This window comes from Photobacterium nomapromontoriensis (assembly GCF_050336815.1).
GTDB classification, from domain to species: domain Bacteria; phylum Pseudomonadota; class Gammaproteobacteria; order Enterobacterales; family Vibrionaceae; genus Photobacterium; species Photobacterium nomapromontoriensis.
In genome coordinates this window covers 57,672-141,719 of sequence record NZ_JAKJSL010000023.1, presented here as the reverse complement: position 1 = coordinate 141,719, position 84,048 = coordinate 57,672, and the positions used below count along the sequence as shown (strand labels likewise).

Genomic DNA, 84,048 nt, shown 5'->3' with positions numbered 1-84,048 from the left:
CTAGACCCTAGACCCTAGACCCTAGACCCTAGACCCTAGACCCTAGACCCTAGACCCTAGACCCTAGACCCTAGACCCTCCACTACCGTGTTGCGAATTGCTGATCTCTTCACTGACCCAGTGCAGCAGTTGTTTTATTGCCCGTGACAGCACCTGATTTTGGCGAACAATGTACCCCAGGCTGGTGGTTGGAAAATCCGGTAGAGGAGTGATGGTGCTGGTCAGGTTTAGCTTGGGATGTAATGAGAATGCAGGCACGATGGCAATACCAAAGCCAGCTTCTGCCCAGTCAATTTGTGCATCCACACTGCCCACTTCCATGACTCGGTATTTCGGCAAGTTCAGGCTGGGCAACGCTAAATCAATCAAATCACGGGTTCGGGTATCATGGCCCAGTAAAATTAAGGTCAGTTCATCACCGTTGTGGTGCGGTGTGCCTGTTTGAGCGCGTTGCTGCCAGTCGGTTAGCCCGTTTCCTAAAGCGCACCAGTGTACCTGACGCAGCTCGGTAAAATGCAGAGGCTGGCTTTCTTTTTGGGCGATCACAAATCCCAGATCGGCTTTCGCACTTTTGACCAGTGCAGCCGCTTGGGTAGAGGTGGTATTGAAAAGTGATAAATCAATACCGGGAAATTCTTGTTTGAAGGACTGGAAAGGTTTGATCAATAGCAGTCGCGAAATAATATCACTGGCTGCAATCGACAGAGTGCCCTGATAGAGGTCGTTGATAGCATTGAGATCAGCCTGACAAATCTGTAATTCCTGCAATGTGTGCTGAGCGCTACGTAGTAAGCGCTGACCTGCTTGAGTCAGCCTGAACGGGCTGCGCTCAATCAGTTTGACTCGGGTAGTTTGTTCCAGTTGCTTGATGTGTAGGCTGACATTGGGCTGGGTCATATGCAGCTCTGATGCCGTTTTACCAAAGTGCTCTAACCGGGACAGAGTAACGAACGTATTCAGCCAATTGATATCTAACATATTCACTCGCTGGTTATAAGATAAACGAATGGAGCATATTAACTGCTTATTATTCTACACCCCTTGTCACACTTTCCCATATGGAATTCTTATCGCCATTATAACGATTATTGATTTTTCTTATTGGCTGGGGAGGCATAGCATAAGGGCTTCGCTATTAAGGAGAGTTAATTATGTCGTCTATTGTTGTTGTTGGTGCAAACTGGGGTGATGAAGGTAAAGGTCGAATCGTCGACTTTTTGGCAGATCAAGCTTCTGCAAGCATTCGTTTCCAAGGTGGTAACAATGCAGGTCATACCGTTGTAAATGACTTTGGTACATTCAAATTGCATCAGCTTCCTAGCGGCGTATTTAACCCTGACTGTATCGGTGTTTTAGGCCCTGGTATGGTAATCAGCCCTGCATTATTGTCTGAAGAGATTGCAGAAGTTGAACAAGCTGGTGTGAAAGTGAAGCTTTGTATCTCTGATCGCGCAACGCTCTGTCTACCTCTACACGCACTAGAAGATACACTAGAAGAATTACGTTTAGGTGATGGTGCATACGGTTCAACGCGTCAAGGTATTGCACCTTGCTACGGTGACCGCGTGATGAAAAAAGGTATCTTGGTAGGCTGGTTGAAACAGCCTGAAGTGCTTGTTGAACGTATTCAATTTATGTTGGATTGGAAACTACCTCAACTACGCGCGCTATACCCAACGTTTGAATTTGAGCAAACTGCACAAGAAATGGCTGACTGGCTATTGGAAGTTTCAGCACCTTGGCGTGATGCGATTTGCAATGTTTCACTACCTCTAAAAGCGATTCAAGCTGAAAGCAAAACACTATTGTTTGAAGCTCAGCTTGGTGCTGGCCGTGACCTTGTTTACGGTGAATACCCATGGACAACATCATCAAACTGTGTGTCTATGTACGCAGGTATTGGTGGTGGTCTACCAGCTCTACGCCCTGAGCGCGTTGTTGCAGTAGCAAAAGCGTTCAGCTCATCAGTGGGTACTGGTACGTTAATTACTGCAATGGAAGAGCAAGATGCCTTCCGTGAACTTGCTGGCGAGTTTGGTGCAACCACAGGTCGTCCACGTGACATGGGTTACTTTGATGCGGTAGCAACCAAAAACGGCGTTGAGCTACAAGCGGCAACTGAAGTGGCATTGACCAAAGTGGACTGTCTGACTGGTCTTAAAGATCTTAAGATCTGTGTAAGCTACGATGGCGAACACAGCGAAAATCCAATTTGGCCACAAACTGCGTCATTGAAAGCGGTTTATGAGCAAATGGAAAGCTGGAGTGAAGACATCACTGGTTGCCGTAAATTTGAAGAGCTACCAGTAGCGGCGCAAAAATACGTACTGCGCATCGAAGAGCTAATGGGTGTGCCAGTGAAAATGGTATCTGTCGGTCCTGGCCGTGAACAGATGATCATTCGCTAATCAACCATAGCGGAAAAGCAGTTAGAACGTGATAAAAGGCCGGTATCTCTGATGAGATGCCGGCCTTTTTAATGTTATTCGCTAAAGACGGGAGAGTGAAACTCATCCGGTTTGAGAGTGATTACCGAGCAGGATAGTTTGTTCAGCATCGACTCTGCAGTATTACCCATCAGAAAGCCAGCAACGCCAGAGCGAGATAGAGACCCGAGTATGACGACGTCTATCCCTTCTTGTTCGACAAAGTCAGGCATGATCTTTCTTGCATCCCCTTCCAGGAGCTGTACTTGCGTGGTCACGGCGTTTGTCGGGCAGGACTCAAGCAGATCATTTAAGCGCTGATGTCTGTCAGCTCGCATTTTTTTCGCGACAATGGCTATCTCCAGATCGGAATAACCACTCCAATTTCTGAGAAACCCTTCAGATTCTAAACGCCAAGCATGAGCAAGGGTGAGCTCTGCCCCGGTTATCGCGCAAAAGTCGATGGCTAAGGCGACAATTTTCTCTCTGAATCCATTATTCTCATGCTCGTCCATATCAACGGCGGCGACAACATGCCGGATCGAGAGAGTGGTATGACTGATTGACCAGATGGGGACATCCGATTTTCGCATCAGGTGACGGGTAGTAGTACCTGATTGGCAAGCTTGCTCTCTCTGTTCTCGGTGTGAATCAATAATGATCAGTTGGGCTTGAGTCTCTTTCGCTGCTTTGATGATTTCGATAGCCGGAATACCGAGCCGAATTTGGGTCTGAAATTTAATTTTAGGGTATTGTGTTCTCAGAGTATGAACATGTTGTTTAAGCACGTCATGGTAGATTTGTGTCGCTTTATCTAATAAGTCGAGGGTGGATGAGGTATGCAAGGCGACTTCTTTAAATTCAGCCAAGTCTTTAATAATGGTTAGCAAGGTCACGCGAGATCCTATGCGATTGGCAAAGTGAAGCGCTTGGTGAAAAGACTGACCGAGTGGTTGCTCAGGTGCAATAGCGATGAGTAAGTGGCTGAAAGTCATGTTGCCTCCACGGTTGAATAAGGCTGATTGACTGGCAGTTAAGTGAAGCGTCGCGTGCTGCGTATGAGTATATTTAGCTTAACTTGCGTTATATCAGCAGGTTATATCATCCGTTAAGTATAGACGGAAAAGCTTGAAATTCGATTTATTGGCTAAATCAATAACTGGCTGGTTATGAGGAACCAGCCAGTTGCTTATGCGTTTACTTGTGGGGCTGAGTTATACAGCGTCAACTACTGCCCGTACCGCCGCCAGAACATCCTGACCCAAAGCAACGCTACGCTCAGGAGACCAGCCGTAGAGTTCATCCGGATGACTGATATGATCTTTAAACGGCATTTCTACCGTATACGATAGGCACTTAAATTGCTCAGCGACCCAGTTGGAGGCGACGGTCAGATTTGCTTTGCCCGGTTCACATTGGCCATAACCGTGCTCATCCTGAAATTCAGGCGTAATGGTCAGCAGTGCTTGCTTGAAGGCATTCTCCAGTTTGGCGAGGTGCGCGTTATAAGAGGGGATCCCTTCGCTACCAGCAACAAAGTTGTAAGGAATAGCCTCATCACCGTGGATATCAAGGAACATATCAACACCCGTTGCCAGCATGCGCTCACGGACGTAATAGACTTCAGGGCTTCGCTCAACAGATGGCGTTTGCCATTCACGGTTGAGGTTAACGCCAATAGCATTGGTACGCAGGTGACCACGGATACTGCCATCAGGATTCATGTTCGGCACAATGTGGAACACAGCGTTGTCGAGCAGGGCACGACCCACGGTATCAGTGCCATCCAGCAGGCGTTGCAGCAAGCCTTCAATAAACCATTCCGCCATGGTTTCACCCGGATGCTGGCGACCGATGAGCCAGATATTCTTTTTCTCTTCGGCAGGCTCGCCAATAGTCAGCAGGCTAATATCGTTACCATCTAAGGTTTGCCCCAATGTCTCTAGTTCGCAATATGGGTGAACTTGCGCTTGATGAAGTAAGTCTTGGTGGCGATCGTAGGTGTAAGGCGCAAAATAAGCAAAGTACATCGAGCCATATTCAGGGATGACGTTGACACTTAGGGTATCACCATCAAACTCGGCTGGAATACGGAACCACTCTTCCCGATCGTAGGAGGCGACAACATCATAATCTTTCCACCCTTCTGGGTAGGCTGATTTTGCCAGGTTGAGAAGCTTGAATTGGTGAGGCAGATGCGGTGTGCTTTCTAGCCGAAAATGAAACCATTGGGCGATATCGGATTGGTTATCCGCAGGGATCGCCAGTTGAATGTCATTCGGTGAATCGGCCTTGATTACCTGAATATTACCGCTTTCAAAATTGCTGAATATTTTCATTGTTGTTTTGTAATTTTGTTATGAGGTGCGAATAATTTAGCAGTAACGTCGGTGCTCTGCTACCTATCAATGTGATTGGTATCATAAGAACGTGCTAAATAAAATTGCCAACAATGAACATACTCAAGCTACCTCAAGATGTTCATTTTAGTGAGATGCTAATAATATTGACCGGTCGATAAATACACTGGTGTGTATCTTGTGGGTAATGATGGAGTTGGTCTAATGTAAAAATCAGCAGAAATTGCTGGTATTGTAATCACTTGGTTGGGTTGGGCTTTACAGCAATACGCCATCACCGTATTATACACCGCATGGAGAGATGGCTGAGTGGTTTAAAGCACCGGTCTTGAAAACCGGCGTGGGTTTATAGCCCACCTAGGGTTCAAATCCCTATCTCTCCGCCACACATAAAAAAGCCGACTTCATTGTCGGCTTTTTTGCATCTGTCACTTGGGAAAGAATGAGATAGGGTGCAGAACCCTAGGCAGGGTTCACCTGAGCGAAGCGAAAGCACATTGCCCGTGCCGAAGGTGCGAAAAGGCAATAGCCCGGAGGGCGCGAGCTTGCGAGCAGTAAATCCCTATCTCTCCGCCACATCCTAAAGCCCAGCAGAAATGCTGGGCTTTTTCGTATTAGCTACCTTATGTACTAGTAGGGATTTGAAAATCCCCCCATACCCAGAACTCTCCGCCACACATAAAAAAGCCGACTTCATTGTCGGCTTTTTTACATCTGTCGCTTGGGTATATAACGCATTGTCTTACCTGTATAATCTCTCTGTAAATACTGAAATTCAGTCTTTTTGAATGATGCTAAATCAATGCCATAGTGTGATTGTGACATCGTGGCCTCCAAAGGATGTGTATATCAGACATTACCAATGTGTGACAGAACCTGATAAGGGGGAGTCCAGACCATTTGTTATACAGAAACAAGGTAGTAAGTATTACTTATGAGCAATAAGTGGAAAATGGATACAGACAATATTACGTTTAAGTTAATTGTTATACACAAGATGTTTGGTTGGTTTTTTTTTATAGGTTTTGGCATTTTAGGCTTTATGTTTCACCAAGACGTTTTTAGCGTTATTGTTGGTGTCGTGAGTTTGTGGTCAGTGTGTAGGAAACCAGAAATAAGCTGGAGCTTAAGTAAAAAGTGTTGGATTTATAAAAATAGGAATTATTTTAAGGCTTATGAAAAGACGTTCGCTCTTTTACCACAAGATGAAATTGAAATAACATATAAAGGAGCTGGTCATATGAATATGACATACAGTTTTTTTGTGAATTTCAAGCCTCAAGTATCACCTGACGGCATTAATGACTTTATTGATGGGCGTTGTCTTTTGCCAATAGAAATCACAGATAGTCTTGAACCTTTAAAAATACTTATTTATCTATATTACTCTTCAGGAATTACATTGAAATTCGACTTGTCACAATTGTATGAAACACACGGTGATGCGTTTGTAAATAATTTGTATCGAGAGTTATATGATGAAAATTTATTTAAAAACAGATACAACTATAATAGCTAGGCTACGTGTTATATCGACAGTTAATTTTTCTCTAATGTAAGTGTTATCGTCACCTTCCTAGGTTGTTACACACAAAAAAGCCGACGTAATCGCCGGCTTTATGATTTCACTCGTACGCACCTTACCGTTTCTCTTTGTCTTAATATTGTCAAAGTATAAGCTTATAATTAGATCAATATCTTAGAAGTTTTCCATGGGTTATTTGATAATGGTGCGATGTATTGAATGATGGATATAAACATGGGATCACCGAAAGCGGATTTGTTGGCTTTGCTCGTTAAAGAGTGTCATGAGTATTGCTTAATTCCAACAAGCGAAGAGCAGAAAAAACGTGATAAAAAGTCATTTATCAATGGCTTAATGACGGCATCTAGGATTGTCGGTATTAGCTATGATGAGTTAAATAACATCGTTGAGGCGATGCCTAAGTCTACATTCGCTAGCTTGGAAGATAAGCTAGCGATCCCAACTTACATACGTAATCAGATGGAAATGGGAAAGTAGTGAGAGAATGGAGGGTGTACATTGGAAATGGATATTTTCGTGGTTGATGCCTTTACGGATCAACAATTCAAAGGTAACTCGGCAGCCGTAGTACCAGTAGAGCATTGGCTAAGCGCTCAATTAATGCAGAGTATAGCGGAAGAGAACAATCTATCTGAAACCGCATTTATTAAGCATGTTGCTGGAAATCAGTATGAGATCCGTTGGTTTTCTCCGCTGACTGAGATTGATTTCTGCGGTCATGCTACATTGGCATCGGCCTATATACTCTTTCATGAGTTTGGGGTTCTGAATGAGATCGAATTTATTACCGCGGAGGTCGGCACTTTAACGGTTATATTGAATCAGGATCATGAAATTGAGATGACGTTCCCTTCCCAAAAGCCAGAACCTGTCGCGGTGATACCAGAGCAACTTATCTCAGGCTTATCAATAAAACCGATAGAGGTCCTGAGAAATAGGCAGGCTTATTTTGCCATTCTTAACACTGAACAAGATGTTCTTGATGTTATGTATGAATCAGAACTGTTGAAGCAGCTTGCGCCATATGATGTTGTTGTTACCTCAACATCGCGAAAATATGATTTTATTTCTCGCTACTTCTGGCCTGCAAATGGTGGTGATGAAGACCCGGTAACGGGCTCTGTTCACGCAGGATTGGCACCGTACTGGGCTGAAGAATTAAATAAGCCTAGTTTGCTGGCATATCAAGCTTCTAGCCGAGGCGGTATTTTGAAGTGTGTTGTATTAAGTCAACACGTCATTGTATCTGGTAAAGGGGTTCTCTATATGAAAGGTAGAATTCATATTTAAATCATCATGCCTGTTTGATGGCCATTTGGGCTGAATGGTCTGTTTTCCCTATCTATAGATACCCCGTATGTATCGTTGAGCATCGCAATGGTGCTCAATCAGTATCTTGATTTGCATTAAATGATTCAAAGTCAGTGATATTTCTTTATTTAACGATCAAATTTTATAACTAAGAAACTAAAATCGACTAGTTGTTACTCGATAGGGTAGGCGTATTCTAGTGTATTGATTCTATTGAATATTTAAATTTTGTTCGAATAGCCTTTTTATACAATGGAATCGATTTATTATGAGTGATGATGGTGCGAATGACGCTTCTTTTGGCGAGATAATTGGTTATGCTGCGGGCGGTATCGCCATGTATTCTTCGGATTATAGTCAACTGGATGAGAGTCAATACCCCAATGAATCGTCAATGCGTAGTTATGTGCATTGTGAATATATGGGGTATAAATGGCAGTGCGTTGAGTTTGCTCGCCGTTTTTATTACGTCAATTATGGTTTGGTGTTTACGGATGTCGGCATGGCGTATGAGATCTTCTCGTTACGCTTTCTCCGCAAGGTCGTCGACAATCATATCGTGCCGCTCTATGCCTTTGAAAATGGTTCTATTCGAGCGCCAATCGCAGGCTCTTTGCTTATTTGGGCAGACCGTGGTGAATTTCAAGGCACTGGTCACGTCGCTGTTATCACTCACATTGAAGACAATAAGGTCATGATTGCGGAGCAAAATGCCAGTTTCTCTTACCTGCCTCGTGGTCAGCAATGGACGCGAGAATTAAATCTTCATATCGAAAATGGTCATTACTTTATTCAAGATACTTTCGATGATACCGAAATATTGGGTTGGATGACCCATAATACTGACTATCATGATGGCTTACCTCAGCCCAAAATTGACCCTCACGTATTAATGATGCAGCCTGCGGTGCGTGAAAATAAAGGCCAGTTTGATGGTCATTGGATAGCAGATAGTGAGCCATTAATGCATGCTTTTCTTAAGGCGAGCGATGACTATGTTTTAAATGAGGATTTGTATCAATATTTCACTATGACACCAAAAGCAGAGCAAGAAATCATTAAAGCAACCAATGAGTTGCATTTAATGTATTTGCATGCCACCGAGAAGGTGATGCAAAGCGATGAGCTACTTGCACTGTTTGATATTCCGAAAATCCTGTGGCCTAGACTGCGCCTGTCATGGCAACAGCGCCAGCACAGTATGCTAACGGGCCGACTTGATTTTTGTATGGATGAACGAGGATTAAAAGTCTACGAATACAATGCAGATTCAGCTTCTTGTCATACTGAAGCGTGTGAAATAATTACCCGCTGGGCACAACAGGGTGGTGATATTGATGCCGATACGCCAGCTGAAGAATTGCTTAACGAATTATCCAGTGTGTGGCGATACAGCCAAGAGCATACCTTTGTCCATATCATGCAAGATGATGACGAAGAAGAAGATTATCACGCGCTGTTTATGCAAAAAGCACTGACGCTCGCGGGTATTGAAAGCAAGATCTTAAGGGGACTCGACGGTATCCACTGGAATGATGCAGGGCAGCTTATTGATGATGATGGACGGTTAATTCACTGCGTGTGGAAAACCTGGTCATGGGAAACGGCAATTGATCAAGTGCGCGAAGTGAGCAGTGATGAATACGCGGCAGTGCCTATTCATACAGGGTACCCTGATATAAAAGTCAGACTGATTGACGTATTGCTCCGCCCTGAAGTCAAAGTGTTTGAACCATTATGGACGTTGATTCCAAGTAATAAGGCGATTTTACCTGTTTTATGGTCATTGTTCCCTCATCACCGTTATTTGTTAAACACCGATTTCGTCGTGAATGACGAACTTAAGCAAACGGGGTATGCGATTAAGCCTATTGCAGGGCGTTGTGGCAGCAATATCGATTTAGTCAATCACGATGAGTCAATCTTAGATAAGACTCATGGCTCGTTCGATAATCAGAAAAATATCTATCAAGAGTTATGGTGTTTACCGAAGATTGCCAATAAATACGTGCAAGTATGTACTTTTACGGTGGATGGTAATTATGGCGGCGTGTGCCTGCGTACCGACGATTCATTGGTTATCAAAAAAGATAGCGATATCGCACCGCTGATGGTGCAAAAAGAAGACGAAGATTGATCTTACATGTGTTGCGTTGATAGCAAACGAAACCGCATTATCGTGGGTGCTACACTGCTATTAGTTGACTTACATATTTCAAATAGAAACGCCCCGTGGTGCACGGGGCATATCCTTATTTCTTATCAAATAAGCCATGGCCAGAATTGAGCAACATAGCAATGAGTCGATCGTTATCTAACGGTTCGCCTGACATGATACTCGCCAATACTTCACTACCAAAGAGTAACGGGGATAGGATCACATCGGCTTTTACCTGCTTGACTTTATTCATGTTTTTAGCATCATTGACGGCTAACACTGTTTTCGTGGTGGGGAAAAGCTCCCGCGCAGACAGGACGATGAATGCGTTATCAGCATCGTCATCTGTCAATGCTAGTATCGCCCTGCAATGTTCAATCCCCGCCAATTTTAATACGGCATCATTGCTGTAATCGCCCGATAATATATCTAGGTTTCTGTTAACCCTTTGCTGGATTTTTGGGAAATTATCTTCTGGCTCACTGGTTAGTATCGTGACGTTGAGCCCTCGCTCTAGTAGCTGATTAGTCGTTGCGATGGCTAATACCGAAGTGCCGCAAATAATGTAGTGATCTTTTCTATTCATCTGTTTTTGATTACCTTTGACTAATTTATTTAACCCCCCTTTGATCAAGGGACCAAATACAGTTGTGACCGAGGTGGCAAATACTGTTATTCCCGCAATAATGACTGACGTCGTAAATAAACGAGCAGGTTCCGTGATAGGAATGATGTCGCCATAACCAACCGTTGTCATGGTAACAATAGAGAAGTAAAACGATGTTGTTAAATTGGTTATTGCGGGATGGAAACCCGCACCAAAGTAGAGTGCGCCGTATGTTGAATAAAACAACAACACAGTAAAGCTGATAAAGGCAAATATCCCACCTGCGGTGGCACTGGAACGGTCAAAGTCTTTTCCTAGCAACAGAAGACTGGTTAAGGTTGCCACACATAAGATCAGACTATGGGTTAAGTCGGGGAAGAAATGCCAGGTAAACACAAAGGTGATCAGCAACAAGACGATGCTGACCGCCCACGCAATTCGGGCACGAAAAAGCAATCCGAATGCGTTGAGCGTTAAAAAAACACCAAGCAAAAACCAAGGACCATTGGCAATATTCGCCCAGTTCATGGATGAATAATTGTCGATATGAAATAGCCCAATCAGATTGAATGATGTTCCCCATACACTTTCAAGAATGAGCAATCCATTGATGAAGACAGCAAGAGCGACCAGAACATGGCGTAAATGTAGCCAAAACACATGCCATTTTTGCCAAAGAAGAGAAGAGAGTTTCAAGGCATTTACCTATCAATAATACGCCACAAGAATAGATTATAACGCTATGTCAGGCAGCCTAGTAGGCCGTAAAGGTATAAATATCCTCAAGTGGTCACTCGATGTCGTACTCGTTTACTTTAAAATGTTGGGGACGCGTTAGCTCAGTATGATCATTTATCCTGTTGCCGTATGTCCTTGAATACAAGCTGAAACTGCGCAACGTTATTTTACTTTGCGTTTCAAGTTGAAACATTTAATAAAATAAACCGTTTCAATTTGAAAATGTTTTTACGCATTGAGATAAAAATCAGTTAGCTGTCATAAACCGTTAGTTTTGACCTGACAAATGATGAGCGCTTTATATTCAGCGTCAATTTATTGATATGGGAATACCAAAAGATGTGCCTCCATTACTCATGGTTCAGTAAGGTAATTGTATTCAAACAATAACGTGTAGCGTGGACATAAATAATGACTAATCAAACCTCACAACATAAAAGAGGGGCAATCGATAAGGCGGTCTTCTGGCCTGCCACGATCTTGACCCTCGCGATGGCAGTTTTCTTTTTAATGAACCCGACCTCCAGTGCGCTTGTCATGGGCAAACTGCATGCGTTCACTACCGGTGAGCTTGGTTGGTTTTTTCTCTTAGCGACCTTTGCAGTGGTTGTCTTCTGTGTTTTTCTCGCAATATCGCGCTACGGCGGTGTAGTTATGGGAGACAGAGAGCATGGTCCTGAGTTCTCAACGGCGACATGGCTAGGCATGATCTTTACGTCTGGTACCGGTGGTAGTGTGTTGTATCTTGGAGCGGTGGAATGGATCTGGATCATGCAAGCGCCACCATTTGGTGTAGAGGCTGGCAGTATTGAAGCTGCTCGCTGGGCGTCAGCATACGGTATGTTCCACTGGGGACCTTCTGCTTGGGCTTGGTATATCGCGTGTGCCATTCCAATCGCGTACTGTTTCTATGTCCGTAAAAAGCCAACCCTAAAAATGAGTGAGTTTGCCCGTCCTGTCTTAGGTAAAAAAGTGGATGGCATTTGGGGGCACTTGATCAACTTCTTGTACATGTTCGGTATGGTCGGCGGGGTAATGACCTCTCTTGCTCTGGGTACGCCACTTATCTCTAATGCCATCGTGTATGTAATGGGATGGGAATCGAGCAATGCGTTTTTAGACACCTTTGTTATCTTCCTGTGGACCTTTATCCCGCTTGTGGCGCTGATTATGGGTTTGAAAAAAGGGGTATCGGCACTGAGTAACTGGAACGTAAAAGCCGATGTCGTGATGTTGATAGCTCTGCTTGTGTGTGGCCCGACAGCATACATTCTAAACCTTTCAGTTGATGGTTTAGGCTTGATGTTACAAAACTTTGTGTACATGAGCTTGGCGACTGATGTTATTCGTGATGGCGGCTTCCCCCAAGCATGGACGATTTTCTATTTCTCTTGGTGGGTGGTTTACGCACTGCCGTTTGGTTTGTTCATTGCCAAAATTTCCAAAGGCAGAACGATTCGTGAAATCGTGATGGGAGGCCTGCTGGCTGGCTCATTGGGCTGTATGGTGTTCTACATGGTGCTTCCAGGCATGGGCATCAACATGCAAATGACAGGTCAAGTTGACTTAATGACTATCATGAATGAGCAAGGGCGTGGTGCGGTTGTGTATGCAATGCTTGAGCAAATGCCGCTTGGTACGCTGTTTGTGTTCGCGTTCGGTCTTATCACATTGATCTCTTATATCACGGGTCACTGTGCGGTGGGTTACTCATTGGCCGCTGCTACACAAGATGAAATCGCAGAAAACGAAGATCCGGCACACTGGAACATCGCATTCTGGTTGATTCTGGCGGGTGTAGTATCGCTGGCACTGTACTTCATTAATCCGGAGAGTTTGAAACCACTGCAAACGGTATCGATTCTGACCGGTTTCCCACTCTGTTTTGTTATCGGTATCGTGGCGAGAAGTTTCATCAAGCAGATTAATCTTGATTTCCCTGAGGGCTTCCCCGCAGCAGATAAACAAGGTCGTATTTACTTGGATACTCCTGTTGACCAAACGGAAGACGATCAAGGTACAGAACCTGACGTTAAGCCAGCAACGACCTTAAGCTAACTCTTATATCAGACCCATCATAAGCACCTCCTTCCGTTACAGGAGGTGCGTATAAGGAAATAAACATGAAAATCATCGAACCTCAAAGAGAAGTCCCTGTTATTGCTGAAACCGATGTATTGGTCGTGGGTGGAGGACCGGCTGGCCTCGCCGCTGCCATTGCCGCTGGGCGAATGGGGGTGGATACCGTGTTAATTGAGCGCTACGGTTGTTTAGGTGGTGTACTGACTCAGGTTGGGGTAGAGAGTTTTGCTTGGTATCGTCATGAAGGCACGGTGGATTGTGAAGGGATTGGCCGGGAATTTGAAGTCCGGGCATTGGAAGCGGGATTTGCGAGAAAAGAACCTCAATCAATCAGCCATGCGGTCGATCCTGAAGGATTCAAATATCTTGCAGACTGTATGGTCGATGAAGCGAATGTCAAAACGTTTTTACACTCTCAGGTTGTTGATGTCATTAAAGATGGAGACACACTTTCTGGTGTAATTATCGAAAGTAAATCGGGTCGACAAGCTATTTTAGCCAAACGCATTGTCGATTGCTCTGGTGATGCGGATGTTGCCGCTCGCGCTGACGCGCCGTTTACCCAGCGGGATAAAAAAGAGCTGATGGGCGTCACTCAGATGTTCCATTGCGCGGGTGTCGATGTTGAGAAATTCCAAAAGTACATCAAAGAAGAATTAAAGCCGACCTATGCAGATTGGGGTAAAAATTGGTCTATGGTAACAACGGGTAAGGAAGACAATATGTTTAGCCCTTATCTGGAAGAGGTTTTCAATAAAGCACAAGAGGAAGGCGTCATTCCCGGTGATGCCTCTGCCATTGCGGGTTCTTACAGTACTTTTACGGAGAGTGGTGAAGCCATTCAGCTCAATGTCGTCTATGAATCCGGCTATGATTGCACCGATATGCAAGACCTAACCCGTGGTGAAAAATGGGGGCGTCAACAGGCATTGTGGGCGATTGATGCACTACGTCATTACGTCCCGGGTTTTGAACATGCACGCCTGAGAAACTTTGGGATGACGCTGGGTACGCGTGAGTCACGGATGATTGTCGGTAACACGCGTGTTGAGAAAGATTATGTTCTTAACCAGGGGCGTTGTGATGACAGTGTCGGTATTTTCCCGGAATTCATCGATGGCAGCGGTTATCTCATATTGCCAACAACAGGGCGTTATTTCCAAATACCGTATAGCTGCTTAGTGCCCCAGAAAGTAGAAAACTTATTGGTTGCCGGTCGCTGTATTTCCGCTGATGTTGTCGCCCATACCTCCATGCGAAATATGATGTGCTGTACGGTAACGGGTCAGGCCGCAGGTACAGCGGCGGCAGTATCCGTTCAGCAAGAAGTGAATGTTCGTGATGTTGATATCGCCAAGCTTCAAGAGACGTTGAAAGCACAAGGTGCACGTATTCACTAATTCATGGTTATTGAGGTACCACTTTGGTTCCTTATCTTCCATCTTATAACAACACATTAAACAGTCATCTCAGACGGCTCAGGGAAGAACCGTCTGACTGATTGGAATATAAATAAAACCAATAACGTGAAACAAGGTATGCGAATGAAAACGATCAAGCAAAATGTGGATGTTGTCGTCGCTGGTGGCGGTACAGCGGGTCATATCGCCGCCATTCAGGCTGCCCGTGCTGGTGTATCTGTATCATTGATTGAAGCCAGTTCAATGCTCGGCGGCACCATGACCGATGGCGGGGTGTTTATGCCCAACCACTGGCATTCACCAAATGAAACGGTTGTACAAGGAATTGGCTGGGAGCTGTTCTCCCGCTCGAAAGAAATTGAAGGTCTGCGAATTAAGCCACCGTCAGAGCGGTATGGTGTTGATACACCAGCTTATTACAGCAATATTAATGTGCCCATTTACGCCACCGTTGCGGAGCAAGCCGCGATTGAGGCGGGGGTTGAGATTCATTACCACGAGTTTATCGGTGAGATGCAGCACGATGGCAACTTTTGGATTGTGACCTCATACGCGCGTGGGATTAGACGTATTACCCGCTGCCGTGAAATTATCGACTGTTCCGGTGACGCGGATGTTTCTCGTGCGCTTGGCCTGGCCGTTGAAAAGTCACCGAAGCGTCAACCGGGTACATTGGAATATCGTATTGAAGGCATCGACATGCAGCAAGTGTGGCAGGGCGAAGTGCAAAAGATTTACGAAAAAGCCATGGACAACGGTGAGTTGGAAAAAGGCGACTGGGCGTATTTCGGTATCTATCCATTCCAATGGTATCTACAAATGGGGGGACATAATTCGACGCACATTTATTCTTGTGATACTTCGGATGCCGACGGTCAGACCAAGGCGAACATTGAAGGTCGTGAGCGTATGCTGCGTATGTATCAGTTTGTTCGTACCAAGATCCCAGGTGCTGAACGTGCGGTGCTAAAAACCATGTATAACCGCGCATTATCGCGTGAAGGCTACCGAGTGATTGGCGAACACATCGTCACAGAGCCTGAGTTTATGGGCGCAGAGAAGTACGAAGATGCCATTTGTAACGCATTCAACTACATCGATATGCACAACGAAGACAATGGCTGTGATGAGATTTTTCATGAGTCTGCCAGCTTGATCCCTGCGGTTCCGATGCGCGCATTGATCCCGAAAGGTTCTAACCGGATTACGGTAGCCGGGCGTATTTTGTCTGCTGACCGCGTGTCACTGGCCGGGATTCGAGCTCAGTGTACGTGTATGGCAATGGGACAAGCGGTGGGTGCAGCGGCAGCCTTAGCGGTTAAACGTGGTGTCTATTCTCGAGAGGTGAGTGCACAAGACATTGTGGCACTAACGATGGAGCACGGCGCGGTTAAACCCTTCAATACCAAGAAGGTAGAACAGCCGGAAATGGCCTAGGCCGGAGTATGTGAGCACGATGACCAACATAATAATACGTATCAATAATAACGATTATTTGGCAACACTGAACAAAACGGATACTGCGCAATCTATTTTGTCCTCTTTGCCCATAAAGGGCCGCATTAAACGCTGGGGCGAGGAAATTTATTTCTCAATCCCCTTGGTTATAGATGAATGTCCCGATGCTAAGACTGAGGTTGAAGTGGGCGATTTGGCTTACTGGCCGCCTGGGCAGGCATTTTGTGTCTTTTTTGGCAGTACCCCCTATAGCCAAGCAGACAAGCCCGTTGCCGCTTCGCCAGTGAACGTATTTGGTTCACTCTTGGAACTGCCAAGCCAGTTATTTGATATTAAAGATAATGCTCAAGTTGAGATATGTTTAGCCTGATCGAATGTGTAAAGTGAAATCCTGTTCAGATTAATTATCTGTTTGCCCACCGTTATCGGTGGGTTTTTTTATGGTATATGCAACCAATACGTAAATGCGGTTGTATTGATTGACGTAATGAGGGGGGTAGGTCAGTTTCAAAATGGAAACAGAGGCTTTATTGATGTTTCATATTGAAACAGGAAATAGGGTTGAGATTGTTTTTTGTTATCTTCACCACAAAGAGCGATTTATATTAACCATTTTAAGAATAAGTTGTTTTTTACGCTCACAAATCCATTCTAATTTTTAGGGTTTTCATTACGGTTTAAATAGCTCTCTGATATTTTCTTAATTAACCAATAACGTGAATTGTTTATTGCATCAAATAAACAACGTTAAATTAAGGAAATAGAATAATGAAAACAATTACCGAGCCCGCTAAGCAGATTGAAGTGCTTGCTGAAACTGATGTATTAGTAGTCGGGGGGGGACCTGCGGGTATGGCCGCCGCGATTGGCGCCGCTCGTGAAGGAGCAAAAACGATTCTGGTTGAACGATTCGGGTGTTTTGGCGGCATGATGACAACCGCTGGTGTTGAGTCGATTGCTTGGTGGCGTCATGAGCATACCGTGGATGCGGGTGGTGTGGCACAAGAGTTTGAAGATCGAGCAAAAGCATTTGGCGCAACCAGCCCTGAAGTGCAGTCGGTGAGTCAGGCCATTAATGCCGAAATGTTTAAAGTGGTTGCCGATGATTTTCTTCAAGAGTCCGGTGTCGAACGTATTCTTCACATGATGGCTGTCGACGTTTTGATGGACGGCAATACCGTTCATGGCATTGTGACTGAGAGTAAATCGGGACGTAAAGCGATTCTGGCTAAAGTGGTGATAGATTGTACTGGTGATGCCGATATTGCGATGTTTGCAGGGGCTGATTTTGTCAAACCGTCTCGTGACAAATTGATGAGTGTTACCACGGTTTTCAACTGCTCAAATATCGATAAAGCCCGTTTCTTTGCCAATATTGCAGAAACCAAACCCACATACAGTGACTGGGGTAAAGACGAAGATAATAAGAATTGGTCTTATGAAATACATGAAAGCTGTCAAGGCATGTTTAGTCCATATCTGGGTAAAGTCTTTGTCAAAGCCAAGAAGGAAGGGCTGGTGCCAGAAGGGGTTACGTTAGGCGGTAGTTGGAGCACGATCACCGATCATGGTGACGCGAACTATATGAACGTTCAAAGTATGTCGGGTATCGATTGCACCGATGTTTTCGATTTAACAAAAGCAGAAATCGAAGGCCGTAAACAAGCGCTATGTGCGATTGAGGCATTGCGACATATGCAGCCAGGATTTGAACATGCAGTATTAAAAAACTTTGGTATGACGGTCGGAACGCGTGAATCTCGCCATATCATTGGGCGCACTCGGTTGACTGAAAACGATATTGTTAATCAAGGTCGTCACTCAGATTCTATTGGCATCTTTCCGGAATTCATTGATGGCAATGGTAAGTTGAAATTACCTCTTGAACCTCGTTATTTCCAAATCCCTTATGGGGCTCTATTACCAAACGGTATCGAAAATTTATTGGTGTGTGGTCGCGCAATTGACTCTGACGCGTTTGCGCATGCAACGACAAGGAATATGGCTTGCTGTGCGGTGACAGGACAAGGTGCAGGTGTTGCCGCTGCGATAGCGATTAAGCAAAAAGTTGTTTGTCGTGATGTCGATATTAATTCAGTTCAAAATGCATTGGAAAGTCAGAAAGTTCGAGTCCATTAATTCCCCATAAAATAATAACAAATAATACAAATGGCGTATTTAAATAAAACCTTAGTGCGCCAAATCCAAAACGTGAAATAAATAAGGTCTACTATGTCTAATTTAAATGAAATAAATAAGGCGGTACGGTTACCGACCTTTAAAGAAGCTATCTCGCCCATAATATTTATGGTGTTTGTATTAGCCATCGGAATGGGAGTGTTAGGCTGGCCTACCGGCGTCTGTTTACTTATTTCTGCCGCTTGTGCCGGTATGATTGCAGTCTCTCGCTTGAATTATACGTGGGAACAAATAGAACAGTTTGTTATCGATAAATTTGCCGCAGTGATGCCAGCCTGTTTTATTGTTATTTTAGTTGGCTTCATGGTCGCGACCTGGAGTTTCTCCGGGACGTTACCCATGATGGTTTATTATGGCATGGAGATCATTAAGCCTGAGTTGGTGCTGTTCTTATCATTTGTGTTGACCGCCATTCTGTCTTACGTTTCGGGTAACTCTTGGGGGTCAGTGGCCTCGATTGGTGTTGCGTTGATGGGGGTGGGGATTGGCTTAGGTGTTGATGTGGGTATGCTAGCGGCATCGATCGTGACCGGCGCCTATTTTGGCGACAAACTGTCTCCACTGTCGGATACCACCAACCTCGCATCAGCGGTCACCAAAGCCCCGTTGTATGAGCACATTAAATACATGCTTTGGACCACGATCCCATCAACAGTGCTTGCCTTACTGTTCTTTCTTTACCTAGGCTATACCGCAGACTCTGTCGGTGGGGTTTCAGAGTCTAGTACGCGTTTGTTGGAACAATTAGCCAGTATCTACAAATTTGGCATTCTTCCATTATTGCCCATGTTGGTGATTCTGATTTGTACCTTCATTGGTAAGCCAGCGGTACCGTCCATGTTGCTGAGCTCATTGGTTGCGGTTTTAGTGGGGTGGCAGTATCAAGGGTTTGATTTGAACTACGGGGTTCAAGCAACCATGGGCGGTTTTGATGTGAGCATGATAGGTGTTGATCCTACAAGATTAGAACCGGAAGTGCTGAACTTACTTAATCGTGGTGGTTTGAATAATCAAGGTGGTTTCTTAGCCTTCATTATCTGTGCGATGGCATTTGCCGGGATCTTAACCGGGACTCGCATGATGGATGTCGCGATGTCTGAAATGACCAAGAAAATCGTTACCGCCAAATCAGCAATTTTGGGTAGTGGGGTTATCTGTATCGTGATCAATATGCTGACGGGATCTGATGGCCTAAACAAGGTAATTACGACTGAGTTAATGCAGCGTCGATTCCTTCAGTTACGTTTAAATCCTCTCGTACTGTCTAGAACCCTAGAAGATTTCGGCACGATGACAGGCCCAGCAATCCCTTGGACTGCAGCCGGTTTGTATATGGCAACCACGTTAGGCGTTCCTACGATGGACTATTTGCCGTACTGTATCTTGTTCTTTGGCTCAATGGCATTTGCAACGTTCTATGCGATGACGGGTTACACTATTAAGTACATGACAGATGAAGAAGTGGCGCAATTCGCCGAGAAACATGGCATTGTTTTGGATGAACTCAAGCAAGAACCAACAGGAACATTACCTGTCGAGCAGCTATCCTAACGACGCGATATGAATATGAAAAAGCGCCTTCATGTGGATAATGCCGATTGCTTTAAGTAATTGAATGATCCTTAGCTGGCTTGATATTCGGCCTCAACATCGTTGAGGCCGATTTTTTATGTCTGAGTTTCATACCTGAGTTTTCTGTCGAATAGGTTGTATGGCTGGTTAGGAAATGAGGCTACGGTGGGGGGGTATTCTAATTGTCTGTGAAAAAGGGGTTTTAGTGTATCTAGTCACGCTTTGTAATGACCGATTGACAGTGATAGTTACTATACCCAAGTGACCTTAAGTTACAAGATTCAGACGAAGCTAAGCGTATTCAAATCAAGGCAAATACCTTAAGAGGCGGCATTCCCTGCTCAACGGTCTTTGATACCGAACAGAGCGCACTGAAATGAGCATGTTGAGGGGGCTTGATTATACACACACTTAACGTACTGGAAGTCTGCAAGCTATTGCTAGCGGTATTAAGTAGGCGAAATAAAAAGGCAAGCTGATGCTTGCCTTTAAACGTTACTTGGAGGTTGTATGGGGGATTATTTCAAACCGAGTTGGTGAGCTGTCAGAATCGCAGAGAAGACGTTTTCTGCTGTTACAGGGAACGGCATGTTGTGGATAGTTTCGCCTTCTGCTGTGGCACCTTGTGCGACTTCGAACAGTTTGTCGTGGTTCAGTTCTTTTACACCCATTTCAAATAAGTTGGTCGGTAAACCAACAGAGCGGCAGAAGTTGAGCACCGTATTGATCTCTTCCATTGCTGCATTTTCTAGTACAAGCTGAACCAATGTACCGAAGGCCACTTTTTCGCCGTGGTATAAATGGTGACACTCTTCTAGCTTGGTGAGACCGTTGTGGATAGCGTGTGCACCAGCTAGGCCACTACTTTCGAAGCCGATACCGCTGAGGTAGGTGTTGGCTTCAATGATGTTCTCAACCGCTTTCGTGCTGACACCATTTTCTACCGCTACTTTTGCTTTTAAGCCATCTTCCAATAGCGTTTCATAACACAGTTTTGCGAGCGCTTGAGCTGAACGCGTTGGTGCGCCGCCAGCCATTGTTGCTTTGCCTGATGTCATGTTAGCGCGTGCTTCGAAGTAAGTAGACAGCGCATCACCCATTCCTGCAACCAATAGACGAACAGGGGCTTTTGCAATTACCGCAGTGTCCATGACGACCATGTCTGGGTTTTTCGGGAACAGTAAGTATTCTGCGAATTCACCTTCCGGTGTATAGATCACTGCGAGTGCCGATGTTGGTGCATCTGTTGATGCGATGGTTGGTACCACAACGACCGGGATCTTGGTGTAGTGAGCGATAGATTTTGCTGTATCCAATGTTTTACCACCACCAATACCGATGATGACGTCATTATGTTGGGTGGCACAAATGTCGGTTAAACGGTCAATTTCCACACGAGAACATTCACCATTAAAAATGTCCATCGCAAGTGGCATATCAGCAGCAGCAAAGCTCTGTTTTACTGTGTCGCCAATCAGGCCTGTTACAAACTCATCGGCGATTGCCAGAGGGTTTTTCCCCAGCGTTTTTACGTAGCTCGCGATAGCGCTCAATACGTTTTCACCTTGAACATATTTACTTGGGCTGATGATGATTTTATCCATGATTCTTAGACCTTTATTAATGTGGTTATGTTTTGTTTCAACGTTAACGCTATCGTAGAGAACTGAATAAAAATGATGAAGTAAATCACCCTGAATAACCTTGGAATTATGATGGTGGTGACAATCTGTATACGCTGAAAACATTCAGAAGCAATGCTTTTTGGCATTGGTCAAACTTGTCCTTGGTCAGTGGAATTTCGTTTCATTGTGATACGAAAACGCACAGAAAAACGTTTCACAGTGGAACGGATATTTTTTGATTGAGCGACTATTTTCTCCATTTAAGATGGCTTTAACCCTACGAAACGAAATTCGAATTACAAGAGAACGGAATGATGAAAAAGCTAATTAATAGTGTTGAAGATGTTGTGAAGCAGCAAATGGAAGGTCTGGCGGCTTCTCGTAAAGATCTTAAAGTGACGTATGAACCACGTTATATGTGGCATGAAGAAACACCAGGGCAAGTTGCTCTTGTGTCGGGTGGCGGTTGTGGTCACGAGCCATTACACGCAGGTTTCATCGGTAAAGGAATGTTGACCGGGGCTTGCCCGGGTGAAGTTTTTACCTCACCGACGCCGGATCAAATGTATGAGTGTGGTAATCAGGTAAACACTGGTGAGGGCGTGCTTTTTTTCATCAAAAACTACACGGGTGATGTGCTGAACTTTGAAACGGCCGTCGAGCTGCTTCATGCCGATGGTATCAAAGTGGGTTCAGTCCTTATCGACGATGATGTCGCGGTAAAAGATAGCCTATACACCGCAGGCCGCCGTGGTGTCGCTGGTACGGTATTGGTTGAGAAAATCGTTGGTGCCGCGGCAGATAAAGGCTATTCGCTAGAACAATGTGAAGAACTTGCTCGTCGCATCAACAACAATTGCCGCTCGTTCGGTGTCGCTCTTAATGCTTGTGTGGTCCCAGCGGCGGGTAAACCGTCATTTATTTTAAGTGACGACGAAGTGGAGTTCGGCGTGGGTATCCACGGTGAACCAGGTATCGAGCGCATAAAATACACCAATGCTGATGAATTGGTCGACAAGATGTTTGTTGAGCTTACCGAGAATATCGATTACACGCGCACATTACGGATCTGGAATCGTGAAGAAGGTGACTGGAATGACGTGGAATCAACAGTCGAACCCTTTGAAGCGGATCATGACTATATCGCTATCGTGAATGGCCTTGGTGGCACACCGGAATCGGAACTGTACGGTGTATACCGTCGGTTGGCTCAAGTCTGTGAGAGCTCAGGCTACCGTCTAGTTCGAAATATGGTCGGTAACTACTGTACATCGCTGGATATGGAAGGCATGTCAATTACGCTACTGAAAGCAGACAAAGAGATGATCGAATTGTACGACGCCCCAGTCGACACAGCAGCAATCAAGTGGTAAGGCGAGGATAAACAGATGCAAATTGAAAAGAATCAAATCATCAACTGGTTGGAATTGTGTGCGGTTGCGTATGAAGAAAATCAGGATTTTCTCACCGATTTAGACCGCGACATTGGTGATGCCGATCACGGTTTAAATATGAATCGTGGCTTTAAAAAAGTGGCAGAAACCCTGCCGAAAGTGGAAAAGCAAAACATTGCGACCATCCTTAAAAATACAGGTATGACACTGCTATCCAGTGTTGGTGGCGCCAGTGGACCGTTATATGGCACCTTGTTTATTCGTACCGCTGCGTCATTAGGGACGCGCGAGCAGCTTTCTTTTGCCGAGCTGATTGATGCGCTCAAAGGTGGTGTGGATGGCGTGATCTCGCGGGGTAAAGCGGAACAAGGCGATAAAACCATGTGTGATGTTTGGCTACCGGTGCTCAATACCACCAAAGCGTCACTGGAGAGTGGCATTAGCCCCGATCATCTATTAGATGAAATGGTTGAGATTGCTGAAAAAAGTGCAGTGTCGACCATTGAAATGCAAGCGAAGAAAGGCCGCGCAAGCTATTTGGGTGAGCGTAGTATTGGTCACCAAGACCCGGGTGCGACCTCTTCACTTATTATGATCAAAGCATTGCGTCAGGCGGTTACAGGAAGTTAAGTATGGTCGGGATTGTAGTTGTATCTCATAGCCGACGTCTTGCCGAAGGGGTGGCCGAACTGGCCATCCAAATGACGCAAGGTAAGGTGAATTTAGCGATCGCTGCTGGTGTGGACGATCCGGAAAACCCCATCGGGACTGATGCCATCGCGATCATGGCTGCGATTGAAGAAGTCTGCGATGAGCAAGGTGCTGTGGTGTTGATGGACTTAGGCAGCGCATTGCTTAGTACTGAAATGGCCATGGAGCTGCTTGATGATGATATCAGTGGAAAAGTAGCGCTTGTTGCGGCGCCTATCGTGGAAGGTACCATGGCGGCATCCGTTGCGGCGGCAGCTGGTTTAGCCATTGAAACCGTTATCGCAGAAGCGCGCACTGCGCTGGATGTGAAACGTGAACATTTAGGTGAAGACGTTGGCCCAGTAGCACAGCCTGACACAGTCTCGCAAGCAACGGGTGAAACCCTGACGTTTACTTGGGCTGTGAAAAACCCACACGGTATTCACGCTCGTCCTGCGGCAGCGATTGTCGGTCAATTGGCACCTTTTGGTTGCGATCTTTGGTTACAAAAAGGCGAACAGCGAGTTAGCGCGAAAAGCCTCAATAACATCGCAAAACTGGGTGTTCGTTTAGGCGATGAAATCATCTTTTCCGCATGCGGTACCGATGCCGAAAGTGCGATTCAAGCGTTCAGTACATTGGCGCATGCCCATTTTGGTGAAGCGGAGTTAGTTCAAAACGGAATGGCGGCAGATGAAGCCATTTCCAGTGAGACCGCGATAGACCAATACACCATAGACCAAAATATCGCGGGTGCGATTGCGGGTCTAAGTGTTAACGGTGGCATTGTAACGGCTCCAGCCGTATTGTTCGCTCATGAAATGCCCGTGGTTCCTGATCGCGTTTTTGAGTCTGTTTTAGCAGAAACGGCACGCATTCAAACAGCGGTAGAGGCGGTAAAGCATCATCTTACGGTGCAAGCCAAACAACCTCATGGTGACATTTTTCAGGCACATCTTATGATGCTGTCAGATCCTGAATGGTGGCAAGACGTCATTACGCACATTGAAGCGGGCGCGATTGCAGAACAGGCCTGGATGGATACTGCCAACGCGCTAGCGGAAGACTACCGCAATGCAGACAGTGAATACATGCGCGAGCGTGAAGCTGATGTTTTTGATATTACTCGCCAAGTGATGATTCATATTACTGGTGCGAAGCAGACGGCGCTTATTATTCAACAGCCAAGCATTCTGTTAGCACGGGATCTGATGCCATCGGATGTGGCGGGTTTGGATAAATCAAAAGTGATGGCGATTTGCTTAAGTGAAGGCGGAAAAACCTCACACAGTGCAATCTTAGCTAGGGCCATGGGGATTCCGGCGATTGTTAAAGCGCAAGGCTGCCTAGAGAAAGTGAAAGTGGGCCAAAGTATTACAGTCGATGGTTTTAGCGGTTTGCTTTGGCTTGAACCATCTGCAGAGATGCAGGCGGAATTGGCACAGAAACGTCATGAGTGGCTAGAAGCGCAACAAGCGGCACTGAATAGTGCGCAAGAGAAAGCGATCACGGCAGATGGCACAGTGATTCACGCGCTGGCAAACATCGGTGGGCCTGAAGACATTGATGCGGCATTAAAAAACGGTGCTGAAGGTGTTGGGTTGTTCAGAACCGAGTTTCTGTTCCAAACGAGTGATGAACTGCCAACGGAAGATGAGCAATATACGGTCTACCGCCAAATTGCAGCCGCGTTTGGCGATAAACCCATTACCATTCGCAGTCTTGATGTGGGGGGCGATAAACCATTAGCGGCGTACCCGATGCCAGAAGAGGAAAACCCTTTCCTTGGTATGCGTGGCGTTCGTTTATGTTTGAGCCATGAAGCGTTGTTCGTAACGCAAATTCGTGCGGTGCTCCGTGCTCACCAAGAGCAAAGCAATATTCAGCTGATGATCCCAATGATCGCGACGGTAGATGAAGTTAGGCGTGTAAGAGCCTTGGTAGAACGTGAAGCGAAAAATTTAGGTATTGCAAATCTAGTACTCCCCGTGGGCATCATGATTGAAGTCCCTGCAGCGGTATTTAATGCCGATGCTTTAGCACAAGAAGTTGACTTCTTCTCTATCGGTACCAACGATCTGACCCAGTATGTCATGGCGGCAGACCGTGGAAATACCGCAGTTGCAGAGCTGGTAAACTATTTTGAACCTGCTGTTGTGAAAGCGATTGAACTGACTTGCGCCGCAGGTGACAAAGCGGGAATTTCAGTGAGTATGTGTGGTGAAATGGCGGGTGACACGAAAGCTACAGAGTTGTTGCTGCAACTGGGGCTGAGAAAATTCAGTGCCAGCGCGAGTATGCTCTCGGCTCTTAAAGAGCAAGTGCGTCATATTGATTTGGCGGTAAAAGCCTAATTTGCTGTGATAGTAACGTGGTTATATCAAGCCCTTCGGTAGTAATACCTTAGGGCTTTTTAGTTGGCTTTAATTCAACTCAATTTGATCCGCTAAACCAAACTTGTTGATTTTGCGCCATAGTGTTGTACGGCCAATTTTTAATGCTGCAGCCATCTCTTTCATCTTGCCGCCGTAGATATTCCATGCGTGGATGATGGCTTTCTTCTCGACTTCTTCTAACGACAAAATCGGCTGGTTTTCCTGATCGTTGCCCGTGTTTAGGTTGAGTTTAATTTCATCCGGAATATCGTCGAGCTTAATCAGATTAGAACTGCGATTGAGTAAAATACGCTCCATTCGGTTTCTTAACTCCGAGTTGTTACCTTGCCAACTGAAGTTGATCAATGCATCTATAACTACTTTTTCCATCGATATTGCGATGTTATGTCGCTTCTCATAGCTATTGATGATTTTTAAAATCATATGTTCAGTATCTTCTTTGCGCTTTCTGAGCGGAGGGATGTGCAGCTCATTTGACGAGATTTCATAGTAAAGTTGGCGACCAAAAGAGCGTTGTGCCACGTATTCGCTAATGTCTGCAGCGCTACTGGTGATTAGCTGAAATTTTACGGGGATTAAACGTTGGCTGTCGTAACGGCTGACTAAGCCAGTTTTGAGTAGTCGAAGGATCACCGCTTGCAGATCTGCGCTCAAATACTCAATTTTTTCTAAGTATAAGGTGCCGTTATGGGCTAATTCGAATTTAGACGGCAGACCTTGCCCTTCATCATAACCCAGTGTTTCCCTAATCATTTGCTCCGAGTTAATGGAACGGCAGTTCAACGTAATAAATGGCCCTTCTTTATAGTCACTCTCGTTATGGATCGCCATCGCTAGATCGGTTTTACCCACGCCTTCTTCCCCTGTGATCAAAATGGGGGCTTTGGATTTAGTCGCACGCTTTGCCACCGTGATGATGTGTTTCATCTTGCGCGAAATAGCCGGTAAGGTATCGAAAGTGTAACGGGCACTCCCCCCAATTTGTTGTTGTGCGAGCTCTCGGATTTTATCGATTGGATGCACAAATAGAAGGCTTGAACCGTCACTGAGTGGGCGAAGGGTAATGATCGCTTCAAGAAACTCGCCATTGACTTCAATGGTGGTTTGCTTGCGGCGAATGATATTTTTTGCTTCGATATTACTTAAGATATTAGGCGGAAAACGCATGATGGAAAAAACGTCTTTATCAATGACGGAAAGGGTGCTGATATTCAACAGACGTTCTGCTTGATGGTTGACCATCGTGATCCGATTTTCATTGTTCCATGACAATATGCCATCATCCATACATTCCATCGTGGCGTTATGGGCACACATTAAGCGATTCATGTTTTCTTGCTCGCTCTGGATATGGATTTGCAAGCCGATCTCTTTCGAACACGACGTGATGATAACAAGGCTCTCTTTGGAATATTCTGCCGCGCGTTTAATGATTGAAATGGTACCTCGTAGCTTACCAAAAGTATCAAAAACAGGTGCGGCTGCCGTTGCGTAGTCATGTAAATGACGATTAAAGTGTTCAGCCGCGAAAACGTCACTTGGCATGTGGGTTTCAATACATAAGCTGACTGCATTGGTACCAATTCTTCCTTCAGAGAAAAAACACCCCATTTTAATTCCAAGATCATTCATTTCACGAGTCATTGTGTCATGACCAATGCTAAACAAAACACAGCCGTTGTCGTCAGTGACAAACAGCATTAGCTGTTCATCCCTGAGTAAATCGTAGGTATCTTCAATGACGGTAGTGGCGCAGCCGATGATTCGTTCATTTCGTTTAACTAAAGAGGACAGGGTATAGCCGGAAGCGATGTGAGGTTTGGACCAGTTATAGGGGCTGCTTTGCTTTGAGCATCTTTCCCATGACTCTAAAACAGGAGACAGCGAAAACTCAGGTGACACCCAATGGTGTTTCTGGAAGAAATCCCATTTTTTCTTGTTATCTTCGATTGAAGGCATGTTCATCTCGTTGGTCTATGCTTGAGACTCGTTATTGAATGTAGTTGTGAGTTTGAATATTAGAAAATATTTGGTCACTGATGTGTGTGTGCATGGCGCAATTTAGATGTTAATAATATATTCATCAATACCGCAACGGCGTGACATATCTCTCATCATTTTTCTATGATTTTCAATATGAAACATACACCTGACATAAGTCAGTCTTTTAGCGAATAATCACTTCGGTGTGGATACATTTAAAGCAAATATACCGGTAATTTGTAACTGTTTATGTCTAATGAGTATTCAATGGCCTGTAATTATAATGTGAGAATGAGAATAAATTGAATGAGGGAATATTATGGTCAATGAATGTTGGCGTTGTGATTTTATCCCCCACTTTAACAGTGTACTGATGAATATTAATAACGTCTGTGTTTCGATATGTTTATTCTTTCTTATTTTGACAAGACGTAGAATTTTGCTCTTAATGTGGAGTTGATTATTGGTTAAATATTACTTCTCTCAAAAAAAAGCAGTCTTACTTTAATTTATGTTTCAAATTGGAACGTTGTGGTGAAAATTGAAGGTTTCATTTTGAAGCATTTTTGATTTTTTGCGGCGGTCATTTTTTTGTCAAATAATCTTCCCAACAGCAATGATTCAATTCGTCACCATGCGGTGCGGAGTTTTTGGAGAAGTATTATGTCAAAGATGAGAGCGATTGAAGCGGCAGTTTTAATCATGAAAAAAGAAGGGGTAGAGGTCGCGTTTGGTGTCCCTGGTGCCGCAATTAACCCGCTATACGCAGCATTGAAAAAGCTTGGTGGCATTGAACACGTATTAGCGCGTCACGTTGAAGGTGCATCTCACATGGCAGAGGGTTATACCCGTGCTAAAGATGGCAATATCGGTGTGTGTATCGGGACATCTGGTCCTGCGGGCACAGACATGATTACCGGGCTTTATTCTGCGTCTGCGGACTCTACGCCAATTTTGACGCTAACCGGGCAGGTGCCAACGGCTAAATTGCACAAGGAAGATTTCCAGGGTGTTGATATTGAAGCGATTGCGAAACCCGTGACAAAAATGTCAGTGACTATTCGCGAAGCGGGTCAGGTTCCTGGCACTTTCCAAAAAGCCTTCTATGAAATGCGTTCTGGTCGTCCAGGTCCTGTACATATTGATTTGCCAATGGATGTACAGATGGCGGAAATCGAATTTGATATCGATTTGTATGAGCCACTAGAACCCCATAAACCTAAAGCAACACGCGCTCAGGCAGTACGCGCATTACAAATGTTGAATGAAGCCGATAAGCCGTTGCTTGTTGCTGGTGGTGGCATCATTAATGCTGGTGCAGCTGAGTTACTTCAACAATTTGCTGAAATTACTGGTGTGCCTGTGATCCAAACGCTACGCGGTTGGGGGGCGATCTCTGATGATCATGAGCTGATGGCTGGCCGCATGGGGTGTCAGGCGAACCATCGTTACGGTAACGCAACCTACTTAGAATCTGATTTTGTTTTTGGTATCGGTAACCGCTGGGCAAATCGTCATACCGGTGCACTAGAGACTTATACCAAAGGTCGCAAGTTTATCCATGTTGATATTGAACCGACGCAAATCGGTCGTATTTTCAGCCCTGATCTTGGCATTGTGTCTGATGCAGGCGAAGCATTGAAAGTGTTTGTTGATGTTGCAAAAGAGATGCAATCGCGTGGCGAACTGAAATGCCGTGCTACATGGGTGGGTGAATGCCAAGAGCGCAAGCGCACCATGCTTCGTCGTACTGATTTCGATAATAACCCAGTAAAACCACAACGTGTTTACCAAGAGATGAATGCGGTATTTGGTCCTGAAACGCGCTATGTAGCAACCATCGGTAATGCGCAAATTGCAGCCAACCAGTTCTTGCATGTGCATCGTCCGCGTCACTGGATTAATTCATGTCAGGCGGGTCCTCTTGGGTGGACAATGCCTGCGGCGTTAGGCGTGGTGAAAGCCGATCCAACCACGCCAGTCGTCGGTGTGTCGGGTGATTATGACTTCCAATTTTTGATGGAAGAGCTGGCTGTGGGTGCTCAGTTTAAACTGCCTTACATCCATGTACTCATCAATAACGCGTACCTTGGTTTGATTCGACAGTCTCAACGTGCTTTTGACATTGATCACTGCGTTCAGTTGGACTTTGAAAATATTAACGCCCCGGAAGTGAATGGCTACGGTGTGGATCACGTGTCGGTTGTTCAAGGACTTGGCTGTAAAGCGATTCGTGTGTTTGACCCAGAAGAGATCCAGCCAGCACTGCGCAAAGCTCAGCAATGGTTGAAAGAGTTCCAGGTGCCTGTTGTCGTTGAAGTGATTACTGAACGTGTAACAAATATCGCGATGGGTCCAGATATCGACAAAGTGATGGAATTTGAAGACATCATCGACTTGGATTAATTGATTTACCACTTTCCCTCAACAACGAGTTAGAGGGAGAGTGCCAACAACATTGAATGGAGTGACCATGCCTAAATTAGCAGCCAACTTATCCATGCTTTTCACTGAATATGACTTTATGGATCGCTTTGAAGCGGCATCGAAAGCAGGCTTTCGTGGTGTTGAATATTTATTCCCATACGACTACGAAGCACAAGCAATTGCAGAAGAATTGTATCAATTTGGTTTAACCCAAGTGCTGTTCAATCTGCCTGCTGGCGATTGGGCGAAAGGGGAGCGTGGTATCGCATGCCATCCGGATCGTGTTGAAGAGTTCCGTAACGGTGTTGACAGCGCTATTCGTTATGCAAAAGCGCTGAAGTGTGAGCAAGTAAACTGTCTGGTTGGCATTAAACCAGAGCATGTATCAGAAGAAGACGCATACCACACGGTGATCGACAATCTGAAATTTGCATCCGCAAAGCTAAAAGCGGAAGGCATCCGTTTGATCATGGAAGCGATTAATACTCAAGATATGCCGGGCTTTTTTGTGAATAGCACCGAGAAGGCACTGCGTATTGTCGCTGAAGTGGGCGAGGAAAATTTAGGTTACCAGTATGACATTTACCACATGCAGATTATGGAAGGTAACTTGGCGCGGACGTTGAAAGACAAGCAAGCCAATATTGCCCATATTCAATTGGCTGATAATCCTGGCCGCCATGAACCAGGAACGGGTGAAATTAACTACCCATTTTTGCTTAAGCACATTGATGAGATTGGTTACCAAGGCTGGATTGGCTGTGAATACGTGCCCGCCACCACAACAGAAGCTGGCCTTGGCTGGCTGAAAGAATACAACCTAATTTAATGGCATAAAGAATTGAGAATCGGAGATAGAAAAATGGCAAATATCGGTTTTATCGGCACAGGCATTATGGGCAAGCCAATGGCAAAGAATCTGCAAAATGCAGGCCATACCTTGTATTTCTCTGAGCACTTCGAGTCAGCCCCCGCAGATTTGTTGGGTGATAATGGTTTTGCTGCGCCGACGCCTGCCGCAGTTGCTGAAGCGTGTGACTTTATCATAGTGATGGTACCAGATACACCACAAGTGAATGACGTTCTGTTTAGTGAAATGGGTATCGCACAGGGGTTATCTGCGAATAAAGTGGTGATTGACATGAGTTCAATTTCACCAATTGCGACCAAAGAATTTGCGAAAAAAATCGAGGAATTGGGCGCATTCTACCTTGATGCTCCGGTATCTGGCGGCGAAGTCGGCGCCATTAACGGAACGCTTTCTATCATGGTGGGTGGTCGTGATGAAATTTTCGAACGTGCAAAACCGCTGTTCGACATCATGGGACAGAACATCACACTTGTTGGTGCTAACGGCGATGGCCAGACGTGTAAAGTAGCGAACCAAATCATTGTTGCATTGAACATTGAAGCTGTGTCTGAAGCGCTTGTATTCGCATCAAAAGCGGGTGCCAATCCAGCGAAAATTCGTCAGGCACTGATGGGCGGCTTTGCCTCTTCAAAGATTCTGGAAGTGCATGGTGAGCGTATGATCAACGGTACGTTCGACCCTGGTTTCCGTATATCACTGCACCAGAAAGATCTGAACTTGGCCTTGGAAGGTGCACGCGCCCTAAACATCAATTTGCCAAATACGGCAACAGCGCAAGAGCTATTCAATACGTGTGCATCGCTGGACGGTTCTAACTGGGACCACTCTGCGATGATCAAAGCGCTTGAGCATATGGCGAATCATTCAATCCGTTAAGTTTTATATTCAATGGGTCAGGGAGCACTTCTGATCTGTTTGTAAAGATAACAGCTGATAATCGTCGTTGTTCTAGATGTTATCGAAGACGCCTATTTTATGAATAGGCGTCTTTTCATTGTCGATGAAAAAATCGGCCACAACGGGGGTTGTGACCGACAATGAGTTTTTTATTCTCGCGTTAATGAACTAAAACAAAATACTTATTGTTTGAATTAGTTATTAAACCATCATGATGTTGGCAATCATCGCTGAAAGGATGCTCACCAATGTTGAACCATATAGTAGGCGTAGGCCGAAGCGAGCAACCATATTCCCTTTCTCTTCATTTACCCCTTTCACCGCGCCGGCAATAATACCGATAGAACTGAAGTTCGCGAAAGAGACCAGGAAGATAGAAATCGTGCCGACAGTGTGCGCAGACAAGCTACCAAGCTGATCTTGCATTGCCATCATAGCGACAAATTCATTTGAGATTAATTTAGTCGCCATAATGCTGCCTGCCTGTAAGGCTTCACTGGCTGGGATCCCCATTAGCCATGCAATAGGGTAGAACACATAACCAATCAGATCTTGGAAGCTAATACCGAAGGCGAAGGAGAAACCAGCGTTAACCATTGCGATCAGTGAGATAAAGCCGACTAGCATTGCCGCAACGATTACCGCGACTTTAAAACCGGTTAGAATGTATTCACCCAGCATTTCGAAAAAGGTGAGTCTTTCAATTTCGTCACCACCAATCATGTCATCAAAATCGATTTCTTCTTCATGATTATAAGGGTTGATGATCGACAGGATGATAAAAGTACTGAACATGTTGAGGAATAAGGCGGCAACAACATATTTAGGGGCGATGAGCTGCATGTAAGAGCCGACGATTGACATCGAAACAGTCGACATAGCCGTCGCAGCCAATGTGTACATGCGACGTTCAGACATTCGGCCTAGAATATCTTTGTAAGTAATAAAGTTCTCAGACTGGCCCACCATTAATGCACTGATTGCGTTAAAGGATTCCAGCTTACCCATACCGTTAACTTTAGATAGCAAATAACCAATGGCTCGTATAACTACTGGCAATACTTTGATGTGTTGTAAGACACCAATAAGGGCTGAAATAAAGACAATCGGCATTAATACCTGTAAAAAGAAATCAAAACCATCTTTATTGATTAAGCTACCAAAGACAAAGTTTGTTCCTTCGGATGCAAATGACATTAGGCCATTAAAGGCACCCGCAAATTCGGTGATAATCCCTATTCCCGTCGAGGAATTGAGTAAGAAATAAGCCAGCCCCATTTCAATCACAAGAAGTTGAATAATATAACGGATTTTTATGTTCTTGCGATCTTTGCTAGCTAATAAGGCGAGGGCTGCAACAACCGCAAGGCCAAAAAGAAAATGTAAATAAGGCATAACTGATACATCCAATAGTGATTATCATCAAACTTTTTGCAGATGCTATCCCTGTGATCAACAAAATAAGGTGATGAGTCTCTCGTTTTTGTTCTGTTTTTGCTCGATGTAGGCAATGATTACCAAATGTGTTGAAAGAAATAGCACCTAGCTTCTTACTGTGTAGACGGATAAAATTTACAATCACTAATTCTGAAATCTGACATTTATAGAACACAAGGGATTGTATTATGAGAGGATGGCTTCGATGGTGATCTCAACGGTTTATGACTTAGGTGTGCGTAGGCAACTTTGGATAACCTTATCTGAACTCTTTTTAGACTGTGATCGTGAATCATATTATTCAATTATTGCCAAAGAATGTGCGTGTTCACCCTACACTATTGATGAATTATACCCAAGCCACCTCAAGATGTTCGTTTCAGCGAGAAGGTATTGGCTTCTAATCAAGGCGTAGATTTGTAGACATAGTGGCTCTACGTTAAAAATCTGCAACGAGGAGTAGAAGCCAATAAGTCTCGCCCTTTGGGAGTGATTCAGCGCAATCACTTCGGTGTCAAATACCCTTGAAAGGGAGCACCATTCCTTCAGACATTTTCCTAGAATTGAATGCGCTGAGCTCACTCTGAATCCTGCATTTTGAGGTAGCTTGGGTATACTTAACATTTTAAAACATGAGGTTACGCCTGTTTGTGGTGGCAATTTATGTTGTGTCGCGGGTGTCTGGGACGGTTTTGACGAATCTTGGCTAGTCGATTCAATTGAAGAAGAGATAAAGAAGAATAAAAAACATCGCATTAATATTTGTCGTAAAATTTACCATATGTATATTTATCGTGCTTTTATTGAAGAATCATGGATAGTGATTGTGGCTGAGATCAGAGAAATCCGCGGATTATTTTGATGGATAATTTGTGTCATTACTATTAGATAGCACAATTAGTTTATAAAGTGGTGTGTGGGTAAATATTAATTTAGCTCATATTTTAAACAGCAAGGTAATATACATGAAATCGTATTTTTATGTATTCTTGCATATTAATGTGATCTATCTATCATTTTTGTCGTTTTTTGAGGAGTAGTCTTCACGCTTCAACGTGTTAGTCACTGTACAAATATTAAATAACTGTATTCAAAGGAATCATAATGCATTTTAATAAAACACTTGCGATGACGATCAGTGCTCTTTTATTAGCATCATCTTGTGTTTCAGCTAAGCCGCTTGAAACCATCGATATGCAGACTTATATCGCGCAATCTCCAACTGACAAGCAATATGAAGATATCGATTGGGTATCTATTTCTGAAATTCAAAAAAATCTACCCGCTCAACCGATTACTGTTGGTTTAGATATTGATGATACATTGTTATTCTCATCCCCTGTATTTTATTATGGCCAGCAGAAATATTCTCCAAACTCATATGCTTATTTAAAAGATCAGGACTTTTGGAATGAGGCTAGTACTGGCCTAGATAAATTCTCGATTCCTAAAAAGTCAGCCGTTGAGCTTGTAAAAATGCATTTGAAGCATGGTGATACAGTTTATTTTGTCACTGGCCGTACTGCTCCAGAAGGCCAAGAGACATTAACAACCATGATTCGTAATATATTCCCTAAAGAATATCGTGATCAGATCAAACCGGTTGTGTTTGCCGGAGGCTTAGAGAAAGAGAAGCAGCTAAAAGCAGCGGGTATCACACAATACTACGGTGATTCAGACGCTGATATTACCAGTGCACAACACATCGGAGCAAAAGGCATTCGATTCCTAAGAAATGCACAGTCAACTTACACACCAATGCCACAAGCTGGTAAGTATGGCGAAGCGGTGTTGATTGACTCTAATTATTAATAATTGTCACTATTTTAGTATTGTAATTTAAATTTGTTATTAATTATTTTCTTTATGTTTCATATTAGGAGCTGAATTTAGGTTTCTGCTAATTTGATATATTTTAAGCCTAGGTGTTAACACCTAGGCTTTTTTTTTGACTAAATATTTAAGCTGAGAATTTATCACTTCAAGGTAATAAATATATTTATCAAGAATAGTGAAGGGGGAGTCTATGATACTGATATGTATCAGTGTGTAATTGCCCTGATGAACTGTGTATTTGTTTGTCGCTGTATTGTTGTGCAATGTATTGATTATAGAAATAAAAATAGAAATTTAGATTGATCATTTGTGCATTTATATGGAATGCTTTAACCATTAACATGGCTAATAAGAGTCATATTACTATCTCTTTTTTGATAGGTAGTTGAACGCACAGGTTAGATTGCAATTTTCAAGAGTTTTTAATTCTAAGTTTATGAATTTATTTGATTTAATTTAGCATTGTATACGTTGAGTTATTTATCGAGTTATATATTCATAGTCTATTAATAGTGAGTTAACTCTATCTAATCAAATGCGACAAGAAAAGTAAATTAATAAACAGAATATATTTGGGAGTTGTTATGTGTAAAGATTGTGGCTGTTCATTGACCGATCATCACCATCATCATGATGGCCTAGTTCAAAACCCTCAACTTAACGATAAAAAAACACTCAGTGTTATTCATAAAATTCTCGATAAGAACGATATAGAAGCCGCGCATAACCGTGAACATTTTGAGTCACACGGTGTTAAAGCATTCAATTTAATGAGTAGCCCAGGTAGTGGTAAAACGACCTTGCTAGAGCATCTTCATCAGCATACGTCATTGCGTTACGCGGTTGTTGAGGGGGATTTAGAAACCTCCCGAGATGCCGATCGTCTTAAAGCGCAAGGCATTGAAGCGTATCAAATTCAAACCGGTTCCGCGTGTCATCTTGATGCCTTTATGGTTCATAGTGCACTTCATCACTTGCCTTTGGATAATCTTGATATCTGTTTTGTTGAAAACGTCGGTAACTTAGTGTGCCCGGCTAGTTATGACGTGGGTACTCACAAAAACATTGTGCTGGTTTCCGTGCCAGAAGGCGATGACAAAATTGAAAAATACCCCGTGATGTTTCGCCGCGCTGACTTGGTGCTACTGACCAAAACAGATTTATTACCGTACTTTGATTTTGATGTGCAAGAAGCACGTGAACAGGTTGCGAAGTTAAACCCTAATGCCGTTGTCATGGACGTTTCGGTTAAACAACCAGAAACGCTGATCCCCGTTGTGGAATGGCTAACCAACAACAGTAAGTGAGATTGAGCAATGTGTTTGTCTGTACCATCAAAAATTATCGCCATTGATGACAAAAATTTTAGTATCACTGTCGAGTCACTGGGCGTACAGCGTAAAGTGAGCCGCCATTTATACATGGAACCGCTCGAGCTGGGTGACTATGTGCTGATCCACATTGGTTTTGTGATGAATAAAATCGATAAAGCCGATGCTGAGCAAAGTCTTGCTCTTTACCAAGAGTTGATTGAAAAGCTCGATGGTGGGAACGAATAATGCTCGACTTGAAACAGCTTTTCGATGGGTTTCGCAACCCTGAAACCGTTCGCCATTTAGCTGATGCAATCCGTCTTGAGGCGGTAAAATTGCCAGAATCACTCAACATTATGGAAGTGTGTGGTGGTCATACTCACACCATTATGAAGTTTGGTCTCAAGGCGCTACTACCAGAAAATATCCAGTTTATTCATGGTCCGGGTTGCCCGGTCTGTGTGATGCCGAAAGAGCGTATCGATCACGCGATTACATTAGCGGAACAGCCCGACGTTATTTTGGTGACTCTGGGTGACATGATTCGTGTGCCGGGGTCAAAAGGGAGTTTGGCTGAATGTCGCGCCAAAGGCGGTGATGTTCGACCTCTTTATGACCCGCTTGATGCATTGCGTATTGCAGAAGAAAATCCGACCAAAACTGTGGTGTTTTTCGCGATTGGTTTTGAAACATCGACACCAATGACCGCGGTGCTGCTGCAACAAGCTGAAGCCAAAGGTATAGACAATCTGCTTTTTCATATTAACCACGTACTCGTGCCACCTGCGGTTGATGCGGTGATGGACGATCCTCAAGTGCGTGTTAATGCGTTTATTGGTCCTTCACATGTCAGCGTGATACAAGGTGCCGATATCTACCAACCGTTGGTTGAAAAGTATCAAACGCCGGTTGTCGTTTCAGGTTTTGAACCCGTTGATGTGATGGAAGCGGTGCTGCGTATTGTGCGTCAAAAAGCAGCGGGCGAAACCAGCGTTGATATCCAATATAGCCGCGCCGTTAGCCCTGAAGGCAATGTTGGTGCACAACAATTGGTGCAATCGTGTTTCGAAACCCGTGACGAGTTTCGTTGGCGTGGTTTAGGCCCTATCAAAAATTCAGCGCTAAAGCTGAAACCGCAATTTGCCCATCGTGATGCAGAACTTCGTTTTGATTCCGTACTGACCCATGAAGAAATCAATGACCACAAAGCGTGTCAATGTGGCGATATTCTTCGTGGTTTAGCTAAACCTGCAGATTGCAGAGTATTTGGTCGAGGCTGCACTCCGCAACGACCATTGGGTAGTTGTATGGTGAGTTCAGAAGGGGCGTGTAACGCTTACTATCGTTATCAAGGGGTTCTCAATGAAAAGTAAAAATATCCAATTAAGTCATGGTGGCGGCGGCGAAGAAATGAGCCAGTTGATCAAAGGGATGTTCTTTTCGGCCTTTGATAACGACATTTTGCGCCGTGAAGAAGATGCGGCTGTGTTAACACTGACAGGCAACACTGCGTTTACTACCGATAGTTTCACGGTCTCACCATTGATATTCAACGGCGGCGATATTGGCAAACTTGCTATAGCGGGGACGGTGAACGATCTCGCGATGATGGGTGCGAAGCCGCAATACCTAAGCTGCAGCTTCATTCTTGAAGAAGGCTTGCCGTTCGACACGTTGAAAACCATCGTAAACAGCATGGCGAAAGAACTGAAAGTCTCAGGCGCTCATATTGTTTGTGGTGATACCAAAGTGGTTCCTCGTGGTTGTGCTGACGGTATCTTCATTAATACCACAGGGCTTGGGCAGGTTAAGCAATCGGGCATCTCAGTCAGTCGTTTACAAGAGGGCGATGCGATTATTGTTTCGCGCGATATTGGTTGTCATGGTGCAACGGTATTGATGAGCCGTGAAGGTTTGGAGTTGACTTCTGAACTGCAAAGTGACTGCGCAACGTTATGGCCTGTGGTTGAAGCTCTGATTTCTGCGGGTATTGATATCCATGCCATGCGTGATGCCACTCGTGGCGGTTTATCTGCCGTGGTGAATGAGTGGGTTCGTGCTTCTAATGTTGGTATTACCCTCGATGAAAAAGCGATCCCGGTGCGTGATGAGGTCCGCGGTCTTTGTGAGCTCTACGGCATGGAACCCTTTGATCTTGCCAATGAAGGTACATTTATTCTGGCATTGCCCGCAGATCAGGCTGAAGAAGCTATTGCGATTATGCAGCATTTTGCTTGTAGCCAGAATGTCGCGCAAATCGGTGACGTTAACCTGCGTCAGCAAGGCCGCGTATTGCTGACTACGCCATGGGGCAGTCAGCGTTATCTTGACTGTCCTCAGGGCGAGCTATTACCGAGGATCTGTTAATGCACGAATATTCAATTGTCAGTGCATTGATTGATCAGTGTGAAAGCCATGCGCGTGAAAATAATGCCTCAAGTGTGACACGAGTGGCGATCAAAGTGGGTGTGCTCAGCGGTGTTGAACCCACGTTGCTCAAAACCGCCTTCGAGACATTCAAGCAAGAAGGGGTTTGCCGAGACGCTATCTTAGAAATGCAAATTCAGCCACTGGTGATTATATGTCATCAATGTCGGCAAGAATCGTTAATGGAGGCACGACAGGTGATGTGCCCTCATTGTCAAAGCCTTGATACCAAGGTTATTGACGGCGAAGAGTTGCTATTGATGCAACTTGAACTGGAAGCGTAATTAACGCTTGTTTAGATGACTTGCACTTAGGTGCTTATCATCACTACACAGTGCTAAGAACTTACTAAAACAACAATAATAAGGATAAGCAATGGATACACATGCTGCCCTCTATGAGCAAGGTAAGGCGCGGCTTGAGCTGCTGCGTAAACTGCCTGCCAATAAGCAACAACCTTTGCAAGAACGGTTGGAAGAAAATGGCATTACCCGCCGAGACTTCATGGTTTGGAGTGCAACCCTGACTGCAGCGTTGGCCTTACCGATGCCATTTAGCAGCTTGGTGGCTGAAGCCGCAGAGCTGGCTGATCGTGTGCCTCTAATTTGGTTGCACATGGCCGAGTGTACAGGTTGTTCTGAATCATTGATCCGTTCATCGACGCCAGATATTAGCACCTTGATTTTTGATCATGTTTCTCTGGAATATCAAGAGACGCTAATGGCTGCTGCAGGTTGGCAAGCGGAAGAAAACCTTGATGCTGCGATGCGTGATTATAAAGGCCAATATTTATTGGCTGTGGAAGGTGCTGTTCCAACTGCAAACGGCGGTTCATTCTTAACCTTAGGCTGCAAAGGCCGTACCGGTTTAGAGATGGTTAAGGAAGTGGCGGCAGGCGCGGCTGCAATCATTTCAGTGGGTACTTGTGCCTCATTTGGTGGTGTCCAAGCAGCAAAACCGAACCCAACGGGGGCGAAAGGCGTGCACGCGGTTATCGATCGCCCTGTCGTTAACCTTGGTGGTTGTCCTCCAAGCTCATCGAACATTGTCGGCACACTGATGTACTTCATCATGTTCGGCAAGTTGCCCGCGCTTGATATGTTTAACCGTCCTAAATGGGCTTATGGCGCACGTGTACACGATAACTGTGAGCGTCGTGGTCACTTTGATGCGGGTGAGTTTGTTGAAGAGTTTGGTGATACTGCCGCCGAAAATGGTTACTGCCTGTACAAATTAGGCTGTAAAGGTCCCTACACCTATAACAACTGTCCACAATTACGATTCAATAATCACACTAGCTGGCCAGTGATGGCTGGTCACGGCTGTATTGGTTGTTCTGAACCTGATTTTTGGGATGACATGGCGGACTTTGAAAAACCGCTTGGTCGTCAATTACTTCACGGGCTTGATGCCACTGCCGACACCATTGGTGCGGTCACCCTTGGTTTAACCGCTGTGGGTATTGGTGTGCATGCCGTAGGTAGTTTATTTGCTGGCGCTTATAAAGATGAGGATAAATAAGAATGAGCAAGCGTGTTGTAATTGATCCAATCACCCGTATTGAAGGCCACCTGCGCATTGAAGTCGAAGTTGACGAAAACAATGTGGTAGAAAAAGCGTGGGCATCATCCACACTATTTCGAGGTCTTGAAATTATTTTGAAAGGCCGCACTCCTTTTGACGTGGGCTTATTAGTTCAACGTATTTGTGGTGTCTGTACTTTCTCTCATTACCTTTGTGGTACTAAAGCAGTAGAAGATGCGATTGGTGCAAGTGTGCCAATGAATGCGCAATATCTTCGCTCTATGATGCTTGAAGCGCTGCATATGCATGACCATATCGTGCACTTTTACATCCTGCACGGCCTCGACTGGATAGATGTTGTTTCTGCTCTTAAAGCGGATCCAGCCAAGGCCGCCCAGGTTGCAATGAAATATTCAGATACGCCAATGGCTGCCGGTGAAGGTGAGCTACGTGCGATTCAGGAAAAAGTGAAAAAGTTTGTTGATACAGGCAAGCTTGGTCCATTCGCGAACGCATACTGGGGCAACCCGTCTTACTCATTCACGCCTGAGCAAAACCTGATCGGTCTGTCGCACTACTTTAAAGCGTTGGAAATCCAGCGAGTGGCTGCTGAAATGATGGCGATTTGGGGCGGCAAAAACCCACACCCACAATCTGTCGTAGTTGGTGGTATCACTTGCGTGCGTGACATGATTAACCCTGCGCGTCTCCAAGAGTGGTCTCAGCGTCGAGCAACGGTCGTCGAGTTTATCGAACGTGCTTACCAAGCTGACCTTATCATGGCGGCTGATGCTTACGGCAAAGAGCCTTCAGTGCTTGGCGGTGTAAATGTAAGAAACTTCATGTCGACTGACGACGTATTAGTGGGCCAAGATCAATACCTATTCCATAGCGGTATCGTGCGCAATGGCGATCTTGCCAACGTAGAAAACATCGACCCCTTCAAGATTGAAGAAGATGTGACGCACTCATGGTATAGCGCGCCGGGCGCGCAGCATCCATTAGATGGCACAACAATTCCTGAGCACACGCCATTTGTTGAGCGTGAAACGGTATTTGGTAAATTGCCAACGGTTGACGGTGCAGGTAAATATTCTTGGGTTAAATCACCGCGCTATGCTGGCGAGCCTGTAGAAGTCGGCCCATTGGCGGCGGTGCTGGTTAACTATGGTCGTGGTGTACCTGAAGTCGTAGAGGTGGTTGATGGCTTCTTGGCGCGTACGGGTTTACCAAAAGAAGCGTTATTTACGACGTTGGGTCGTACTGCGGCGCGCATGCTACATACCCTGGTTCAGGCTCGTTATGGTAACCGTACCTTTGATGCGTTAGTGAATAATATTCAATCTGATACCTCGACATACATTGCACCAAACCTTGATGCTGATAAAGAGTACAAAGGTTTTGCGATGATCGAAGCACCGCGTGGTTTGTTAAGTCACTGGATCCGCATTAAAGGTGGTCTGGTCGAAAATTATCAGGCCGTAGTGCCAACCACATGGAACGCTGGTCCGCGAGATGGTAACGGTAAAGTTGGTCCGTATGAAGCATCTCTGGTTGGCCTGAAGTTGGATGATCCAACGAAACCACTCGAAATCCTTCGTATTATTCACTCATTTGACCCTTGTATGGCATGTTCAGTTCACGTGATGGATTACAAAGGTCAATCATTGAGCGAGTTCCGTATCGATCCAAGCGCGATTTAAGGGGGTCATCATGAGTACTAAAGAAGTTCTCTATAAACGAGAGCGGGTATTTTCTGTTGTTATTCGTGTTTGTCACTGGTTGCGCGCGTTAGCGATTACCGCTCTTGCGATTACTGGCTTTTATATTGCGTGGCCTTTTTTGGTCGCGCCTGAAAGTACTAACGTATTGGTGAACGGCTGGATCCGCTTTGCTCATGAAGTGTTTGGCTTTCTGTTGGTGGCGATCACCATGGCGCGGGTGTACTTGTTCTTCTTTAGCCGGAGCAATGTTGAACGACGATCGGTAAAGGATATCGTCAGCACTAAGAGCTGGGTTAAGCAGATCAAAGCGTATTTGTGGATGGGTAAACCACCGCATCAAGGCGCCTATGGTCCATTGCAGCTTGCTGTGTACGCGTCGATTTCCATGCTGGCTATTTTCATGTGCGTGACCGGATTGATGTTGTATGACAACGTTTATCACGGTGGTCTAGCGGCGATGTTGTTGCCAGTGACCGATTATCTGACTCAGCTTATGGGGGGCTTGGCGAACGTTCGTTTATGGCACCACTATGTAACCTGGGTATTTATCGTCTTTGTACTGAGCCATATCTACCTAGTGATTTGGACGGGTATTCGTTTCCGTAACGGTACCGCTGACTCAATCCTTTCTGGTTATGACTACACTTCAGTCACTAAGGACCACGCTGAATGAAAATATTGCTATTAGGTATTGGCAATGTTTTATACGCCGACGAAGGAGTCGGCGTTCACTTTGTCAACTATATGGCTGAAAACTACCGTTTCAGCCACCCAGAACATCAAATTGATACCCTTGATGGCGGTACGCTGGCTCAAGGATTAACCCCCATTTTATCTCAGTATGATCATTTGATTTTGGTCGATACCGTCAACGCGACGGATGTGGATGCGGGCGAAGTTTATTATTTTAACTTTGATAATGCGCCACCAGAAATTGACTGGCAAGGCAGTGCGCATGAAGTGGAAATGCTGCAAACGCTGATCATGATGGAAATGGTGGGGGACCGCCCGGAAACGTGGGTGTTGGGTGTGGTACCAACGGTGCTTGAACCGATGTATTTAGGTTTAACCGAGAAAATTAGCCAAGCGATTCCTCTGATGGAAAAAACGCTGTTGAAACATATGGATTCACTGAATGTTGACTATCAACGTGTGGCGAATACTCCCATTGAAGCGTTGATCCCTGATTCATTTAAACGTTAACCCAGTGAGAAATGTTATGAAGTTAATTCGTTTTTCATTTGCGTGCTCGCGAAAAGTGGCGTTTTATGCCCAGCTTTGCAATCACTATCTCAATTATGCGGAATTGTCGGTCACAATTGGCTGGATTGACCGTCGATTTGTCCTAGAAGCGGAAGGTGACCAAGCGGAATTAGAGCGTTTGGCTGCCTCGATCTCTAATGACTTTATGGTTTCAATTTGGTTGACTGACGCCAAAATGGATGTGGTGAGTGCAAGAATCGGTAGCCGCAGTAAGCTGACGCATGCTGATCGGCAACTACCATTTTGTAATCACTGTTATCCGCTTTTTTCTGATAATCAATCTGCGCAATTTGGTCAGCTCGATGTGGAATGCGCGTTATGCCACGGCGAACATACCGCACCGAGCTGCATAACGTTTAATGAACTGCAAAATAGCGCGGCTCAGCTACGTGAAACAAGCGAAGCTTCATTTTTGGTGGATGGTCATTATTACCATGTGAGTTTGAAGCCATTTATTCATGGTCAGCGTCAACAGGTCTTGGTGTGTAACCCTAATCGTTTGAATGATCATTTTGCCGCCGATAATCAACATGTATTAGCGTTATCAAGCTTGGAAAAACCCTTGGTCACGCTTCGTGCTAATGCAGATCATGCGCAGTTAACGCACACTCGTTATGATTTACGTTTCGCTTGGAATCGTATGCTGTCTGTATTTGCAGAGATTTTACGCCAGCAAGGTATTGATTATCTGTTTTACCAGACCAATGAAGCGCAAATGCAGGTGGCTTGGGTGGCGAATCAATGGAGTGAAATTGGCTCGTCATTGGATTGCAAGTTATCCCATCATAGCCCGATGACGTTACCTAGCGTGCCATTTGCGATGAAAGAGCCGCTGCACGATTATGCGATTATTCGTGGCCTTCGTGCGGATTGGCGCAAAGGCAAAGTGTCATTTAACCCCTCAGAGTTTGCAGATACCTCAGATCGCGACACGCATGCCATGTGTGCATTACATGCCGGTAATGTAGAGTCAGGCATTTTGCGTAACAGTGCGGTGATCTACTTTAGTCGCCAAGCGCCAGGTCAGTTGATTGCTTTAGGTAGCCGTCTAAAAACAGAAACGTTTTTTAAGTTACGTGATCTACCAGAAAGTGGCGATCAGCTACTCGAACGACTGATTGCCAGCGGCCGTAACGAAGTGGTTAGCCGTTTCTCTGCGCAGTTTGCCAATGATATTGAGATGTTAACGCACTATCAGTTTGATGGTGAGCGTGACAACTTAACTACATTATTTGCTATGAGTGCATTTTGTTTAGGCTTAGCCAAGCAAGGGGACTCCACTGAACAACTGGCCGATAAAGTGGTGGCAGCCGCGATGCGCTATCGTGGTAAAAACGCCCATCGCGTCGATTTTGCGTTTGATGAATCCAATGCGGAACTCATGCCTATTAGTGGTTTGGATTACTATCCAACGCTTGCCAGTGTCATGGCATTTCGTTTAGCGACTAACGGTGAGATGGACGATGTGCCGAAGTTGGCCTTTGGCATCATGGATTCCTTAGCCGATTATTTAGGTTCTTGGGTTGAGCATTTAGACAGTAAATACGGCATCAAGCAGGTTGTGTTAGCGGGAGATGAAATGGATAACGAATGCCTCACTCAGCGTATAGCGGTGCGAGTGGGTAATAATTTTCCGTTGTTTGCTAATCGACGTCTGATGATTGATGGCAATAACCTGAGTGTCGGTGCACTGCTACTCAGCCAGCGTCGTCGGAGATAGGGCATGAAAACAGAGGCGCTCCATCATTGTAAAGTGAACATCAAGGGCATCGTCCAAGGTGTGGGGTTTCGGCCATTTGTGTATCGTCTGGCAAATGCGCATGGTTTATCCGGCTCTGTGCTTAATGATCCTCAAGGTGTCACGATCCACTTGTATGGTTTAGCGTCTGCTGTTGAATCATGTATTGCCGCGATTATTGCTAATCCACCACCGTTGGCACGTATCGACTCTTATACTGTCGAGGAACTCGATGATGAAGCCGTGTTTAACGGCTTTCATATTATTAAAAGTCAGCAAACCTGTCGTGCCAGTGTGGCGCTTTCGCCAGATATGGCGACCTGTCCTGATTGCTTGGCGGATATCGCCAATCCGCACAGCCGTTATTATCGTTATCCGTTTACCAACTGCACCAATTGCGGCCCTCGTTATTCGATTATTTGCTCATTGCCTTATGATCGTAAAGCGACGTCGATGGCAGGTTTTGATATGTGTCCGGCGTGTCGTCAGGCGTATAGCGACCCTAACGATCGTCGTTATCATGCCCAGCCAATTAGCTGTCCTCAATGTGGGCCGCAATTGCGTTATTTAACTGCTGATGGTTGCCAGCAAAGCCAGGCTGAGTCTGCGTTATCAGATGCAATTAGCGCTATTCTGCGGGGCGAAATTATTGCTGTTAAAGGGCTGGGTGGTTTTCAACTTGTTTGCGATGCGACTAACTCTCTGGCCGTGCAGCAGTTACGCTTGCGTAAACAACGCCCGCTTAAGCCGTTGGCGGTCATGGTGAAAGATGAGGCGATGGCACAGAGCGTCGTGGTGGGTTGCGAAGCCGAGTGGCAGCAACTGCGCAGTGCCCAACGCCCAATCGTGCTGATGCAAAAACGGGATAACCCAACATTGGTGCTTGCCGATGAACTGACGTTTGATATTGAGAGTCTCGGGTTGTTTTTACCTTATACACCACTGCATGCGTTGTTATTGGATGGGGTGGATTGCCCGATTGTAGCAACGTCGGCCAATATCAGCGGCGATCCTATTTTGACGGACTGTCAGGCCGTCATTCGCCAGCTTGGTTTGGTGGTCGATGGTATTCTTGATCATAATCGCGCCATTATTCATCCTTGCGATGACAGTGTGGTACAAGTGATTAATGACAAGGTGATGGTGCTTCGCTTGGCGCGAGGTTTTGCGCCGCTTAGTTTTGCCTTACACGAGCCTGTCTCTCGTGCAACGTTCGCTGCTGGCGCGCAACAGAAAAACAGTCTGGCGTTGGCCTTTGATAAACAAGTGATTGTTAGCCCTTACATCGGGGACCTACATTCATTTGCCAGTGAAGAGCACTATCAACAGACGTTAACATCATTGACGCAATGCTATCAGTTTATGCCTCAAGTCGTGGTACATGATTTACATCCTAACTACGCCTCGACGCAAATAGCGATGGGGCTTGGTGGTAAGCCAATTGCCCTGCAACATCATTATGCGCATATCCTTTCTCAGCTAGCGATCAATCAATCGAATGGACCTGTCTTGGGTTTTGCGTTTGATGGTACCGGGCTCGGTGATGATGGCAAGGTGTGGGGCGGAGAAGTGATGCTTGCTGACATCCATGACTATCAACAGCTTGCGAGCTTTAAACCCTTCATGTTGATTGGCGCTGACAATGCCGTTAAAGACACTAACCGTCTGTTATTAGCTTTGCTATTTGAACGTTATTCGCCAGACGATATTCTGGCCATGAATTTAACGGCGCTTGCCGATTGTGAACCGAGCTTAATTCGTAATTTGCATCGGTTATGGACATCAAAAGCATCTTGCATTGCAACCAGTTCAACGGGGCGTTTGTTTGATGCTGTCGCTCGCTTGTTGGGCTTGATTGATCGCACTCAATTTGAGGGCGAAGCGGGCATGAAGATAGCGCAACATGCTTCCTATTTACTAGATAGTGACGACCATACAGATCTTACTTTGCCTTTTGCGTTAGCGATGGTAGCCGTAACCACTGAATCATTAGCGCTACAATGGGATACCCACGCTTTGTTTGCGCAGATATTGGATGCGGTTATCGCGAAGCCTTTGACATCGCAGCGTATTGCGGCGATTGCGGGGGGATTTATTGGCGCACTGGCTGATGCTGTTTGTGCGTTTGCCGTTCAGCAGCGTGAGCAAAAGGGTATTAATACCGTTACGCTATGCGGCGGTGTATTTCAAAATAAAGTCTTGTACGCGTTATGCGAGCAGCATTTGATTAGTCAGGGCTTCCAACTTCTCTCCCATCAGCAACTACCCATCAATGATGCCAGCATCGCTTTAGGACAACTTTGGTACGGAATTCATAATGGATCATAATCAAAATCACTCATCGCCTATGCCAAAGGCGACGATTCAAGATACAACTAAAACAATGACGCGTCTTTTTTCAGGATCCGTTTCAGGTAAAACGTTAGGTCACACCTTGCGTTCATTGTTGCCCGTCACAGCCTTATTGGTGTTACCGCTTACGACCAGTGTATGGGCGGCACCGGAAACCGTTGCTGAGCCAGCGGTTACTACTCAGCAGACTAACCCACCTCGTCAACCTCATACTAAACCGGTGACAATCGCGCTTGGCGCAGAGCCCGAAGCGGGATTCGATCCCATTTATGGCTGGGGGCATTACAATAATCCATTAATGCAATCCGCACTGTTGAAACGTGATGGTTCGTTAGACGTAGTGGGGGATTTGGCGCAAAGCTGGACGCTATCGAATGATGGCAGAACGTGGCAAGTGTCATTAAAACCACACTTGAAATTCAGTGATGGTTCGAATGTGACTGCGCAAGATGTTGCCTTTACCTACCGTACGGCAAAATCGGCAGCCAGCCTATATGACTTAACCAACTTAGACCGCGTTGAGGTGAGTTCTTCTGATTCTCTCACTTTCCACCTCAAACAACCTGATATCGCTTTTATGGATACCTTGGCATCATTAGCGATCGTTCCGCAGCATGCTTATGGTCCGGAGTATGCGCAGCATCCTGTTGGGTCGGGGCCATATCAGTTTGTACGTTGGCAAAAAGGGCAGTTGTTAGAGCTTATCGCCAACCCGTATTATTACGGGAAAAAACCGGATATTCGTCATCTGATTATCGTGTTCAGTGAGGAAGATAGCCGTTTTTCGCAATTATTAGCTCATCAACTTGATTTGGCCGCTATTCCGCCACATTACGTGCGCAGTTTGCCAAGCAATACGAAGTTGTGGAGTGTCAAAAGTGTCGATAATCGCGGCATCGCGTGGCCAATGGTGGCCTATGATGGCAAGGCGATTGGCAATGATGTTACCAGTGATAAAGCCATTCGCACCGCAATAGATGACGTCATTGATCGGGATGTTTTGGTTCAAGGCTTATTAGAAGGCCATGCGCGTCCCGCTTACTCAATTGCAGATAGCTTACCTTGGAATAGTGCGCCTACTAAGATAGTGCACGCCTCTTTAGATGAGGCGAAGCAATTATTGGATAATGCAGGTTGGCGGTTACACGATGGTGTACGTGAAAAGAATGGCGTGAAAGCGCAGTTCACTCTTTACTACAAATCGGGTGATAGCATTCGTGAACAGCTAACGTTGACGGTAGCGCAGATGATTAAACCGCTGGGCATTATTGTTGATACCAAAGGCACGAGTTGGGAAAACATAAGCAAAGTGATGCATCGTGAACCGGTATTGTTTGGCTTTGGTGCGTTGTCGCCAAGTGAAATGCGTTACACCTATCACAGTGATTATCGTGGCGTTGATTTTTATAATAGTGGTTATTATCAAAACCGTCAGGTAGATATGCTGTTAGATAAGGCACAGTCGGCCGCATCATGGTCGCAATCGATGCCATATTATCGCCAAGCTCAAACGCTTATTTATACCGATGAACCGTGGACGTGGTTAGTTAACCTGCAGCATTTATATGCCGGTAATCCTTGTTTGGATTTAGCTACACCCATGGTTGAACCGCATGATCATGGTTGGCCATTAACGAACAATATCGTTGATTGGACATGGGTGTGCCCAGATCCATCATGATGTTGACGGTATTAAAAATAAGTCTGCGTTTAGTGTTGCAGTTAATGTTGGTGATCATCCTTGCGTGGTGCTTACTGGCCTTTTCGCCTTTAGACCCAATTTATAGCTACCTTAACGGTAATGTATTTGCGGTTTCGGCGGCGCAAAAAGTACAGATGCTGCAACAACTGCATCTTGATCTGTCATGGTGGCAGTCATTTGGGTTATGGCTCGGGCACGTTTTTCACGGTGATTTCGGCTATTCCAACCTTTATCACCAACCCGTGACGGAGGTTATCTGTCAGCGAGGTGGCTTGTCGTTTCTGCTGATGGGGCTGAGTTGGGGGATCGCATTATTGATGGGCTACGGTTTGGGATTATTGGCTGGACTCTATCAAAATCGGCTGGCGGATAAAATCATTCGTACCACCGCGTGGTTACTGGCTTCTGTACCGCCATTTTGGCTTGGAATGGTATTGATCAGTCTATTTTCTGTCACCTTAAAGTGGACGCCAGTGTGCTGTGCTGCCCCCTATGACAGTAGTTTTTCAGCACAAAGTTTTACCAGTATGTTAGCGCATCTAGCCCTTCCAGTGACAACGTTGGTTTTAATTTATATGGCGCCGCTTGCGTTACATACGCGGGAAAAAGTCGTTGATGTGCTTAATGATGCTCCGGCACTCTATTCTCAGCTACATGGGCAGAGTGCAGTAGCGGTCACCCAATTTCACGTGGTGAAGAACAGCTTGCTACCCGCAGTAATATTGCATTTTAGCCATTTTGCTGAATTGTTTAGTGGTTCGATTTTGGCGGAAACTATCTTCAATTATCCCGGCTTAGGCCAAACCTTAGTCAAGGCGGGTTTAGCCAGTGATAGTGCTCTGTTTATGGGCGCGACGGTGCTGGGCGCGCTATTGGTTTTTACCAGTAACGGCATTGCCTCGTTATTGGCGTTAAAGCTAACACCGGGAGCGCTACGCTGATGTTAACTTTGATCTCTCGTGATGTAGTGAAAGGGTTTTGGCCATTATGGAGTGTGATTGGTTTACTTCTGCTCGCGCTTATCTGGCCTAATTCAGGACTTGATATTAACCTGTTACTGCGCAATATGCCGCCTTCACTGACGCACCCGTTTGGCACTGATTGGCTAGGGCGCGATATGCTCACCCGCAGTTTAAAAGCTCTGTTGACCAGTTTATCGTTGGCAGGTTTCGCGGTGGTATTAAGCAGTGTATTAGCTTTGATTATCGCGGCGTGTGCGATGACACATCGTTGGGTTCGTCAAGCGGTGGAGCTGTTGGTTGATGTGTCGTTGTCATTACCTCATCTGTTATTACTCATCTTACTTTCGCTTGCGTTTGGTGGGTCGTCTATTGGGTTGATTGCCGCCATTGCACTCAGCCATTGGCCCCGAATTGCGCGGCTACTGATGTTTGAAATGCACAGCGTATCGAATACGGTGTACTTTCAATTAGCGTTGCAGTTTGGACAACCGAGATGGCGGGTATTTTGTCGTCATTTAGTCCCTTACATTATTCCACAATGGCTCACGGGGGCTTTGGTGATGCTACCGTTTGCTCTGTCTCATATGGCGGCGTTGACCTTCCTGGGGTTTGGCTTAGATCCGTCATCGCCTTCAATGGGTGTGATTTTATCTCAAGCAAGTCGTTATTTTCTTGCGGGTGATTGGTGGCTTGCGGTGTTACCCGGTGCGCTGCTGGTCGTGACATTATTACTGCTTTCAGCCGTTGCACATCAAATTACACTGCGTATTCGTGGTCAACATCATCAGGCGAAAAAAACATCATCAATCACAACACCAAGTGAATGGCGGGGCAACGTCAATGCTGAGCGTTAATCAGTTATCAATTACGGCTAATTTTGGCGATGGTCAGCTACTAAAGCCGCTGAGTTTCGATCTTCAACGAGGAGAAATTCTAGGGGTTATTGGCGAAAGCGGTAGTGGTAAGAGCTTGCTTGCGCACGCAATGTTAGGCCATGTACCGAAGGGGTATCGTATTAAGGGGCATATTACCGCTTCGGCCAGTGTTGCGCTCTCGGCGCAATCGGCTGCCGTGTTTGATCCATTACGAACTATTAGTCAACATTTGTCACGTTGGCGACGCGCGTTTGTCCACCAAGACCATTATTTAGAGCAGCTTGGTATCGACCAAAATATTGCATCAAGTTATCGACACCAGCTTTCAGGGGGAATGGCAAAACGAGCGTGTTTGGCTCAGGCAATCGTGCAAAACCCTCACTTTTTGCTTGCTGATGAACCTTGTGCGGGGCTGGATGACGACGCGGCTCATCACACTTATCAACGTTTACGCCAAAAAACCGACAACGACCATCTCGGTATGATGATTATTTCGCACAACTTACGTCAATTAATGAAATGGTCAGACCGAATTTTAGTGCTTAAGCAAGGTGAGCTCATTGAACTCACCACGCCTAATGCGATTCGTGATAATCAATGCCATACGTACAGTCGTTCATTGTGGGAAGCATTGCCTGAAAATTGGGAGACGTTAAATGCTGAGTTTGCATAATGCGCAAGTACGCTATCACGACAAGCCGTTAAACGTGATGGATATCGAGTTAACGCGTGGTGAAATTGTTGGGTTAACCGGGCCAAGTGGTTGTGGCAAATCCTCTCTTGCTAAAGTGCTTGCAGGTATACAGCCGCTAAGTGCTGGTAAACGGTGTGCGCCGCCACGAATTAAAGGTGAAGCAAACCCGGTTCAGTGGGTCACGCAACAACCTGAGTTTGCCTTTAATCCTTATCTAAGTTTGCAACGTTCATTGCGTGAAAGCTGGCAGAGTGACGATTTTATGCTGCTATTAGCGGATTATGGTATTTGTCCAAGTTGGTTACAGCGTAAACCAGAACAACTGTCGGGAGGTCAATTACAGCGTCTTAATTTGGTGCGCGCATTAGTCCCTTCAACACAGTTTTTACTCTGTGATGAAATCTCGGCACCATTGGATTTACTGACTCAAAAACAGTTGTGGCAAACCTTGCTCAATCATTGTCGAACACGTCAACTGGGGGTGTTGATTATTTCTCATGACAGGGCGCTGTTAAATCGCCTTTGTGATCGGCAAGTCTGTATCTCATCAGTGGGTGATAACACTGATTGAAAAGAGAGCAAGCCGCCTTAAATTCAAGGAAGGCAACGCAATGCTGTTGCCTTCCTCGTTTTATAAAGAAAATACGATGAATAGATCAAACGCGTTGATACGTATGGGATGTTTCGTTATCCCATCGCTCTGCGTAGGGTGCGTTTTTTAAAGCTCATATCGATAATGCAGAGTAGTAGCCCTAGCCATATCAGCCCAAAGCTCATCACTTTCACCTGCAGCAATATTTCACCAAAGACAATGACCGCCAGCAAGAACTGGATACTGGGTTCGATGTATTGAATAAAACCAATCATGATGAGGTTAGTTCGCTCTACCGCAAGAGAGAACAGTACCAATGGGATTAGGGTGATCGGCGCAGAGAGTAAATACAGCATGATCTTACTGCTGTCACCGGATTGAAAGACCGATGTCTGTTGCCAGAAATCACTGAGCATAAAACACAGGGCGATCGGTAAGATGGTGATCAGTTCTATCATCATGATGCTGAGTGCATCAAGGTTGACATACTTTTTCATGAGACCATACAAGGCAAATGCACCACCCATGACAAGGGAAAGCCATGGTAACTCTCCGTAGTAAAAAACCTGACAGCCAATGCCCGCAATGGAGAGCGCAACAGCGACAGATTGATAAGTGGACAGTTTATCTTTTAGAAATAGCACACCAAAAATAATAGAGAAGATAGGGTTAATAAAATAACCCAAACTTGCGGCCAGTACTTGTTCATTAGTGACGGCCCAAGTAAAACTATATAACGAAACAAAATTAAAGATCCCAGCTAAAAAGCATAACAGCACGGTTCTTTTGCTGTGCATCGCCGCCCAAATTTTATCCATAGGGATGGAAAAAGCTTTAAGTAATAAATAGATACAAGGGATAGAAAATAATACTCGAATTGATAATATTTCGAGCACATTAGCATTTGGAATATATTGGAAATAAAGCGGCAGTAATCCCCAGACTAAAAAGGCACAAACTGCTATCCCATTACCTGATAACTTCATACAACGTACCTCAATACACAAGGATGCAGATCACCACGGGTGATCTGCATTTGTGTTTATTTTTTGTTAAACAGAGAAGAGCTAAATAATTAAATGGCTAACTGATCACGCACCAGTTCTACCCAGAAGTTAACGCCGATCATTAATAGATCATCGTTAAAGTCATAGTGAGGAAGGTGCAGTGGTACGCCGCCTTTCTCGCCTGTGGCACCATTGCCGACAAGGATGTAGCAGCTCGGGACTTCACGTTGCATGAAAGAGAAATCTTCTGAGATGCAGAACGGCTTACACTTGTCGTTCACCTTGGCCTCACCGACGACTTTCTTCGCGACTCTGACCGCGATTTCAGACTTGTCACTGTTGTTCACGGTAGAGAGTACACAGTTAGAAAATTCGTAGTTGTAGCTAAGGCCCGCCGCAGCGGTTACACCAGAGACAACGCGCTCCATTGCATTTTTTATGTATTCTTGCGTTTCATCTGAGAAGCAGCGGGTATCGCCAGACAGTGTCACCACCGTTGGGATCACATTGGCGCCACCGTTGGTTTTGATATCGGTTACCGAAAGGACGGCAGGCTCATGAATCGCATCCAAATTACGGGTGATGATGCCTTGTAAAGTAGAGACCACGTTACAGGCTACCAGTACAGGATCACTGCCTAAGTGTGGCATTGCCGCATGGCCACCGGCAGCGAGTATTTCAATGTTGAAATGGTTTTCGCTGGCCATGACCGAATTGGGACTGATCAAGAAATTGCCGACTTCAAGCCCCGGTAAGTTGTGCATTGCGTAGATGGAATCCATCTGCCAGCGTGTGAACAGGCCATCTTCAATCATCGCTTTGGCACCAGTGCCTTGCTCTTCTGCTGGCTGAAACACAAAGTACACGGTGCCGTCAAAGTCATCTTGTTGTGAAAGCTGATAAGCGGCACCAAGCAGTATCGAAACATGACCATCATGCCCACAACCGTGCATCATGCCGCTATTTTTAGAAGCATAAGCGAAGTCGTTTTGTTCTTGAACGGGTACGGCATCGAAGTCAGCACGTAATGCGATAGAGTGGCTAGACGTACCGCGTTTTAAAATCCCCACCATCCCGGTTTTACCAATATTACGGTGTACTTCAATGCCAAATGCTTCCAGTTTTTGCGCAATAAAGTCAGAGGTAACCGTTTCTTCAAAACCTATTTCAGGGGTAGTGTGCAGAAATTGACGCCATTCGATAATGTTATTGGGTAGATTTATAGTATTCGGATTCATAGTGTTCACTTTGAGCAAAAAAGAGCAAGGTCATAAGGACAACCTCGCTCTGTTGACTGACTAATTAATTTGCCATTTCTGTTGCAACTTTAGCGTTAGATAAATTTTCTTCTGCAGTTGCTTTATTACGTGCTGATGTCGCTTTCACAAATACCATTAACGAACTAACGACGATGGCGATTGCTGCACATTTCCACAGTGTTACAGGTTCAGAAAGTACGACTGCCGCTAAGACAAACGATGCTAAAGGTATTAAGTTCAGTGCCATGCCTGTACCGTCTACGCCCACTTTTGTAATGCCGTAGATATAGATGAGATAGCTGATACCAGAGATAAATACGCCCAGAATGAAGATACTCAAGATGCGTGACGGAGCAGTGAACGCGCCTAGTGCCGTTGTAAAATCTAGGCCGTAGAACATCACCACAAAGGTGAAGCCAACTGCAGCAAAGATGAACTGATGGAACATGGTAGAGATTGAACCGTATTTTTCAGCCAAGTCAGACGTGTGTAAGCGGTTGAAGCAAAAGCAAACGCACTCATGAACGCAATTACATGGCCGATATTAAAGCCACTTGAGTTTAACGCTGGGTCATAAACCAGCATGGTAACGCCTGCGAAGGCTAAACATGCCGCACCCATTTGCATCATGGTGAAGCGCTCACCACGAGTAAAGAATCCCACGGCTAGAATTTGGATAGGGATCAAGCCCATGATCACACCGTTTTCAGATGCAGTGATGTAATCCAACGACAAGAAAGCAAAGTAGCTAAACAGTGCTTGTCCGATAAAACCACATGCGAATGTTTTTACGACATCGACACGGTTTGCCCATGAGTAGCTGAATTTTTTGTAGCCTTCAGCCGCAATCGATTTGCTCATGACTCGCAAAATAAAGAATAGGGTGATAGAGGCGACGACATAACGTAGCCACACTAGCATCTTGGAGTCCATTACTTCCATTAGCGGTGTGCCTACAACCCATGGTGTACCCCATAAGAAGCCGATAAATATGGCGGCAATCCAGCCTTTTTGCTTATCTAACATGATGAATCCATCCTTTAATAAGATTAAATTTCAGTACCTGAAAGTAGTTTTCCGTAACCTGGGCAAACGGCAGTTTTTCCGCATAGCTGCATTGAATGCCAAAATAAAGCGGAGTTACTTGAAACAATGGGAATACCGTATTTATCTTCTAGGTATTGAATTTTCTCTACTGCACGCAGGCTGGTGCATGACATGAAAATAACATCAACATCTTTGTCTTTAATTAAAATTTCAATGCCTTCTTCAAATGATGTGAGCGGCACTTTATGGATGATATTGTCATCAATAATGCCAAGAGCCGTTAATGCCACCACATCAAAACCAGCATCAATTAATTGTGCGCGTAGTGGGAAATTCACATCGGTTGGATAAGGTGAAAATACAGCCACTTTCTTCGCACCAAGGTGCTTAAAAGCAGCTTGAGCGGCTGACCATGGGTTGGTCGTTGGAATATCACCTCGGCCTTTAGTCAGAAGTTTTGACACTTTTTCTTCACCGATCACGATAGAGGCGGATGTACATGCAAATGCCATCACATCCATTGGAAGGCCATCGCCAACCAATATCGCACCATCACTAATGCTCGCTGCGACGGCATCCAGTGCTTCTGGTGTCATGCCGTTTTCTTTAAAGATACGGGTGCTAAATAGCGCTGCCTGTTCACTGAGTAGGTGTGACCAATCCGTTTCAAGGGTATGGTCATTTGCAAGTTGTACGAGACCGATATGGACGCGGTCAGGGCGAGGTGCGGGTTCAAATTGTAGTTTTACTTCAAAATTATTGAATTCTTCAAAATTCATGGGTTGTTCCTTTTTTTGTTATTTTATTAGGGCAACCTCTTTAAACTCGGAAGTCGCCCTTCTATACGTTTTATTGGATGATGATCAGCTCAGGCTCAGCACGTTCAGACAACCACTCGGCACCATCTTCAGTGATGACAATGTTTTCTTCATGAAGCATTGTTTTGCCTAGTGCGTAGGTCATGCCTGGTTCTAGGGTCATCACCATGCCCGGTTTTAATACGGTGTTATCCGTAGCGGTATTCGATGGACGTTCTGTCAGCTCCATACCTAGGCCATGGCCTACACGACCGATGTCGTTACCAAGAGCACCATTGGCTTCGAGTACTTTCCACATTGCGTTATAGATATCGGTGGTGGTTGCACCAGGTCGTGCCGCTTCAAAGCCTTTGGTCGTGGCTTCGTAAGTTGCGCGATAAGCCGCTTTGGTTTGCTCGCTGGCTGTGCCGAAAGCCCAGTTACGGTCGAAGTCAGAGAAGTAGCCATCCCACACCGCGCCAGTATCAATTAGCAGCACATCGCCATGTTCAATCACACGATCAGTTGGACCCATCAGGATATCGTCATACGCATCAGGGCCCGATCCTGCGATAATGAATGGACACTCATCAGCTCCGGCTTGCAGCATGTCCATACCGAACTGCTTACAGATCTCACGTTCAGTCATTCCGGTGCGGGCATATTCAGGAATACGCTTGAAACCGATGTTGGTGATGCGGCAAATTTCGCGGGTTTTGGCTATTTCAGCCTGAGACTTGATCTGACGTAGGCCGTGTACATCAAGGGCGACGTCAACGAACTCTTTATTCACCATGGTGGTGAGTTTTAAGTAGTTGTTTACAGGCATACGAAGGTGTGATTCGATGCCTAATGTTGCACCCACACGGCCATGACGGCTTGGTAGCGAGTTCAATACGTTGGCAACAAGGCTAATGCCATCATCTTCAGGGCGAGGAGCAGGCCAGGTAATGATGGTGTCGATCCAGGTTTTCGACATGCCTTTTGCGCCGATCTCGGGAATAATGGCAACGGGCTTACCTTCTGCCGGTACAATGACGAACCATGGACGTGTTGGACTGTGCCAAAACTGAGAGTGAAAGCCCGTGAAATAACGGACGTTGGGCTCGGTGGTAAAAATCATCGCATCGAGTTTCATGTCATGCATGATTTTTTGTGCGCGAATAGTACGTTGTTCAAATTCTTGTTGGGTAAAACCACGAGTAGGTGTTGTCATCTCTTCTACCTTACATAACCTATTATTGGGTTGTGTTGATCTGTCTATTTGCCAGACGAAGCCACGGGTAAGTACCTCTTCGTCTGGACTGCTTATTCTTTTTATTGGGTGATCACGTGCATTGCGTGAGCGAGATCTTGAATAAGATCGTCGGGTTGCTCTAAGCCGATATTGAGGCGAACTAAACGGCCGGCATAGTCTTTACCTGGGCGATCAAGATTTGGATAAACAAGAGCCAAGCTGGTTAGACCGCCCCAGCTCATGCCGATCTTGAACATCTTAAGCGTGTCGATAAATTGCTCGACTTGTTCTGCGGTGTAGTCTTCTGTGAAGAGGAAAGAGAACACACTGCTTGAACCGGTGAAGTCGCGTTTCCAAATTTCATGCCCAGGGCATGAAGGGAATGCAGGATGGAAAACTTGTGCGACACCGTCATGCTTAGATAGCCATTCCGCGACCTCAAGTGTTGACTTTTCAAGGTGAGCTAAGCGAATGCCTAAGGTTTGCAGGCCGCGCAGGGCTAAGTTGCAATCATCCGGTGAAACGGCCAAGCCGAGTTGCTTGAAGGTGGCGCCGACTTTCTCTTTCAGTGCTTCAGTATTCACTGATACGGTACCTAGTAGCAGATCACTGTGGCCACCAACATATTTGGTCAATGCTTGCATATTGATATCCACGCCATGGGCAAAAGCATCAAACAGCACACCAGCGGCATAAGTGTTATCTAGCGCAACAACAACGCCTCTTTCATGGGCGGCAGCACAGATAGCCGGAACATCCTGAATTTCCATGGTCACAGAGCCTGGGCTTTCAACCCAAATTAAGGTGGTGTTATCACGGATAAGCTCAGCAATGCCCGCTCCAATAAGTGGGTCGTAAGGCTCTACTTCAATGCCAAGATCTTTCAGTAGACCTTGTGCCATTTCTTTGTTTGGGCCGTAAGCGTTATGCGGTACAAGTGCATGGCTTCCGGCGCGACACATGGCGAAATACACCAATGCGATTGCTGCTTGACCACCTGGGACGACAAAACTGTGAAGTGCACCCTCTAATTGTGCAATACGTCCTGATAATTCAAGTGTGGTTGGTGTACCGTATAGTCCATAGCTATAACCGCCTTTCGCTTGATCCCAAGCGTCCACAACGTCAGCTTGTTTATTAAACAATACCGTTGAACCGCGGTAGGTTGGTGTAGCTAAGGATTCAAACCCTGGTGTAGCCAAAGTCTGTGGTTGAACTAGTCTGGTATGCCAATGCATATTGATGCTCCGAATCAGTAGTGGAGTGAATATGCTGGCAATATTATTCTGCTTAACTTGAGAATAGCGCTCGAATTAGGTCGTGCTTTTGAGAAAATTTTTCACATGAACCAGATAGTTGATAGTTTTGATCGTGCCATCCTCAGAATTTTACAAAAAGACAATACCACCCCGTTACGTGTTGTTGCCGAACAGGTGCATCTGTCGACAGCATCCGTGCAGCGACGCATTAAACGCTTAGAAGACTCAGGGGTGATTAAGGCAAATTCAGCCATTATTGCCCCGGAAAAAGTCGGCCAAATTATCACCATTCTCGTTGAAGTGCATACGGTGCGCACGCAAGCGTCTGATATGGAAGAGATGAAGAAATTATTCTCTGGGCCAGAGATTCAGCAATGCTATTACGTCACTGGCGAAGCTGACTTTATGTTGGTACTAACCGTCGCCAATATGGCGGAATATGAAGCGATCAGCGGGCGGTTATTTTACAACAACCCCAATGTAAAATGGTTTAGAACCATCGTTGTGATGGATAGGGTAAAGGTCTCGCTGGACACGCCCATTCCCCAGTTAGAGCATGAGGTGTGATCGAGTTTGTATTTTTGAGTTCAGAGTAGAGGGTTAACAAAAGTGAATTTTAGTGACCTCCTACTCACTTTTACAGTGAGAAAAATTCTCACACAGGCGTGATATTTTTATACTGAAATGATGCGATTGTATAAAAATATGATCTCCCCACAAATGCGCATCACATTCTGTTGCTTGTCTTCGTGGAATGGCAGAAGAAAAGCAGGAATAGAAAAGTCATACGCCGCACTGAGTGATAATGTTCTTGGAAACCAGTTGCTAGAGGTCGTATGAACAAAATCATCCAGATGGAAAGAATATTTAAGGTTATGCAATACATTGAAAATAATCTTGAATCAGAAATGAATGTTTCTCTGTTATCAGACATAGCCTGCTACTCTGAATACCATTTTCATCGATTATTTCGCGCATACTGTGGCGAGAGTATTTATAGCTATAAAAAACGACTGTTATTAGAACAGTCGGTGAAGCACTTAAAATACTCGGATGACAGTATTACTGAGATTGCATTCAAATGCGGTTACGATAACCAAGCCTCATTTAATAAAGCGTTTAAAAAGGCGTTCTCCTGTTCACCGAGCCAAGCTCGAAATCAATTGGTTTGTATTAATAGAGATGAAATCATTATCAACCAGAATGGGATTGTTAGTATGAAACCAGACATCATTGAAATAGAGGCAATCCATACAATCTCGGTAAGAGCGGTGGGAGGATATGCACAAGCGGCTGCTGAAGCTTGGGGAAAACTCATGCAGTTTGCTTACTCTAAGAAGCAAATGCATAAAAATGTGAAAAGAATAGGTGTGTCACATGATGATCCTGATCTGACAGAGACGAATCGGATCCGTTACGATGCATGTATTGATGTGGAAATGAGTGAAGAGTTAGAAATGGGTCTGCACAGAAGAGTGATTGCTGGTGGAAAGTATGCGAAATTTCTTCATACAGGCAGTTATGATAACCTTCAAAATACCTATTCTTATATTTTCAATGATTGGCTGCCTGACAGTGGTTATAAGTTAATTGATAATCCACCGTTTGAACATTATTTAAATAAAGATCCGAGAAGGACTAAGCCTGAAAACCTCAAAACAGAGATTTACATTCCTATTGTCTGATAGGTGCTAGGTATCTTTCATTTTATGCTGCAATGACAAGTGTCAGCCCTTGCTCAATGGTAGAGCGAGGGCTGCCCCCTTGGGTTATTGCATCGCAGTCGCCAAATTCTTTACCCAGCGGCCAGCCTTTAAGCGCCATAGGCAGACAATAATCTTCGCAGATTCTTCGAATAGGACTAGGCCATAAAGGTATATCGCGTCAAAAGCGGCGATATGGGCCATCCAATAAGCACAGGGAAGCAAAAATACCCATTGAGCAAGGATGTCAGTGCAAAGGCAAAATGTGGCGTCACCGCCAGCCCGAAGAATTCCGACAATCAGCATCATCGATAGGCTCTTAATGACAAGTGAGAACGCCATAATGTCGTAGAGTGATACCGCAAGTAATTGTGCCGCCGACGGCGTATCAGTGTGGAAAAACACACTGAGCACCTGGTATTTTACCTGCCATAACAGAGTGGCAGTGATGATTCCGGTAATCACACTGAGTATTAATTGATGAGGTATTACGGTTGTTAACTGTTGATGTTTATTAGCTCCAACTATATTACCGACAATGACAGAACCTGCCGTTGCTAAGCCAATGAGCAGTGACATCGCTAATGCTTCCAGTGGGGCAAGTACGGAAAGGGAGATCAGTAAATTGGGATCACTGTATCCAAGAATTGCATGAAAGGCGAAGAGCCCTGCGGCCCATACCACACTGTTAACTGCGGCAGTGGCTGACAGGCGAGCCACGAGCTTTATATCTGTAATGTGCAGATTAGCAAAATGTTGGCGGGTAAACTTACCAAGTAAATGGCCTTTGTGGTGCAGATAAAGGAAAAGTACCATGCATTCGATAATGGCACTGATAGCGGTGCCAAGGGCGGCTCCTTTGATCCCCAGTGCAGGCATACCTAAATGACCAAAGATGAATACCCAATTGAGTAGTAAGTTTAGTACCACGCCTACCGCACTAATTTGGGTTGCAATACCCGGCTGGTGCATGGCACGTAGCCCTGCTGCAATGCTAGAGGCATAGGCAAAACAAAATAAACTGATCGCGATAATTTGCAGGTAGTCAGCACCACGTTCAATGATTTCGGCGGATTGGCTGCCTAACCCCATCAATTGTGAGGGGAAAAAGATCAGCACAATGGCAAATACCGTCGCAGTGATTCCACTGAGTAATAAGGTAACCAGTATGCAACTGGCTAATTTTCGAGACCCTTGCACCCCTTTTAGGCCAAAACATTGCGCAGCAATTTGACCACCGCCAATGCTGAGACCAATAATAAAAAATGTAATGATGAGCTGTATTTTGGCTGCGAGTCCTATCGCAGCAATATCGTATTCACTGAGTGCGCCCATCATTAATGTGTCAACAGTGCTTTTACTTGAGAACATGGCAGTTTGGAGCGCAATAGGCAGAGCAAGAGCCAATAGGGTTTTCGTGGTATCAAGCTGTGTTCTTAGGCGTAATAATAACGACATGTATTTATCACTTTTGTTGATATATAGAGGGGCACTCCTTTTCATCCGTTATTAGGGAGAAAAGGAGCGACATTTTTTATGACTTATGAAGCAAGAGTTATGGGGTTACGGTAAGATTTTTAACCACATAAGCGGGATTACCTACCGCAATACAGTTATCGGGGACATCGTCATAAACTACGCTGTTGGCACCGATCACCGCATTTTTACCAATCGTGACGCCTTTTAAGATTGTGGCTCCCATCCCGATCCACGCATTGTCTTTTATGGTGACTTTGGCTGTACGGGTTCTCGCCGCTTCATCTTCTGTCCAACGACCTATTACAGGGTGGCCGCTGCTGTCCATGATCGTGACTTGAGGACCGAATAAAACCTGATCGCCAATGCTAATTTCGCTGTAAGCGACAATCGCGGTGCCTTGCATAACCACGCCTTCGCCAATACGAATTTTGCCAGGGGGATGGTTGTTAACCTGAATGGATGTCAATCGCACAGGTCGGTTTTCAAATCCCAGGTTATCGTCGGAATACAGTACGGTTCCCTTGCCAATGGAAATAGTGTCGTTGAAGTTGGTCAGTTCAATGAATGTGGACTGTACATCACGTTGATAGTTATCCGAATCACGAACCAGTGTAAATGCTATATGGGGGAGCCCCACGAAGGTCGCCTCTTTATCAATGTGAATCTGCTGCTGGTGGCTAATACGAATATCATCAGGAGTAATTCCTTTTGATATTGGATAAATATTTTCGTACACGCATGGCATTAGAGTAGTCCAACATTGGATTCAGCGATGGGTTGATGCGGCGGGAGATACAATGACGGATTTGCCACTGGGGCTGTCGTACTCCCTGTTAATTCTTTGATGAGTTTGTTGAGCGGTAAGTCATTGATAGAATAGTCAAGGTTATAGTAACTGGTCTGCCAGATGTTGTATTTGCTATGGATGATTTTGGCTGCGCTCTTTGAGCTTTCACCGGTATCTTTTACTTCTTTAGGGTGAGGCCAATGGAAAGAGGACATTGATTTATCGACAATAAACATATTGTTATTGAGGAAAAGGCGAACCCCTAAATCGACATCTTCACCACCCCAGCTATTGAAATGTTCGTCAAACATGCCCGCTTTAATCAACTGTTCACGTTCGGCTGAGACGTGACAGGTCCAGAACAAATCAAACGGCGCAGGCCAGTCAAAAATATTCTGACCTAAGTCATCATACTGACGTTGACGAATGTCATAGGCATGCTGTGCATCGAGCTCTTTGAGGATTTCATCGACATTATTGGGGCTGATAACGGCAGACATTTTTTCAACACCTGCTTCATCAAGATCAAACCCGTAAACATACCCCACAATGGCGATAGGGTGAGGTGAGACTTTATGACGAAATAAATGTGTTTCTAATGTAGTGGTTGCTAGCAAAATGCCTGTGTCGATATAGACAATATATTGACCCTCGGCAATTGCAGTGCCAACATTTCTTGCTTTACCAGCACGAAACCCTTTATCTTCTTGCCAAAAATACTTGATGTTTAATTTTTCTGAAAACGCATCAATCACTGCTTTAGTATTATCACATCCTCCATCATCAATAACGATAACTTCGAAAGAGTCCTTACTTAACGTTTGTTCTGTTAGGGATGTAAGGGTATGGGAAAGTAATATTGAACGATTGTACGTTGGAATTATAACGCTTATTTCAATCATGAGATTTATTCCTGTAAACTGACTGCTGATATTCAAGATAATATAAACGTACAAAATTAAATCAATATCACATTTTGACAATTGAAAACCATTTTATATGTAATACAAATCAACAAATCAATAAAAATCAATATGTTGCACATGTGCATATGGTGGTTATTTATTGTTCAATATGCGGCGCATATCACGAATTTTTGTTGAAATTTTAAAAGTTACTATTATGTCCTGTTGTTGATTTTATTTGTACTCAGAGAGTAAGGCTGAGAATAGCGGTGGTTTTTATTCCATTTTAACATGTAATAAATAAATTTATATGAAACAGATTACTAACAAATATCACTATAGCTATTATTAACAATAGTATTGTATGCAATTAACGGAATGGTTATAAGGAACAAAAAATAGTTATAAAGTTTTTATATGTTAGATCAAAAATAAAATCTAAGTTTCACAAGATTTGATAATATTGGGAAGTAATTTAATTAGACGAAATGTGGTCATATCCATGAAAAATCACTGGAATGAGTAGATGATCTCACTTCTCATTGGTTGATTATATTTTTTAGCAAAGGGTCGTCTTTTTTTGTATCCGGTCGTCTATATAGCCAGAAAGGGGCGAAACTGATTAGTTATGCTGTTTACTCAAGTTGATGGCATGCTTTTCTTGATGGCGGTGTAACGTATCGTTATCACTGCATTGTTTTCTCCCTGATAGATGATCAACTGGTAGAATTGAACGCTGACAGTTTAATTTGGCTACAACAACAAGGCTTGTCTAATGGCACTGATGAATTTATCTCCAATCCTCCCATCACAAACCATCATTAATGAATTGAGTGAGTGGGCCATGATGCATGGCGTCGCTATAAAAAATAGTGATGGTACGGCACGTCATTGTCCGTTTAGTTTGGCTCCAATCGCGATTAAGCGGGAGGTATATAACCGATTAATCACAATAACGCCACTGATAGCGAGGCTAGTGAGTAATATCGCGGAAGATCACACCTTTATCAGTGATGCTTTGAGTAAGATGGCTAAGGCAGAACCATTTTTTAACCGGTTGTTTGATCTGCATCAGCAGATCCATTTCGGTGTTGATACCACGGCAAAACGTGAGCCACTGCTGATCATGCGTACGGATTACATGGATGATCGTATTCTTGGACCTAAAGTGATTGAGTTTAATGGCATTGCTGCGGGTATGGGGCCATTCGGACAGCGCGCGCATGAATTTCATCGTTATGTACAGCAACAATGGCCGGCAGAGTATGGGATGTGGGCGGAAAACCCAAACGCTGAGTTAGCTGACAACCAAGGTTTGGAAGAGTTGGCTCAGGGCATCGCAACGACGGCTCGTCATATGCGTCAGGCCGCAGGTGAAGACGGAAAGCCGCTCTTTGTTATGGTGGTACAAGAGAATGAAGATAATATTTATGATCAGCATTTACTCGAGGTTGCACTGCAGCAACGGGGTATTAAAACAGTAAGGCGGACCTTCGTTCAGCTGGCCAGCCAACTTTCTACCGGGAAGAATGACCGACTAGCGTTGGAAGGATTGGGCAATGTGGACGTGATCTACCTCCGTGCGGGTTATCAATATCAGGACTACTGCCATGAGAGTATTATTGAATCGGAGTGTTGTTATACCTTAAGCCAAACGCGTGCTTTTATTGAGCGTCATCATGTTGCCGTGAATGCGACGGTCAGCCAGCAATTGGCGACCAGTAAAACGATGCAAATGCTGATCACCAATATGCCAGCGACTGAATTAGTCAAATGGGGGCTTACCCTTGATGAAGCTGAGCAGGTTAAATTGGTACTTGCTCCGATGCTGCCAATCACTGTAGACACGCAGGATTGGTTAAAAAATGACACCGACAATGAAGAATGGGTACTGAAAAATCAAGGCGAAGGGGGGGGACACTGCGTATTTGGCCGTGATATAGCGACAACGTTAGCGTCATTGACGCCAGATGAATACGATGCATGGGCGTTAATGCAGCGGCTACATCCCCATACACGGGAAAAATTCGCGTTAGGTGTGCGAGAGACTAAGGCGGAGCAGATTGATGATCTGATCAGTGAGATAGGGTTGTTTACCATTCACTTTAGGGGCCAACCTGTGACTTCACAGCTTGGCTATGCGGGTTATCTGGTACGTAGTAAGCCTGCTACTGAGAATGAAGGTGGGATCCACAGTGGCCGTGGTATTTTAGATTCGTTAGCATTAATTGCGTAAAGAAATGCACCATTACCTCAAGATATTCGCTGAAATGCAGATCTTGAGGTAGTTTGAGTGTATTGATGTTAAAACGAATGAACCGTGCCGTATGGACCTAGATCAGATTTGGAATGAGTACCGAGGAAGCATTAAGGGCTTTTTACATAAACACGTCTCTAATCCGGATGATGTGGATGATTTGAAACAAGAAATCTTGATCAAAACGTATCAAAATCTGCATACCTTGCAGGATGCAACCAAAATTAAACCTTGGCTATTTCAAATTGCTAATCATGTGATTATCGATTTTTATCGTCGCCGGGCAAAGCAAACCGGCTGGAGGGAAGAGGATTTATGGTATAGCGAAGAGCCATCGACAATGCGAGCGGAGTTAGCGCATTGCGTATTGCCCTTTATTCAAGCATTACCCGCAGATGAAGCGGAGATGCTGAGGGCGATTGAGCTTAATGGTGAATCACAAAAAGAATTTGCCCAAAAGAAAGGGTTGAAATACTCGACGTTAAAATCACGAGTGAAAAAAAGTCGTCAACATGTCCTTGAATTATTTCAGGAGTGCTGTGATCTATCGCTGGATAAGTACGGTAATGTGATTGATTTTGAGGCGAAGAAAAAAGGTTGTGGCTGCGAATGACGGATTTGTGATTTGCTATAAAGATACTGTTTTTATATACAGTTATCATGTGCATTCTTTATCAAGAGGGACATGATAGTGAGTATTGATACAGATAAACTGTATGCGTTTATTGTAAAAGCTAAGGCTAATTCTTATGTTGGCCGGGCACCGAAGTGTTTACCTTCTCGCCTTGACTCCCATGATGTTCAATATCAAGAAGATGATTTTGCTTATCTTGATAGTTACTTTGGCGGTACCGACTTTTTGGGTCAGGAAGTTGTCTATTTCAGGAATGAAGCGGTATGGGCGATGAATTATTATGGGCGGATTATTGCACCTGATATTTATGATGGAGAAAAAGCAGGGAACGTGGTCCTTGCCAGCTTATCCAAGCACTATCAAACTGGTCATTTTTTGGGCAACTCAAACAATGATACTGAGTGGGGTCGCTACATCGATACTAATGAAGGGGATGTGAGTAGGTTTACTGGGTATGAATGGATCGAATTTGATAGTCGAAAAGTGTATGAGTTGCACTATCACGGAGGCTTAATTAAACCATAAGAAACGCTTATTGAACGGTAAAAATTACAGGGCTAACCAAAAGGTTAGCCTTTTTTATTGTTGTTTTTTGCTATTTCTTGCTGACTCTTGCCGTACCTTCACTGCTAATTATCTGGTTATACCTCATCCTTAAAGTGGATTTAGCCTTGAGTGGTTATTTCTATAGGGTATTATTGCTGTCATAAATGGATGGGAACAGGTTGATGGCGGGGTATGTAATTAATTGACCGCCGTTTTATTTATTTAAGGGTAAGATTATTGAACATGGTAAAGATTGTTCTGGTTGAAGATGATGTGAAGTTGTGTGAGTTGTTGGCTAATTATTTTCGCCAGCAACAATTTGATGTCATCACCGTATCTGATGGCCTACTCGCACCGGATATTATTGTTGAGCAACAGCCTGATCTAGTGATTCTGGATCTTATGTTACCGGGTATGGATGGACTAAGTATCTGTCGTCAAGTGCGTGACAAAGTGAACAGCAAAATCTTAATGCTGACCGCCAGTGATGATGACATTGATCATGTTGCCGGCTTAGAAGTAGGAGCCGATGACTTTGTTAATAAACCGATTAAGCCACGTGTGCTACTCGCTCGGATCCGGATGCTCTTGCGTCGCGGGGGGAGTGTTACGGAAAATGCAGCACCCAGTGATGAAGTTACCCTCTTGAGTAATAATGGCCATGATCAGGAATATCACTATGGGGCATTAACCATTAATAACCGCTGTCGATCCTGTGAGCTGGAAGGGCAGGAAGTTAGCCTAACTGACAGTGAGTTTAACTTATTATGGTTATTGGCTAGCCATCCAGATGAGGTACTCACCAGAGAGTACTTAGTGATGGAAACACGTGGGATAAAGTATGATGGCTTGGATCGCACTATCGATAACAAGGTTGTCACATTACGTAAGAAATTAGGTGATAACCCGGCACTTCCTCGTAAGATCATTACCGTTCGCGGTAAAGGCTACCTCTTTATTCCAGATCGTTGGTAGGGGTGTGAAATGAAGCGTCTGTATCTAGAGTTTTTTTTAGGTGTCTCTGCCCTCTTTTTTCTTTGCATTCTTACATTTACCTATGTGACTCAGGAACTGACGCCAGACTATGATGCAGAGGTCGAGATTGGTTATGTCTCGGGAACGGTTGAGATCCTCGATGATGTTGCCGCTCAGCGAGGTCAAGAAGTCGCCAATAAGCTGTTTAGTGGCTTTGTTCGGCGAAATTCACTCCAATTTACTCGATTTCCAAGAAATACACCGGCGCTGTCACCGCTACAGGAAACAAAATTGCAGCGAGATGGGGCGGTGTTTGCTGCTGAAAATCGGTATTGGGTGACGTTTGGTGACCGGAAATGGGTTTATTACCTTGAACCGGATTTGACCGCTTCTGTATGGCAACATCTCAATGTTGAGATGATGTTGATGTGGGCCTCTTTTTTTGCGACCTTCGCATTGTACAGTGCCATTATGATCAAGTTGTTAGCGCGACGGTTCCGAATGCTTGAAAAAGCAACGGTCGCCTTTTCTGAAGGGGATTTTTCGGTTCGAGCATCGGAAAAAAACTGTGATCAACTGGGTCGATTAAATATTCGGTTTAATCAGATGGCAGATAAGATCTCTGGCCTGATCCAAAGCCATAAACAGTTAAGTAATGCTATTGCTCATGAGCTACGAACACCGATTTTTCGGGTTCAGTGTCAGCTTGAAATGTTGGAAGACTCACCATTAAATGCTGAACAACAAGGGCATATAGCAGGGATCCATGATGATATGGAAGAGTTGGAGCTGCTGATTGAGGAACTTCTCTATTTTGCCAAAATGGAGCGTTCAGGAATCAAGCTTGCTGTGTCGGAACAGAATATCGCGGAGGTTTTGCAACGAACGGTCCTCCATTGTCAGAAAGATACCACTAAGCAACTGCGGTTAGATTGCCCTGATAATTGTTACGTTATGGTGGATGCGCACCATATAGAGCGGGCGGTATCTAATATTATCCGCAATGCGTTTCGCTATGCGGAAGAGATTATTAATATTCGGGCATATTGTTTAGGTCATAAACTCTATATTCAGATCGATGATGATGGTTGTGGTATACCTGCTGAAGAGCGAGAAAAAGTATTGCAACCGTTTTATCGTGTTGGTACCGCTCGGGATAGACAATCAGGTGGCCATGGTTTGGGGCTTGCTATTGTTAATCAAGTCGTCGCTTTACATCATGGTAGTATTGAAATCAGCGACAGTGACAGTGGTGGTGCTCGATTTACCATTAGTCTACCGATCAAAGATATTAAGGATTAAATACACAGACTCGGGTATTTACGTTATTATGCAACTCATGCGTTAGACAATAACGCCTTTAAGTCAATAACGTTAACTTTGATTCCCCATTAATGAGTCATAAAGTTGATAGTGCATAAATTCCAAAGTTAAAAATGGCGATTATTAATATGTACGTTTATTGGGTATAAAAGCACCAATAACGTCGTGGCAGGGATGTTACTTAGAAAAATGGCTAATAATTAAACATATTATTAACGTTTTTTGAGTGATTAATTTACACTTTAATTTTATTGTGAATGTTATGTTCGGAATACCCTACTTTAAAAAACAAGACGATAAAAAGCTGCTCTTAGAACAGCAAGCGCAGCAAATCGCACAACAGAAAAATGCATACACAGTGCTTGAAGCAGAATGTAGTCAGCTTCAATCATCCGTGGATACGGCAACTAAAGCGTTAGAAACACAGAATTTGTTTATCGATAGCCTATTAGGATCTATCGCTCCCATAGAACATATTCGGACCAATATCGCTACAGCTGCAGAACATTTAAAAGTTCATTTAGAACAGCATGTAGTTGAAAGCCGTGATGGTCTGGCTATTTTAGATACCTTTCGCCACACTCTGAATCAGTTAATTGTTCAAATTAAATCTAGTGGTAATTCAATAGAAACCCTTACTATTAGTACTGAAGAGATCAGCCGTTTTGTTTTGACGATTAATCATGTATCAGAGCAAACTAATTTACTTGCACTCAATGCTGCTATTGAAGCAGCCCGTGCTGGTGAGTATGGGCGTGGTTTTGCTGTTGTGGCTGATGAGGTCAGAAAATTGGCTAGCAGCGCTAGCGAAGCGGCTAGTCAGATTGAAAATGGCGTGGGTGAAATTACTCAGAATGCACACATGTGTGGTCAAAGTGCTGCTTTTATTGAAGCACAGTGTGAAGAGCTACATGGAAAAACAGAAGAACTGGTCGAGATCGTCACTAACCTGATCAATAAAACGGAGTTGCTTTATAATCTGGTCGATCAAAGTTATTCGTCAATTTTCCTGCGTTTAGTACAACTTGATCATATTGTCTGGAAAATTAACATTTATCAGCAAATCCGCAATCGTGATTATAATGCTGCGACAGTGGTCGGTTATCAGCAGTGTCGATTAGGTAATTGGTACTATCAAGGCCGGGGTAAACAGCTATTTAGCCATTGCCCATCTTATCAGCAGCTTGAAGGCCCACATGCGAATGTCCATAATTTTGGTAAAATCGCACTGCAAGCATATTCAGAAGGTAATGATCAGCAAGGTGCTAAATATATTGCAATGATGGAACGCGCAGCTGCCGTGGTGATTGCACTGTTGAATGATTTAGAAATTGAAATTGATAAAGTTAAAGCAAGCAATGTGCTCAGTCGTAATCGTTGTGATTGATAGCATGAATTAATACGTGAAAGGTAGAGTTGTTGTGGCACAGTTTGACTATAATTTACTGAAAGTATTGGAAGTCTTACTTGACGAGCAAAGTGTCACAGCCGCTGCTGCACGTTTGCACCTGAGTCAATCTGCGGTGAGTAAGCAATTAGCCAAATTACGTGACATATTTAATGATCCGTTGTTTGAACGCAGCTCTCATGGTTTAAGACCCACCCCAAGGGCCAAACAATTGGTTCCCGAGCTACGAAGAGTATTGCAGCACCTGGAGCAATTTACACGCCCGAGTGATTTTAAGCCTAGTGAAAGCGAACGTACCTTTCATCTTCATATGGTGGAAACCGCTTATTCGTTGACTTATCCCTATTTTATGCCAGAGATATTGCGCCAAGCCCCTTTAGTGAGTATTGATGCCAAAACATGGCGTAGTGATAGCTTAGATAAGTTATTGCGTTGTGATATTGACATGGCAATAAGCTGTTGGGAGTGGGATCTTCGCTCAAAATGGCATGTCGGCAATATTCCGAACGAGTTGGCCTATGTTGAGTTAGTCAGAGATCATGCCATTTGCTTGGTTCGTAAAGATCACCCTTTGCATAAGGAAGAATGGAACCTTGACACTTTTCTAAGATACCGTCATCTACAGGTGGTATTCGGGGGCATAGATCAGTGGCTATTGGATGATGTCTTGGATTTACAGCATCGTAAGCGAGATATTGCCGTCAATCTGACCGACTTCCATTCGGCCATGGATTTATGTCAACACAGTGACTTAATTTTGTGTGCGCCGGCTAAGTATGTGAACTACATGCTGAAAAATGAAGAATTGACTATATTGGAAGTACCCGTTGAAATGCAGTCAGGCTGCTATGTGTTGATGTGGCATAAACATTTTGATTTTGACCCAAGTCACCGTTGGCTTAGGGAGCAAATCATCAATAGTTTGGAAGATGTAGAATTATAGGTTTAGTTACATTGTGATTATACCCAAGTGACTTCAAAATGCAGGTGTTGAGATCGGCATCTTGAGGTGGTTTAGGTATAAATCCATATAATAATGAGAGCCATAATGAGAATTTCTTTTTTTGCAGCCACAGCCATGTTGATGATGCCATCAGCGGGTGTGTTAGCGGCGGCAGAAACTGTGCCTGTAACATTTCAGGCTATCCCACAGATCATGACTGAGTTTGATACCGCAGCAGAGTACCGTAAAAAAGCGGTGACCTATGGCCGATTAGCGCACAAAGTAGAATTGGGGCAATTGTTTCCTACCTATATTGCCGGCAGTGACGGGCGACCAAAACTAGAAACTGAAAATATCGTGACCGATCAGGTAGTGATCGCCCGTAATCCTGAGCCTGTCAGTGGTGCAGTCTATAATGAGTGGCTGGTACCTAAAGATAAGTGGCAGGCCACTTATGGAGAGGTGCCAATGTTTGATACTTTCATGCCGTTTAAGCGGATTAAAACCATTAAGGCGATTCCGATCACTGATGATGTACTGACTTTGCTTGGCAGCAAAAATGGTGAAACCGCAGTGATTGCCGTGGATTGGAATACCAAGGGGATGACGGTGTATAAAGATGGCTTCCTTGCTGATGGTGGTTACGGTATTGCACCGGATGAAATGCAGAAAACTTATGAATTGGTTGACTGAATAGCCAGTTAAACGATAAATCACACCGTATTAAAAGTTAATTTGAATGAAGTGTGATGATGGTAGTCATGAGTTGATTTCTTTATGTGATGAGTGCAAATCCAAGATGCCACAATAAGTGGCATCTAATGGATTGTCGTCTGATTCTTTTCAGTGCTTTCTGTGAACGTGATTAACAACCGACATCGGATCCTGATGAATTAGAATATCGGCTCCAGGGTAGGCCACTTCCAGTCTGTCTTCTACTTCATCAGCAATTCGATGAGCATCAATGAGTTTAAGGTTATCATCCAGTTCAAGATGCAGTTGTATAAAACGTGTCGCCCCTGCTTGGCGGGTACGTAAATCGTGCACACCTTCGACGCCCGATACCGTTGATGCCAAAATATGAATTTTTTCCTGATCTTCAATTGGCAATTGGCGATCAAGCAGTGACTGCACGGCTTCATAGGCCATTTTTGCAGCATTGAACAGAATGAAGATACCGATACCAATAGCAAATAATGCATCTGCAATGGGGATGCCATACCATGCAAGCGCTAATGCGACGATAATGGCGACATTCATGAGCAGATCGGATTGGTAATGGAGTGAATCAGCGGCAATGGCCGGACTGCCCGTTTTTCTCACTACCCACTTTTGAAACAGTACTAAACAAGCGGTGATGAGAATAGCAATCCCACTGATAAGCACACCAGCTTCTGGATGGTGCAGTTCGGTGGGTTTAAACAGACGTTCAATACCATTAAGTAATAGGAAGCATGCCGATCCGACAATGAATGCCGACTGTGCTAAAGCGGCCAATGATTCGGCTTTACCGTGCCCGAACTTGTGCTCTTCGTCAGCAGGCTGTAGTGAATAACGCACCACTACCAGATTGGTGACGGAGGCCAGAAGATCAATCAGTGAGTCGACCAGAGATGCCAGCAAACTGACGGATCCCGTATACCACCAGGTAAAAAGTTTCATCAAAAGAAGAACGGTAGCCGTGATTGTTGCCGCCCAGGCGGCTGTCTGTACGAGGCGAGCGTAATTTTTTTTCATGAGCACTGTCAACGTAATCTAAGTATGGAAAGTATACGTTTTTTTTACGAAAAACTAACGAATTAGTATCTTTTTATGTAGCTGTACTCTGTGAGAATAAAGGCTTTAGAGCAGCCGCTCCTCCAATCTAGTGACATGTCATCTGTAGCGGTGAGCCTCCTTGTGAACATAAGTTAACTATACCAAAGTAACATCAAGATACGGGCCTTTAATGCATCTTGATGTAACGCATTACGCGACGGGTATGTTTTTGGTCTTAATGGCATCCACCAGAAAATCCAGAAAGGCTCTTATCTGTGGCTGCGGATATTTACTACCACGGTAAACGGCATAGATTTCCCCGCTGGAATGCTCGTGTTGCGAAGCTATCCAGTCTGGCAGAACCTGCTGAAGTTTACCCTCTGCGATCAGATCATCTACCATCCAGCTAGAAAGTAATAATATTCCACCTCCGCCTAACGCGGCAGCCATCAGTGGTGAGCCCCCCCGTGAACATAAGTTACCTTGCACTGGTATTTTTTTATGCTGCTTTTTTTGACTGAAATGCCAATAGTTACGTTGTCGATCGTGACTGAGCAACAGGCAGTTATGCTCGCTGATATCTTCTGGCGTTTGAGGTTCACCATGACGTTTAAGATAGTCTGGCGAGGCGCACAGCGTGGTGTGGTTAGTCATGAGCATCCGGCCATTGAGGCTACTGTCTGCGGGTTTTCCGATACGGATGGCGAGATCGATATTTTCGACATTCATATCCACCATTTTGTTATTTAGATCGATGTCGACGTTAATCATGGGGTAGCGTTCAAGGAAGGCCGGCAGGATAGGGCTGATAATTAAATTACCAAAGCTCTCAAATACCGAGATCCGCAAGCTCCCGGAAGGAATCGCATTGGTTTTATCCATGGAACGAATGAGCAGGTCGGCATCATTCATGAGTTTGGTGGCACCGATCAAAAAATATTCCCCCTCTTCTGTCAGTAGTAGCTGACGAGTGCTGCGCTTGAACAGAGTGACTTGCAGTTGCTGTTCAAGGTTATCGATATTGCGGGCTACTGAGGATGGTGCCATTTTCAGTGCTTGTCCCGCTTTAGAAAAGCTGCCGGAGGTAACCACTTGGGTAAATACACGTATAAGCTCTAACATTGATTAACCTTTGCGTTAAATGCAAAACTATTGCAGATTTTCAATGGATTCTATCTATCGTCAGAATGATTCACAATGACTTCATCAACTCAACGGGGGTGTTATCCCGAGTAAATTTAACTGAGAGAGGACATTGTTATGACAACACGTATCGATATTAGCGCACTACAGAGCGAAGCCATTGACGCCATGATGGGACTGGAAAATTATGTTTCAGGTAATACGCTTTCTCCAACAATTAAGGAGTTGATTAAACTGAGAGTATCGATGATCAACAACTGTGCTTACTGTATTGAAATGCACACACCTGTGGCTCAGAAAAATGGTTTGAGTGTACAGAAAATGATGGCGTTATCCGCATGGCCGGAGTCACCACTGTTCAGTGAAGAAGAGCGAGCTGTGCTGGCCCTGGCGGATGAAATGACATTGATTGCGGAACAAGGATTAACAGATAAGACATACCAGCAGTGTATTGCGCTGCTTGGTGATACGCCAACAGCACAGTGCATGATGCAGGTTGTGACGATTAATGCATGGAATCGTATCGCCGTTTCAACCAAGATGACTCATTCTCATTAATTATTACTGCTGAGTAAAAGTCATTTGTTTTTTGGTGAGATTGTCATTATTTTAGTTATCAATATAATGGGCCTATCGAAACGGAACCCACTGTTTTCGCCGAATTTGTAAATCCTAGAAAGCTTTTCTTATATTGTCTTTTGACCTGCATTCATTGTCTTTTGAGCAGTATTTATTGTCTGTTCAGCCTTTTCTTTTCCGCCCTGCGTCAGCTCGGCGGTTTTTTTCGTTGAATATTATGTGTTGAATATTATGTATAGACACCCACACTTTTGTACTCTCTTACCCTGAATAGCACTGCCTGACAAACCACATTCACGCTATTATTTTTAACGAGCCATCTGGCTAGACTTTGTCATGCGAGAATTTAAAAATATCCATTTTTATTATGTTGTTACTCGTAAGATGGTACTGTGTTACTGACGGTGAATGCCTCTTGCTATGTAAATAGTCAGTGCTTATGAGGTGTCGCTTGATCGGGGCGATTCATCAGTTGAACAATGTGTGCTTTCGTGTTAATAATTTTATTAATTATTTAATTTCAGCGTCTTAGGTGGTAAATTTGCACCTTATCGTCATAAAGAATAAGAATGTTATGACGTCGATTAAGACTCATTTTGATAGGCACCTACCTTGCGCTATTTATCAATTTTCCCTCTAGCGGCGGTGCTGACATTCAGTACAGCTTACGCTTCCGATCCACTTGCCGCATTCATGCAGGAATTACAAACACCGACTCTTAGTGCTCATGAACGCCTGAAATTGGCACAGTCTATTCCAAGACATACCGCACTGAGCGCGGCAATGTTGGGCAATTATTACTATACCGGAGAAGGGAGTAATACCCCTGATAAAAGCCGCGCTTTGGCAATGTTTGAACTCAGTGCCAGGTTAGGTGACGATATTTCTGCATACAGTGCTTTTCTTGGCCATGTACAGGGGTGGGCTATTCAGTCTGACCCCATTAAAGCTGGCCCTTATTTATGGCAGGCAGCGAAAGCAGACGTTAGTCAGTCTCGGCTTTACTTGGCAGAGGGATACCGGACAGGTGCCTATGGTTTACCGCTAGATATATTAGCGGCTAGTCAGTGGGCGTATTCCGCAGAAGTGCCGCCAGAAATGCATCTAGATCTGTGTATGCAAGGCGATCCCATTTACATGAGTGATCGCTGTGTGAACGACTGGGTAAAACCTGCGGCTGAACAAGGTAACCCCGTGGCGAGTTACCGCATGGGATTGAGGTCTCTGTATGGAACAAGCATACAACCGCCAGAACCCAAGATAGCACAAACGTGGTTAGAAAAGGCGGGCGACTATGGCCCGGCATTAATGGCACGTGGTGATGAACTATTTGCCGATAAAGGGAGTAACGCTTTTACCGAGCAAGATCAGCAAGAGATGCAATTGTTGCTGGAAAAATCCGCGCTTGCGGGAGAGCCAAAAGCTGTTACCGAGTGGGCGTATGTGCTGCTAGAAAAGAATGAGCGTGATGCCGCCTTAGATGTGCTAATTTCAGCTGACATAATGGGTAGCTGTAATGGTGGGTGTCAGTATCAGTTGTATCGGTTGTTAGAAAAAGACGATCCTGATGCATCGCGTCAGCACTTGGCTAACGCAGTCGCAGACGGGGATGCCAACGCCATTATAGAGTACGCCCTGACGTTAAACTCTAAAAGTAAAGACACCCGTGAGTTGATCCATCAAGCTGCAGTGAAAGGCAACGTCACCGCCATGTTATGGTTGATGGACAAAGCCACTGAAGCAGGAGATGCTAAGGAAGCGTTGGTTTGGCGACATGAAGCGGCCGCATTTCAAGATTTCATTAGCCAAAAAGTGCTGAGAGAATATTATTACGATAACGAATCACCGATAGAGATTAACGAGTACTGGTTAAATAGCTTTAATAATGACAGAACATTTTATGATGTGATTGACTTGCTCGCTAAAAGTGGGCGTCCTGATGCGCGAGCACTTGCGCTTGAAAAGGCGAAGGAGCGAACCAAAGGAGGAAAAAAACATTTCATGCAACTGCGCGCCATTCCTGAAAATTCGAATTACTATCTCGTCCATAACCGCTTAGTCGAGTCGTTATATCGTCACCGTGATCGTGCCGTTGCACTGTGGCCGTGGCAGGTAGATGGTAATGCATGGGGTGCACCTGAGCGAGTTAAGTATGGGCGAGATGTTAATCGGACACCGGTGCCATATACAGATGGTGGCCTTCGGGTTAGCGGATCATGGGCACCACCTGAGATGTTAACGTTCAAGTTGTTAGCAAATAACCAATCTGCACAACAGAGTCACTGTGGTTATCTGTTTACCCGAGCAACGAGTGATTACAACTTCATTCATAAATTGGAAGCGGGATGCCGACCAGAGCCCGCGATAATGAACACCCTCCAATATGCAGGCGCTAAAAAACTCGTGCACAACGGTTTTGCGTCCGCAGCATTATTGCATGATGGCAGCGTCGCCACTTGGGGTAGCGCAATGATGGGTGGGACGCCTATTATTGCGGCTGCTAATTTAGAAGAAGATGCTTACCAAAGTCTTGATGATGAACTTAAAGTCTACCGTCGCCTACAGAGTAATATCGTTGATATCGCGCCAGTACAAGGGCATTTTCTAGCATTGGAGTCATCCGGTAATATTTTACTCTGGGGGCCATTGGCCTATCTGTTTGATCATGAGATCAAAGGTGACTATCAGGCTTTGGCAGCTACGCCGGATAGTGATCGCTTTTGCGCATTGACCAAAAATAGTGAAGTGCATTGTTGGATTTTAGGTGGTAGCGCAACGCCGTCGGTTGAAGCTAAGTCAGTATCCCGTTTGGTGAAGGTGGATGGTACCTTTGATACATTTGCCATGCTCAATGAGGCTGGCCAGCTGACGTTACAGTCTATGGTAATGAAGCAGGACACGGATGATCTGTTACCAGATAGGGACAAGACTCAGCGTTGGAAAATGCTGGATCAGGTTATAGTGGAAGGTAAGCTTCGTACGCTGCTGGTTGATACTAATAATCATGCTTACTTCATAAAAACTGACAAGGGCAGGTTAGAACTCAAATCGCTAAACAGGTCTATTTTCGGTGCATTAATCGCGACGTCGCCTGAAACCGCCACTTATCTCTGAACAACGATGTAAATCTTTTTTTGCCGCCCTGCGTAAGCTCGGCGGTTTTTTTTTGTGGGTATTTTTCTTAGCAAGATAGTCAATATCCTACTTATATTGATGGCCGTTTGGTTTACGTGGGGAGTTAGTTTATTGATATATATAGTTCTGGTACTTGATGACGGTATTCGCCTAATTACTATTGAAAAAGGCGGAGTATTGTACAGTCTTGTATCATTTTGTCATATAAATTCATTGTGATTGACAAGTTATGCACGTCGCGGGCAAAATTAAATTCCTTTTAAGTATCACAGTTTGTAATTAAATGAATAATCTAAAAAAAATGTCCTATTTGGTTTTGCTTTCTGCCATATTAGCTGGATGTGGAGGGGGAGGCGATGACTCACCAGATGCCACACAGGTCGCACCACCACACGTTGAAGAAAATACACAAGATAGCAATAATGTTCCAAAAGATGATAATAATGCTGATTTAACCTTGATTGCATTAAGTGTCGAAAAAAATGAAATACCGAAAGGCGTTACAGTAAAAATAACAGCTAACGCTACGTACAGTGATGGTAAAAAACAAGATATAACCAATCAGGTGTCATGGGATATCCTAGATGATTCTGTTGCCACCATGAGTCGTAATGGGCAGTTAAAAGGAGTCCAATCAGGATCTACCTCGATATCAGCAACCGTTGGTGATATTAAAAGTAATGTTATTCAAGTCAATGTAACAAATGCGGTATTAGACAGCATTTCAATAATAAACAACCAATCCCAACTTGCGATAGGTGAGCAACAAGAGTTATTTGCTTATGGCGTTTTTTCGGATGGAACAAGAAATGATATTACAGATGATGTTTTATGGCAGATAGAAAATCCAGAGTTAGTAAAATTAGTTAATAATAAATACATTATTGGATATGGTGATGGCGAAACACAAATAACAGCATTATTTGATGGTGTTAAACAGTCTCAAAATTTAACTGTTACGCATGATATTGATTATCAATTATATATTATTCATGACGGGACATCATCATCAACGAGTTCTGTTATTGGGGGGGGGAATGATGTTATTTTACATAACTCTGATTACCCATATTCGGTCAATATAAAAGATAATAATCTGACGGTGGTAACAAGCAGCGATACTAATAAGTATAAGGATGCCGTTGTTTCTCATCAGTTAACAGAAATCAACGATCAAGATGGACGGTTGATTGGGTTTACTGGCTATGTCATGTCATCGTTTGAAAAGAAAAACTCACCGTTGGTTGGGGAACGCACTGAAAATATGATTTACATTGTCGGTTATAGAAAAAGTGCAGTTAGTGATATCCAGTATCAATATAATGGCACGATTTTCTATTCTATTGGTAATGGAGATGAAACCCCCGATGAACATGGAATGGCATTTGATTTAGCCAAGAATACCTGTGAAATAAACTTTGGTTCGGGAAAATATCTTTGTTCAAATATTTCTATAACGGGTAACAATATTACGGCCATCATGAATAATAGTGAAAATCAGTGGGATGGTACGGTAAATGGTTTTATCTATCGAGATGAGAATTCTATTCATATCACCGGTGTGATTGAAGGGAAACGTAATAAGGGCATTGATTTTTTTGATGTGCATTCAAATCTTTGAGTGTAGATTAAATACGATTTCTGAAAGAAGCCACCGTTCGGTGGCTTTTCTGTTTTGTGTGTTCTGAGACAAAGTAGTAAGTGAGTTAAGCGAGTACTTTTACATCTTCATGGGTCAGTTCAGTGTGGCACTGGTTTTTTGGCTTTCAATAACTTCAAAGATATATTTATCAAATAGCGGTTCGTCTGCGCGGACAACGGTTTTATCGTAAGCCATGGCTTCTGCTTTCAGTGCTTCAACAATTTCTGGGTGTTGGTCTGCAATATTCCAGCGTTCTCGGGTATCGATGTCGATATTGAACAGTCGGATGGTATTCTTTTCCTCAGGTTTCGGATTTAGGAAATTGACGGTGTCAAAATGTAGCTTGTAGCTGCCTTTGCGGTACGCTTTCATTTCACCCTTGAAAAAATACGCATTGTAGTCTCGTGTAGGTGTCGTGCTGTTAAGTAATGTGGTGGTGATATCAAAGCCATCATATACTCGATCGGTAGCCAGTTTTGTACCTGTCAGTGTTGCCAGTGTCGGAAAAATATCGAGAGCTGAGCCGATGTTACGAATAGTTTCGCTAGCGATATGCCCTTGCCAGTTAAAAATGGCAGGCACGCGTACTCCGCCTTCATACGTACTGCCTTTACCATTTTCAAAGAAGCCACTACTGCCTGAGTTATGTTTATATGGCAGCCAAGGCCCATTATCACTCATGAATATGATGATGGTGTTATCACGTAGGTCGTTTTTCTCCAGTTCGTTGACGATTTGCCCCACGCTGTGATCCAGTTCGGCGATTGAGTCCCCATAGGCACCGCCTTGAGTGGTACCTTTGAATTCATCGCTTGGGAATAAGGGTACATGCGGCTTACCGAATGGTATATATAAGAAGAATGGGTTGTTCTTATTGTCTTGAATGAAGTCAATAGACTTGGCAACCACATTCTTGGTGAAGTCTTGTTGCTTCATTGGCTGCTCTACTACTCTGAGCGTGGTGTGCCCGTAACCTTCATAAACCGGGGAATTCCAGAATTTCTGTTCTGGGTTCATATTCGCGTGATTAACTAATCGACCACGTTCTTTGAGGGCCGCAGTATCACCCCTCAATTTGGCCTGTTCAGATTGGACGAGATCCAGTGTGAATGTTTTATATGCATCATTGGACATCGGGATCCCATACCAGTAGTCGAAACCATGGTTTGTTGGGTAGCCAACCTGACTGTCGCCCAAGTGCCATTTTCCTACGATACCGGTGGTGTAGCCCCCACTCTTCAGTTGCTCAGCCAGCGAAATTTCATTTTGAGGGAGGCCGTAGGGGTCGTTTTCAACACTGACGAATGACTGCTTACCATACATCCCCGTTCGGATTGGGTAGCGGCCAGTTAATAAGGCACCGCGACTTGGCGAACATACTCCGCTGGCGACATAGAAACTGGTCCACTTTTGTCCTGTGTTCGCCAGCTTATCCATATGCGGGGTGTGATTAACCGGATGGCCGTATGCCCCCAAATCCCAGCCCATGTCATCAGCCAGAATGAGAACAACGTTAGGCTGGACATGCTGTGCTTGTGCGACTGGTGACAGCGCAACGATTGATGCAGCCAAAAGTGCCGTTTTAAGCATGCTATATACTCCATTATGATACGAGTAGTCATCATAAAGAAAGTAAAGGTAAGTACACCTTTGGCTGTTTCATTCTTTGAATTGCATGTGACATGAAAGGTAAAGTGGAATACATTCGAAAAGATGCTTTTACTTTAAATGTTATTGGTAGTGATCATTAAGCTACGCCACTTGATATATTCCTTGTTTTGACCGTTTTTATCTGTTTTTAATCATATACGGGCATCGGTATGTTGTTGGTTGACTGAATATGCCCGAATTTGTGGTTTTTTAGCGGGCTGTTTTGGTGATTGCGATCAAAATTATGAGCCAATAGCAGGCTTACTGTGAGGAAGCTCCCAATTTTTATATCTATTTTCTTGAATACTTAACTTGTCTTCGGGAGGATCAGATGAATATAAGAAAACAGCAAATCATTACAGAAATCGATGTAACAGGAAGTGCATTGGTTATAAACCTCTCTGAGAAATATAATGTTTCAGTAGAAACAATTCGCCGTGATTTAAAAGACCTCGAAAAAAAGGGAAAATTAGTTCGTGTCCATGGTGGTGCAATTAGTTGCAATGTTGATGACATGGGGACATCGTTTAATAACCGTGCCAAATATAACGTAGATAATAAAAGAACATTAGTTGAAAAAATTGTTTCTGAAATGTTTGAAGGGGCAATTATCGGTATTGATGCCAGTTCATCAAGCTGGTTGTTTGCCCAGGTATTGCCGAATATACCGTGCACTGTAGTGACAAATTCAATTAATGTTGTTGAGACCTTATCAAAAAAGAACAATATTAAAGTTATTTGCCTGGGTGGTGAGTACTCGACAAAGTATGAAGGTTTTTATGGCATGATCACCAAGAGTGCCCTCTTAAAACTGAGTTTAGATTTCTGCGTAATCTCATGCAGTGGTTTTGATTTTGATAAAGGTGTGTGGGATTCCAATGAAATAAATCTCGATGTAAAACGGACGTTACTCGACGTGTCAGATCACGCCATTGTGATTGCAGATGAGACAAAATATAAGAAAAGAAGTTTATTGAAAATTTGTGAAATCCATGAAATTGATTATTTGGTAACAAATATATCAATTGATAATGAAACAAAAGCCGATCTAGAGAAAAAGTACAACTTAGTTCTAATTAACCAATAATCGTAACAAGAGCATAAAAACACTTAAACAGTATTGTTTTTGTATGGATGATATTACCTATAATAAAGGAAATTATTGTGACTGATACTCTACATACCCCCATATATAATGATAATAAAGCGGAAGTGATACCAAAGGCTGTACTTATTCCGTTTATATTGTTAACAAGTTGCTTTGCTCTTTGGGGCTTGGCAAATAATATGACCGATGTATTAATTGCACAGTTCAGAAAAGTATTTACCTTAACGGATATGCAATCTGGTTTAGTACAAACAGCATTTTATGGTGCTTATTTTGTGCTGGCACTACCTGCTGCATTATTTATTCAGCGGTACAGTTATAAAGCTGGCGTACTATTAGGGCTGGGTTTATTTGCCGGTGGTGCACTACTGTTTTACCCCGCAGCCCAAGCGATGGCGTATATGCCATTCTTAATGGCTCTCTTTGTGCTTGCGGGTGGCTTATCTATTCTTGAGACCAGTGCTAACCCGTACATTATTGCGATGGGTCCAGAAGAAACAGCCACCCGTCGTTTGAATATCGCTCAGGCATTTAATCCGGTCGGCTCCATTTTAGGTGTCGTGGTTGGTAAGTTTTATATCCTGTCACAATTGAATCCAGCTACGGATGCAGAGCGGGCACAAATGTCTACGGATCAGCTGTCAGCGATTCAAACTGCTGAGCTTAATGCGGTGATGATGCCTTATTTGGCGGTGGCTGGTGTGATCCTCTGTGTATGGCTTGCCATTGCGTTTACTAAAATGCCAAAGGCAAGTGATGTGGCTTCAGCTGCACAGGGTTCTCTTAAAGATGCTTTCTCTCGTCTACTTCAGAAAAAACACTTTGTCAGAGGGGTTATTGGTCAGTTTTTCTACGTGGGTGCACAAA

Annotated in this window: 71 protein-coding genes and 1 tRNA gene (1 of these 72 cut by a window edge); 52 read left to right on the top strand and 20 right to left on the bottom strand. The window is 44.5% G+C overall.

Annotation, left to right across the window (positions count from 1 at the left end; genetic code table 11):
• Positions 1–63: 63 nt before the first annotated feature.
• A complete protein-coding gene (locus tag L4D12_RS09335) occupies positions 64–978 on the bottom strand; it encodes a LysR family transcriptional regulator (protein WP_428447561.1) in 915 nt (304 codons plus the stop codon).
• Between the two features lie 173 nt (positions 979–1,151).
• Between L4D12_RS09335 and L4D12_RS09330 the strand changes: the two genes are divergently transcribed.
• Complete coding sequence (locus L4D12_RS09330) at positions 1,152–2,408, top strand: adenylosuccinate synthetase (protein ID WP_428447560.1); 1,257 nt, start codon at positions 1,152–1,154, stop codon at positions 2,406–2,408.
• A gap of 74 nt (positions 2,409–2,482) precedes the next feature.
• Here L4D12_RS09330 and L4D12_RS09325 read toward each other — a convergent pair whose 3' ends face one another.
• Positions 2,483–3,421, bottom strand: coding sequence for a universal stress protein (locus tag L4D12_RS09325; RefSeq protein ID WP_428447559.1), 939 nt, complete (start codon positions 3,419–3,421; stop codon positions 2,483–2,485).
• Between the two features lie 219 nt (positions 3,422–3,640).
• Positions 3,641–4,765 (bottom strand): M14 family metallopeptidase, encoded by a 1,125-nt coding sequence (locus L4D12_RS09320; RefSeq protein ID WP_428447558.1) that lies wholly within the window; start codon positions 4,763–4,765, stop codon positions 3,641–3,643.
• 316 nt (positions 4,766–5,081) lie between these two features.
• On the opposite strand from L4D12_RS09320, the gene L4D12_RS09315 reads away from it, so the two are divergent.
• The 5 genes from L4D12_RS09315 to gss all read left to right on the top strand — a co-directional run bounded on the left by L4D12_RS09315 (position 5,082) and on the right by gss (position 9,780).
• A tRNA-Ser gene (locus tag L4D12_RS09315) sits at positions 5,082–5,172 on the top strand.
• 548 nt (positions 5,173–5,720) lie between these two features.
• Positions 5,721–6,305 carry a hypothetical protein gene (locus L4D12_RS09310; RefSeq protein WP_428447557.1) on the top strand — a complete coding sequence of 195 codons (585 nt, stop codon included), beginning with the start codon at positions 5,721–5,723 and terminating at the stop codon, positions 6,303–6,305.
• Positions 6,306–6,545: 240 nt separating this feature from the next.
• Positions 6,546–6,809, top strand: a complete 264-nt coding sequence (locus tag L4D12_RS09305; RefSeq protein ID WP_428447556.1) for a hypothetical protein — start codon at positions 6,546–6,548, stop codon at positions 6,807–6,809.
• A 21-nt stretch (positions 6,810–6,830) separates the two neighbouring features.
• On the top strand, positions 6,831–7,622 hold the full coding sequence (locus tag L4D12_RS09300; RefSeq protein ID WP_428447555.1) for a PhzF family phenazine biosynthesis protein: 792 nt from the start codon (positions 6,831–6,833) through the stop codon (positions 7,620–7,622).
• Between the two features lie 289 nt (positions 7,623–7,911).
• Positions 7,912–9,780: a bifunctional glutathionylspermidine amidase/synthase gene (gss, locus tag L4D12_RS09295; protein WP_428447554.1), complete on the top strand. Its 1,869-nt coding sequence runs from the start codon at positions 7,912–7,914 to the stop codon at positions 9,778–9,780.
• A 115-nt stretch (positions 9,781–9,895) separates the two neighbouring features.
• Here gss and kch read toward each other — a convergent pair whose 3' ends face one another.
• Positions 9,896–11,104, bottom strand: coding sequence for a voltage-gated potassium channel protein (kch, locus tag L4D12_RS09290; RefSeq protein ID WP_428447553.1), 1,209 nt, complete (start codon positions 11,102–11,104; stop codon positions 9,896–9,898).
• A gap of 453 nt (positions 11,105–11,557) precedes the next feature.
• On the opposite strand from kch, the gene L4D12_RS09285 reads away from it, so the two are divergent.
• The 6 genes from L4D12_RS09285 (at position 11,558) to nhaC (ending at position 19,857) form a co-directional block, all read left to right on the top strand.
• Positions 11,558–13,204 (top strand): BCCT family transporter, encoded by a 1,647-nt coding sequence (locus L4D12_RS09285; RefSeq protein ID WP_428447552.1) that lies wholly within the window; start codon positions 11,558–11,560, stop codon positions 13,202–13,204.
• Positions 13,205–13,269: 65 nt separating this feature from the next.
• Entirely contained in the window at positions 13,270–14,628 is a 1,359-nt protein-coding gene (locus L4D12_RS09280) for an FAD-dependent oxidoreductase (RefSeq protein ID WP_428447551.1), read from the top strand.
• 144 nt (positions 14,629–14,772) lie between these two features.
• The gene (locus tag L4D12_RS09275; RefSeq protein ID WP_428447550.1) at positions 14,773–16,086 is read left to right on the top strand and encodes an FAD-dependent oxidoreductase; all 1,314 of its coding nucleotides are present in this window, start codon (positions 14,773–14,775) and stop codon (positions 16,084–16,086) included.
• 19 nt (positions 16,087–16,105) lie between these two features.
• Complete coding sequence (locus L4D12_RS09270; RefSeq protein WP_428447549.1) at positions 16,106–16,477, top strand: cyclophilin-like fold protein; 372 nt, start codon at positions 16,106–16,108, stop codon at positions 16,475–16,477.
• Between the two features lie 398 nt (positions 16,478–16,875).
• The gene (locus L4D12_RS09265) at positions 16,876–18,246 is read left to right on the top strand and encodes an FAD-dependent oxidoreductase (protein ID WP_428447548.1); all 1,371 of its coding nucleotides are present in this window, start codon (positions 16,876–16,878) and stop codon (positions 18,244–18,246) included.
• Positions 18,247–18,339: 93 nt separating this feature from the next.
• Positions 18,340–19,857 (top strand): Na+/H+ antiporter NhaC, encoded by a 1,518-nt coding sequence (gene nhaC, locus L4D12_RS09260; protein WP_428447547.1) that lies wholly within the window; start codon positions 18,340–18,342, stop codon positions 19,855–19,857.
• A gap of 539 nt (positions 19,858–20,396) precedes the next feature.
• On the opposite strand, the gene L4D12_RS09255 is transcribed toward nhaC, so the two are convergent.
• Positions 20,397–21,482 carry a glycerol dehydrogenase gene (locus L4D12_RS09255; RefSeq protein ID WP_428447546.1) on the bottom strand — a complete coding sequence of 362 codons (1,086 nt, stop codon included), beginning with the start codon at positions 21,480–21,482 and terminating at the stop codon, positions 20,397–20,399.
• 335 nt (positions 21,483–21,817) lie between these two features.
• Here L4D12_RS09255 and dhaK point away from each other — a divergent pair, with 335 nt between their 5' ends.
• Genes dhaK through ptsP form a run of 3 tightly spaced genes read left to right on the top strand, consistent with a single transcriptional unit; the run spans position 21,818 to position 25,941 of the window.
• Entirely contained in the window at positions 21,818–22,876 is a 1,059-nt protein-coding gene (gene dhaK / locus L4D12_RS09250; protein WP_428447564.1) for a dihydroxyacetone kinase subunit DhaK, read from the top strand.
• Positions 22,877–22,891: 15 nt separating this feature from the next.
• Positions 22,892–23,527, top strand: coding sequence for a dihydroxyacetone kinase subunit DhaL (dhaL, locus tag L4D12_RS09245; RefSeq protein WP_428447545.1), 636 nt, complete (start codon positions 22,892–22,894; stop codon positions 23,525–23,527).
• 2 nt (positions 23,528–23,529) lie between these two features.
• On the top strand, positions 23,530–25,941 hold the full coding sequence (gene ptsP / locus L4D12_RS09240; protein ID WP_428447544.1) for a phosphoenolpyruvate--protein phosphotransferase: 2,412 nt from the start codon (positions 23,530–23,532) through the stop codon (positions 25,939–25,941).
• 69 nt (positions 25,942–26,010) lie between these two features.
• Here ptsP and dhaR read toward each other — a convergent pair whose 3' ends face one another.
• Positions 26,011–27,942, bottom strand: coding sequence for a dihydroxyacetone kinase operon transcriptional regulator DhaR (gene dhaR, locus L4D12_RS09235; RefSeq protein WP_428447543.1), 1,932 nt, complete (start codon positions 27,940–27,942; stop codon positions 26,011–26,013).
• A 687-nt stretch (positions 27,943–28,629) separates the two neighbouring features.
• Between dhaR and gcl the strand changes: the two genes are divergently transcribed.
• From gcl to glxR, 3 genes are all read left to right on the top strand, one after another.
• Complete coding sequence (gene gcl / locus L4D12_RS09230) at positions 28,630–30,372, top strand: glyoxylate carboligase (protein ID WP_428447542.1); 1,743 nt, start codon at positions 28,630–28,632, stop codon at positions 30,370–30,372.
• 67 nt (positions 30,373–30,439) lie between these two features.
• Entirely contained in the window at positions 30,440–31,222 is a 783-nt protein-coding gene (gene hyi / locus L4D12_RS09225; protein ID WP_428447541.1) for a hydroxypyruvate isomerase, read from the top strand.
• Between the two features lie 33 nt (positions 31,223–31,255).
• Positions 31,256–32,140, top strand: coding sequence for a 2-hydroxy-3-oxopropionate reductase (gene glxR, locus L4D12_RS09220; RefSeq protein WP_428447540.1), 885 nt, complete (start codon positions 31,256–31,258; stop codon positions 32,138–32,140).
• A 222-nt stretch (positions 32,141–32,362) separates the two neighbouring features.
• Here the strand turns inward: glxR and L4D12_RS09215 are convergent, their stop codons facing one another.
• On the bottom strand, positions 32,363–33,556 hold the full coding sequence (locus tag L4D12_RS09215; RefSeq protein ID WP_428447539.1) for a NupC/NupG family nucleoside CNT transporter: 1,194 nt from the start codon (positions 33,554–33,556) through the stop codon (positions 32,363–32,365).
• 238 nt (positions 33,557–33,794) lie between these two features.
• Here L4D12_RS09215 and L4D12_RS09210 point away from each other — a divergent pair, with 238 nt between their 5' ends.
• The 19 genes from L4D12_RS09210 to L4D12_RS09120 all read left to right on the top strand — a co-directional run bounded on the left by L4D12_RS09210 (position 33,795) and on the right by L4D12_RS09120 (position 52,579).
• Positions 33,795–34,013 (top strand): DUF7079 family protein, encoded by a 219-nt coding sequence (locus L4D12_RS09210; protein WP_428447538.1) that lies wholly within the window; start codon positions 33,795–33,797, stop codon positions 34,011–34,013.
• A gap of 192 nt (positions 34,014–34,205) precedes the next feature.
• A complete protein-coding gene (locus L4D12_RS09205; RefSeq protein WP_428447537.1) occupies positions 34,206–34,460 on the top strand; it encodes a DUF7079 family protein in 255 nt (84 codons plus the stop codon).
• A gap of 242 nt (positions 34,461–34,702) precedes the next feature.
• Positions 34,703–35,410, top strand: coding sequence for an acid phosphatase AphA (gene aphA, locus L4D12_RS09200; RefSeq protein WP_428447536.1), 708 nt, complete (start codon positions 34,703–34,705; stop codon positions 35,408–35,410).
• A 608-nt stretch (positions 35,411–36,018) separates the two neighbouring features.
• On the top strand, positions 36,019–36,741 hold the full coding sequence (gene hypB, locus L4D12_RS09195) for a hydrogenase nickel incorporation protein HypB (RefSeq protein ID WP_428447535.1): 723 nt from the start codon (positions 36,019–36,021) through the stop codon (positions 36,739–36,741).
• A 9-nt stretch (positions 36,742–36,750) separates the two neighbouring features.
• A complete protein-coding gene (locus L4D12_RS09190; RefSeq protein WP_428447534.1) occupies positions 36,751–36,993 on the top strand; it encodes a HypC/HybG/HupF family hydrogenase formation chaperone in 243 nt (80 codons plus the stop codon).
• Positions 36,993–38,120 carry a hydrogenase formation protein HypD gene (gene hypD, locus L4D12_RS09185; RefSeq protein WP_428447533.1) on the top strand — a complete coding sequence of 376 codons (1,128 nt, stop codon included), beginning with the start codon at positions 36,993–36,995 and terminating at the stop codon, positions 38,118–38,120. The genes L4D12_RS09190 and hypD overlap by 1 nt, the downstream gene beginning before the upstream one ends.
• Entirely contained in the window at positions 38,110–39,114 is a 1,005-nt protein-coding gene (gene hypE, locus L4D12_RS09180; RefSeq protein ID WP_428447532.1) for a hydrogenase expression/formation protein HypE, read from the top strand. Before hypD ends, hypE begins: the two co-directional genes overlap by 11 nt.
• Positions 39,114–39,458 (top strand): hydrogenase/urease nickel incorporation protein HypA, encoded by a 345-nt coding sequence (gene hypA, locus L4D12_RS09175; RefSeq protein ID WP_428447531.1) that lies wholly within the window; start codon positions 39,114–39,116, stop codon positions 39,456–39,458. The genes hypE and hypA overlap by 1 nt, the downstream gene beginning before the upstream one ends.
• A 91-nt stretch (positions 39,459–39,549) precedes the next feature.
• Positions 39,550–40,695 (top strand): nickel-dependent hydrogenase small subunit, encoded by a 1,146-nt coding sequence (hyaA, locus tag L4D12_RS09170; protein WP_428447530.1) that lies wholly within the window; start codon positions 39,550–39,552, stop codon positions 40,693–40,695.
• 2 nt (positions 40,696–40,697) lie between these two features.
• Positions 40,698–42,401, top strand: coding sequence for a nickel-dependent hydrogenase large subunit (locus tag L4D12_RS09165; protein WP_428447529.1), 1,704 nt, complete (start codon positions 40,698–40,700; stop codon positions 42,399–42,401).
• 10 nt (positions 42,402–42,411) lie between these two features.
• On the top strand, positions 42,412–43,095 hold the full coding sequence (gene cybH / locus L4D12_RS09160; protein WP_428447528.1) for a Ni/Fe-hydrogenase, b-type cytochrome subunit: 684 nt from the start codon (positions 42,412–42,414) through the stop codon (positions 43,093–43,095).
• Entirely contained in the window at positions 43,092–43,625 is a 534-nt protein-coding gene (locus L4D12_RS09155) for a HyaD/HybD family hydrogenase maturation endopeptidase (protein ID WP_428447527.1), read from the top strand. Before cybH ends, L4D12_RS09155 begins: the two co-directional genes overlap by 4 nt.
• 16 nt (positions 43,626–43,641) lie before the next feature.
• Positions 43,642–45,405 carry a hypothetical protein gene (locus tag L4D12_RS09150; protein WP_428447526.1) on the top strand — a complete coding sequence of 588 codons (1,764 nt, stop codon included), beginning with the start codon at positions 43,642–43,644 and terminating at the stop codon, positions 45,403–45,405.
• Between the two features lie 3 nt (positions 45,406–45,408).
• Positions 45,409–47,751, top strand: coding sequence for a carbamoyltransferase HypF (gene hypF / locus L4D12_RS09145; RefSeq protein ID WP_428447525.1), 2,343 nt, complete (start codon positions 45,409–45,411; stop codon positions 47,749–47,751).
• Positions 47,741–49,456: an ABC transporter substrate-binding protein gene (locus tag L4D12_RS09140; RefSeq protein ID WP_428447524.1), complete on the top strand. Its 1,716-nt coding sequence runs from the start codon at positions 47,741–47,743 to the stop codon at positions 49,454–49,456. Before hypF ends, L4D12_RS09140 begins: the two co-directional genes overlap by 11 nt.
• Positions 49,438–50,418, top strand: a complete 981-nt coding sequence (locus tag L4D12_RS09135) for an ABC transporter permease (protein ID WP_428447523.1) — start codon at positions 49,438–49,440, stop codon at positions 50,416–50,418. The genes L4D12_RS09140 and L4D12_RS09135 overlap by 19 nt, the downstream gene beginning before the upstream one ends.
• Positions 50,418–51,293: an ABC transporter permease gene (locus L4D12_RS09130; RefSeq protein WP_428447522.1), complete on the top strand. Its 876-nt coding sequence runs from the start codon at positions 50,418–50,420 to the stop codon at positions 51,291–51,293. Before L4D12_RS09135 ends, L4D12_RS09130 begins: the two co-directional genes overlap by 1 nt.
• Positions 51,280–51,987, top strand: a complete 708-nt coding sequence (locus L4D12_RS09125) for an ATP-binding cassette domain-containing protein (protein ID WP_428447521.1) — start codon at positions 51,280–51,282, stop codon at positions 51,985–51,987. Before L4D12_RS09130 ends, L4D12_RS09125 begins: the two co-directional genes overlap by 14 nt.
• Complete coding sequence (locus tag L4D12_RS09120) at positions 51,971–52,579, top strand: ATP-binding cassette domain-containing protein (protein WP_428447520.1); 609 nt, start codon at positions 51,971–51,973, stop codon at positions 52,577–52,579. The genes L4D12_RS09125 and L4D12_RS09120 overlap by 17 nt, the downstream gene beginning before the upstream one ends.
• A gap of 116 nt (positions 52,580–52,695) precedes the next feature.
• Here the strand turns inward: L4D12_RS09120 and rarD are convergent, their stop codons facing one another.
• The 7 genes from rarD to L4D12_RS09085 form a co-directional block, all read right to left on the bottom strand.
• Complete coding sequence (gene rarD, locus L4D12_RS09115) at positions 52,696–53,586, bottom strand: EamA family transporter RarD (RefSeq protein WP_428447519.1); 891 nt, start codon at positions 53,584–53,586, stop codon at positions 52,696–52,698.
• A gap of 89 nt (positions 53,587–53,675) precedes the next feature.
• Positions 53,676–54,845 (bottom strand): amidohydrolase, encoded by a 1,170-nt coding sequence (locus tag L4D12_RS09110; RefSeq protein ID WP_428447518.1) that lies wholly within the window; start codon positions 54,843–54,845, stop codon positions 53,676–53,678.
• Between the two features lie 64 nt (positions 54,846–54,909).
• Positions 54,910–55,314 (bottom strand): EamA family transporter, encoded by a 405-nt coding sequence (locus tag L4D12_RS09105; protein WP_428447517.1) that lies wholly within the window; start codon positions 55,312–55,314, stop codon positions 54,910–54,912.
• Positions 55,266–55,892: a DMT family transporter gene (locus tag L4D12_RS09100; protein WP_428447516.1), complete on the bottom strand. Its 627-nt coding sequence runs from the start codon at positions 55,890–55,892 to the stop codon at positions 55,266–55,268. The genes L4D12_RS09105 and L4D12_RS09100 overlap by 49 nt, the downstream gene beginning before the upstream one ends.
• Before the next feature lie 23 nt (positions 55,893–55,915).
• Positions 55,916–56,692, bottom strand: a complete 777-nt coding sequence (locus tag L4D12_RS09095) for a maleate cis-trans isomerase family protein (protein ID WP_428447515.1) — start codon at positions 56,690–56,692, stop codon at positions 55,916–55,918.
• Positions 56,693–56,762: 70 nt separating this feature from the next.
• The gene (locus L4D12_RS09090) at positions 56,763–57,926 is read right to left on the bottom strand and encodes a M24 family metallopeptidase (protein WP_428447514.1); all 1,164 of its coding nucleotides are present in this window, start codon (positions 57,924–57,926) and stop codon (positions 56,763–56,765) included.
• Positions 57,927–58,027: 101 nt separating this feature from the next.
• Positions 58,028–59,185 (bottom strand): cystathionine beta-lyase, encoded by a 1,158-nt coding sequence (locus L4D12_RS09085; protein WP_428447513.1) that lies wholly within the window; start codon positions 59,183–59,185, stop codon positions 58,028–58,030.
• A 105-nt stretch (positions 59,186–59,290) separates the two neighbouring features.
• Here L4D12_RS09085 and L4D12_RS09080 point away from each other — a divergent pair, with 105 nt between their 5' ends.
• Positions 59,291–59,773 (top strand): Lrp/AsnC family transcriptional regulator, encoded by a 483-nt coding sequence (locus tag L4D12_RS09080; RefSeq protein ID WP_428447512.1) that lies wholly within the window; start codon positions 59,291–59,293, stop codon positions 59,771–59,773.
• 269 nt (positions 59,774–60,042) lie between these two features.
• Positions 60,043–60,891, top strand: a complete 849-nt coding sequence (locus L4D12_RS09075) for an AraC family transcriptional regulator (RefSeq protein WP_428447511.1) — start codon at positions 60,043–60,045, stop codon at positions 60,889–60,891.
• Between the two features lie 84 nt (positions 60,892–60,975).
• On the opposite strand, the gene L4D12_RS09070 is transcribed toward L4D12_RS09075, so the two are convergent.
• From L4D12_RS09070 to L4D12_RS09060, 3 genes are all read right to left on the bottom strand, one after another.
• Positions 60,976–62,367: an MATE family efflux transporter gene (locus L4D12_RS09070; protein WP_428447510.1), complete on the bottom strand. Its 1,392-nt coding sequence runs from the start codon at positions 62,365–62,367 to the stop codon at positions 60,976–60,978.
• Between the two features lie 97 nt (positions 62,368–62,464).
• Positions 62,465–63,133, bottom strand: a complete 669-nt coding sequence (locus L4D12_RS09065; RefSeq protein ID WP_428447509.1) for an acyltransferase — start codon at positions 63,131–63,133, stop codon at positions 62,465–62,467.
• Positions 63,133–64,077 carry a glycosyltransferase gene (locus tag L4D12_RS09060; RefSeq protein ID WP_428447508.1) on the bottom strand — a complete coding sequence of 315 codons (945 nt, stop codon included), beginning with the start codon at positions 64,075–64,077 and terminating at the stop codon, positions 63,133–63,135. The genes L4D12_RS09065 and L4D12_RS09060 overlap by 1 nt, the downstream gene beginning before the upstream one ends.
• A gap of 787 nt (positions 64,078–64,864) precedes the next feature.
• Between L4D12_RS09060 and L4D12_RS09055 the strand changes: the two genes are divergently transcribed.
• The 8 genes from L4D12_RS09055 (at position 64,865) to L4D12_RS09020 (ending at position 72,859) form a co-directional block, all read left to right on the top strand.
• A complete protein-coding gene (locus L4D12_RS09055) occupies positions 64,865–66,316 on the top strand; it encodes a glutathione synthase (protein WP_428447563.1) in 1,452 nt (483 codons plus the stop codon).
• A gap of 91 nt (positions 66,317–66,407) precedes the next feature.
• Positions 66,408–66,950: an RNA polymerase sigma factor SigZ gene (gene sigZ / locus L4D12_RS09050; RefSeq protein ID WP_428447507.1), complete on the top strand. Its 543-nt coding sequence runs from the start codon at positions 66,408–66,410 to the stop codon at positions 66,948–66,950.
• A gap of 78 nt (positions 66,951–67,028) precedes the next feature.
• Positions 67,029–67,496: a DUF5680 domain-containing protein gene (locus tag L4D12_RS09045; RefSeq protein WP_428447506.1), complete on the top strand. Its 468-nt coding sequence runs from the start codon at positions 67,029–67,031 to the stop codon at positions 67,494–67,496.
• A 264-nt stretch (positions 67,497–67,760) separates the two neighbouring features.
• Complete coding sequence (locus L4D12_RS09040; protein WP_428447505.1) at positions 67,761–68,492, top strand: response regulator; 732 nt, start codon at positions 67,761–67,763, stop codon at positions 68,490–68,492.
• Positions 68,493–68,501: 9 nt separating this feature from the next.
• Positions 68,502–69,794: an ATP-binding protein gene (locus L4D12_RS09035; RefSeq protein ID WP_428447504.1), complete on the top strand. Its 1,293-nt coding sequence runs from the start codon at positions 68,502–68,504 to the stop codon at positions 69,792–69,794.
• 283 nt (positions 69,795–70,077) lie between these two features.
• The gene (locus tag L4D12_RS09030) at positions 70,078–71,202 is read left to right on the top strand and encodes a methyl-accepting chemotaxis protein (protein WP_428447503.1); all 1,125 of its coding nucleotides are present in this window, start codon (positions 70,078–70,080) and stop codon (positions 71,200–71,202) included.
• A 34-nt stretch (positions 71,203–71,236) separates the two neighbouring features.
• On the top strand, positions 71,237–72,166 hold the full coding sequence (locus L4D12_RS09025; protein WP_428447502.1) for a LysR family transcriptional regulator: 930 nt from the start codon (positions 71,237–71,239) through the stop codon (positions 72,164–72,166).
• A 105-nt stretch (positions 72,167–72,271) separates the two neighbouring features.
• Entirely contained in the window at positions 72,272–72,859 is a 588-nt protein-coding gene (locus tag L4D12_RS09020) for a hypothetical protein (RefSeq protein WP_428447501.1), read from the top strand.
• Between the two features lie 150 nt (positions 72,860–73,009).
• Here L4D12_RS09020 and fieF read toward each other — a convergent pair whose 3' ends face one another.
• Together fieF and L4D12_RS09010 are read right to left on the bottom strand one after the other, a co-directional pair.
• On the bottom strand, positions 73,010–73,903 hold the full coding sequence (gene fieF, locus L4D12_RS09015) for a CDF family cation-efflux transporter FieF (protein WP_428447500.1): 894 nt from the start codon (positions 73,901–73,903) through the stop codon (positions 73,010–73,012).
• A 231-nt stretch (positions 73,904–74,134) separates the two neighbouring features.
• Positions 74,135–75,046 (bottom strand): LysR family transcriptional regulator, encoded by a 912-nt coding sequence (locus L4D12_RS09010; protein ID WP_428447499.1) that lies wholly within the window; start codon positions 75,044–75,046, stop codon positions 74,135–74,137.
• Positions 75,047–75,184: 138 nt separating this feature from the next.
• Between L4D12_RS09010 and L4D12_RS09005 the strand changes: the two genes are divergently transcribed.
• The 3 genes from L4D12_RS09005 to L4D12_RS08995 all read left to right on the top strand — a co-directional run bounded on the left by L4D12_RS09005 (position 75,185) and on the right by L4D12_RS08995 (position 80,402).
• A complete protein-coding gene (locus tag L4D12_RS09005) occupies positions 75,185–75,625 on the top strand; it encodes a carboxymuconolactone decarboxylase family protein (RefSeq protein ID WP_428447498.1) in 441 nt (146 codons plus the stop codon).
• 633 nt (positions 75,626–76,258) lie between these two features.
• Positions 76,259–78,760: a tetratricopeptide repeat protein gene (locus tag L4D12_RS09000; protein ID WP_428447497.1), complete on the top strand. Its 2,502-nt coding sequence runs from the start codon at positions 76,259–76,261 to the stop codon at positions 78,758–78,760.
• Positions 78,761–79,064: 304 nt separating this feature from the next.
• Positions 79,065–80,402 (top strand): Ig-like domain-containing protein, encoded by a 1,338-nt coding sequence (locus L4D12_RS08995; protein WP_428447496.1) that lies wholly within the window; start codon positions 79,065–79,067, stop codon positions 80,400–80,402.
• Between the two features lie 114 nt (positions 80,403–80,516).
• On the opposite strand, the gene L4D12_RS08990 is transcribed toward L4D12_RS08995, so the two are convergent.
• On the bottom strand, positions 80,517–82,013 hold the full coding sequence (locus L4D12_RS08990) for a sulfatase-like hydrolase/transferase (RefSeq protein ID WP_428447495.1): 1,497 nt from the start codon (positions 82,011–82,013) through the stop codon (positions 80,517–80,519).
• A gap of 391 nt (positions 82,014–82,404) precedes the next feature.
• Here L4D12_RS08990 and L4D12_RS08985 point away from each other — a divergent pair, with 391 nt between their 5' ends.
• Together L4D12_RS08985 and fucP are read left to right on the top strand one after the other, a co-directional pair.
• A complete protein-coding gene (locus L4D12_RS08985; RefSeq protein ID WP_428447494.1) occupies positions 82,405–83,160 on the top strand; it encodes a DeoR/GlpR family DNA-binding transcription regulator in 756 nt (251 codons plus the stop codon).
• Between the two features lie 77 nt (positions 83,161–83,237).
• Positions 83,238–84,048 carry the 5' portion of an L-fucose:H+ symporter permease gene (gene fucP / locus L4D12_RS08980; RefSeq protein WP_428447493.1) on the top strand. 479 nt of this gene lie beyond the right edge of the window, so 811 of the gene's 1,290 nt are visible here — the first part of the coding sequence; its start codon is at positions 83,238–83,240; its stop codon lies off the right edge, out of view.

Bases quoted from the DNA above. Each gene is read 5' to 3' on its own strand.
- L4D12_RS09335 (WP_428447561.1), bottom strand. From the start codon at position 978: ATGTTAGATATCAATTGGCTGAATACGTTCGTTACTCTGTCCCGGTTA.
- L4D12_RS09330 (WP_428447560.1), top strand. From the start codon at position 1,152: ATGTCGTCTATTGTTGTTGTTGGTGCAAACTGGGGTGATGAAGGTAAA.
- L4D12_RS09325 (WP_428447559.1), bottom strand. From the start codon at position 3,421: ATGACTTTCAGCCACTTACTCATCGCTATTGCACCTGAGCAACCACTC.
- L4D12_RS09320 (WP_428447558.1), bottom strand. From the start codon at position 4,765: ATGAAAATATTCAGCAATTTTGAAAGCGGTAATATTCAGGTAATCAAG.
- L4D12_RS09310 (WP_428447557.1), top strand. From the start codon at position 5,721: ATGAGCAATAAGTGGAAAATGGATACAGACAATATTACGTTTAAGTTA.
- L4D12_RS09305 (WP_428447556.1), top strand. From the start codon at position 6,546: ATGGGATCACCGAAAGCGGATTTGTTGGCTTTGCTCGTTAAAGAGTGT.
- gss (WP_428447554.1), top strand. From the start codon at position 7,912: ATGAGTGATGATGGTGCGAATGACGCTTCTTTTGGCGAGATAATTGGT.
- L4D12_RS09285 (WP_428447552.1), top strand. From the start codon at position 11,558: ATGACTAATCAAACCTCACAACATAAAAGAGGGGCAATCGATAAGGCG.
- L4D12_RS09280 (WP_428447551.1), top strand. From the start codon at position 13,270: ATGAAAATCATCGAACCTCAAAGAGAAGTCCCTGTTATTGCTGAAACC.
- L4D12_RS09275 (WP_428447550.1), top strand. From the start codon at position 14,773: ATGAAAACGATCAAGCAAAATGTGGATGTTGTCGTCGCTGGTGGCGGT.
- L4D12_RS09270 (WP_428447549.1), top strand. From the start codon at position 16,106: ATGACCAACATAATAATACGTATCAATAATAACGATTATTTGGCAACA.
- L4D12_RS09265 (WP_428447548.1), top strand. From the start codon at position 16,876: ATGAAAACAATTACCGAGCCCGCTAAGCAGATTGAAGTGCTTGCTGAA.
- nhaC (WP_428447547.1), top strand. From the start codon at position 18,340: ATGTCTAATTTAAATGAAATAAATAAGGCGGTACGGTTACCGACCTTT.
- L4D12_RS09255 (WP_428447546.1), bottom strand. From the start codon at position 21,482: ATGGATAAAATCATCATCAGCCCAAGTAAATATGTTCAAGGTGAAAAC.
- dhaK (WP_428447564.1), top strand. From the start codon at position 21,818: ATGAAAAAGCTAATTAATAGTGTTGAAGATGTTGTGAAGCAGCAAATG.
- dhaL (WP_428447545.1), top strand. From the start codon at position 22,892: ATGCAAATTGAAAAGAATCAAATCATCAACTGGTTGGAATTGTGTGCG.
- ptsP (WP_428447544.1), top strand. From the start codon at position 23,530: ATGGTCGGGATTGTAGTTGTATCTCATAGCCGACGTCTTGCCGAAGGG.
- dhaR (WP_428447543.1), bottom strand. From the start codon at position 27,942: ATGCCTTCAATCGAAGATAACAAGAAAAAATGGGATTTCTTCCAGAAA.
- gcl (WP_428447542.1), top strand. From the start codon at position 28,630: ATGTCAAAGATGAGAGCGATTGAAGCGGCAGTTTTAATCATGAAAAAA.
- hyi (WP_428447541.1), top strand. From the start codon at position 30,440: ATGCCTAAATTAGCAGCCAACTTATCCATGCTTTTCACTGAATATGAC.
- glxR (WP_428447540.1), top strand. From the start codon at position 31,256: ATGGCAAATATCGGTTTTATCGGCACAGGCATTATGGGCAAGCCAATG.
- L4D12_RS09215 (WP_428447539.1), bottom strand. From the start codon at position 33,556: ATGCCTTATTTACATTTTCTTTTTGGCCTTGCGGTTGTTGCAGCCCTC.
- L4D12_RS09210 (WP_428447538.1), top strand. From the start codon at position 33,795: ATGGCTTCGATGGTGATCTCAACGGTTTATGACTTAGGTGTGCGTAGG.
- aphA (WP_428447536.1), top strand. From the start codon at position 34,703: ATGCATTTTAATAAAACACTTGCGATGACGATCAGTGCTCTTTTATTA.
- hypB (WP_428447535.1), top strand. From the start codon at position 36,019: ATGTGTAAAGATTGTGGCTGTTCATTGACCGATCATCACCATCATCAT.
- L4D12_RS09190 (WP_428447534.1), top strand. From the start codon at position 36,751: ATGTGTTTGTCTGTACCATCAAAAATTATCGCCATTGATGACAAAAAT.
- hypD (WP_428447533.1), top strand. From the start codon at position 36,993: ATGCTCGACTTGAAACAGCTTTTCGATGGGTTTCGCAACCCTGAAACC.
- hypE (WP_428447532.1), top strand. From the start codon at position 38,110: ATGAAAAGTAAAAATATCCAATTAAGTCATGGTGGCGGCGGCGAAGAA.
- hypA (WP_428447531.1), top strand. From the start codon at position 39,114: ATGCACGAATATTCAATTGTCAGTGCATTGATTGATCAGTGTGAAAGC.
- hyaA (WP_428447530.1), top strand. From the start codon at position 39,550: ATGGATACACATGCTGCCCTCTATGAGCAAGGTAAGGCGCGGCTTGAG.
- L4D12_RS09165 (WP_428447529.1), top strand. From the start codon at position 40,698: ATGAGCAAGCGTGTTGTAATTGATCCAATCACCCGTATTGAAGGCCAC.
- cybH (WP_428447528.1), top strand. From the start codon at position 42,412: ATGAGTACTAAAGAAGTTCTCTATAAACGAGAGCGGGTATTTTCTGTT.
- L4D12_RS09155 (WP_428447527.1), top strand. From the start codon at position 43,092: ATGAAAATATTGCTATTAGGTATTGGCAATGTTTTATACGCCGACGAA.
- L4D12_RS09150 (WP_428447526.1), top strand. From the start codon at position 43,642: ATGAAGTTAATTCGTTTTTCATTTGCGTGCTCGCGAAAAGTGGCGTTT.
- hypF (WP_428447525.1), top strand. From the start codon at position 45,409: ATGAAAACAGAGGCGCTCCATCATTGTAAAGTGAACATCAAGGGCATC.
- L4D12_RS09140 (WP_428447524.1), top strand. From the start codon at position 47,741: ATGGATCATAATCAAAATCACTCATCGCCTATGCCAAAGGCGACGATT.
- L4D12_RS09130 (WP_428447522.1), top strand. From the start codon at position 50,418: ATGTTAACTTTGATCTCTCGTGATGTAGTGAAAGGGTTTTGGCCATTA.
- L4D12_RS09125 (WP_428447521.1), top strand. From the start codon at position 51,280: ATGCTGAGCGTTAATCAGTTATCAATTACGGCTAATTTTGGCGATGGT.
- L4D12_RS09120 (WP_428447520.1), top strand. From the start codon at position 51,971: ATGCTGAGTTTGCATAATGCGCAAGTACGCTATCACGACAAGCCGTTA.
- rarD (WP_428447519.1), bottom strand. From the start codon at position 53,586: ATGAAGTTATCAGGTAATGGGATAGCAGTTTGTGCCTTTTTAGTCTGG.
- L4D12_RS09110 (WP_428447518.1), bottom strand. From the start codon at position 54,845: ATGAATCCGAATACTATAAATCTACCCAATAACATTATCGAATGGCGT.
- L4D12_RS09105 (WP_428447517.1), bottom strand. From the start codon at position 55,314: ATGTTCCATCAGTTCATCTTTGCTGCAGTTGGCTTCACCTTTGTGGTG.
- L4D12_RS09100 (WP_428447516.1), bottom strand. From the start codon at position 55,892: ATGTTAGATAAGCAAAAAGGCTGGATTGCCGCCATATTTATCGGCTTC.
- L4D12_RS09095 (WP_428447515.1), bottom strand. From the start codon at position 56,692: ATGAATTTTGAAGAATTCAATAATTTTGAAGTAAAACTACAATTTGAA.
- L4D12_RS09090 (WP_428447514.1), bottom strand. From the start codon at position 57,926: ATGACAACACCTACTCGTGGTTTTACCCAACAAGAATTTGAACAACGT.
- L4D12_RS09085 (WP_428447513.1), bottom strand. From the start codon at position 59,185: ATGCATTGGCATACCAGACTAGTTCAACCACAGACTTTGGCTACACCA.
- L4D12_RS09080 (WP_428447512.1), top strand. From the start codon at position 59,291: ATGAACCAGATAGTTGATAGTTTTGATCGTGCCATCCTCAGAATTTTA.
- L4D12_RS09075 (WP_428447511.1), top strand. From the start codon at position 60,043: ATGAACAAAATCATCCAGATGGAAAGAATATTTAAGGTTATGCAATAC.
- L4D12_RS09070 (WP_428447510.1), bottom strand. From the start codon at position 62,367: ATGTCGTTATTATTACGCCTAAGAACACAGCTTGATACCACGAAAACC.
- L4D12_RS09065 (WP_428447509.1), bottom strand. From the start codon at position 63,133: ATGCCATGCGTGTACGAAAATATTTATCCAATATCAAAAGGAATTACT.
- L4D12_RS09060 (WP_428447508.1), bottom strand. From the start codon at position 64,077: ATGATTGAAATAAGCGTTATAATTCCAACGTACAATCGTTCAATATTA.
- L4D12_RS09055 (WP_428447563.1), top strand. From the start codon at position 64,865: ATGAATTTATCTCCAATCCTCCCATCACAAACCATCATTAATGAATTG.
- sigZ (WP_428447507.1), top strand. From the start codon at position 66,408: ATGGACCTAGATCAGATTTGGAATGAGTACCGAGGAAGCATTAAGGGC.
- L4D12_RS09040 (WP_428447505.1), top strand. From the start codon at position 67,761: ATGGTAAAGATTGTTCTGGTTGAAGATGATGTGAAGTTGTGTGAGTTG.
- L4D12_RS09035 (WP_428447504.1), top strand. From the start codon at position 68,502: ATGAAGCGTCTGTATCTAGAGTTTTTTTTAGGTGTCTCTGCCCTCTTT.
- L4D12_RS09030 (WP_428447503.1), top strand. From the start codon at position 70,078: ATGTTCGGAATACCCTACTTTAAAAAACAAGACGATAAAAAGCTGCTC.
- L4D12_RS09020 (WP_428447501.1), top strand. From the start codon at position 72,272: ATGAGAATTTCTTTTTTTGCAGCCACAGCCATGTTGATGATGCCATCA.
- fieF (WP_428447500.1), bottom strand. From the start codon at position 73,903: ATGAAAAAAAATTACGCTCGCCTCGTACAGACAGCCGCCTGGGCGGCA.
- L4D12_RS09010 (WP_428447499.1), bottom strand. From the start codon at position 75,046: ATGTTAGAGCTTATACGTGTATTTACCCAAGTGGTTACCTCCGGCAGC.
- L4D12_RS09005 (WP_428447498.1), top strand. From the start codon at position 75,185: ATGACAACACGTATCGATATTAGCGCACTACAGAGCGAAGCCATTGAC.
- L4D12_RS08995 (WP_428447496.1), top strand. From the start codon at position 79,065: ATGAATAATCTAAAAAAAATGTCCTATTTGGTTTTGCTTTCTGCCATA.
- L4D12_RS08990 (WP_428447495.1), bottom strand. From the start codon at position 82,013: ATGCTTAAAACGGCACTTTTGGCTGCATCAATCGTTGCGCTGTCACCA.
- L4D12_RS08985 (WP_428447494.1), top strand. From the start codon at position 82,405: ATGAATATAAGAAAACAGCAAATCATTACAGAAATCGATGTAACAGGA.